General features: G+C 42.2%; 92 protein-coding genes, 1 pseudogene and 1 riboswitch (1 of these 94 running past the window's edge). Of the genes and pseudogenes, 43 read left to right on the top strand and 50 right to left on the bottom strand.

Annotated features, from left to right (window positions below):
• Positions 1–169: 169 nt before the first annotated feature.
• The 5 genes from CWC28_RS12685 to CWC28_RS12665 form a co-directional block, all read right to left on the bottom strand.
• Positions 170–565 carry a DUF4019 domain-containing protein gene (locus tag CWC28_RS12685; RefSeq protein ID WP_063700843.1) on the bottom strand — a complete coding sequence of 132 codons (396 nt, stop codon included), beginning with the start codon at positions 563–565 and terminating at the stop codon, positions 170–172.
• A gap of 174 nt (positions 566–739) precedes the next feature.
• Positions 740–1174, bottom strand: a complete 435-nt coding sequence (locus CWC28_RS12680) for a DUF4019 domain-containing protein (protein ID WP_063700845.1) — start codon at positions 1172–1174, stop codon at positions 740–742.
• A 517-nt stretch (positions 1175–1691) separates the two neighbouring features.
• Positions 1692–2189 carry a type IV pilus assembly protein FimV gene (locus tag CWC28_RS12675; RefSeq protein WP_234003555.1) on the bottom strand — a complete coding sequence of 166 codons (498 nt, stop codon included), beginning with the start codon at positions 2187–2189 and terminating at the stop codon, positions 1692–1694.
• A 52-nt stretch (positions 2190–2241) separates the two neighbouring features.
• Positions 2242–5661: a LamG-like jellyroll fold domain-containing protein gene (locus CWC28_RS12670; protein ID WP_138625238.1), complete on the bottom strand. Its 3420-nt coding sequence runs from the start codon at positions 5659–5661 to the stop codon at positions 2242–2244.
• Positions 5662–6015: 354 nt separating this feature from the next.
• Positions 6016–6978: a glycoside hydrolase family 43 protein gene (locus tag CWC28_RS12665; protein WP_054552276.1), complete on the bottom strand. Its 963-nt coding sequence runs from the start codon at positions 6976–6978 to the stop codon at positions 6016–6018.
• Between the two features lie 599 nt (positions 6979–7577).
• Here CWC28_RS12665 and CWC28_RS12660 point away from each other — a divergent pair.
• From CWC28_RS12660 to CWC28_RS12645, 4 genes are all read left to right on the top strand, one after another.
• Positions 7578–10394, top strand: coding sequence for a TonB-dependent receptor (locus tag CWC28_RS12660; RefSeq protein ID WP_138625237.1), 2817 nt, complete (start codon positions 7578–7580; stop codon positions 10392–10394).
• Between the two features lie 272 nt (positions 10395–10666).
• Positions 10667–12004, top strand: coding sequence for an MFS transporter (locus tag CWC28_RS12655; protein WP_063700855.1), 1338 nt, complete (start codon positions 10667–10669; stop codon positions 12002–12004).
• A 74-nt stretch (positions 12005–12078) separates the two neighbouring features.
• The gene (locus CWC28_RS12650) at positions 12079–14523 is read left to right on the top strand and encodes a glycoside hydrolase family 127 protein (protein ID WP_138625236.1); all 2445 of its coding nucleotides are present in this window, start codon (positions 12079–12081) and stop codon (positions 14521–14523) included.
• 10 nt (positions 14524–14533) lie between these two features.
• Positions 14534–14959: an FKBP-type peptidyl-prolyl cis-trans isomerase gene (locus tag CWC28_RS12645; protein WP_063700859.1), complete on the top strand. Its 426-nt coding sequence runs from the start codon at positions 14534–14536 to the stop codon at positions 14957–14959.
• Between the two features lie 82 nt (positions 14960–15041).
• On the opposite strand, the gene CWC28_RS12640 is transcribed toward CWC28_RS12645, so the two are convergent.
• Positions 15042–16016 carry an arabinan endo-1,5-alpha-L-arabinosidase gene (locus tag CWC28_RS12640; RefSeq protein ID WP_249324970.1) on the bottom strand — a complete coding sequence of 325 codons (975 nt, stop codon included), beginning with the start codon at positions 16014–16016 and terminating at the stop codon, positions 15042–15044.
• Between the two features lie 133 nt (positions 16017–16149).
• Between CWC28_RS12640 and CWC28_RS12635 the strand changes: the two genes are divergently transcribed.
• Entirely contained in the window at positions 16150–17178 is a 1029-nt protein-coding gene (locus CWC28_RS12635; protein ID WP_063700862.1) for a glycoside hydrolase family 43 protein, read from the top strand.
• Between the two features lie 42 nt (positions 17179–17220).
• On the opposite strand, the gene CWC28_RS12630 is transcribed toward CWC28_RS12635, so the two are convergent.
• Positions 17221–18849: a sodium:solute symporter gene (locus CWC28_RS12630; protein ID WP_105173866.1), complete on the bottom strand. Its 1629-nt coding sequence runs from the start codon at positions 18847–18849 to the stop codon at positions 17221–17223.
• Positions 18850–19110: 261 nt separating this feature from the next.
• Between CWC28_RS12630 and CWC28_RS12625 the strand changes: the two genes are divergently transcribed.
• The 4 genes from CWC28_RS12625 to CWC28_RS12610 all read left to right on the top strand — a co-directional run bounded on the left by CWC28_RS12625 (position 19111) and on the right by CWC28_RS12610 (position 22406).
• Complete coding sequence (locus CWC28_RS12625; protein WP_063700866.1) at positions 19111–19833, top strand: FadR/GntR family transcriptional regulator; 723 nt, start codon at positions 19111–19113, stop codon at positions 19831–19833.
• 45 nt (positions 19834–19878) lie between these two features.
• A complete protein-coding gene (locus CWC28_RS12620) occupies positions 19879–20658 on the top strand; it encodes an SDR family NAD(P)-dependent oxidoreductase (protein WP_105173867.1) in 780 nt (259 codons plus the stop codon).
• A 128-nt stretch (positions 20659–20786) separates the two neighbouring features.
• Positions 20787–21494 (top strand): sulfite exporter TauE/SafE family protein, encoded by a 708-nt coding sequence (locus CWC28_RS12615; protein WP_063700871.1) that lies wholly within the window; start codon positions 20787–20789, stop codon positions 21492–21494.
• 27 nt (positions 21495–21521) lie between these two features.
• Positions 21522–22406, top strand: a complete 885-nt coding sequence (locus tag CWC28_RS12610) for an SMP-30/gluconolactonase/LRE family protein (RefSeq protein ID WP_233999109.1) — start codon at positions 21522–21524, stop codon at positions 22404–22406.
• Here CWC28_RS12610 and CWC28_RS12605 read toward each other — a convergent pair.
• From CWC28_RS12605 to CWC28_RS12595, 3 genes are read right to left on the bottom strand one after another with little or no spacing between them, the layout of a single operon-like run.
• Positions 22401–23288: a LysR family transcriptional regulator gene (locus CWC28_RS12605; RefSeq protein WP_063700873.1), complete on the bottom strand. Its 888-nt coding sequence runs from the start codon at positions 23286–23288 to the stop codon at positions 22401–22403. The genes CWC28_RS12610 and CWC28_RS12605 overlap by 6 nt on opposite strands.
• A gap of 54 nt (positions 23289–23342) precedes the next feature.
• Positions 23343–24209: a pirin family protein gene (locus CWC28_RS12600; protein WP_063700876.1), complete on the bottom strand. Its 867-nt coding sequence runs from the start codon at positions 24207–24209 to the stop codon at positions 23343–23345.
• 59 nt (positions 24210–24268) lie between these two features.
• The gene (locus tag CWC28_RS12595) at positions 24269–24694 is read right to left on the bottom strand and encodes a DoxX family protein (protein ID WP_105173868.1); all 426 of its coding nucleotides are present in this window, start codon (positions 24692–24694) and stop codon (positions 24269–24271) included.
• Between the two features lie 128 nt (positions 24695–24822).
• Between CWC28_RS12595 and CWC28_RS12590 the strand changes: the two genes are divergently transcribed.
• Positions 24823–25359, top strand: coding sequence for a hypothetical protein (locus CWC28_RS12590; RefSeq protein ID WP_105173869.1), 537 nt, complete (start codon positions 24823–24825; stop codon positions 25357–25359).
• Between the two features lie 27 nt (positions 25360–25386).
• Here the strand turns inward: CWC28_RS12590 and CWC28_RS12585 are convergent, their stop codons facing one another.
• The 12 genes and pseudogenes from CWC28_RS12585 to CWC28_RS12530 form a co-directional block, all read right to left on the bottom strand.
• The gene (locus tag CWC28_RS12585; protein WP_063700888.1) at positions 25387–26229 is read right to left on the bottom strand and encodes a DUF4198 domain-containing protein; all 843 of its coding nucleotides are present in this window, start codon (positions 26227–26229) and stop codon (positions 25387–25389) included.
• A 9-nt stretch (positions 26230–26238) separates the two neighbouring features.
• A complete protein-coding gene (locus CWC28_RS12580; RefSeq protein WP_105173870.1) occupies positions 26239–26739 on the bottom strand; it encodes a DUF2271 domain-containing protein in 501 nt (166 codons plus the stop codon).
• The gene (locus CWC28_RS12575; protein WP_105180996.1) at positions 26739–27371 is read right to left on the bottom strand and encodes a PepSY-associated TM helix domain-containing protein; all 633 of its coding nucleotides are present in this window, start codon (positions 27369–27371) and stop codon (positions 26739–26741) included. The genes CWC28_RS12580 and CWC28_RS12575 overlap by 1 nt, the downstream gene beginning before the upstream one ends.
• 197 nt (positions 27372–27568) lie before the next feature.
• Positions 27569–27958: pseudogene (locus CWC28_RS12570) on the bottom strand (YbaN family protein); the annotation flags it as partial.
• Positions 27958–28536, bottom strand: a complete 579-nt coding sequence (locus CWC28_RS12565; protein ID WP_138625234.1) for a biliverdin-producing heme oxygenase — start codon at positions 28534–28536, stop codon at positions 27958–27960. The gene CWC28_RS12565 and the pseudogene CWC28_RS12570, both read right to left, overlap by 1 nt.
• A gap of 330 nt (positions 28537–28866) precedes the next feature.
• Positions 28867–29256, bottom strand: a complete 390-nt coding sequence (locus CWC28_RS12560; RefSeq protein ID WP_058586044.1) for a YbaN family protein — start codon at positions 29254–29256, stop codon at positions 28867–28869.
• On the bottom strand, positions 29253–29843 hold the full coding sequence (locus CWC28_RS12555; RefSeq protein ID WP_058586045.1) for a biliverdin-producing heme oxygenase: 591 nt from the start codon (positions 29841–29843) through the stop codon (positions 29253–29255). Before CWC28_RS12555 ends, CWC28_RS12560 begins: the two co-directional genes overlap by 4 nt.
• A 69-nt stretch (positions 29844–29912) precedes the next feature.
• Positions 29913–32546 (bottom strand): TonB-dependent receptor plug domain-containing protein, encoded by a 2634-nt coding sequence (locus CWC28_RS12550; RefSeq protein ID WP_138625233.1) that lies wholly within the window; start codon positions 32544–32546, stop codon positions 29913–29915.
• Between the two features lie 77 nt (positions 32547–32623).
• On the bottom strand, positions 32624–33568 hold the full coding sequence (locus CWC28_RS12545; protein WP_105173875.1) for a FecR family protein: 945 nt from the start codon (positions 33566–33568) through the stop codon (positions 32624–32626).
• A gap of 11 nt (positions 33569–33579) precedes the next feature.
• Complete coding sequence (locus tag CWC28_RS12540) at positions 33580–34050, bottom strand: RNA polymerase sigma factor (RefSeq protein WP_138625232.1); 471 nt, start codon at positions 34048–34050, stop codon at positions 33580–33582.
• A 155-nt stretch (positions 34051–34205) separates the two neighbouring features.
• On the bottom strand, positions 34206–35525 hold the full coding sequence (locus CWC28_RS12535) for a porin (protein WP_138625231.1): 1320 nt from the start codon (positions 35523–35525) through the stop codon (positions 34206–34208).
• Between the two features lie 107 nt (positions 35526–35632).
• Positions 35633–36115, bottom strand: a complete 483-nt coding sequence (locus CWC28_RS12530) for a MarR family winged helix-turn-helix transcriptional regulator (RefSeq protein ID WP_063700897.1) — start codon at positions 36113–36115, stop codon at positions 35633–35635.
• Positions 36116–36444: 329 nt separating this feature from the next.
• Between CWC28_RS12530 and CWC28_RS12525 the strand changes: the two genes are divergently transcribed.
• From CWC28_RS12525 to CWC28_RS12505, 5 genes are all read left to right on the top strand, one after another.
• Entirely contained in the window at positions 36445–37296 is an 852-nt protein-coding gene (locus CWC28_RS12525; RefSeq protein ID WP_105173877.1) for a D-hexose-6-phosphate mutarotase, read from the top strand.
• Between the two features lie 58 nt (positions 37297–37354).
• Positions 37355–37888 (top strand): PH domain-containing protein, encoded by a 534-nt coding sequence (locus CWC28_RS12520; RefSeq protein ID WP_138625230.1) that lies wholly within the window; start codon positions 37355–37357, stop codon positions 37886–37888.
• Positions 37881–39413, top strand: a complete 1533-nt coding sequence (locus tag CWC28_RS12515) for a PH domain-containing protein (protein ID WP_138625229.1) — start codon at positions 37881–37883, stop codon at positions 39411–39413. Before CWC28_RS12520 ends, CWC28_RS12515 begins: the two co-directional genes overlap by 8 nt.
• A 79-nt stretch (positions 39414–39492) precedes the next feature.
• Positions 39493–39735 carry a hypothetical protein gene (locus CWC28_RS12510; RefSeq protein ID WP_054562962.1) on the top strand — a complete coding sequence of 81 codons (243 nt, stop codon included), beginning with the start codon at positions 39493–39495 and terminating at the stop codon, positions 39733–39735.
• Between the two features lie 85 nt (positions 39736–39820).
• Positions 39821–42643 (top strand): TolB family protein, encoded by a 2823-nt coding sequence (locus CWC28_RS12505; protein WP_138625228.1) that lies wholly within the window; start codon positions 39821–39823, stop codon positions 42641–42643.
• A 1-nt stretch (position 42644) separates the two neighbouring features.
• On the opposite strand, the gene CWC28_RS12500 is transcribed toward CWC28_RS12505, so the two are convergent.
• A complete protein-coding gene (locus CWC28_RS12500) occupies positions 42645–43784 on the bottom strand; it encodes a tetratricopeptide repeat protein (protein WP_063700905.1) in 1140 nt (379 codons plus the stop codon).
• A gap of 271 nt (positions 43785–44055) precedes the next feature.
• On the opposite strand from CWC28_RS12500, the gene CWC28_RS12495 reads away from it, so the two are divergent.
• From CWC28_RS12495 to CWC28_RS12485, 3 genes are all read left to right on the top strand, one after another.
• Positions 44056–44670 carry a PQ-loop domain-containing transporter gene (locus CWC28_RS12495; protein ID WP_063700906.1) on the top strand — a complete coding sequence of 205 codons (615 nt, stop codon included), beginning with the start codon at positions 44056–44058 and terminating at the stop codon, positions 44668–44670.
• A 75-nt stretch (positions 44671–44745) separates the two neighbouring features.
• Positions 44746–45567, top strand: coding sequence for a hypothetical protein (locus CWC28_RS12490; protein ID WP_063700907.1), 822 nt, complete (start codon positions 44746–44748; stop codon positions 45565–45567).
• Positions 45564–46046 carry a pilin gene (locus tag CWC28_RS12485; protein ID WP_063700909.1) on the top strand — a complete coding sequence of 161 codons (483 nt, stop codon included), beginning with the start codon at positions 45564–45566 and terminating at the stop codon, positions 46044–46046. Before CWC28_RS12490 ends, CWC28_RS12485 begins: the two co-directional genes overlap by 4 nt.
• A gap of 50 nt (positions 46047–46096) precedes the next feature.
• On the opposite strand, the gene CWC28_RS12480 is transcribed toward CWC28_RS12485, so the two are convergent.
• On the bottom strand, positions 46097–48607 hold the full coding sequence (locus CWC28_RS12480; protein ID WP_138625227.1) for a zinc-dependent metalloprotease: 2511 nt from the start codon (positions 48605–48607) through the stop codon (positions 46097–46099).
• Between the two features lie 265 nt (positions 48608–48872).
• On the opposite strand from CWC28_RS12480, the gene CWC28_RS12475 reads away from it, so the two are divergent.
• The 5 genes from CWC28_RS12475 to CWC28_RS12455 all read left to right on the top strand — a co-directional run bounded on the left by CWC28_RS12475 (position 48873) and on the right by CWC28_RS12455 (position 56910).
• Positions 48873–50045, top strand: a complete 1173-nt coding sequence (locus tag CWC28_RS12475) for an efflux RND transporter periplasmic adaptor subunit (RefSeq protein ID WP_105181005.1) — start codon at positions 48873–48875, stop codon at positions 50043–50045.
• Positions 50046–50054: 9 nt separating this feature from the next.
• Complete coding sequence (locus CWC28_RS12470) at positions 50055–53192, top strand: efflux RND transporter permease subunit (RefSeq protein ID WP_138625226.1); 3138 nt, start codon at positions 50055–50057, stop codon at positions 53190–53192.
• 135 nt (positions 53193–53327) lie between these two features.
• Positions 53328–53411: riboswitch (cyclic di-GMP riboswitch) on the top strand.
• Between the two features lie 107 nt (positions 53412–53518).
• The gene (locus CWC28_RS12465) at positions 53519–54088 is read left to right on the top strand and encodes a chitin-binding protein (RefSeq protein ID WP_105173883.1); all 570 of its coding nucleotides are present in this window, start codon (positions 53519–53521) and stop codon (positions 54086–54088) included.
• 275 nt (positions 54089–54363) lie between these two features.
• Complete coding sequence (locus tag CWC28_RS12460) at positions 54364–56442, top strand: S9 family peptidase (protein ID WP_138625225.1); 2079 nt, start codon at positions 54364–54366, stop codon at positions 56440–56442.
• A gap of 66 nt (positions 56443–56508) precedes the next feature.
• Complete coding sequence (locus tag CWC28_RS12455) at positions 56509–56910, top strand: hypothetical protein (RefSeq protein ID WP_063700922.1); 402 nt, start codon at positions 56509–56511, stop codon at positions 56908–56910.
• A 49-nt stretch (positions 56911–56959) separates the two neighbouring features.
• Here the strand turns inward: CWC28_RS12455 and CWC28_RS12450 are convergent, their stop codons facing one another.
• Entirely contained in the window at positions 56960–57433 is a 474-nt protein-coding gene (locus CWC28_RS12450; RefSeq protein WP_063700924.1) for a Dps family protein, read from the bottom strand.
• A gap of 366 nt (positions 57434–57799) precedes the next feature.
• Here CWC28_RS12450 and CWC28_RS12445 point away from each other — a divergent pair, with 366 nt between their 5' ends.
• Positions 57800–58009 (top strand): hypothetical protein, encoded by a 210-nt coding sequence (locus CWC28_RS12445; RefSeq protein ID WP_063700926.1) that lies wholly within the window; start codon positions 57800–57802, stop codon positions 58007–58009.
• A gap of 4 nt (positions 58010–58013) precedes the next feature.
• Here CWC28_RS12445 and CWC28_RS12440 read toward each other — a convergent pair whose 3' ends face one another.
• A complete protein-coding gene (locus tag CWC28_RS12440) occupies positions 58014–58619 on the bottom strand; it encodes a PGAP1-like alpha/beta domain-containing protein (RefSeq protein ID WP_063700928.1) in 606 nt (201 codons plus the stop codon).
• Positions 58620–58627: 8 nt separating this feature from the next.
• Positions 58628–59164, bottom strand: coding sequence for a YaeQ family protein (locus CWC28_RS12435; protein ID WP_054552313.1), 537 nt, complete (start codon positions 59162–59164; stop codon positions 58628–58630).
• A 91-nt stretch (positions 59165–59255) separates the two neighbouring features.
• Here CWC28_RS12435 and ylqF point away from each other — a divergent pair, with 91 nt between their 5' ends.
• Positions 59256–60200 (top strand): ribosome biogenesis GTPase YlqF, encoded by a 945-nt coding sequence (ylqF, locus tag CWC28_RS12430; protein ID WP_138625224.1) that lies wholly within the window; start codon positions 59256–59258, stop codon positions 60198–60200.
• Between the two features lie 734 nt (positions 60201–60934).
• Positions 60935–64384, top strand: coding sequence for a PAS domain-containing hybrid sensor histidine kinase/response regulator (locus CWC28_RS12425; protein WP_105181008.1), 3450 nt, complete (start codon positions 60935–60937; stop codon positions 64382–64384).
• Here CWC28_RS12425 and CWC28_RS12420 read toward each other — a convergent pair.
• The gene (locus CWC28_RS12420; protein ID WP_138625223.1) at positions 64381–67353 is read right to left on the bottom strand and encodes a DUF3857 domain-containing transglutaminase family protein; all 2973 of its coding nucleotides are present in this window, start codon (positions 67351–67353) and stop codon (positions 64381–64383) included. The two genes, CWC28_RS12425 and CWC28_RS12420, sit on opposite strands and share 4 nt — an antisense overlap.
• A 145-nt stretch (positions 67354–67498) precedes the next feature.
• Positions 67499–68668 carry a DUF547 domain-containing protein gene (locus tag CWC28_RS12415; protein WP_063700935.1) on the bottom strand — a complete coding sequence of 390 codons (1170 nt, stop codon included), beginning with the start codon at positions 68666–68668 and terminating at the stop codon, positions 67499–67501.
• A 130-nt stretch (positions 68669–68798) separates the two neighbouring features.
• Here CWC28_RS12415 and CWC28_RS12410 point away from each other — a divergent pair, with 130 nt between their 5' ends.
• Entirely contained in the window at positions 68799–69323 is a 525-nt protein-coding gene (locus tag CWC28_RS12410; protein WP_105173890.1) for a DUF2569 domain-containing protein, read from the top strand.
• Position 69324: 1 nt separating this feature from the next.
• Here the strand turns inward: CWC28_RS12410 and CWC28_RS12405 are convergent, their stop codons facing one another.
• The 8 genes from CWC28_RS12405 to CWC28_RS12370 all read right to left on the bottom strand — a co-directional run bounded on the left by CWC28_RS12405 (position 69325) and on the right by CWC28_RS12370 (position 81415).
• Positions 69325–70605, bottom strand: a complete 1281-nt coding sequence (locus tag CWC28_RS12405; protein WP_063700939.1) for a sensor histidine kinase — start codon at positions 70603–70605, stop codon at positions 69325–69327.
• Positions 70606–71982 carry a sigma-54-dependent transcriptional regulator gene (locus CWC28_RS12400; protein WP_138625222.1) on the bottom strand — a complete coding sequence of 459 codons (1377 nt, stop codon included), beginning with the start codon at positions 71980–71982 and terminating at the stop codon, positions 70606–70608. It lies immediately after the preceding gene.
• Positions 71983–72045: 63 nt separating this feature from the next.
• Entirely contained in the window at positions 72046–74496 is a 2451-nt protein-coding gene (locus CWC28_RS12395) for an ABC transporter permease (RefSeq protein WP_138625221.1), read from the bottom strand.
• Positions 74496–75248, bottom strand: coding sequence for an ABC transporter ATP-binding protein (locus CWC28_RS12390; protein ID WP_105173892.1), 753 nt, complete (start codon positions 75246–75248; stop codon positions 74496–74498). Before CWC28_RS12390 ends, CWC28_RS12395 begins: the two co-directional genes overlap by 1 nt.
• On the bottom strand, positions 75245–76522 hold the full coding sequence (locus CWC28_RS12385; RefSeq protein ID WP_105173893.1) for an efflux RND transporter periplasmic adaptor subunit: 1278 nt from the start codon (positions 76520–76522) through the stop codon (positions 75245–75247). The genes CWC28_RS12390 and CWC28_RS12385 overlap by 4 nt, the downstream gene beginning before the upstream one ends.
• A 158-nt stretch (positions 76523–76680) precedes the next feature.
• Positions 76681–78183, bottom strand: a complete 1503-nt coding sequence (locus CWC28_RS12380) for a serine hydrolase domain-containing protein (RefSeq protein ID WP_138625220.1) — start codon at positions 78181–78183, stop codon at positions 76681–76683.
• A gap of 164 nt (positions 78184–78347) precedes the next feature.
• Positions 78348–79010, bottom strand: coding sequence for a response regulator transcription factor (locus CWC28_RS12375; protein ID WP_054562939.1), 663 nt, complete (start codon positions 79008–79010; stop codon positions 78348–78350).
• A gap of 113 nt (positions 79011–79123) precedes the next feature.
• The gene (locus CWC28_RS12370; protein ID WP_063700951.1) at positions 79124–81415 is read right to left on the bottom strand and encodes a TonB-dependent receptor; all 2292 of its coding nucleotides are present in this window, start codon (positions 81413–81415) and stop codon (positions 79124–79126) included.
• A gap of 295 nt (positions 81416–81710) precedes the next feature.
• On the opposite strand from CWC28_RS12370, the gene CWC28_RS12365 reads away from it, so the two are divergent.
• From CWC28_RS12365 to CWC28_RS12305, 13 genes are all read left to right on the top strand, one after another.
• Positions 81711–83012, top strand: coding sequence for a GntP family permease (locus tag CWC28_RS12365; protein WP_105173894.1), 1302 nt, complete (start codon positions 81711–81713; stop codon positions 83010–83012).
• Positions 83013–83021: 9 nt separating this feature from the next.
• Positions 83022–84209: an E22 family MetX-like putative esterase gene (locus CWC28_RS12360; protein ID WP_105173895.1), complete on the top strand. Its 1188-nt coding sequence runs from the start codon at positions 83022–83024 to the stop codon at positions 84207–84209.
• A gap of 4 nt (positions 84210–84213) precedes the next feature.
• On the top strand, positions 84214–84975 hold the full coding sequence (locus CWC28_RS12355) for a 3-hydroxybutyrate dehydrogenase (RefSeq protein WP_138625219.1): 762 nt from the start codon (positions 84214–84216) through the stop codon (positions 84973–84975).
• Positions 84976–84984: 9 nt separating this feature from the next.
• The gene (locus CWC28_RS12350; protein ID WP_063527828.1) at positions 84985–85692 is read left to right on the top strand and encodes a CoA transferase subunit A; all 708 of its coding nucleotides are present in this window, start codon (positions 84985–84987) and stop codon (positions 85690–85692) included.
• Positions 85693–85703: 11 nt separating this feature from the next.
• Positions 85704–86363 carry a 3-oxoacid CoA-transferase subunit B gene (locus CWC28_RS12345; protein ID WP_063700958.1) on the top strand — a complete coding sequence of 220 codons (660 nt, stop codon included), beginning with the start codon at positions 85704–85706 and terminating at the stop codon, positions 86361–86363.
• Between the two features lie 227 nt (positions 86364–86590).
• Positions 86591–87832 carry an OprO/OprP family phosphate-selective porin gene (locus tag CWC28_RS12340; protein ID WP_105173896.1) on the top strand — a complete coding sequence of 414 codons (1242 nt, stop codon included), beginning with the start codon at positions 86591–86593 and terminating at the stop codon, positions 87830–87832.
• 12 nt (positions 87833–87844) lie between these two features.
• Positions 87845–88810, top strand: coding sequence for a Bug family tripartite tricarboxylate transporter substrate binding protein (locus CWC28_RS12335; protein ID WP_370625277.1), 966 nt, complete (start codon positions 87845–87847; stop codon positions 88808–88810).
• A 9-nt stretch (positions 88811–88819) separates the two neighbouring features.
• A complete protein-coding gene (locus CWC28_RS12330) occupies positions 88820–89284 on the top strand; it encodes a tripartite tricarboxylate transporter TctB family protein (RefSeq protein ID WP_063700962.1) in 465 nt (154 codons plus the stop codon).
• 3 nt (positions 89285–89287) lie between these two features.
• A complete protein-coding gene (locus CWC28_RS12325) occupies positions 89288–90826 on the top strand; it encodes a tripartite tricarboxylate transporter permease (RefSeq protein WP_063700964.1) in 1539 nt (512 codons plus the stop codon).
• A gap of 14 nt (positions 90827–90840) precedes the next feature.
• Complete coding sequence (locus tag CWC28_RS12320; protein WP_063700966.1) at positions 90841–92463, top strand: ATP-binding protein; 1623 nt, start codon at positions 90841–90843, stop codon at positions 92461–92463.
• A 36-nt stretch (positions 92464–92499) separates the two neighbouring features.
• On the top strand, positions 92500–93228 hold the full coding sequence (locus tag CWC28_RS12315) for a response regulator (protein WP_063700968.1): 729 nt from the start codon (positions 92500–92502) through the stop codon (positions 93226–93228).
• A 209-nt stretch (positions 93229–93437) separates the two neighbouring features.
• On the top strand, positions 93438–95525 hold the full coding sequence (fusA, locus tag CWC28_RS12310; RefSeq protein WP_063700970.1) for an elongation factor G: 2088 nt from the start codon (positions 93438–93440) through the stop codon (positions 95523–95525).
• Positions 95526–95948: 423 nt separating this feature from the next.
• Positions 95949–96365: a hypothetical protein gene (locus CWC28_RS12305; protein WP_138625218.1), complete on the top strand. Its 417-nt coding sequence runs from the start codon at positions 95949–95951 to the stop codon at positions 96363–96365.
• Between the two features lie 84 nt (positions 96366–96449).
• Here the strand turns inward: CWC28_RS12305 and CWC28_RS12300 are convergent, their stop codons facing one another.
• The 12 genes from CWC28_RS12300 to CWC28_RS12245 form a co-directional block, all read right to left on the bottom strand.
• Positions 96450–99227 carry an ExeM/NucH family extracellular endonuclease gene (locus CWC28_RS12300; RefSeq protein ID WP_063700974.1) on the bottom strand — a complete coding sequence of 926 codons (2778 nt, stop codon included), beginning with the start codon at positions 99225–99227 and terminating at the stop codon, positions 96450–96452.
• 132 nt (positions 99228–99359) lie between these two features.
• A complete protein-coding gene (hemB, locus tag CWC28_RS12295; protein WP_105173898.1) occupies positions 99360–100370 on the bottom strand; it encodes a porphobilinogen synthase in 1011 nt (336 codons plus the stop codon).
• 13 nt (positions 100371–100383) lie between these two features.
• Positions 100384–102240, bottom strand: coding sequence for a sensor domain-containing diguanylate cyclase (locus CWC28_RS12290; protein ID WP_063700979.1), 1857 nt, complete (start codon positions 102238–102240; stop codon positions 100384–100386).
• Position 102241: 1 nt separating this feature from the next.
• Positions 102242–103024: a TatD family hydrolase gene (locus tag CWC28_RS12285; protein WP_063700981.1), complete on the bottom strand. Its 783-nt coding sequence runs from the start codon at positions 103022–103024 to the stop codon at positions 102242–102244.
• On the bottom strand, positions 103024–103557 hold the full coding sequence (locus tag CWC28_RS12280; protein ID WP_063700983.1) for a hypothetical protein: 534 nt from the start codon (positions 103555–103557) through the stop codon (positions 103024–103026). The genes CWC28_RS12285 and CWC28_RS12280 overlap by 1 nt, the downstream gene beginning before the upstream one ends.
• On the bottom strand, positions 103558–104298 hold the full coding sequence (tatC, locus tag CWC28_RS12275) for a twin-arginine translocase subunit TatC (protein WP_063700986.1): 741 nt from the start codon (positions 104296–104298) through the stop codon (positions 103558–103560).
• A 50-nt stretch (positions 104299–104348) separates the two neighbouring features.
• Positions 104349–104681 carry a Sec-independent protein translocase protein TatB gene (gene tatB / locus CWC28_RS12270; RefSeq protein ID WP_105173902.1) on the bottom strand — a complete coding sequence of 111 codons (333 nt, stop codon included), beginning with the start codon at positions 104679–104681 and terminating at the stop codon, positions 104349–104351.
• 5 nt (positions 104682–104686) lie between these two features.
• Positions 104687–104926 (bottom strand): twin-arginine translocase TatA/TatE family subunit, encoded by a 240-nt coding sequence (gene tatA / locus CWC28_RS12265; RefSeq protein ID WP_138625217.1) that lies wholly within the window; start codon positions 104924–104926, stop codon positions 104687–104689.
• Positions 104927–105004: 78 nt separating this feature from the next.
• Entirely contained in the window at positions 105005–106606 is a 1602-nt protein-coding gene (gene ubiB, locus CWC28_RS12260) for a ubiquinone biosynthesis regulatory protein kinase UbiB (protein ID WP_063700992.1), read from the bottom strand.
• Between the two features lie 17 nt (positions 106607–106623).
• On the bottom strand, positions 106624–107229 hold the full coding sequence (locus tag CWC28_RS12255) for a ubiquinone biosynthesis accessory factor UbiJ (RefSeq protein WP_063700993.1): 606 nt from the start codon (positions 107227–107229) through the stop codon (positions 106624–106626).
• Positions 107230–107257: 28 nt separating this feature from the next.
• Entirely contained in the window at positions 107258–108013 is a 756-nt protein-coding gene (ubiE, locus tag CWC28_RS12250) for a bifunctional demethylmenaquinone methyltransferase/2-methoxy-6-polyprenyl-1,4-benzoquinol methylase UbiE (RefSeq protein ID WP_138625216.1), read from the bottom strand.
• 121 nt (positions 108014–108134) lie between these two features.
• Positions 108135–109121 carry a GGDEF domain-containing protein gene (locus CWC28_RS12245; RefSeq protein ID WP_063700996.1) on the bottom strand — a complete coding sequence of 329 codons (987 nt, stop codon included), beginning with the start codon at positions 109119–109121 and terminating at the stop codon, positions 108135–108137.
• A 359-nt stretch (positions 109122–109480) separates the two neighbouring features.
• Here CWC28_RS12245 and CWC28_RS12240 point away from each other — a divergent pair, with 359 nt between their 5' ends.
• Positions 109481–111259, top strand: a complete 1779-nt coding sequence (locus CWC28_RS12240; RefSeq protein WP_063700997.1) for a DUF885 domain-containing protein — start codon at positions 109481–109483, stop codon at positions 111257–111259.
• A gap of 103 nt (positions 111260–111362) precedes the next feature.
• Positions 111363–112847, top strand: coding sequence for an FMN-binding glutamate synthase family protein (locus CWC28_RS12235; protein ID WP_063700999.1), 1485 nt, complete (start codon positions 111363–111365; stop codon positions 112845–112847).
• 56 nt (positions 112848–112903) lie between these two features.
• On the opposite strand, the gene mtnK is transcribed toward CWC28_RS12235, so the two are convergent.
• Positions 112904–114121 carry an S-methyl-5-thioribose kinase gene (gene mtnK, locus CWC28_RS12230; RefSeq protein WP_138625215.1) on the bottom strand — a complete coding sequence of 406 codons (1218 nt, stop codon included), beginning with the start codon at positions 114119–114121 and terminating at the stop codon, positions 112904–112906.
• A 145-nt stretch (positions 114122–114266) separates the two neighbouring features.
• On the opposite strand from mtnK, the gene mtnA reads away from it, so the two are divergent.
• Positions 114267–114523 carry the start of an S-methyl-5-thioribose-1-phosphate isomerase gene (gene mtnA / locus CWC28_RS12225; RefSeq protein ID WP_105181026.1) on the top strand. 769 nt of this gene lie beyond the right edge of the window, so 257 of the gene's 1026 nt are visible here — the first part of the coding sequence; it begins with the start codon at positions 114267–114269; the stop codon falls past the right edge of the window.

The raw sequence follows: 114523 nt of genomic DNA, 5'->3' as shown, positions 1-114523 counted from the left end.
CCATCACATAATCTTCACGACTAAAGCCGTTCTACAATGCACTCCTAGAACCTAGAACCTAGAGCCTAGAACCTAGAGCCTAGAACCTAGAGCCTAGAACCTAGAACCTAGAACCTAGAACCTAGAACCTAAAACCTAAAACCTAAAACCTAAAACCTAAATATAACCCCTAATTAATAAAATAACCGATAGGTTGCCATTGGCCACTACGTTTGCTGAGGCTAACTGTTTCAACAGCATGATCTTTATTCATAAATTGGCTTTGAAACTGAATGATTACGTATTCGCCATCAGGTGTTCCGGGCAAAGAGTCGTAATTCATCAGGCTTAAATTCTTACGTAAAACCACCTTGCCAAGCGGTACCCGAACTTGTTTTAACGCTTTACTCCAGTTGCTTTGTGGCATTGTTTGTTTAAATAATGAGTCTGCTTGCTGCCAACTTTGCTGATACTGACCGTTGTCGATTAACGCAAGCCAGCTTTTAGCGCGATGAATAACTTCGAGCTCCTCAGCATGTGCACAAAAGCAGCTTAAAAAAATGATTAGTAAGAGCGTTTTTCTCATAGCAATTCCATTTACTTGTTGTTTATTTAGTACGTCTTGAAGTGTTTTTATGTTACGACGACGAACAATAAATACTATTCATCAATTGTGCGGTTTATTTTCCCGCAGATACGTATTTTGACTGCCGATAACTCTTACAGCACAAAGCCTAAGGGCGCTTTGCGCTGCTCTATACTAATCGATCAGATAGCCTAATGGGTGCCAGCCATCGGCGGCTTTGCTAAGGCTGAGTGTTTCAACAACTGCCTCTTTATTCATAAACTCGGTTTGAAACTTGACTACTAAATACTCACCATTTGGCAGGCCGGGTAATGAGCTATACTCTGCTGTGCCAAAATAGGTGCGAGACATAACTCGGCCTAAAGGAACGCGTATTTGATCTAAGGCTGTTTGCCAGCGAGCTTTGGGCGTGTTGTTTTGAAAAACCTGATCAGCTTGCTGCCAGCTCTCGTGGTATTCTCCAGAATCAACCAAGGTTAACCATGCTCTTGCTGTTGAGATAGGGCTTGTTTCTTCAGCTGAGGTGAAAAAGCACACCAATAACGATGCCAGTAAAAACAGTTTTTGTAGCGTAAATCCATTTACAGAAAGTAATAAAATTTGACGCATAAGACGCCCTCACTTCGTTCATAGGGTGAATTCATAATACGAATGAGTTGGTTAATTTCTATACTAAAAAAGTGCTAGGAAAGGCTTTTTAGTGGGATTTAAGTGTTGTTTTTTATTTGAACGGTCTTTGTCATTGAGTTCGTAAAGTGGCTATGTAGGTTAGGTCGTTAATTTTATGCTGTTGATTTATTGAACAAAACAAGTTGTTTTAACAGCTACTAAATGTAACGACAATGACCCTAAATAACACCTATTTTTACTGCTAAGGAAGTTTCGTATTTGCGTGCTCGATATTTCAGAGCCCGCATACTCACTGGGTTTTGACCCTTTTTTGGGTTTTTTGAGAAAAGTTAGCGAGGGTAAAGTTGCAAGAGTAAAGTGAGCATGAGAGGGAGTTAGCGAGGGTAAAGTTGCAAGAGTAAAGTGAGCATGAAAGGGAGTTAGCGAGATGAAAGCGACAAGAGTAAAGCTTGAGACTTAAAGCTTATAGCTCAAAACTTACAGCTTAAAGCTTCTATCACACCAGCACGCTCATTAGCACTCCAGGGTCGCTAATACCTGCTTCTTTTAGCGCATCGCTAATTGATTGGCTAAGAGACATTATTTGCGTTTGGATTTCCATCACCATCTTGGTCTGTGTTTCAACTTGCACTTTTACAGCTTCATCTTCTTGGTTTTTGAGCGCTTGCAGTTTGGCTAATTGCTCTTTGGCGAGTTCGAGTTGTTCTTTGAGCTTTTCAAGTTGCTCAACCATTTTGCGAATATGCGCGGGGAGTTCGCTAGATACTTCTTCTTTTTGAGCGGGCTCTACTTCACGACCAGAGAGTTTATTCATCTCTTGGCTGCTAAGTTTGTAGCCTACTTTTGAGTGGGTATGACTGCTTGCTGTGCTTGCGTTTGAGATAGTTAGCGCACTTGCTAATGAGTTAATAGCCATAATAAGAGCGATGAAAGTGAATGATATGTATGTATCGGCAAAAGGTACTAAAGCTTTAGAAAAAAGCCGGGTTTTCACCCGGCTTTTCCAGACAACAAATAGTTGAGGTGAGGCAGCTCACCTCACTTTGTTACTCTTGTGCAGCAGCTGCATCAAAGAGTGCTTTTATTTCTTCAGCGCTAATCGCACCGTTGAAAATTTTCAGTTCATCGATAGCACCGTGGTATGGCGTATCCCAGTAGTTAACACCTAGAGCAAACTCATTTGTTTCACCAGGAACCGTGAATACACGTGGGAAGCCATCGGTTTCTAGCTGTAGTTCACCGTTAACGTACATCTTCAGCACATCACCGTTTGTACCATCAACAGTGAAAGCAACATGTGTCCACTCTTTTGCAGGAATACGGCTATCTAGTTCTGCATTATCGAAGAAGGCACCGTTATTTGCCCATAAACGCGTTAGCGCTGAGCCTGCCATCGATGGTACATAACTTAACCATGCGTTTGCACTTGCACCGGCAAAGAACGTTGTTGTGTAATCTGTGAAGCTTTCTGGTTTAAGCCACATAGATACAGAGTAGTCATTAGTCGTGATTAGGTTATCCGGTAAACGAACACCTGAACCTTCTAGGAATACTGCTTGACCAATTACACCGTCAACATAGCTTACGCTACCGCCAGTATTATTGATGAAACCACCCGTTGATTTACCCGCCGCGTATGCGCCGTTTAATGCAGTTAGGTCACCTTCAAAGCTGTATTCAGCAGGTGCAAGTGATTTTAAGGTTACATCGAATGACTTAGTATCAGTAAAGTCTTTGTACTTAATGGTTGCAGTTAATGTTACAACTTGGTCGCCAGCAGACGCACTTGGTTGTGTCACAACAGCCGTGCCGTTAACTGGTTTTAAGTACTCTTCGTTGTTTGACGTCCAGCTAATACCAGATACAAATGGACCTACTCGTGGTAATTCAAAGCTATCACGTACTGCAGAAACATCACCTAAATCAAGCGCATCTGTAATGAAGTCTTCGAATTTAGTCGGATCTGTCAGGTTATTGATAGCCGCACCATTGATATCTAAGCCGTTTAGCGCATAGTCATAGACGATAAATTCATCAATTTGACCTTGGAAAGGTAAGTCCCAACCGTAGTTCACACCCAGCGCAAAGTTACCTGCTTGTGTGCTAAAGAAATCAGGACGTGGCATCGTACCTGAGCGTACACCATCACGATAAAGTGTCGCTGTGCCATTAGCATAAGTGATGGCAATATGATTCCAATCCATTACCGCTGGTGAGTCAGAGATGATTTGGTTCCACATATCTGTGCCATCATCAGCTAAGTAACGACTCCAAAGCATTGGTGTTGTTGTAAAGTGGGTACTACCTGGGATCAAGCTCATCCAACGTGCATCAGAGGTTGCCGCGAAGAATGTAGGCGTGAAGTTAGTCAGTACAGTTGGCTTAAACCAGTATGAAATAGTGTACTCATCGCCAGTAACAAGATCATCAGGTAAACGAACACCCGTTGCACCATCAAAGTTAAATGCTTTACCTGTTTGACCTTCAGCGTAGGCTGCTGTACCAGCACCCACATTTAGCATGCTGTTGTCTGTTACACCCGCATCATCAAGGTTTCCTAAGCCATCACTGAGTGAATCTTCAAATGCATAGTGTGCAATCGCATTTTTAAACTCAGGGCGCGCTTCAATATTTACATTGAATGTTTTGGTTGTGCTTTCACCGTTTAATGAGATATTAGCCGTTAACGTAACTGCTTTATCACCGCGATCTGGCGTTGGAATAAATACCGAACCTTCACTGGTGATGTAGTACTCATCACTACTTTCCCAGTTAATTGCAGCACCGTCTTTACCTTTTGTTGGTAATGAGTAGCCTTCGTCTGCAATTGATAATTCAGTTTTAATATCTAGCGCTTCTTGAACAGTACCTAGTACGTTAGCTGTATCTGTGATTTCATCACGTTTACTTGCCCAAATGGTTGCACCTTCGCTTGATGTTGCAGATACAGTGACAGCCATCGCTTTAGTTGCATCATCCCATTGCCATTTAGCCACACCAAAGTACGTACCAGAATCTAACTCAAGCTTAATATTTGAGTCATCAATCATGTACCAGATACCTGGATCATCACCGGTTACTGAGTGATCTTCGTTTAAAGCAATATGCATTGAACGAATAGCATCTGTATTTACATCGTTACCATGGTTGATAAATTTGTAATAACCATAAAGTTCATCTGCCACAACCATGTTGTCGCCTTCAAGCGGCACATAGCGCTGCGGTGAAGCCATAGGCCAACCTAATGAGTTAATGAACATTTCATGTACGCGAACTTGGTGCGCTTCTGAAATGGTTGGGAACTCAGTCGATGTTTGCGGAAAACGCGTATGCGTTACTAAAATATGGCGACCTGTCGCTTCATCGTAGTAAGCAGAGTTATGACCTGGTGATTGGTAGCCCCATGCTGGTGCTGTTTCGCCAAGCTCTTGTGTATACTCAAAGCCGCCCATTAGTTTTTCACCAACTTCTAAGCCGCCTAATGTTGAAATATCGTTACCTGCGTTATCTAGGTAAGGACCATCTGGTGTTTTAGAACGAGCAACACGAATGTTGTAACCATCATTTAGCGCAAAACCAGCTACTGAGTAGAATAAGTAGTAGTATTCACTTTCTGGGCTGTACATAACAAATGCACCTTCCATTGCACGGAAGTCGCCGCCTACTAGCTTTTTACCATAGCCTTGACCAGCTTCAGGCATACCCGTTTCTTCGTCCATTGCTAGTACGAAAATACCGCCAGAGTATGAACCGTAAACCATCCAAAGTTTGCCGTCAGCATCATAGAATGCCGCTGGATCGATTACGTTAGGATCAACGGCACCATTCCATGTCGTTTGGCCGTTATCAAGTGGGTAAGCTGTAAATTCAGCTTCTGAGCGATAACCACTGCGTAAGAAAATACCTTTGTTTTTATATGGGCCTTCAATATTGTCAGCTTCAGCTAAACCAAGGTAAGAGCGGTTCCAACACACTTCATCAACCACATCTGCGGTATCTGGGTTATCTTGTGCACAGTGGTTATAGTAAAACCAAAATTTGCCATTTGGCGCTTTGATTACATCGGCCGCCCAGTTTCCTGTAAAACCATCTGTCCATTCAATACCTTCGGCAATTTCACCTGTGTAGTTGTAATCGAATAATGGGCTTTCATTAACGGCTGCGTTAGCTGAAAGGCTCGAAATCATTTCCCAGTTCAAGAGATCAGTTGATTTAGCGGCAGCAAGGTGTGAACCAAAAATATAATAAGTGTCGTCAACTTTAACGACAGAAGGATCGTGCACGCTTACATTGGTAACCATTACGCTACCAGATTCAGTGTATTCAACACTGCTGCTTACTGTCGGTTTTGCACTTTGCGGGTCGGCAACCGCTGGTGCTGTGCCAAGCTTAGTACCATCTTCTTTGCCACAACCTGTAACAGCCAAAGAGCAGGCTATGACCATGGCTAATTTATTTAATTTCATTTTATGTGTCCTCTTGAAACTGGGATTCATTTTTTTATTCGATTGTTGTCAATAAAATTGCCGCGTGCCTATATCAAACTAATAAGAACGTAGTATTGTAATTTTATAGTACGATTTAAAATGTGCAAATACTTTTGCAAAGGTAATTGATATGTAAACATGAAGTATCAGTGTTTACAATATGTACAGCGTGATTTTAATTTTTTCAAGTTGCCATTTTTGGCGCTTTTTTCGCTGTTTTTGCGCTATTAGGGAAGTTTTTTGCTTATCGGAAAGTGAGGATTTTCCGTTAAATTTGTTTATTTGTATTACATTTGAGCATTAAAAAGGGCTCTTAAAGAGCCCTTTTTGATATTACTTGTCTTGTTTACTTAGACCTTCAGTGGTCATGATAATACGTTTAAGTGTGCCATCTTCGTTGTAGTAAAGTGGCTCAATCGCCACTGAACGACGAAAACGCCCGCCACTTGGTTTGCCATCAATCGGTGGTACAGCACCAGTATGGTAAATAAAGTAGTCTTTACCTTTGTATTCGATGATTGATTGGTGGTTGGTTTCGCTGTTACCTGCGATCTCATTCAAGATACCTTTATATTCCCACGGTCCGTGAATACTTTTACTCATGGCATAACAGATCTTCTCAGGGAACTCACATGCGTACGAAACATAGTAGTTGTCGTTTTTCTTATGAACCCATAACGCTTCGGTAAAGTTAGGCAAGTCTAGCGTTTTAATTTCACCATCAAGAGACAGTAAGTCGTCGCTTAGCTTTACGTATTTTGGCATTAAGTTACCAAAGAACATGTAAGTATCGCCGTTTTCTTCAGTAAAAATTGCAGGGTCGATGTCGTCCCAATCATTTGGCGTGTGCTTGGTCATATCATCGGTAACCAATGCATGGCCAATCGCGTCTTTAAATGGACCTGTTGGTGATTTAGACGTCGCAACACCAATTGCAAAACCTGGTTTTGTGTCGTTGTGACGAACGGTTGTAAAGAAATAGAAAGTGCCATCACGCTCAATCATGTGTGAAGCCCATGCTTCGCCTTTAGCCCATTTAAAGTCGGTTGCTTTCATGATTGGGCCGTGTTTTTTCCAGTTCACCATGTCTGTTGATGAAAAGACTAACCAGTCGTGCATTTCAAAAAACACATCATTATTAGGTGCTTCATCATGACCTGTATAAAGGTATACGGTGTCATTGTGAACAAGTGCTGCTGGGTCTGCAGTAAATACATCGGTGAATAATGGGTTTTGTGCAACGGCTAAGCTGCTCGAAAAAAGCAATGGCAGCGCTAACGCTTTTAATTTCTTCATGAGTGTCCTCTGTGACTAATAATTGTTGTTCGAACTGCAGCTTTTGTATTTAGAGCTCGCTCTAAATGACCAGATAATACACAGTGTATGCCTGATTATACTGAGTAACTGATTGTTTACATCGAAACAAACCAGTAAAAGTGCAGCAAAAAATAACTCTATATTGTATTATTGTATTTTTATCATAGTAGCATCAAAATACGCCGGGTAAATAACTTGTTAGCCCTTTTTTGTCGCTCTGGATGAACTAAAGACAAATTAAACAAGCAAACAAACAAACGCTAAGTGACTGATAATAATGGGGCTACATAAATTCCCAAAATAAAAACGCAGCCCTTTTTGAGTTTGTAACGTGTTATAATTACAACGTTTTTTGTAAACATAATGGCACTAATTTTAATTTGGCTTTTTGAGTTGACTGTTAAATAATCATACAATATGATTAAAGTTCAGGCAGCAATGTATTAACATAATAAAATGTAGATTCACTCGCGCACCGTTTTGACAACACACGATGCACAATGCAGTGGTCACTCTTCGGTAACTGAATGGGGAAAGTTCAGCGGACCGATAAAACTATAATTTGGAGAACACCGCTTATGTTTAAAAGAACACACATAGCCAGTGCTGTAGTTATGGCATTTACCTGTCAATTTGCTTTTGCACAGGAGGAAGCACCAAAAACTCCTGAGAATAACGTCGATGAGATGGAGGTTATTCAAGTATCAGGTATTCGCGGCAGTTTAAACAAAGCGCTAGATGAAAAACGTGCAAGCGTTCAAATCGTGGATGCAATTGTTGCTGAAGATATTGGTAAATTCCCTGATAACAACGTAGTTGAAGCACTACAACGTGTGACAGGTGTACAAACAACAGGCCGTGGTGCTGGTGAAGTAAGTGCGGTTTCAATCCGTGGTCTTACTGATGTTAATACCACAGTTAATGGCCGAGCTATCTTTACAGGTGCGGGTCGTGATGTGGCGCTGCAAGACATTCCTGCAAGTTTACTTTCAGGCGTAACAGTTTATAAAACCCGTTCGGCGGATCAAATCGAACGTGGTATCGCAGGTGCGATTGATATTAAAACCCACCGTCCTTTCAACTTCGAAGGTGAAAAAGTTGTTTTAGCGGCACGTGCGATTTACTCAGATCAACCAGATGAAGTTGATCCAAATATCAGTGCGTTACTTTCTAACCGTTGGGAAATCGACGGTGCTGGTGAGTTTGGTGCACTTTTCAATATTTCTTATGCTGAAACACATTACCGCGATGACACCATTACAGCGGGTGCAGCGTTCCCATTTTTTACTGATAAACCACAGTACAACTACTCACCGTACTCACGTGTACCAAATGAATTTTGGACTCAAGGTACTGAGTTAGGTCTACCGACTGCGGCAGGTTCTACTTTAGACGTAAATGGTGAGCCAACTGAATACCTACTTGCACGCGATGCTATTTTTGGTACTTCATTCACTGGTCTTCGTAAGCGTCCAGCTGCGTCTGTCTCTTTACAGTGGGCACCTAATGAAACACTCGAAATCACAGCTGAAGGTTTCTACACAGGTTACGAAAACGAATCGCAAAACGCGATGTGGTTCTCAAATACGTTTGAAAACGGTAACGGCTTCATTGAAACACCAACGGTGTTTGATGGCACTAACGTTATTAAGGAAAAGCAAGCGATTGGCGCTGGCGGCTTCCAAAGTGGTGACTACTCATACGGTAAAACAGATAGCTACTTATATGCATTAGGTGCAGAGTGGCAAGCAAGCGATTACCTAACCATTAATACAGAAGTTGTTTACCAAGACAGTGAGTACGAAACAGATTTCTTCGCAATGCGATTTGACCGCACTGCATATGGTTTAGATGTAGACTTTAACGATAAAGACGGCGTACCAGGTATCGCGTTTTGGGATAACCCAAATACAGCGGTAAACGAAGCAGATATGGCTGCTATCGAAAACTGGAATGCAGGTACAATTTATGACAATGGCGGCGGTAACGCAGGTGACGCATTAACTTTCACGTTTGATGCTGAATACCTAATTGGCGGCGCTATCTTCGATAAAGTGAAGTTCGGTGGTCGTTACGAAAAACGTACTGCGCAAGAATACACACGTGGTCAAGATGCAGGTATTGCTAACACCTCTGTAGCAAGCTTAATTGAACAACTAGCAGCGGCGGGTGCATCTGGCGATGGTACTGGCATTGTGTTCCAAGTTGATGACTATTTCGATGGCCGTGCTGATGTATTCAACAGCTTTGTAACTGCAGACGGTGGTTACATGCTAGATAATGGCGATGCTGTTCGCAGCGTATACGGCATTGAAGCTGAAGACGTTTACAAAACATTTGATATCGAAGAAAACTCATACGCGCTATATGCAACAACTAACTTCTTCTTAACGGAAGATATCAGCGGTGAGTTTGGTTTACGTTATGTAAGCTACGAGCAAGAGATGGACTTTGTTGCCGAGTCTGGCGGCATGAACTCAAATGTATTTGAAGAAAGCTCAGCAAGTGCAGATAGCAGCGCATTACTTCCAAGCTTTGTGCTTAACTGGAATATCACTGATGATGTAGTGGGTCGTGTCGCGTACACAGAAACATTACGTATGCCTAATTTTGCTGACTTAAATGCACTGCAATACTGGTATGATCCATTAACAGAAGGTGCTACCTACGGTACAGGTAATGGTGGTAACCCAGATCTTAAACCAACAGAATCAAAGAACTACGACGTATCACTTGAATGGTATTTCGCAGATACAAGCTCACTTTACGCAGCTTACTTTAAGCGTGAAATTGAAGGCTTAGTTGTTGCGGGTCGTAAGCAAGTTGTGCGCGAAGGTGATGATGGCGTAACACGTCCATATGTATTAAGTGCACCTGTGAATGCTTCAAACGGTGAACTATCTGGTTTAGAAGTTGGTTTAGTTTACTTCCCAGAAAACTTACCAGAGTACTTAAACGGTTTTGGTGTGCAAGCAAGCTACACGATGCTTGATTCATCACAAGATACACCTGAATTCGATGAGACGGGTGAGATCTCTGGTTATGTTGATTCACAAATGGCCGGTGTTTCTGATGAATCATACAGTATCGTAGGTATCTACGAGCGTGATTCATTCGACATGCGTTTATCTTATGTATGGCGTTCTGAGTTCTACACAGGTAACGAAGCGGCAATCTTTGCTAACCCGATTCAATTCTGGAGTCGTCCTGAGCAAAGCTTAGATTTCCAATTTAGCTACAATGTGAATGATGATTTAGTGGTTACTTTTGATGCAACGAACATCCTAGATGACGTATATCAAAACTACTATGGTGAAGGTAACGACAACCTGTTTAACTTTGGTAACGGTATCTACTCACGCACATTCGCACTTGGTGCACGTTATTCTTTCTAAATTTCTTGAATAGACCCAAAAACCCCGGCTTTGCTGGGGTTTTTTATTGCTGGCGCGATACTTTGCCATCGGTCGAAAAGAGTTGCGATTTAATAGGTATGATAATACTATTAATTAGATTAGCATTAAATTTACAAAAATAACGAACGCAATGGCCAAGCTGTGTAATATCTAGGGCTGTAAATTTATTTGATACGCAGTGTTGAAGGCTTTTCGACATTGCTTGAAATAGTGAGCGGCGGCTCATTATTGACCAATTAGGGTGTTGTTGTATGGAATCTCAAAAGTTATCCGTTGTAGAAAAGGTCGGCTTTGGTGCCGGTGACATGGCAGTGAATGTCATGGTTGCAGCGTTATTCTATTTTATGTCTTTCTTTTACACCGATATCTACGGACTTGATCCGGTTGATATGGGTGTGTTGTTCTTAGTGGCGCGTTTTGTTGATGCCTTTACCGACCCTTTAATGGGGGTGATCACCGATAAAGTGAAAACCCGTTGGGGTCAGTTCCGTCACTGGTTCTTATTTTTATCTGTACCGTATGGTTTGTCGGTCGTTCTGCTCTTTACCACGCCAGATTTCGACTACAACATGAAGTTAGCTTGGGCTTATGCGACTTACCTATTCGCGACCTTGATGTTTACTGGTGTTGCTATTCCTTATATTTCTTATATCGGCGTATTAACTGCCGATCCTAAAGAGCGTTTGTCAGCTAATGGCTACCGTATGTTCTTCGCTAAAATTGCCAATGTGGTGATTGTATTCTCGGTGCCGTTATTAGCATCTTACTGGGGTGGCGATAGTTTATCTTACGGTTATAAACTGGCGATGGCGCTGGTATCAGCCTGTGCCGTTGCGTTGTTCTTATTTTGCTTCTTAACGACTCGAGAGCGTATTACTCACGAGCCGCAAAAAGAAAGTGTTATTACGCAATTAAAAGTGCTTATTAAAAACGACCAATGGTTACTACTTTGTGCAGCATGTGTACTTGGTACGCTTGGCTATGCGATTCGTGGCAGTGTTGCTATGTATTACGCAACCTATTATTTAGGTGTGCCAGATTTAGCGGGGGCCTTTACCAGTGCGGGTATTGCAGCATCTATTGTCTCTATGGTGGCAAGTACGTGGATCACCCAGCGTTACTGTAAAATGAAGCTATTCCGTCAATCACAAATCGCCGTGCTATTCATCTCATTGCTAATGTACTTTGTGGTGCAACCGGGTGATGTAATGATGGCGTTTGTGCTTTATATCATCTTGTCATTTGTGGTTGATTTACATGCACCAGTATTCTGGTCTGCCATTGCTGAAGCCGTAGATTACGGTGAAATTAAAGACGGCGTTCGTGCCTCGGGTCTATCGTTTGGTGGTATTTCATTCTGCCAAAAAGCCGGGGGCGGTTTAGCTGGCTTAGCAGGTGGTTTATTACTGGCATTTTTTGAGTACAAGCCTAACGTTGAGCAAACCGAATTTACCCTAATGGGCTTAGCACTGATGCTAACTATCATTCCTGGTGTATTCCACGCCTTGCTAGGTCTGATCTTGAAAAAATACAAAATTACCGATGAATACTATACGGATATGGTTATTCATAAACGCCTACCAAAATAATCACTCTTTACGCACACACTAAACAGTGTGTGCGCTTTGCTCTTTAAAATAACAATTCGCTGGGAGACAACAGTATGAACACATTCAAAGTTAGCTATTTGGCAAGCGTTTGCGCTGCAATATTAACTGTGACCGGTTGCAGTGAGCTGCCAACAGACAGTAAACAAGCCGCTTCAGTGGAGCATGCTGAACATACCAGCGAACAACATTTATTTGCCCTAAACCAAGTAAGTTTAAGCGCCAGCCCGTTTTTACATGCACAGCAAACGAATGTGCGTTATTTATTAGCTCTTCATCCTGATCAGCTGCTTGCTCCTTACCTGCGTGAAGCTGGCCTTGAACCAAAAGCGCCTAATTATGGCAACTGGGAAAGCACTGGCCTTGATGGCCATATTGGTGGTCATTATCTTTCTGCCTTGAGTCTTGCGTGGGCAGCCACGGGTGACGAAGAATTAAAGCAGCGTTTAGATTATATGCTGAGTGAGCTGGATCGCGCTCAACAAGCCACAGGTGGTTACTTAGGCGGTATCCCAAATGGCGATGAAATGTGGCAGCAGATTGAAAAGGGTGAAATCAAAGCCGATTTATTCAGCTTAAACGACCGCTGGGTGCCGCTTTATAACATAGATAAAATCTTCCATGGCCTGCGTGATGCGTACGACGTTGCTGGCAGTGATAAAGCTAAACAAATGCTATTTAAGCTAGGCGAATGGTTTTTAGCGACCACTGCCAAGCTAACTGATGAACAAGTTCAACAAATGCTGTATTCAGAGCATGGTGGCTTAAATGATGTGTTTGCTGACATGTACTTTATTAGTGATGATGAGCGCTACTTAAAACTAGCCCGCCAGTTCTCTCATAACATCATCATTGAACCCTTATTACATAAAGAAGATAAGTTAACGGGCCTGCATGCCAATACGCAAATTCCAAAAATTATTGGTATGTTAAAGGTAGCAAATGCCAGCGATGATAAAGCATGGCAGCAAGGTGCTGACTTTTTCTGGAAAACAGTCAGCCAAGAGCGCTCAGTATCAATTGGCGGTAACTCAGTACGTGAGCATTTTCATGATAAAAGTGACTTCACGCCTATGGTTGAAGATGTTGAAGGCCCAGAAACCTGCAACACTTACAATATGATGAAACTGAGTAAGTTATTGTTTTTAAAAACCGGCGATACGCGCTATTTAGACTATTATGAGCGCGCCACATATAACCATATTTTATCGTCACAACACCCAGAGCATGGTGGTCTTGTGTACTTTACCTCAATGCGTCCTGGTCATTACCGTATGTATTCGTCAGTGCAAGATTCAATGTGGTGTTGTGTTGGCTCAGGTATTGAAAATCACAGCAAATATGGTGAGCTGATTTATAGCAATACAGGTCAAGAGCTATGGGTAAACTTGTTTATTCCAAGCACGTTAAACTGGCAACAGCAGGGCTTACAGATCACGCAAGAAAGCCAATTCCCAGATGATAACAAGGTCTCACTGACCGTAAATCGTTTGTCTGAGGGGCAAAGTGCTGAGTCGGTAATTCATATTCGTAAACCGTCTTGGCAACAAGGCGAGCTGAGCTTTACTCTAAATGGACAAGCTGTAAACGCAACCGAAAAAGACGGTTACTACAGCATCAGCCATGCATGGCAAAGCGGAGATAAGCTTGCCTTTGAACTTAGTCCTAAGCTTTATACTGAGCAGCTACCTGATGGCCAGCATTATTACTCTGTGATGTACGGACCTGTTGTAATGGCCACTAAAGTACAAGCATTTGCAAATGAAAAGCTTAACTTTGTTGCTGATAATAGCCGCATGGGCCACATTGCCGCAGGGCCGACCTGTCCGCCAGAAGCTCTGCCAATAATGCTGAGTGAGCCAGAAAAATTTATTGCCGATCTCACTCGTAAACCGGGCCAAGAGCTTGCATTTATCGCCGATAAAAATGTGGCGATTGCCAAGCAAGGTATCGATAACACCAAAAGCACAGAGCTAATTCCGTTCTTCCGCTTACACGATAGTCGCTATCAAGTGTATTGGCCGCAGCAAAGTGAAGCTGAGTTCACGCAATTTGTTGCCGATGCAAAAGCGGCTGAGCAAGCGAAAGAGCAGCTTCGTTTATTAACCGTGGATCAAATTACGCCGGGTGAGCAACAACCAGAAGTTGAGCATGGCTTTAAAGGTGAAGGAACCCGTGCGGGTGTTAATAATGGTCATCATTGGCGCGATGCGACAGGTTGGTTTGAGTATCAGCTTAGCAACCCAGAACAAAAAGCGGTTGCTTTGCGTGTTCGCTATTTTATTGGCGATGTGAACCGTCACTTCTCAATTAATTTAAATGGTGAGCAATTAGCTGCAGTTAGTTTGCCTGTAGGTAAACCAACGGATGAGTTCTACACCATTGATTACCCATTAACAGAAGCAATGAAAAAGTCGACAACGCTGACCTTACGTTTTGCTGCCGACAAAGATTCTGTTGCCGGTGGTATCTATGGTATTCGTTTAATCAACGCACAATAAAGAGTTGGCTATGTTAAGCAACAATGTATTTGCGACGACTAAAGAGCATGTTTTACCGTCGCTTTTAGATAACAGCGCTGAGCAACACAGTTTTTACCAAACGCCGACAGGGCTTGGTTATAGAGTGATTGAGCAAGGTCAGGGGGATAAACCTAGTTGGGATGCCACAGTGACTGTACATCAACGGGTTACCCTTAAAAATGGTCGGGTGTTGTTCGACACTCGCAAGCAAGGCGCTGCTGTAGAGTACGAAATTGCAGAGGCGATAGTGGGCTTGCAAGAAGCATTGCAATTAATGAATAAAGGCAGTCGCTTTGAGGTGCTAATACCTGCGCATTTGGCACGCGATGTGTACAGCGTATTTATTGAAGAAAAGCATCAACAAGGCTGCCAAAGCCCCATGCTCGTTGATATTACCTTGGTTGATTTTCGTTAATAATACCAACTTGCTATCTCAAAATAGATCACTTAAGTAAATAAAAAACCTGCAATTTTGCAGGTTTTTTTGGTTTGGATGATTACTTCTTAAGCTTGGTTTTGAGCTTAGTTAGGTCGGCGGGGTTAACAACCGGCCAATCGTTTTTCCAACTCATAGGTAAAATACGTAGCTTTTGCACGCCGTTATCGGCTGTTTCGTAGGCGTGTAATACTAAATAGTCTTTGCCATCAAAGGTGTATGCAGCATTATGGCCAAGGGCTGCCCAATCTTTGTTACCTTCAATAACTAAACTACCACCGCCATCAAGCATAGAGCGACCTTGCTGATCTAAGTATGGGCCTTCGATGTTTTTACTGCGGCCTACGCGCACGTTGTAAGTACTCTCAACGCCACGGCAGCATTTATCAAACGAAACAAACAAGTAGTAATAGCCGTTCTTTTTAAAGATATAAGGTGCTTCAATCGGGCCATGTTCCGTATTTGGACGACTCGCAATGTGATGCCATTTTTCAGGTTTTGCTAAGCGCACCATGTCATCATCAAGTTGTACTAGTTTAAGACCACCCCAGAACGAACCAAAGCTCATCCACGGTGTACCATTGTCATCTTCGATAATGGCTGGGTCGATAGCGTTCCAATCGTCACGCTCAGGCACAGATTCAACCACAATGCCGTAATCAATCCACTTGTAATCAGGTGATGATGGGTCAAGGGTTTCGTTAACCGTTACACCAATTGCTGAGGTATTTTTGCCAAATGCTGAGACTGAGTAATAAAGGTAAAACTTACCATTTTTCTCGTACACATCGGGTGCCCATAAGTGGCCATCAAAACTTGGTGAAATACGCTTTGCCCAACTTGGCTCATCTTTAAAAACGCGCCCGGTAAGTTTCCAGTTGGTTAAATCTTTCGATTCATAATAGGTAATGCCCGGGCCTGTGCTAAAGACATAGTACGTGTCGCCTTCTTTGGTCATTACCGGATCGTGTACTTCAACTTGTTTTGCAGATACGGCTGCGGCAGAAAAAAGTAGCCCTGTTGAAAGCCACTTCATTGCGTGTGTCACCTTACTTACGGGTCTCATGCTTGAATACCTTTTGTTGTTTTAACTCTTGTGTTCATTCAGCTACTATATAATATGTAATACAATATTAACAATAAAATCGAGACGAATTACAGGACACATTATGCTCAAAAAATTATCTCGGCTAACGCTTCTTAGTGCGTTAAGCGCCTCGTCATTGTCAGCCCTCGCTGATGCTAATAGTAGCAAGACTCTTGCACCTATTGATAATCCCATCGTACTTAAGCGTGCTGATCCTTGGTTAGTTCGTGATGAAAAAAGTGGCTGTTACACGTTCATTGGTAGTTCGCCGAAATTTGATGAAATTGAGCTGCGCCAAGCTTGTCGCTTAAACGATTTAAAATTAGCTGAGCCAAAGGTTATTTGGCAAAAGCGAGATAAAGGCCCAATGAGTGTCAATATTTGGGCTCCAGAGCTGCATCAGATTGATGGCAGTTGGTATATCTACTTTGCCGCAGGTGATATCGAAAAACCGTTCAGTATTCGTATGTATGCGCTTAAAAACGACAGTGCTGATCCGATGCAAGGTGAGTGGCAAGAAATGGGTCAAGTAACTAGCCACCTTGATAGTTTTTCGCTTGATGCCACAAGTTTTACGCATAAGGGTAAGCGTTACATGATTTGGGCGCAGCAGAACCAGCCTGCAACTTATAACTCAGCTTTATGGTTAGCTGAAATGGACTCACCAACATCAATTAAAGAACCCATTATCGCGATTACTGAGCCAACTCTTGATTGGGAAGTGCAAGGTTATAAGGTCAACGAAGGTGCTGCTGTTATCACTCATGGCGATAAAATATTTGTCACTTATTCAGCCAGCGCTACCGATCATCGATATGCAATGGGCTTACTATGGGCAGATGTGAATGCTGATTTACTTAATCCTGCTAGCTGGCATAAAAAGGCAGAGCCGGTGTTTACTACCAATGCTGAGTTGGGTCGTTTTGGACCTGGACACAACAGTTTTGTGAAAGCTGAAGATGGGGTAACCGATTTAATGATTTATCACAGTCGTGATTATAAAGAGCTGAAAGGAACACCACTGACAGATCCAAATCGCCATGCGCGAGCACGCATTATTACGTGGGATAAAAACGGCTTTCCAGTGTTCTCACCTGAACGAGCAGACTAAAAAAGGGCGCCAATTGGCGCCCTACAACTTGGGAACGAACGATTACCAGAAGCGGTAGTAAATAAAGGCAGTAATACCAATAATACCCGCAGTATGAATGTAGTCCCACTTATCTAAGCCGGCAGCCACTTCTTTCATGGTTGCTTTATCTAGACTTGAGAAAGTAAGACCTTTCAATTGTTCTTCGTCTGCTTGTTTGGTGAAAATACTCACCACAATCATAATGGCGACCACGATGACAAATAGCAGAATACAGTAATACAACCAGTTCATCGTGGTGATCCACGCAAATGATGAACCTGTTAAATCATCTTTAAATGGCAGCAAGACTAAGCGGATCATACCCAGTACAAAACCAGATACTAAGCCCACAAAACCCGCTGTTGGAGTGATGCGTTTACTACATAAACCGAGTAAGAATACCGCAGCAATACCCGGTGCAATAAGAGACTGAACACTTTGCAGATATTCATAAAGCACATCGGCAATTAAGCTCATGACGGGTATCCACAAAAGACCTAATACAACAATAACGATAGTGGCAATTCGACCTACTTTCAGAAGGTGCTTCTCAGATGATTCAGGTTTGAATTTCTTATAAAAATCAATGGTGAATAAGGTTGCTGATGAGTTAAATAATGATGCTAAAGAACTCATTAGTGCTGCAACTAAACCACCGATTACAATCCCCTTAACACCTGCTGGCAATAGCTCCGCAACTAACGTTGGGAAGGCTTGGTCAGCACTTTCATAGCTAATAATACCTTTAGCATTTAATGCATAGGCAATCATACCCGGCACTAAGAAGATAAATACAGGAAGTAATTTTAAGTAACCAGCAAACATGGTACCGCGACGGGCTTCTTTAATACCCTTTGCAGATAGAACACGTTGTACGATGTATTGGTCTGTACACCAATACCAAAAACCAATAATGAATGAGCCAAAAATAATGCCTGGCCATGGGAATTCAGCATCTGAAGCACTACGAATAAGGTGCATATTGGCCGCATTAATACGCTCAACTTCTTCCCAGCCACCTACTTTATCTAAACCAACAACTAATATGACTAAGGAGCCAATAATGAGCACCGGAGTTTGCAACACGGAGGTCCACATAATGGCTTTCATACCACCAAGTACCGTATAAATACCGGTGATCACCACAAGGCCAATCGCTGAAATCCAGAAGAAGTCGATACCCCAAATGCTCTCAATACCCAAGATTGTTTTAAATGCGATACCGCCGGCATAAACCGTTACCGCAACCTTGGTTAATACATAACTAATCAATGAGATAACAGACAAGAAGGTACGTGATTTAGAGTTAAAGCGGCGCTCTAGGAACTCTGGCATGGTGTAGACTTTACTACTCCAATAGAAAGGCACGAAAATCCAACCGAGTAGTAGAATGATCCACGATTGCATTTCCCAGTGAGCCAGTGCCATACCCGATTGTGCACCTGAACCTGAAAGGCCCACCAAATGTTCCGAGCCAATGTTTGATGCGAAAATAGAGGCACCAATCACTAACCAACTTGCATTACGACCCGCTAAAAAGTAATCAGCGGTGTCTTCTTCTTTTTGTCGCATAGACATCACGACAACGCCTAGTAACAGGACAAAAAATCCTGCTAGCACTGCCCAGTCTAAGGTACTTAGTTCGACCATCGTGTGTTCCACCTAATTTTGAAAGAGAATTTTGCTTTTTTAGTTGTTGAATAAAAATATTATATTATAAATAAGGTAAGTGAAAGAGATTTGTTAAAATAAGGTGACAGTCTGTAGGTAAAGTGGTGACTGTATTGTTTGAAATATAGACACTTGTATTAGGCTGTTTTTTGCTTGTTGTTGATTTTAATCAATTATTTCCAGGATGACGGAATAGCTTTATAGATGTATCATATTACTCAGATCTTTTGAGGAACACACATGGCGCGTTTAGAAAATTTAAACCTATCACAACAAGTTACCAATGAGCTTGGTAAAGCAATTATTGTTGGTGATTATAACACTGAAACGGGGCTACCAACCGAAGCACAACTTTGTGAAGTGTATGGTATTAGCCGCACAGCTGTTCGTGAAGCAGTGAAAATGCTTGCTGCAAAAGGACTGATTTCTTCTCGTCCACGACAAGGTATTCGTGTTGAGTCGGCGGATAACTGGAATTTATACGATACAAGCGTATTAAAATGGTTGTTAGAAAGCAGCCCATCGCTTTACGTACTTAAAGAATTCTTACAAGTGCGCTTGGCGATTGAGCCGCAAGCAGCAGCACTTGCAGCAAGAAAAGGCGACCAAGCAGCCATTGCAGAAATTAAAATGGCACTCGATAAAATGCAAGCGGCAGCAGAAGAGCCAGAAGGCGTAATGCATGAGCCAGACCTTGCCTTCCACACGGCAATTTTACATGCCAGTGGTAACCGTTTTTTCTATCAATTACGTGATTTTATTCGCACCGCATTACACGTAAGTATTCAACATACTACACCTGCTAAGGGTAATAAAAAGGCGATCGCTGAAGAGCACTTTAAAGTGTATAACGCGATTGCGAGCGGCGATCCTGAACGTGCTAAAAACATGATGACGTACATGATTGATGAAGCAATGGCGTTTATTGAAAAAGAAATCGCTGATAAAGAAGCGGCTCAATAAGTATCGCTTCTTGACGTTGTAATTACTTTAAAACAAAAGGTTATCATGCCAAATTCAAACGAGCTAAAAACAGTTTACCCAAGCCTTGCTGGTAAGAGTGTGTTTATTACTGGCGGTGCATCGGGAATTGGTGAAGTAATGGTAACGCGGTTCTGCGAGCAGGGCGCGAAAGTCACCTTTGTTGATATTGCAACCGAGCAAAGCGATGCGTTATGCGCAAAATTAGCGGGTAAATATGAGTTTGACCCACAATTTATCCATTGTGATATTCGTGATGTTGAAGCCTTAAAAGCGGCCATAGAGCAAACGCGTCAGCAACAGGGTGACATTGGTGTGTTAATTAATAATGCAGCCGATGACACTCGCCATGCCGCTGAAAATATGGATGTGAAATATTGGGAAGACAAGTTTGCAGTTAACTTGCGCCCGTGTTTTTTCTCATCGCAAGCTGTGGTTGAACACATGCAGCGTTTAGGCGGTGGTAGCATTATCAATATGGGGTCGGTAAGCTGGCGTATTAAGCAAACAGGCATGCCAGCCTACACAACAGCGAAAGCGGGGATTGAAGGTTTAACCCGTTCATTAGCTGCTTCATATGGTAAAGACAATATTCGTGTAAATTCACTGGTTCCGGGGTGGGTGATGACAGAGCGCCAAATTACTCATTGGCTAACCCCAGAAATGATTGAAGATGTGCGTTTAAGTCAGTGTATTAACGAAACAATTCAACCTGACCATGTGGTAAACGCGGCATTGTTTTTGGCCGCAGATGATAGCTGCATGATGACTGCACAATCACTGATCGTGGATGCCGGTTGGACATAATTTTGCGAAACGATTGCAAAATGACTAACTTGCGATAAAATTTTTTACATAATTCAAATGATACTATAATAATAAAATATGGGTTATATCATCAACAGATCCCATACTTAGGAAGGTGGTAAGAAAGTTTGACCGACTTTGTACTTGTTTATTTAATTCTGATTATTGGCGCTTGCCTGCAAAGTGTTATTGGCTTTGGTTTAGGTATGTTATGCGTGCCTGTACTTTACTGGCTAATGCCAGAGCTGGTGCCTGGGCCAATGATTTTGAATGCGCTGTTTTTAACGTCGGTGTTAATGATTAAACACCGTGGCGCGATAGACATGAAACAGACTGGCATTTCCATTATTGGTGGGGCCGTAGGGGTTATCCTTGCCGCTATGGTAATGTGGTATGTCAATGCTAAGCAGTATCAACTCTTGCTAGGTGTGAGTATTTTGGTAGTGGTGGCATTATCCATCATAGGTATGAAACCGAAAATCTCCACCATTACTAGCTTACTCGCGTCAATGTCGTCGGGTTTTTTAGGCACCACTACTTCTGCTGGTGGCGCGCCAATGGGGCTACTCTATCAAGCTGAAAATAAAGACAAAATTAAAGCAAACCTGAGTGCCTTTTTTGTATTTATAAACCTGTTTGGCATTATTGTATTGATGCTGACAGGCTCTGCCGATATGGCTGATGTGAAGTTGTTCTTTTTCTGCTTACCCGCAATTTTAATTGGCTGGGGCTTGTCGTTTGTGATCAACAATAACCTCAACGAAAAGGCCATTCGCGGCATCATCTTACTGGTTGCTGGTTTATCTGGCCTAGCACTTATTTTCATACACAGATAGAATGAGGATAGTTCAGCTGTTTGTGTAATGAAGCCTATGCTCGATGACACCATTAAAGTAATCATTTCTAGTCAATGCCAATTAGGTGAAGGTGCCTATTTTGCAAAGGCGCATAACTGTTTATTTTGGGTCGATATTTTAGGGCAGCGTTTGTTTCGTTTGCATTGCCAATCAATGCGCGTTAGCCAGTTTACCATGCCAGAACCAATTTGTTGGGTGATGGAAACCGAGCAAGCAGAGTTAGTCGCAGGTTTTGCCAAAGGCGTTTATAAGCTAAATAGCGAAGACTTTAGTCGCGAACTACTTTATGCAATTGATCACGAACCCTCACAAAACCGCTTAAACGATGGCAAAACGTCTCGCCAAGGCTTTGGCTTTTTCGGCTCAATGGACTCTCAAGAGCAAACCAATAGTGGCAAGTTATACCGTTTTGGTCATGGTCAGGCTCCAACAGCAGTTGATCATGACTACACGATTAGCAATGGCCCCGCGGTAAGTAAAAATGGCCAGTTTCTATATTCTACAGACTCAGATAAACAAACAATCTACCGCTTTACTCTGAATGAACATGGCGAGCTTGCTGATAAGCACGAGTTTATTCGCTTTACTGATAATATGGGTTTTCCTGATGGCATGACCGTTGATAGCGAAGATCATCTTTGGGTTGCTGCATGGAATGGTTATGGCGTGTATCGTTTTGCTCCAAACGGTGAGCAGGTGCAGTTTATTCGCTTACCCGCTCCACGTGTTACGAGTGTCGCATTTGTTGGTGAAGAGCTCACGCATCTGGCAGTGACAACTGCGGCAGTAGGGCTAGAAGACTCAGTACTCGCTGATTACCCGCACAGTGGTGGCGTGTTTATTCTTGAGCCGGGCGTTAAAGGTATTGCTGAAACGCCCTTGAAGCTATAGGTTTTCCATCACTTGATAACGCAACTCGCCAAGAAATGCGCGTGCTGCCGGGCCCAGTTTGTCACCGTCTTTAAAGAGCAAATGTAATTTAGCGCTGCGACTGCTGTTATGGGTTAAATTAAGAGCTTTCATTTGCCCAGTCGCAAGTTGTTTTTCTATCGCGACTTTTGGTAACCAGGCAAAGCCCAGTCCATTACTGATCATATCAATCGACGTGCGCATATGAGTGACGGTCCAGCGCTGATCGGCACCTAACCAGCCACCATCTTGTTTGTGCTTATTCGCTGAATCGCGAACCACAATTTGGCGATGTGATTTTAAATCTTCGAGGGTAATTTCACGCTCTATCGCATGCAAAGGGTGATCTGGGTGTGCTACAGCAATAAACTCGATATCACATAACTCTTCGTGAAAGTTTGCCGCAATTGGAAAGCCGGTAATGGCAATATCAACCTGATCGTTTTCAAGCAGTTCATTGCCCCCCATCAGTACAGACTCATGCAACTCAATACGCAGTTGCGGGTATTGCGATGACGTGTCGTTAAGTACTTTATAAAGCAATTGTTGTGGGAAAATAGCATCAACGGCAATGCGTAACTTACTTTCGATACCTTCACCCAAGGTTTGCCCAATGGCCTCAACCTTAGCGGCTTCATCGAGTAAGTAATTGGCGCGGCGTAGCATCATTTCGCCGGCTTCAGTGAGCACGGTTTTGCGGCCTTGAATGCTGAATAATTTTACATTGAGTGCAGATTCAATTTTACCAACCGCATTATGAATACTCGATTGGCTTTTATGAATGCCTTGTGAGGCCTGGTTAAAGCCTCCAAATTCAACAACAGCACGAAACATGCGCCACTGTTCTAGCGTAATTCTTAGCATGATGTTCCTTTGCTTACTTAACTGCCTAATAGTACCTGTAAATGCTGAAAAAGTTTACTTTTTAGCAGTGGGCAACTCAATATACTCAAGCTCATCACCAGGAATGCTTGCAAAGCGCTGTGCTTGCCAATCTTGTTTTGCTTGCTCGATGCGCTCTTTGCTGTAAGCGACAAAATTCCAGTGTAAATACGGGACTTTATTAAATTTACTGCCACCAAGTAAAATAAAGCGGCTGTGCACCAGTGTCGTTATTTCGTGTTCGCTGTCATCAAGTAGCACAAAGTCGCCTTGGGTATAGCGAGTATCACCCACACTAATTTCACCATAAATAACATACACGGCGGTTTCATGATGAGGATGCGGTTTAGTAATATGGCTACCTTGCTCGGCTACCGTATCTACATAAAACATCGGTGAGTAGTTTTTCACCGGGGAGCTTAAACCATAGGCATCACCGACAATGAGTCGCATCAGCACGCCCTTTTCGATTTTCTCAGGCAGCTGATGTTTTTTGATATGCTCAAAGCGTGGTGCTATTTCGGTCATGCTCTCAGGTAAAGCAACCCAGCATTGCAGGCCATTAATGTCGTGCTCGCTCGCCCGTACTTCAAGGCTTTCTCTTTCTGAGTGCACTATCCCGCGACCTGCGGTCATCCAGTTTACATCACCGGGCTCTATTTGCAGGCTATTACCTAGTGAATCGCGATGGTAAATACTGCCAGTAAATAAATAAGTGAGCGTTGACAGGCCAATATGAGGGTGGGGCCTCACATTTATGCCTTCACCGCGAGGAAAGTGATTCGGCCCCATGTGGTCAAAAAAGATAAATGGGCCAACCATTTTTTTGTCAAAATGCGGCAAGATGCGTTTTACATCGAGCCCACCAATATCGTGGCTGGTTGCTGTTAATAACGTTGCCATATTTGCGCCCCTTAAAAACAAATTCAGCCAACAACCTAGGTTATTGGCTGGGATAAATGTTATGCCTGACTACGTTTTAACACTAGTTGATCTAGGCTGATTTTGCCTGCACCGACACTGGCCAATGCTAAAAAGCCGCCTGCCATTGCAATGTTTTTGTAGAACATTAAAAACTGCATTTGATCATCAAGTTGAAAGTGGAATAACAAAGCACTCACTAGGCTGAAACCAGCAAAGGCGACAGCGGTTAGTTGTGTTAAAAAGCCCAGTAAAATAAATAATCCGCCAACAATTTCAAAGGCAATCACAAACGGCAGTAAGAACTCTGGTAAACCGACACTGCTCATGTATTGAGCAGTTGCATCAAAGAATTCTATTTTGCTAAAGCCGGTTAGTAAAAAGATGGCCGATAAACCAATACGTGCCAATAAAGTGCTAATATTTTGTAAGTGTGGTTGAGCTGAGATTAAAGTAAAAAGTTTCATAGTAGGTATCCTGTTTAGTTAAGCAGTGTGTCTGCGATGGAGTAACTATAAATTCACTTTAAAAGAATTAAAAATTGTAAAATTAGCGTTTATCATTCTTTAAAAAAGAATTTAAAAGGAGGTTGAATATGAAGCTGTTGTTATTAATAGGGTTTTGTTTTTCGGTGGTTACGAGTAGCTTGGTGTTTGCCGAACAAAATTTACCAAATAGTCGTCATTATGCGTTGTTAGCATCAGATATTGCGGTGCAGCAAAGCTGGCAAGTTAAAGACACAATTAAAGGTTATGAGATGCTGGAATATCAAATTAACCTTAATAAAGGCGCTATCTTATCGGTTGATTTTACACCTTCAAACTCTAGCAACTACTTTAATATTTTACCGAAAGGCAACCCAACCGCTTTGTTTGTTGGCCCAGCAAAAGGTGATCATGCTGAGCTTACAATTCCTGATAATGGCGATTATGTGATTCGGGTATTTTTGATGCGCAATGCCGCGCGCCGTGAGGAGCAAAGTGAATTTACTGCCGATATCAGCGTCGTAAAAAGTACATTAAAAGGCATGCACCCAAGCTGGGATGTCGATGGTGATGGGATTAATGATTGCGAGAAAGACGGTAGCTGCGATCATACGGTTGACTACAGCCTTCCTCGAAAGTCGAATTAGGCCTTTATTGAGGCCTAATCAGCTGTATTATTCAGGCGCTACTTCAAGCGTTGTGAATAATGAGTAGCGTACGTTATCGATATCGGCTTCTGTTGGTTTTTGATCAACAGATGCTTCAATTAGATACATATCGGCGTGAGCGAAAGTCACCGTAAAGAAGCCTTTTTTGTCGGTTGTTACTTTCACTTCGTCGCGTTCATTACGGTAGCGAGCACTACCACGAACAATAGCAAGCTCAACGTCAGCGGCTGGTTTGCCATCCATTAATAATTGGAACTTAGCTTCTTCACCAGCAAATAGATCGTTCGGGTGAGTAGGGCCAGAAATTTCTAGGCCTTGACCAAGTAATGTTGGCTTAGAAGTGCCATTACGGCTGACAAAAGTATCAACTGTTGCGATTGATTTTACAGTACGTACCTCAGTTGCACCTGCTGGTAGGTCTGCTTCTTTTTTACCTGCGAACACACGACCGCGATTGCCGTCTTTATCTTTATAGAAAGTCATTAGCATTGGCTTTTGCTGCATAGCAATATGGTAAGTACCGTCTTGCGTTAAACTTACTGCCGCAGAATTTTTGCGTTTTAAGTAGTATGCACGAATTGTTTCTTCAACCGGTTTACCATCTGGAGCAAGAGCAATTAATAGGTTGTCGTCATACTCAGCGCCTTTTTCTTTCGGGCGGTATGCTTTATCTGGGCTAAACAACTCATTTGAAATACTGGCATCGATCATCACATAGTGAGTTTTCTCACCTGATAAAGAAGTGTGAGATGGCATTAACCAACGAGCATGTGCTTGTGCATAGCCAGATGCAAGCGCGGTGAAGGTCACAGCGCCGATCAGCGCTGTTTTTAATAATTTTAATTTCATTGTTTTTCCTTAATGACTGGTAATGGTAACAAAGCTAGTCGCGAACTCTTTTTCGCCTTTAATAGTGACTTTGCCGTCTTTCGTTAAGTCGATTTCAACGCGGGTGTAATCTCGACCACCTTCTTCACGTACAACTTCAACATTAAGTAGGTAGCTGCCAGGTTTAACTGGGTTGCCCTTTAAATCTTTACCTTGCCACTCAATGGTGTAAGTACCAGGGCGTTTTGTTGCACCTGTAACACCATCAAAGTTGTCGTTGCTACGACCGGCTTTTCGCCACCACTGACGTAAGTCTTTAAACCACTCTGCTTTCTCAACCCAAAGTGCAATCGTAGTAACGTGTTTACGCTCAGGTGTTTCTAGCCATAGCGCCACATAAGGGCGATGATATGGGGAAACATCTAGTTCAGGTAAAGTGAACTCAACAGTGAGGTTGGCGTCTTTTGCAAAGCTCAGAGGGCTGAATAAACAGCTAATTAGTAGAGCGACGAGTAAGTGGGCTTGTTTCATTAAGATACTCCTTTAAGTTGAGGCACCCAAACTAGATAAATGACCAAAGGCGTGGCAACTCCGAGGAGGGTTAACCAAAGACCTGCGGCACGTTTTTTACGGTTTTGAAAGAGAATAATTAATCCGGTGATGGCAAACAGAATCATCAAAAAAGCTGAAATATCAATGACCCAGCTCCATGCTTCTCCTGTATGGCGGCCTTTGTGTAAGTCGCCAATCAGACTCATAAAGCCCCCTGTTTGATAATCAATATTCAGTTCACCGGTTTGAAAATCGATTTCTGCATAGGCAAAGCCTGCCGGAAGTGGGTAGTCGAGCATTACCAAGGCATCTTCTTTTTCCCACTCAATACTCTTCACATTACTGAGTGAAAATTGCTGCTGCATGTACTGCTCTATTTCAGGATAAAGGTTTGGTAACGTGTCGAGGTTTGCTTGTGCTTTTTCGAATAGCGCAGCAGAAACAAGCTGTTGGTTTTGACCATTATGTTTATCATTTTCGAGCCAACTAACGTGATTAAGAATGATGCCGCTGACACAAAATAAAATAAGTAAAAAGAACAGGGCCGTTGAAAAATAAATGTGTAATGCACGGCTAACGCTGTAAAAGTTGCGCTTGTTAAATGAGAACATAATGCGGTTTATTCCGTTAAAGATACAAATATGATAATGATTTGTATTAACGATAACAAGCGAGTTTACGTTCTTTACATTTCTTTGTGCTAGAAATGAAAAGCGAGATACGCCATTACTGCGAGTTGTGAACTGACTAAACAAGCAAGCAACATTAAGCGCATCTGCGTGGTTAAATTAACTTGAATAAGGGTTGGTTTATTTGGTGCAGAAGGGCGATTAATTAAATACGCTAACACGCTTAACTCAATCACTGCCACAAGATACATCACCCAAATTGGCGCGGCACTTTGCAGTAAAAAAACATACCCGATTGCCATCCCAAAACCCGCTAAGAACTTGGCTCGGGTAGGTACAACCTTATGCTCTTGCCAGAACCTCAGAGGCTGGCCGTATCTAGGATGGTTGAGCAACCACGCAGACAGCTTGGGCGATGAGCGGGTAAAACAGGCCAATGCCAAGATAAAAAAGATAGTCGTCGGCATCACAGGCAGTGCAATGCCTATGATACCTAAACCCACCATCAATAACCCGAGTAATTGATAGCAGCCATTTTTATAGGCGGTAAACGCCGCTCTCACATTCATCAATAAAATTGAGCCTGATAAAACTTAAATCGTTGTTGTGCTTGCTCAGCACCCTCTATCAAGGTGGCCTGTTGCTCATCACTGAGTTCAAGGTTATCAATAAGATGGCTTAGTTGACAGCCCTTATTACATTCACTGGCTTTAGCTAGATAACGAGCACCACGTTGGTTATTTAACTTTAGCTCAGCTTCAACTTGTTTGCCTAATGTTGTCGCTGAAAATTGCGACCCTTCAATAACATATAGCCAACCAAGTACATAGGCAAAGTCGGCATTTTGAAAGCGGCAGGGGTACTGTTGATGATTTGGTAATGGGTGCTTTAAATCGTCTAAGTCCTGCTTGATTAAAGATAATCGCGTACGATCATGTAAGTTATCTATATATTGATGTAAACCAGCATGCTCGTAGAGGCCTTTTAATTCTAACTGGTAAGCATACTGTAAGGTTAAAAACCTTTTATAGTTATCTAAATCAGCACTAGGCGCTAGCGCTAATGAATGATGATCAATATCATCGGTTATGATGCTTATCGCTTGTTTTAGCTTTTCAGCTCGAGAAAGTAGCTCGAGTATTGGCATGAATAGGGTCCTCAGCAACGTCTATAAAGTAAATGCACGGGGTAGTTGATGTTGTCATAGGGTGAATACCCATACTTCCTAAGTGATAGTTTGATAAAGCTGCTATGCAGTTTTTATCAACAAACTCGGCTCAGAATGGGAGTGTATAATAATGATTTTCATTTCTATATCCAGAAAATGTTTTTGCTAAAGGTACAGATCGGACCTGAATATTCTTTGTTTTGTGTTTGTAACGTTTTATCAATACTCCAAAGCTACATTATTAAAAAGTAAAAAAGCATGGAGGTGTTTGACTGTTAAGTTTAGTTCCAACATGCTTTATAGCATGTACTAAGCGATACTTGATGGTCGTGTAAGGATATATGTCACAATAAGAATCTTTATAAAACCAATCATGAAAACCAGCCATAGAGCGGGTTCTGCTAAGGCTAATAATGAGAAACTAAAACATATACACGTTACTGCCATGAGCTTTGCTTTGACAGGTATTACTTTGTTTTCTTGCCATAAACGCAATGTTAATCCAAAGCGAGGGTGGTTAAGTAACTGCTTTGCATGTGTTGGTGAAGCATGACTAAAGCACACTAGGGCAAGTATAAAAAAAATCGTTGTTGGCATAATAGGCAAAGCCATACCTACAACTCCTAGAGCTACTAAAGTAAACCCACTTAGTTTTAGTGTGGTTTGTTTGTACCTTATTAGTCGAAGGTTAAATTTCATGAATACACTTGGCTTTGAAATTGTTGAAAACGTGTAAAGGCTTGGCGAGCACCTTCAATTAGGGCAGCTTCTTGGGCTTGTGTTAGCTCTAACGTGTCTATTAGTTGTGTGAGTTCTCGCCATGCACTTCCTCGACCTGCTCCAGGTCCTTTCAAATATCGAGCGCCATGGTTAGCATCGAAGTTTAGCTGTGCCTCTACTTGCTTACCAAGCATAGCAGCTCCAACTTTTGAGCCCTCAACAACATAGAGCCAACCTAAAGCGGTAGCAAAATCTGTCTCATGGGTGATAGAAGGTTCTAAAGGGGTTTCTGGTAATGCGTATTTCAGGTCTTGAAAGTCCTGTTCTAATAAAGACAAGCGACGACGTGCGATTAGATCATTTATATGCTTAGCAAGTTCTGGGTGTTCGTATAATGCACTGACATCTTTCAAGAAGTTGTACTGTAAACTTAAAAATAATAGATAGCTGCTTGTATCGGCAAATGGGTTTTGGGCCATGATGCTTTTATCGACATTATTGTGCACATCAGTCGTTGCTGTTTTTAGTGCTTGAGATCGCGAATGTTCAGTAATGGTAAGAGACATGTTTACTCCATAGATAAAGCACATTGCAGTGAAAAATGATCGCTGCAATGTATAAGGTAAAATAAGAACTTAAAGTTTGATTTCTAGGCCAAGAGTAATGGTCTTTCCTGGCTCGGGCATGGCGACAATAGAACCCGTTGAAACTTTATATTGGTCAGTTAGATTAGTAACAGATGTATAGCCACTCAGGCTTTCGTTGAACGTGTAATCAAGGTAAAAATCTAATTGATAACCAGATGGGATATACTCAAGTGCATCAACACCTGTTGATGATAAGAAGCCGCCAGGGTGGCGCTTATCGGTATGCTTTTTATAAATAAAACCTGTATCTAATGAATCATCAAACAAGGTTGCACCGATATTGACGATGTAACTCTTTTCTGGAGGAATTCGCAACGGGGTTAAACTGCCTAAAAAGCCTTCACTATTACAACGTTCAGCACCGCCAATATCTGCCAATTCATTTGAACACATCTCTACGTCTTGGTAATTGATCATTAATGCCGATGCATAGAGGTACTGACTTTTATAATCTAGTTTTAACTCGATACCGGGAAGGGTGAATGAGTCATAGTTTGTAAATGCATAGGTGCGTTGCCAAGAATACGCTTCAGGATCCTTGTTGGGTAGGTTCGCCGTAGCAAGCATATCTTTTATTTCAGTGTGGAATAGGCTGAAATTGAAAGTAAAGTTATCATTGGTTGCGATGATGTCACTAAATGTACTTTCAATATTCAATTCGTATGAATTTGTTCGCTCAGGAGTAATTGGGTAGCCGGGTGAGAAAGAAAACACCTCATTAGAAACGGTTCCCTCGTATAAACTCGGCATTCGATATGCCTTACTATACTTAGCAGATACAAATGTGTTGCCAATCAGAAGATATGAAGCTTGCAAGGTTAAATCTAGTTTAGCATCAAAGTCATGCTCTAATTCAGCTTGGCGGTCTTCAATTTTGGCATCATGAAGGTTCATGTTTAATAGAAGTTCTAAGTCATTAAAATCTAATTGCGCATTAGCAAAAAAACTATTTGAGGTTCGCTTACCATCACGTGATGTAGGGTATTTTGTATAGAAGGTGTCTTCATAACCTTCTTTTGGTTTTAATTCTTCAGACTGCCACGCATAGCCAGTGGTTAAGGTTGTAGGGATCTGGCTGGCAATTTTAAAGCTTGATACATTATAAGCACTAAAGCCTGAACGAGTATTTGCATACTGGTGGGTATATTGTAATGCGTTTGAACCTAGGTTGCTTGCCAATGCATTGTATTGATCTAATTTAGCATGCGTGTTCCAAAGGTTCACTTTCAAATCGATAAGCGAGTTGTTCGTTGGTAAGTAGTGGTAAATAGCACTGATACTATTTACATGCGCTGTACCAAGTTGCCATTGTGGCATTGCCTCTTCACCTGCAGGAATTTCTTCCCATGTGCCGTCAGGTAGGCGGCGGTAATCACCTTCTTTATATTTGTGCCAATAAGAAGCGAGCATTTCCCCAGCGGCTTGTTGATGATGGCGGGTATTGACTTCGAGAGTGTGTTCATCGGTAAACTCATAACTAAATTTAGCTAAGTAAGATTCACTTTCAAAGCTCGTATTAACGACTTCTGCGCCAGGTGATACCGGAGGGTGAATTTCAAAAGTACTCAGCCAACCCTCAACAACTTCAACAAAATCTTCATAACCATTACTACCAGCAAAGTAGTTGCCGACCTTTTTGTCACTAAAAGCAAATACTGCGCTGAAGTCATCATTTTTATAAGCTGTAGCTAGAACCATTGACCCGTTTTCAAAGTCTGTACTGTTATGGCTTGGCGCTACTTGGTAATACTCTTGCTCTACAGGGTCATCACTTACTTTTGGCATGGAGTTGTTGTTGTATGTTTTTAGTTTTACTAATGCGCCTAAATTTTGACCTTCCTTTAAAATATCAGCAGGATTTAAAGTGCTCATACTGACTGTGCCACCGATAGCGCCTGCGCTAAATGGTGAGGCTTTTGCCGTAGGGCCTTTTTCGACATTCACTGTACTGATCAGGTCTGAGTCAATGTAAGTGCGATCAGAGGTGCCCATATAACCGCGGTTAGTGTGAGTAGACTGTAAGCTACCATCAATAAAAATGGGAACTCGGCCTTCACCCTGTACGCCTCGGATGCCCACGTCTAATGCACCTGCTTCGTTACGAATATTATTCGCCTCAATTCCTGAAAAAGTTGAAAAAATATCAGAGTTTGAAAGGCCGCTTGTGCGGTCCATCTCTTCTCGAGTTATTTTTAATTGCGTACCTTTTACTACGATAACTTCTATATCTTTTTGTTTTTCTGTTAAATCATTAGAGACAGCGCTGTCTTTATCGGTAGTAGAAGAGGTTGAGTTTTTTGAATTGGTCGACTTTATAACAATACTGTTATCGATTACTTCTGCTCGAATAGCTGTATTCTTAAGAGCGACTTCTAAAGCATCATATACTGATTTTTGGCCATGTATTGAAGGAGCGACAATACCTTCTAATATTTTTGCATCAGCAATAAGGTTCATGTTCGCTTGCTGTGCTAGCTGGTTAAGTGAGTTACTTAATGATTGCTCAGCAATGTTAAAAGTAAATACCGCTCTATCTTGAGCGGCAAGGGGAGCGCTTAGGGCTAACCCAAGTGCAAATGCCAAAGGTGATAATTTAGTGGTTAAAGAGTAAGGGGTTTTCATTCATTTACATCCAAGTAATTAACTAACTAAAATGAAAACGAATGAGAATGAGAATCCCTCAATAAAAATTTTATAAATTATAGTTTGTTTATAATTATCTGATCTTTTTCTGTTTTTATTTCAACAGGAACTACATGGGGTAATAATTTTAAAAAATTATCCAATTCTGAGGCATTAAATGTTCCAGACAAAGGTAGTTGGCTCAATTCATTGCTGGCAAATTTAAATTCTCTGTCATGGTATCGGTTGAACTCTACAAAAACTTCATTGAGAGGTGTGTTGTCAAAAATTAGTCGCCCATGTTGCCATGCATCAATAAGAGTTGGGTTGATATTTTCAACAGAGATACCTTGCTCATTAACATAAGCTTGCTGACCTTGTATTAGTTCAACGATATGCTGATTACTTTGAACCTTGACTCTACCATGCGAGACGCGAATGCGTGTGTTTAATGGTTTTTTATCGACTGTAAACTTAGTACCTAACACGGTTATTTTAGTGGTATCTGTATTGACGATAAATGGTCGCTTGGGGTTTGTCGTGACATCAAATAAGGCTCGCCCTTTTACTAAGGTATTAGAGCGAATGTGCTCATTAAAATTAATGTTTAGGTTTGTTTGTGCATCTAAATATAGCTTAGAGCCTTCTGGTAGGTTTACTTTAAGCTGCTCACCGATTGCTGAGCTATATTGAGCACTGTAATCGCTGCTTTCAGTATGGGGCAACAATGTGAAACTGATCAGGCTTATCATGAATATCGCTAAGCATGCTGCTGTTGCCATCCATACATTTGCTTGTGAAAAGCGAAAGACTTTTGATGTAGATAGGTTCTCAATTTCTTGTTCTGAAAACTGTGCTAACAAGCCGTCTATTTGTTTACTTTCTTCGAAAATAGTCTTGTGATCAGGGTTTAGTGAAAGCCAGTACTGAAATTGCTCTTCTTGCTCTGTAGTAAAGCCACACTTTTGCTGTTCTAGCCACTTATTTGCTTGCTCTTGCAATAATGTTTGCTGACGGTCCATTGTATACTTTCCTATTTTCTATTCAGTGTTTCACGGCATAACATCATGGCTGTTGCTAGGTGCTTTTCAACCATACTAACAGAAATGTTCATTTGCGATGCAATTTGATGTTGGCTAAGATTTTTAAACTTATAAAGTACAAAGGCTTGTTTTGTTTTTTGCGGCAGCTGTTCAATGCATTGGTAAAGTTGCTTGAGTTGTTGTTGTGCCGCGAGTTTTGATTCTGGCTCAAAGTCAGCGGGAGCAATAAGATCTAGTTCAGCCTCTTCGGTTACTTTTCGCTTTTTACGATACTGATCAATAACAATGTTTTTTGCTGTAGTAAAAAATAGAGCACGCTGCTGGGTTGAATCATGATTTGGATTGTTTTTCTTATGATTCAGTATCCTTAAGTAGGCTTCTTGTACAATGTTTTGCGCCTTTTCTTTACAGCCAACGGAGCGTGAAATGTAATTTAAAACTTCAGCGTAATAGCGTTCCAAAAGTCACCTTTTTAGGTAATTTAAAAAGGAAAAGGATACTAGCTGCCAGTCAACTAAATGGCAATAGTTTTCGTTTGCATTTGCAACTGGTTTGAGGTGTGACAAATAGCCCAGCGCAAGGCTGGGCTAAATAGGTGTATGGAGCAATAGGGTTACTAAAAGTAATAACCTATATTGATATTGAAGCGGGTTTCAGTCTCGTCACTGTCGCCAGCAACTGAACCCCCAACAAATGGTTGGTTTTTCGCTTGTACAAAATCAAAGTAAGTGAATAAACCGCCTGCAGCAACCGATACACCGGTTACATTCATCCAAGTATCAGCACTATCATCTGACTTGTCATAAATAATGCCGTAGTCATTGTAAAATTGCAGGTTAGTTACCGGGCCCCACTCTACAGGGAGGCTGTAAGCAATATTGGCATTAGTCATGGTCGCTTCTGCGGCAATACTGTCGTAAAACGCATAAGCACCTACAGCCATACGATCAACGTTGTCGATATCGTAGTTATACTCGCCGTGCTGTAGTTGGAAATTCCATGCACCTATTGTGCTATTTAAGTGCACAGCCCAGGCGTAGTAATCGCCAGCTTTATCTTCGCCATCATGCAAGCCACCTGATAACGCAGATACACCGAGTTCGGTGGTACCGCCGTCATGTTCAAAGTGATAGCCATAACGACCAGAGAAGGTGTTGTATTCTCCAATGGCATTAGTTGGTTCGGCATAAATGCCCTCATCAGCTGAGCGGAAACCTACAACGTCATAAGAATAGCGGTCGCTTCTGTCATCCACATAACCATCTACGCCACCGAGCTCATCGTTTTTGAAAAAGCCAAGGTCAAGTTGCCAGTTATCGGCAATTTTTCGTTTAAATAGCACACCTAGATCATGATCATCTTCAAGGCCAACATAGTAAGTGGTGCCAAAGAAGTAGTTGTGCGAATTATATGGCCAGTTACCAAAAGGCACTTTGGTAATACCTGCCTGTACTTGCCAGTCTTCGGCAAAATCATAGGCGGCATAAGCATATTTAACTGCAGTCATGTAATCGAAAAAACGAATTTCAGCGTTGAGCTGCACATCACCAACATCGCCCGCAAAATTTAACCTAAAGATGTCAAAATCGAAGTCACCACCGCGATTTTTATTACCATCGTCATAGGATGTATAACTGTAATTAGTACGGACAGCACCTCCGATTTTAATTCCGGACTCTTTCTTAGGTGCTTCAACAGCTGCAGTTTGTTGCTCAAGTTGCTTTTGTTGCTTAGCAACTTGGGCATCAATTTGCGCTTGTTTCTCGGCTTGTTGCTGAGATTTTTTCTCTGCAGCATCAAGTTTGGTTTGCAGTTGCTGCATTTGCTGTTTCAGTAATTGCAGCTGCTTTTGAAGGTCATCAATTTCAGATGCCTGACTAAGACTTGAAGTTGTGCCCAAGGCTATTGCGAGGGCTAACTTTGATAGTTTAAGCATGAATTATCGCTAGTTTGGAATGGGTACTAACTAGCATAGATGATATTCATGGTGAACCCAAGGGTAGTCAAAGAAATTTAATATTAATCAATCAGTTTTAATTTTTTCTATGGTTCAAAGGTCTTGGTGATTGCACCGACTTCAAGTAACGGTGACGCATCAAGTTGATCTGCGTCCATCATGGCAGCAATTCGTTGCATAGAGGACAGCAGTAAACTTTGCTCCCATTCTTCAAGTGCAGAGAACTTTTCAATGAAGTGCTCTTGTAGCGGTTGAGGTGCCTGTTCGAGTAATTGTTTACCCCGCTCAGTGAGGTGCAAACTAACGCGACGCTTATCAAGCTGGCTACGCACTCTAGTCACAAGTTCGCGGCTTTCGATTCGATCTAAGATATTGGTCACCGTCGCAGGACTTAAGTTTACATTTTGTGCAATGCGACTGGCGGTAATGCCATCGGTTTGTGCAACTTCATTCATAATGAGCAGTTGTGGACCTGTTAAGCCCGAGGTTTTGTTGAGCTGTTTTGAATGAAGGTCGATAGCTCTGATCACTTTGCGCAGCGATACTAATAGCTCGTCATACTTTTGCATGTTGATGTCTCTTAAAAAAGGCGGTGTGGAACAACCGCAATCGCAAAATATTACACATCTAATAAATTGAGTTCAAATAAATAACAACTATGTGGCTTATAATTTCCGGCCATAGTGGGTGTTGTTCTGTTCTTTAGTTAGTTAGAGTAGAAATTAAAAGCTAAAATTTAAAAATTAGATGGAGTAATTGTTGTTAACACTTAAAATGCTACTACGAGGTGACACCATCACTTTGTAGTAAAACAATTAATACAAATAACTAAATATTATTTACTAAAAGCCACTGCATTGGGTAAGGTGGATTTTTCTTTCATTAAATGGGACGAATTATGAAGTTATCGCCATCTGTTACGATTGAGCAAAGTGAAACCGGGCTTGAATTTATTAAAGTTGCCAGTGAGTTTTGTAGCGCAACTATTTTTCTGCAAGGTGCGCAGATCACTGAGTTCACGCCAACCGATAAAAAGCCATTATTATGGGTCTCAGAATTAGAAGATTACCAAGAAGGCAAAGGTGTGCGAGGTGGTATTCCTATTTGTTGGCCATGGTTCGGGGTAAGTCAACATGAAGGCTGGCCAGCTCATGGTGTTGCTCGCACAAGTTTATGGCGCGCAGAAGAAGTGAAAGAACAAGACGATTCGATTTATATCAGCTTGTCATTGCCGATGACGCAAGTTGATGAAAAATATTGGCCTTATAAAACTAAGCTGTTAGCAGAGTTTATTTTAACCTCTGGTTTAGAACTACGTTTAACAACTACAAACTTAGATAACCAAACTGTACAGTTCACTCAAGCACTGCACACCTATTTCCCAACGCCAGCCATTGAAGAAACAAAAGTAGATGGTCTGCAAGGCGCGAAATACATTGAATTTGCTGAAGGTCCTTTTGAGCAAAATGAGTTAGTGTCGTTCGCACGTGAAACAGACATGGTTTACACCGAAGCAAAAGATACTCAACGTATCATTACACCTGATGGCATTATTGAAGTAGGCCGTGAAAATTCAACTTCGTGTGTTCTTTGGAATCCATGGATTGATAAGTCAAAACGCCTTTCTAATTTTGCTGATGACGAATACCACGTCATGCTGTGTTTAGAAGCGGCTAATGTCCTTGATGATAGTGTTGAACTTGCACCTGGAGCAAGCCATACACTTGCAACAAAACTACGCTGGGTATAATTTATAACTCAGTGTTAGCACGTAAGGCCGGCGCCGCTGGCCTTTACAAGGAATTACCGTGTTTAGTAATCAACAAATAGAAACCCTTCCAAAGCATCAAACGATTCAATTCCAACCACTTGCAGATAATGCGATATGGCATGTACAACTAAATTGGTTGTTGTTTTATGTACCTCTAATGGCCGTGATTATTGCTGTTCGGCACTTTAATCCTGCCGTTAGCCAAGCTATTGCCACACCTTGGCTGCTGGTTTTGCCGTTGTTGATAATACTGTCGATGATCTACAACCTCTACAGTGTACGTGCCAAAGGCGTTGCAGTGAGAGAGCATGATATTGCGTTTAAGCGGGGTTTAATTTGGCAACAAACCACCTTATTGCCTATTTCTCGCGTGCAACACACCGAAATTCATCGCGGTCCAATTGAGCGAAAGTTAGGACTTGCGACACTCAGACTTTACAGTGCGGGTGGCATGAGTGCTGATTTACATATCAGCGGCTTAACTGACGAGCAATGCAATGATGTCCGCCAGTTCGTGCAAAGTTATGGTGATAATGCACTCATTCCAGAAAATGAGCTTGCCGATGAGTGATCAACAATGGCAACGGGTATCGCCATGGGCGCTACTGTATTTTATTGTGCACTTTGCACTGCGCTTTATAAAAGATGGGCTGCTTAATTTACTGCCAATTTTGGTGTTATTTGTCACGCAAGTTGAGCAAAAGCTGTTTTGGGGGCAAATAGCCGCTGCTGTAGCCTCGTTAGTTTTAGTGCTGTACGCCTTTGCTTATTATCGTAATTTTAAATACTGCATAACAGATGGTCACGAAATACTGCTCAATAAAGGGGTATTCAAAAAAGAGCGGCTAACCCTTAAATTTGCTCGAGTACAGAACGTCAACATAGCCGAACCTTTTTATTTTCAGCCGGTTAACTTGGTTAATTGTATTTTCGATGCCGCCGGTAGTAGTGCTCAAGAAGCGGTGATCCCAGGTGTAAAGCTTAGTTATGCCGAGCAAGTGCGCGAACAAGTTATGGCGTTTAAGGCTCAGTTACAGCAGCAAGAGCAGCCGTCTATTGAGCAAAGCGAAGCAACAGACACGCCGCAAACCTTAACGATCAGCAATGCTGAAATTGCTAAATTTGGCTTGATGTCGAACATGGCAATATTGGCATTGGCCGCGCTTGCCCCATTTATGAATATGATTTTTGAGTACCTCGAAAAAACCATCATAAACCGCCTAGAGGCAATGCTGATTGAGCAAGCCGCGTTCGTTGGTAGTGCCGCTGCAATCGCTGTTTTAATCATGGTTGTTGCTATTGTTTTATGTGCCATTTTACTTTCAGTTGTTATGGCTTTGGTGCGCTTTTTTAACTTTCAACTGTATTTTCAAGACGATAAGTTTAAGCGTGTGGCAGGTTTATTTGAGCGCCAGCAACTCTCGATCAGCGTGTCGAAAATTCAAAGTGTGCAAATCAAACAAAATATTATTGCTAGGCTCCTTAATCGCTATACCTTAATTTGCCCGCAAGTGAGCAGTGGGGGTGTGGCTGCTGGGGTTGCGGCTCATAAAAATAAACAAACGTTAGTGATGCCAGTAATCACTAAAGAGCAAGTACAAGCCGTGTGTGGCTGGTTATTTCCATGGTTTGTTGATTTAACAGAGCTTAACTTTATTAAGCCTGAGCGAGCTTTACTTTATAAAAATACGTTTTTATATGTAATCCTACCTACTGTATTTTCTGCTTTAATTTTCAATGCCTTATTTGATGCAGCTACAATCCTGTGGAGCATTGTCGTGGGCTTAGTTTTGATGATCGGTGTGTTTTTGAGTTATCAAAAAACGGGTGTAGCTTTGTATCAACATGACGGCCGTTTTTTTGCCGTATTTAAAACTGGCATGCTGGGTGTTCAGTATCGTGTTTTTGAAATCTATAAGGCGCAAAGTGTCACCACAATAAGCACTTATTTAATGCGTCGTTCACAGCTTAAAAGCTTGTATATACAACTGGCTTCTGGTTCTGTATCAATGCCTTACTTAAAAGCAGAGCTGGCTGAGCAGTTTGCTGATTTCGCCCTATATGAAATAGAAGGTGTTGAGCGGAACTGGTTTTAAATGAAAATAATTCTCAATATCATTGACTCATTTTAATATCGAGGTATACTAGCGCAACGTCAATAATCACGGGTGCGCAATGATTTATTTACTACCTATTTTAGCTATTTCAGGTGTTGTTGCCTTACTTTGTTATGCACGTTCGCAGCAGGAGTGTAAGGGCTTATGTGTGAGTGTTGCCGTTACAGCAATTGCTTTACTCGTAACCGCAGCTTTAGTCATTGCGGGGCTCGGTGCATTAAGAAGTAGCCTGATGTTTGCTGTGACTATTTTTATTATTTATCAATTACTAGGCTTGGTTCGCCCACTTAAAATCGAGTAATTTCTTACACTTTTTAACTTCAGCCTTTTAAAAAAGCATCGCATACTAGCCCTTAAATTAAGCAACTTGCTAATCAAGGATTGTGATGAAAAAAGCTCTGTTAACTGTGGCACTACTTGCTGCTAGCCACGCTTCAAGCCAAGAGACTTGGCAAACTATTCATACCGAGCACTTTAATGTGAATTTTAGTACTGAGAATCAGCAATGGGCCCGTTCAGCGGCAACAGAGCTTGAAATTGTTCGCGATAAGGTACTAAAACAGCAAAATCGTGCTCTTGATGAAGTGGTCGATGTTCTGGTTTTTGACCCATTTAACGCCTCCAATGGCTTTGCTTTGCCGGTGACTAACAAGCCTTTAATGGCTTTGTTTACTACGCCTCCACAATCCGACACGGTGATTTCTAACACCGATGGTTGGCAGCAGTTATTAATTTTGCACGAATATATTCATTTGGTGCACCTTGCTCAGCCTACTCGAAGTGACGTGCGCCAAGCTATTCGTAATAGTTGGGATATTTACGACTTAGTTGAAGGCGAAATGCCGCGCTGGGCTGCTGAAGGTTATGCAACGCTGCTTGAGTCGAAAATGACAGGGCGGGGTCGTTTATACGATAACCTTTCAGAGGCAATACTGGTTGAATTTGCACAGCAAGGCGCACTGCCACGATATAGCCAATTAAGTAGTACCGAAGGGGGTTATTTAGCTGGCTCAATGGCGTATTTAATGGGTTCTCGTTTTCTTGCTTGGCTTGAAGAGAACTATTCAGCGCAAACTCTTGATGCAGTTTGGACGCGCATGCAAGCGGTTAAAGCGCGTGATTTTAATGAGGCCTTTAGCGGAGTATTTGGCGATTCACCTGAACGCCTCTACCGCCGTTTTATTGCAGAATATACTTATAAAGCAATGGCTAAAGAGGTAAGTGAGCAAGCACTTACAAGTAAGCTTTGGTTGGAGCTTGATCTATACGCTTCGAACCCTGTTTTAAGTTTAGATAACAGTAAGCTTGCCATTGTTGAGCGCAACAAAGATGACGAAACCCGTTTAGTTATTTATAGCACTGATGACAATCAACAGGCTGCCGATGATTTTGCAAAGCAGCAACAAGCATTACTCGATGATGACCCTGCTGATATTGCTGATAAAGCCCCCAGTGTTTTTAAACGAAAGCAAAAACATGTGCTTCACCAAATTAATAGGCAGGGTATAAAAAACCCGCAGTGGTTAGATGAAAATACATTGTTTTTCACCGCCACAACAACTGTTGCTAAAGGCTCCATTCAAGGTATTTCTGATTTATACCGTTATGATATCGACACAGGTAAAGTGAGCGCTTTGACCCATCATGCAGGGCTGCGCCGCTTTAGTATCAGTGATAACGGGCAAACGGTTTATGCTGAGCAAACGAAGCATGGTTTCTCGGAGCTAGTGCGCCTTGACCTCAATACGGGTGTCGCTACGCCTTTATTTGAGAAAAGCCTAGAAACGGTTTATGACTATCCATTACTAAGCCCTAATAAAACACAACTTGCCTATTTAAAAGCGACATTGAATGCTAATTGGCAGTTGTATATACAAGATGTAAACTCTCAGCAATCAATAGCAGTGCCTATGCCTGATGGTTATCAGTATGTGTCACAACCTAATTGGCAAGCCAATGGCAAAGGGCTTTATTTTGTTGCCGGTAAAAATGCCGCTCTCGATTTATATCATTATGATATACAAAGCAATTCACTACGACAATTAACGCAAGGCCAAGAAGCTGTTGCACACCCAATGGCAATGAATAATGGTGAACTTTTGTATTTATCGATCACAGCTGAAGGGCCGAATATCAAGCATTTTATTGAGCAACCACAAGGATTAGAGGTTGTTGAATTTGCTAAAAGTGCGGAGCCACCACGAGGTCAGGTAACGAGCGAAGTATTACCTGAGGCTAAAATCTACCCGCAAAGCCCAACTGAGCCAGCCGATTATGATATTTGGCAGCAAAAACCCACCTTTTCATTGGCATCTCAGTATTACTCGGCATCATCTTCGCTGCTTACCCTTGGGGTCAAAAGTAACGACTTTTTAAAGCAGCTTGATTTACAAGCAGGCTACAGTGTTGATTTACATGACAAAGCATTGGAAGGGGTGTTCACGGCCGCTAAGTACTCAGCGTTTGATTTAAAATTTAAAGCGCTGTTATTTGATTACGACCTTGAATCAGCAAAACAGTACCATTCACAAATACCGGTGAACATAAGTAACACGGGGGCGCATCTAGCCATGAGCTACCCGTTGCAGTTTCAGCAGCTTAGTATTACACCGAGTTTGAGCTATAACTACAGTGATTTTAGTAAGGGGGATGATCAATGGTTAACCCTTGGACTTGAACAAAAATGGCAACATGATAGACAGCGATACGGTTTTGCTCAGTCTGTGAGTGCTCAGTGGCTATCCGGTGATGCCAACTCGAATAATTGGCAGGGCTATAACTTTGCCACCGTATTGAGCGGTTATGCTTTTGATATTCCTGTTTATGTTAATTTTGCACAGCAATATCGCGATGACAGTACCCTTGCGCTTGGCGGTTATGAGTCAAACTTAATTAATAATGACACGCAAAGTGGCTTTGTTGTTGCTCCTGAGCTGCCGTTTATTAGTCAAGCAGGTAACCGCTATAAAGGGTATGGCGGGGGCATTAGTTACAAAGATTCATTACCTTGGCTTTATTACCAGCAACATCAAGTTGATAACCGAGTCTATGCACAAAGTTATGGTCTCAAGTGGCAAGGTGACTTTAGCTTTGGTATGGGGCCCGCTGGTTTGAACGATGTAAATATTGATTTTGGCGTCGCCCGGGTAGAAGGAGACGACTTCGAAAATGATTTACGGGCTTGGCTAAGCTTCTATTACTCGTTATAGCCTAGTGTTGATCAGTTAAGGCGAAAAGCTTGGCGTGATACAGCGCCAGTTTTTCGTCTTTATTTTCTATCTCAATGGCTTTTTCTAGCCACTCCTTAGTGCTTTTTTCATTTCCTTGCTGATAACTAATAATCGCTAATTCGATATAGGGTTCAGATAAATAAGGGGCTAATGCAATGGCATCTTCGAGCTGTTGTTTCGCCTTGTAAAGTTGGCCATTGTTACGGGCGTTAATTGCCGTTGCCAGTAACTCGAACGGATCTTGCTCAAGCATCGCCAATTCTGAATTGAGCTGCTCTGCCAAAACCTGATCATTCAGTTGCTCGGCCAATACTGCGTAATTATGTAGTAAATTAGTATCTTTAAAGCCATGCTGCATTGCTGTTTGATAAATATGTTTTGCCCCTGCTAAATCACCCGCTTGGCGATGTAATACGGCGGCTAAATTATAAAGTGATGCCGCATTTGGGGTGTATTCATTGGCTTTTAAGATATAGCTGTAGCTTAAATCGAATTCTTTCAAGGCCAGCGCTTTTGCGGCCAAGTTACTATAATAACGGCTGATCAAGTCTTTTAGTTCAGCTCGACCAGAGTAAAAACTGCCACGTGCTGGAAAGTAATCGATGACTGTACCTGGTGGAACCAAGTAATTACCGTCCTCATTTAAAGGCGCGTAGACTTTGGTGCGAAAATGGCCTGACACATACACGATGTTACTTTGTTTACTGTAAACCGGTTCACTCGACACAGCTTGAAAGCTGGTTTTAAGTCCTGCTAGTTGGGCATAGGCATGGGTTAAGATTGCTAAGCTGATACAGTTACCCTGATGACCTTGAAGAGTCTGCTGGGCATTGAGCGTAGCGCTAAAGTAATTAAAGTTAGTGAGTTTACTTTCTAAGTAGCTATACAGGATTTGGTCGTCTCTTAAATCACCCCCTTGACGCGCGGTAAAATAATCAAGAAAACGCTGTTGCTCATCTGCAGGGAGTGTAAAGAGTTCAGGGTCGCTAAGTTCAACGTGTTTAAAATGTGTGGTGTTGAGTAAGCTGGCTACACTCGGTGGTGGCGTTGGTTGTTGTTTTGTACTTTTACATCCAACTAAAAAAGCACTCAAAACAAGCGCATATAAAATCGACTTCATAGCATTACCCTCCTGAACACTAATTACTCAATGTACCCAGATCGCAGAGACTATTCAAGCAGCTAATGAGTGTCATGGATTGTAAACACCCTGTATGGTTATCTTGCCAATAGACTGTTGTTTGTTTTTTATTCTTTATTGCATTCTAAAACGCTCTCATTACAATGCCGCGCTCTTTTAAATTGCTTAAAAAACATGGGTTTACTCTAGTTTTATAGGTGGTTTATAAACTGCTAACTTATTAACTAAATTGTAACGAGAGAGGTCTGTTTTGGCGCACTTTTTGCCGATTATTTCATGCTTTATTTTAGCGTTTAGCTTTTATCCGCTTTTAAATAAGATCCGTAAAAATCGCAGTGTGTCGGGCGTGTCGCTGTTAATGATGAGCTTTGGGGTCGCGCAAAGTGTGTATTTCATCACCTATAACTTGTTCTTTCAGCGCTTTTACATGGTTTTGCCGTTCGTTGTTACTGGCATGCTAAGTGGTGTGATCCTTTATTACTTTGTTCGTTACAATGCTGAGCGAAAGCAACGTATGCAACTAGCCGGGTTATTAGCCATGTCATTCGTGCCTTTTAGTTTGTTGCTGAACCCTTATTATGAAACGGCAACAGTGCTTAATTGGTTAACCTATGTGGGGTTAGTCATGAGCTCTATTCGTGTTATGCCGCAGACTTATAAAACCATTAAAAGTGGTGATATTAGTAATTTAAGTGCGCGCTACTTTAGCCTACAGTTTGTTGCTGGAAGCTGCGGCCTCGCTGCCGAGCTTGCTATGACTACACCGAGTGTGTCTCACATACTAACCTTTGTGATGATATTACTGACTAATGCAGCGCAATTAGGATGTATTCAGTATTATAAATCACGCCCAGCAATGGCTTAAATGCCTAAGTAATATTCCGTTTATTAACTCGTTGCTTTATGGCACATTATCTTATCGCTATCGAAAGGATAAGATATGAATTGGAATCAATTAGGCTATTTATGTCGATTATTATCGCCAATAAGTGGCCTAAATAAAGCACAGCAAGAAGCGCTTAGTGCCCCGCAACACTTAGAAATTTATAATGATGGACAAAAAAATAGTCCATTAGCCACTAAGCTTGCAAATGACCTTAAAGAAGCTGAAGGTGAACAGCAGCAAAGGTTAGCGTTAAGTTATGCAGCGTTATCATCAACACTAAAAGAGCACTCTTTCGACTATAAAACCAAGTTGCTTTATCTGGGTGTACTTTTCTCAGTTTTCATCCTCGTTAACTTTATTTATCAGCAATTTGTTATTCCTTCATTCTCAAATGTGTTTAGCCAATTTGATGTGCAAGTTACAGAGCACATGGCTAATTTAGCTAGGTTCTGGCTGGTAGCAAGTATTGCGCTCGGCTTGTTCTTGATGGTTATTATATTTACTGTAAATGCACTTCGACAGTTTGCAAATCTGACTTTACTGAATGCTTCATCAGCCCAATTAGGGCTAATAATCCCCAAACAAATTAGGCACAATTATGACGCTTTAGTCGCTCTAATTGAGTTTCCATTGTATGGAACACTACAGAACGATACTCGTGAGTTATCTCATTTAAAAACATGTCAAAGTAATGGCTTGGATATTGCCGAAGAGCTAGAGCTCCTTGTAGTCAATAAGCTTGAAAGCTTACGCGGCGATATCACCGCGCATACCAACAGACTCATCACTATATTTAGTATTTTATTGGTGATATTAATTGCCCATTTCTTAATGGGAGCATATGAGCCTCTATTCTTAATGGGAGAGATAGTGTGAAAAATAAAGGATTTACGCTGATTGAGTTAATGGTTGTAGTCGCCATCATCGGCATTTTAGCTTCTGTTGCATTACCACAATACAGTCAATATATTCAGCGCAGTGAACTAGCGGATCCCTTAGCTATGGCGTCAACCATTCGAGAAGACGTTACAACCTTTTATTTGGAGCACGGCCGCTTTCCAAAAAACAATGAGCAAGCAGGTGTCCCTGCAAGTAAGTTTTTAATTGGTAATCGGGTTACGGGGATCACTGTTGAAGACGGAGCGATTCATATTAGTTTGGGTAATAAGGTATCGATGCCTTTGCAAAATACAGTATTAACTTTTCGCCCTGCGGTTGTTGTCGGAAGCCCTACAAGCCCTATCGCTTGGCTTTGTGGGTTTGATAAACCTGTAACGGGTATGCAAGCGGTTGGTGAGAATAAAACGACTGTGCCAAAAGACATATTACCTTCGTCGTGTATTGATAGACGTTAACTTTAAAAACAAAAGGCTGCTAAGTGGCAGCCTTTTTTGTGTTGCTAAGCTTAAGCTTCGAGGGCTTTACTAATTAAGCGATCGATATATTGCTTATGCGCTTTAGCTGCGGTGTCTGCACCCCAAGGCACGCTCATATCAGCAATTTGATTTAACTGATAAAGCGCAGCTGCTTTGGCTAGGTTGTCGTGCTTACTCGCTTTGCCTAAACCAGCAATCGCGATTAGCTGATTCACATATTCAATTTGTAGGTTGTGACTTAAGGTATTTGCTTTTTTGCTGTCTACAAAAATGCTTGCTGTTAAGTCATTCATAAATTGGTTAAGTGAATACTCATTACCATACATAGCACTGTCTGAAATACGCAGCATGACAGCCGGGTGTAATAACTGGGCAAGTACCAGCTTTTGCATGCCTAAAATCATGCCATGTGGTTTAGGGTCTTCGTTCTTACCGTAATGATTAAAACCACGACGTTGCTGTAGCAGGTAGTTATAAAGTGGCTGCATACTAGCAAGCACATTTGGCGAGAATACTTTGTCGGCTAACACTTGCATTGCATGTTGTTGGCGCTCAAGTGGCACTGGTGTAAGTGGCGTGCCATTTTTATCATCGCCTACAACATTACGCTCTACATAAACACCACCGATTTGACGTGACACTACGCCGGCTTGTGTTCTGTAGCTACCAAATAGAATGTTTGCTGAGGTAACAAGTTGTTGGTATGACTCGCCATTCACGGTGGCTTTGTCTTTAAGTTCAGTAAATAACTTATTGATAAGTGCCATACGATCATCAGCATATGCGGCAGGATTCGATGACATATCGCCAATCATCACGCGAGGGTCGATATGACGACCAGGGGCGCGCATGTCATCAGCATCATTACCAAACGCTAAACCGTGCTCTGATGAGCGAGCGAGAATTTTCTCAAGGCGTTGTTGCTCAGCCGCTTTATCAGCTAATGCTTGGCTGTAGCCGTATTCAATCGCCCAATCATCGTAAGGGCCAGGTTTGGTTTGGAAAATATCACCTTGCTGCATGCCAATAGGGGCAATGTTTGCTGGTGCATAATCCATCACCGAGCCAGTTACGATACCTTGTGTTTTACTCTTATCGTGAACTTCTTTTTCATCCCACAAAATAGACGACTTCATATTGTGGTTAAGACCAAGGGTATGACCTACTTCGTGTAACACCAGCTGAGTTAAACCTTGGCGTAAAATCTCTTTGTCTTCAATGCTCGCACCTGTGCCTAAGCCTTTAGCAAGTAACATGTTTTCTTGAATACTGTGACCCAGTGAACAATGCAGTTCTGAGGTGCTTGGGCTGCTTTGAAGTGTTGCTGCACCTTGCGTGTATAAGGTGTCGTACATCCAACGGTTTTTCATGAAAACATACTCTAACATGATGTCAGAGCCTAAGATCTCACCAGTCAACGGGTTAGCAAGGGCTGGGCCGTAACCACCAAATGGTGGGCGTGGTGATGCAGTCCAACGTAATACGTTGTAGTTAATATCGCCCGCATCCCAATTTGCGTCATCAGGTTGTACTTTTACTTCGATGGCATTTTTAAAGCCCGCTTTTTCAAATGAGCTATTCCATGCCAGCACGGCATCACGAATGGTGTCTCGCCACTCAACAGGCGTGGTATTTTCAATCCACCAAGTGATCGGTTTAACTGGCTCAGAAAGTGCAGCTGATGGGTCTTTCTTTTGCAAGTCCCAGCGTTTGATGACATCTTCATAAGGTGCCCAGTCTGCTGATGTCATATTGTCGAATTCGTTAGTAAAATAACCAATACGCGCGTCATCTTGGCGAGCTTGATAATCATTTTTTGGTAACGCAACGAATGAATGTTGGACTTTAATTGAAATATTACGAGGGTCGCTTACGGCACCAGAGCCTCGTACAGTTGGGTTGGCATTATTGAATACATAATCAACCACAACATCTAGGTTATTTGGGTAAGGGCGCTGTTTAATGATACGCGACTTTTTGTCGTCTAATTTACCAAGTTTAAAACGTTTGCTGGCATCTTTATCTTTTGGATTCGCCCAAGGTGAGACTTTATGCAGCGCTTCACTTAAAAATAGCTTATCAACATTAAAGGCTATTTTGCCGCCTTCTTCTTTTTCGATTTTGATACTCGCAAGGACAGCTTCGCTAATGTTGGCATCGGCAGAGCGTGCTAAGGCTGAGTTTTCATCAAATTTATAGCGCGGCGTTTTGCTAATAATATCAATGCGGTCAAAATATTTACGGAATTCAATTAGCTTTGTCTCGCGGTACGCCCCTCTGAAGTGACCTGCATCAGTAACACCATCAACGGTGTGAGCAAAATACACAAACGGCGTATCGAGTTGAGATTGGTCGATCACCATTAAGTTGTCGCCCGTTTTCGCATCTTGGTAAATACTGAAAACACCGGCAAACTCGCTTTTATCTTTGATCATTTCAGCCAGTGTTTTTGGCTTCTTTTCTTCTTTTTTCGCTTCGGCGGCGTGGCCATTCATGGCAAACGCTAGGCTTAGTGCCAGCGCAATGTTTGTTATTTTCATTGTTAACTCGTTCCTTTAATTATTTCTCAATCAAGTTTAATGAATTAACCCTTTGATAAAAGAGTGTTTGTTAACAAGTGTGAAAGGGAGAGTGTAAGCTTTTGATATTAGGTGTTTTTTGTTTGTAACAAATTGTTCTTAGGTGGAATTTTTGCTTTGTATTGCCAATTTAACTGTTTTTGTAACAGTTCCTTACAAATGTCACATTAATGTTTCTGTCAGCTTTGGTATGATAGGGCCAGTGAAAATATTATAGGTGTAAGTTATGCGCACAAGTTTATTAAAATGGATCTTACCATTTGTTGCATTAATCGTTGGTATTGCTGGTTTTAAGGCAATCAACGCTATTGCTCAAGAGCCTAAAGACAAGGATGTAGTTGATGTGCGTCCTTTGGTACAGGTTGAGCCGGTAGCAAGCGATGATCATCAAGTGATTATTAACAGTTACGGTGAAGTTAAACCGCTAGAAAGTACTTTGATTGCCTCACAAGTGGCTGGTGAAGTAACTAGCTGGCATCCAAACTTTGTTGCGGGTGGCATCGTAGCCCGTGGCGAAGTGTTATTTACTATCGAAAAAGATAACTACGAAGCGGCTGTACTACAAGCTGAAGCGTCGCTTGCAAGTGCACAAGCGGCACTGATTGAAGAGCAAGCCCAAGCTAAAGTGGCACAGGATGAAGCAAGACGCTACCCAGAGCGTGAACGCACTGACTTATTCCTACGTAAACCTCAAGTTTTAAGCGCGCAAGCGGCTGTTAAATCAGCGCAGGCTGCATTAAAACGTGCCGAGCGTGACCTTGCTCGTTGTGAAGTCAGAGCGCCTTATGATGCACTGGTGATCAGCCGTGAAATTGGTGTCGGTCAATACATCAATGTGGGTAGCCAAGTTGCTGAAATTAACAATATTGAAAGTGCTGAGATCATCGTGCCAATCGCTGGCTTTGACAGTGTATTTTTACCAAAACGCTTAAAAGGCGTTAAAGCAACCATTATCAATAAAGGCTTAAACAGTTTTACTCGTGAAGCTGAAATTGACCGTGACCTAGGCGTTGTTGATAACGCAACGCGTATGAGCAACTTAGTGGTTCGTGTTGATGACCCATACGGCTTAAAGCACGACGTACAACCAATTAAATTTGGTGCTTATGTACAAGTGAACTTTGCAGGTGCGACATTACAAAACATCTATCGTTTACCGCAGTCTTTAGTGAATAACCAAACAGTATGGATTGTGAACGGCGAAAATAAACTTGAGCCACGTAAAGTAACTGTTGTGCGTGAAGAAGGCGAATTCTTCTATGTAAGTGATGGCCTTGAAGTGAATGACCAGCTAGTACTTACTTTACCTGAGTATCCGCAAGAGGGCATGGAAGTAAAGATTGCTGGTATGAAAGAAATGACAAGCGATGCAGAAACTGCAGCGGTTGATAAGCTGTAAGGTAACCTTATGACAGACGCAAATACAGAAAAACAGTCTGGCCTTATTGCCTATTTTGCCAATAACTCGGTCGCTGCTAACTTAATGATGGTGTTTATCATCATCATGGGGATTATTAGTTATTTCACTATTCAACGCCAAATGTTCCCGAATATTGAAATTAATTACATCGAGATACAAGCCAATTACCCGGGTGCCTCGCCACAGGAAATTGAAGAAAGTATTCTGATCAAAATTGAAGAATCGCTCAAAGATGTCACTGAAATTAAACGTGGTGTATATCGTGCGTTTCGAAATAATGGTCGTGCAAGCTTAGAGATCAATACAGACGCAGAGCTCACGGATGTGCTTGATAAAGTGAAGCTACGTGTAGACAGTATTGCGACGTTCCCAGCAGGCATGGAGCCTGTGACGATTAGTCAGGTTGAGTTTCGCCAAGACGTGATTGGCATGAGCTTAGTCGGTGATATTCCACTGACTGAGCTAAAGCCAGTTGCGAACCAAATCGAAAATGAATTACTGCAACTATCTAATGTGTCATTGGTGCAAAACGATGTACCACTTGATGAGATTGCGATTGAAATCGATCCAGATTCACTGCGTCAATACAATCTGACTCTGAGTGATGTGGCCAGTGCGGTACGTCGTTACTCTGCGAATATTTCAGCAGGCCAATTACGTACTGACGCAGGTATTATCTCGGTACGTGTTGAAAACCAGTATTACAACGGTGATGAGTTCCGCCAGATCCCTGTAAAAATTGGCGCGAATGGCGCGAAAGTGCTGCTAAACGATATCGCGGTGATCAAAGACCAATTCATAGAAGGTGAACGCTACTTTAAATTTAATGGTGAAAATGCCGTTTATTTATCTGTAAAAGCAACTAAAGAGCAAAACATGATCCCGGTTGCTGAATCAGTTAAAGCGTTTATTGAACTAAAGAATAAAGAGTTACCTGCCGGTATTCGTCTTGTGCCACTGATGGACATGACTTACTACCTCAATGCCCGTTTAGACATGATGAAAACCAACCTATTTCAAGGGGCTATCTTGGTTGCCATTATGTTGTCTATCTTCTTGCGCTTTAAGCTAGCACTTTGGGTAATGATTGGTTTACCTGTGTGTTTCTTAGGTGCAATGATGATGATGCCATTATTTGGTATCAGTATTAATATTGTGTCGTTATTTGCTTTTATTATGGTACTGGGGATCGTGGTCGACGATGCCATAGTCATAGGGGAGAGCGCCTACACCGAAATTGAGAAAAAAGGCGGTGGTGTTGTGAATGTAGTGAATGGCGCAAAACGCGTTGCTACCCCGGCAACATTTGGTGTTTTAACTACGATTGCTGTATTTGCACCGTTTACGTTATCAAGTGGACCAGAGAGCGCATTCTTCTTTGGTATCGCTGTGGTGGTAATTCTGTGTTTGGTATTCAGTTTGATTGAATCGAAACTTATTTTACCAGCGCACATTGCCCATACTAAGTTCCCGCCAATTAATCCTAATAGCTGGCGAGCGCGCTTTAACAAGCGTTTCTTTAACTTTGTAAATGGTCCGTATAAACGCTTTATTGTGCGTTGTGTTGAATGGCGCTGGTTTGTGTTGTTTGCGTTTGTTGGCTTGTTAATTATGACCTTTGGTCTGATTACATCAAACCAAGTGCGTGTTGTACCAACTCCAAAAGTACCTCATGATTTTCCGCAAATTCGTTTAGAAATGAATGAAAATGCCTCGGATATGCAAACAATTAATGCGATCCGTGAAATCGAAGCCATGGTACACAAAGTCGACCAAGAGACAGAGCGTGAGTTTGGCCAAAAGCTGATTCGCGATATCTTAGTGTTTAACCAAGGTCGTACTGAAGCACAGCTACTGGCTCCGCTGGTCGATGAAGAGTTACGTCCTTATAACGCATTTGAATTATCTCGTCGTTGGCGTGAACAAATGCCAAGTATCCCGGGTGTGAAATCACTGCAAATTTACGATGACGTGAATGGCGGTGGTATGGATGGTGAGTTTGGTTACTTACTTTACGGCCCTGATATCGATACTTTAAATGATGCAGGTCGTCGTTTCATCCAACTATTACAACAGCAAAAAGGCTTGTTTGATATTAGTTCGACCATCGATCCGGCGAGCAAAGAAGTGCAATTAAGCTTAAAACCTGTGGCATATGATTTAGGTTTAGACCTTGCCAATATTGCTAATCAAGTAGGTGCAAGTTTCTACGGTGGTGAAGCTCAGCGTGTTATTCGCCGTGGTGAAGAAGTGCGCGTCATGGTTCGTTATCCGAAATTAACACGTGAAGCGTTTGCCTCATTAAAGCATGCCGTTATTACAACACCTGCTGGTAAAGAGGTCATGCTAGGTGATGTTGTCGAGCTGAATGAAACGCCAGGTATTAGTTATATTCGCCGTGAAGGTGGCTATCGTACTGTGTATATCTACGGCAGTATCGATGAAGAAGCGATTGAACCGGGCGAAGTTGTTAAGCAAGTTAAAGAGACTCTGTTACCGCAACTTAAAGAAGAATACCCATCAGTTAAAACTGAGTTAGGTGGTTCTATTGAAGAGCAACAAGCGCAAGCTAATGAGCAAATCATGTTCTTCATCGGCGGTATGATTTTAGTGTATATCTTGCTTGCAGTACCGCTTAAGAGCTATTCACAGCCTCTTATTGTTATGTCGGTTATTCCATTTAGCTTAACCGGTGCAATTTGGGGTCACTTCTGGTTTGGTTTAGACATTAGCTTGATGTCGGGCTTTGGTTTGATTGCGGCAGCGGGTGTGGTAATTAACGACTCGTTAGTTATGACTGACTTTGTAAACCAAGCGCGCCGTGAAGGTATTTCAACTCGCGAAGCAGTTATCGAAGCAGGTTGTGCACGCTTTAGAGCAATCACCCTGACTTCAATTACAACCTTTGCTGGTGTACTACCGATTATGTTCGAAACCAGCTTACAAGCTAAATTTGTCATTCCAATGGCAGTAGCACTTGGTTTTGCGGTTATGTTTGCAACTCTAATCACGCTAGTACTTGTACCTTGTTTGTACATCATCATGAGTGATGTGGGTAATATCTTCTTGAAAGTATTCCGTGCGGGGCACCGAGTAACGACCAGAAGAAAACTAGCAAGGGATTAATACCCCCTCAGTTTAAAAGCCAACCTAAAGGTTGGCTTTTTTGTATCATTCGTTTTTGCTAGTAACTATTTGCTATATAAGACGTTTGGTTACATTCTTTTGTTTGATTTGTGATTCGGTCACGATTATACTCAGTCTTGTTTTTGGCAAACTAACTGAAAGGTTAGGACGCAAAGTTTCCGGTCTAAGGTTTTAAACTATGATAGCGGGACCGCTGATAAGCACATAATCTAGTGCTTTGGATCTCTTGCCTCAAACTAAAAGTATTTATTTTGTTCGGTTGTTAGATAATGCCTATTAGTTGTTCTTAGGGTGATATTTTGTTTATGCATACGTCAATGGCCTCCGGGAAGTGGTTGCCGATTGGTTGCTTAAATCATCATACCCAACTGTTTGTTGGTGATAGGGTGATTGTGACCTTTTATGACATGCAAGGAGAGCTAGTCGATTTATCATTCGAATACCCGATCAGCAGTTCCGATCAGGGTGAGCCTCATAATTGGCCACGTTCTGTTGCCGAGCATATTAACGTGCATATTCCGCTGGTTAAAGCGGGCAAAATGACCGAACAAGGTTTAGTGGTTGCGTACCGTTCAAACCAAATTTATGCCCTAGAAGGGTCGGGCATTACGCAGGTAAAAGTGGCGTTTAATTGCATCGCAAAATGTAAAGAGCGAGTGCAAGATAGTCTGCAAGATTATGACTATGTCTACCCACAAGCATGCAGCGATTACAGTGCGGGTGTTAAAGTACTACAGCCAAAAACGGGTCATATTTATATGTGTAAACCGTGGCCATTTAGCGAGTTTTGTCGTGTTAAAGATTCACACAACCCGCTGTTTGAGCCAGGTGTAGGAAAAAGCTGGGCTATGGCTTGGCAGCAAGTATCGCATTAACAGTTTCCCCCTAAATGCTATTTTAGCATTGCTTAGCCCACTCAATTTGAGTGGGCTTTTTTAATACCAACCCGCAATAATACTTAATCATTTTGAGGGATTAAACCTGTCGCTAACTGCGTTATAAATTTCTCATTTAGAACAACTAAATAACGAAATTTTTGCCTTGTTATCAACGAGGTTTCATTGCCTCAAAATAGACTACTTAATTAAGCTGATTGGTATAATTCTGTGATAAACTGCTAGCAATTCGTTTTTTATTTTGGTTTTTCCCTGTGTCATCAAAATCGTATTCTTTGTCTTTACTCGCGCATCCTCCTGTTGCCAAAAAACACCCTCATCCATTAACGACTCACCAACAGACTCGCACCGATCACTATTATTGGATGCGTGATGATGAGCGTGAAAATGAGGATGTATTAGCGCACTTAAATGCCGAAAACGATTATTGTGATAAGCAACTAGCCGATATAAAACCACTGCGCGAACAACTATTTAATGAGCTAAAAGACCGTATTGTTAAAGACGACAACACGGTACCAGTAAAAGATGGCCAGTATTGGTATCACTCAGAAGTACGTGGCGACGATGAATATGCACGCCATTATCGCAGCAGCTCAATAGAAGCGCACGACAAGCACCTGTTGTTAGATGTAAACCAATTAGCTGGCGACTACGAATTTTATGAATTAGGCGAAGTTGCAATTAGCCCTGACGAGCAGCTACTTGCTTACTCTGAAGACACCGAAGGGCGCCGTATTTACACTGTGCGTTTTAAAAATATTGCCAGCGGTGAGATGTTTAGCGATGTGCTGGAAAACACCGAAGGCCAAGTAGTGTGGGCTAATGACAGTAAAACCGTTTTTTATGTAAAAAAAGACCTACAAACCTTATTGGGTTTTCAGGTTTACCGCCATGTTTTAGGCACCTCGCAAGCTGATGATATACTGGTTTATGAAGAGCAAGATAAAAGCTTTTTTATGGGGCTTGGCAAAAGCCGCGATGAAAGCCTTATCATTATTGACCTTGCTACCACAGAAACAAACGATACTTGGGTGCTGGATGCCAATAACCCAGAAGGTGAGTTTAGTGCCTTAATGCCACGCGAAGAAGGCCATGAATTCGATGTCGATAAGCTAGGTGATACCTTTTACATTGTGACTAACTGGCAAGCAAAAAACTTTCGCTTAATGACGGCGACGCAAAGCACCATTGCCGATAAAAGTCTTTGGCAGGAGCATACACCGCATCGCGAAAACGTATTGTTAGAAGGAGTCGAGATTTTTGATGACTACCTTATCCTCACAGAGCGAGAACTTGGCCAAACACGTTTTGTTGTAGTTAATCAGCAAGCTGAGCGTCTTACTTTAGAGTTTGATGATCCTTGTTATTATGCTGCAATTGCCATGAACCCCGAGCCGAATGTGAGCACTGCGCGTATTTACTATTCAAGCTTAACGACGCCAGGTTCTTTGTATGATGTTGATTTAAAAACAGGTAACAAAACCTTATTAAAACAACAGCAAGTGCTAGGGGATTTTAACCCAGAACATTATCGCTCAGAGCGTTTAATGGTTACTGCAAGAGATGGCGAGAAAGTACCCGTTTCTTTGGTTTATCGTATTGATAAATTTACTAAAGATGGCACTAACCCAGTACTGCAATACGGCTATGGCGCGTACGGCATTACCATCGATCCTAGCTTTTCAAGCAGTTCATTAAGTTTGCTAGACCGCGGTTTTGTTTATGCGATTGCACATATTCGCGGTGGCGAAATGCTAGGACGTCACTGGTATGAGCAAGGTAAAAAGCAATATAAGCAAAATAGCTTTAGCGATTTTATTGATGTTACGCATGCGCTTACTGAGCAAGGCTATGCACACCCAGAAAAAGTATTTGCGTCTGGTGGCAGTGCTGGTGGTTTATTAATGGGCGCCGTGGTTAACCAAGCCCCTGAGCTTTATTTAGGTATTGGTTGCCATGTGCCATTTTTAGATGTGCTAACCACGATGCTCGATGAGAGTATCCCCCTGACGACCAATGAATATGACGAATGGGGTAACCCAAATGATCCTGCATTTTATGATGTAATTCAGGCTTACTCGCCGTACGATAATATTAAGGCGCAGTCTTACCCTAATATTCTCGTTACTACCGGATTCCATGATTCTCAAGTGCAATACTGGGAACCAATGAAGTGGGTTGCAAAGCTGCGAGAGTTTAAAACCGATGACAACATTTTGGTATTTAAAACCGACATGGATGCAGGCCATGGTGGCGCATCGGGTCGCTTTAAAAGCCTTGAGGAAAAGGCATTAGAAATGGCCTTTTTTATTGCTTTATTACCAAATTAAGGCTTAGATAAATAAGTAAATAAATTTTATAAGCGTAAACTTAAGTTGTATTTCAAAGGGGTAAGCATGTTTAAAGCCCATGGTGATTGGCGCTATTTTGTAGAGCCGCCAGTGATTTATGTGGAAATTAGTGGCAGCTTTAATAAAGAAGCCGTTGCTTCATTTAGTATTGAAATCGCTCAAGAAATTATGAAGTATCCAGAGCATTCCATTCAGTATGCTGTGGTCAATTTAGAGCAATTTGAATTAGCAACTGCCGATAGTATTGAGATTGCAAAGGTTTACTTTCAGGCCGTTAAAGCGCGGGGCTACAAACGCGTTGACTATATTAAAGCGAATATCATTGCTCGCAATTTATTAGAAACAGTTTGGTCGGGCGTCGAAATGGATATTAACTTTCACCCAGATGCTGAAAGCTTTTTTCAAGCAAGACCTGAGTACGATAATCTAAGAAAGTGGTTAAAGTAGAATATAAAAAAGCCCTCATATGAGGGCTTTTTCGTATCTGTTGTAAATATTAACCAAGGTAGGCTTTTAACATCCAAACAAGTTTCTCTTGTTCTTTGATGTAGTCGCCCATAAGTGATGCTGTACCTTCGTCATCTGCATCACCTGCTTGTGCGAGGATTTCACGCTGCATCTGAATAAGCGTGCTGTAACCTGCTAATAGGTTTTCTACTGCCGCTGTGCCTTCAGTGATATTTTTAGCTTCACTAATTTTGCTTGCTTCAATGTACTCAGAGAATGCGTGCACAGGTGTACCACCTAACGTTAAAATACGCTCTGCAATCTCATCTACTTTCTCAAGCAGTAGGTTATAAATTTCTTCAAATTTAAGGTGTAATTCAAAAAAGTTACGACCTTTGATGTTCCAATGAAAGCCGCGTGCGTTCATGTATTGAATTTGGTAGCAGCTTAATAAAGAGTTAAGTGATTTTACGATATCTTCACTTTTTGCGCTGTTTAAACCAATTGCATTTACCTGTGACATAGATTTGCTCCTTAAAAAAACCGTTATTTGTTTACTTGCTAGTGCTTGGTGTTAAGTATTAGCCATCTTGGTTAATCTGTAAAATGGTTTAATTCGAACGCTGTGATAGGTTTTAGCTATCAAAGGTTGGTTTTGTCCATTTGTGCACTATCAACATAACATTAAATTACTTTTATATAGACTTGGGGCAACTGAGCAAAAAATCTACCTTATTTTACGAATATTTTAAAATTAGGCAGAAAGTATGATCTAAAACAAGGTTTGCACTCGCTGCTAACAACGCCGATTTAGAACTTGATTTAGGTCAAAAAAGCAACGAACTAGAAGCGCATAATGACTTTACCGCATTTAACCAGGAGAAGAAAAATGGACGGTAAAACAGTTAAAGAAAATAAAGCAGAATTAGTTGTTGTAGTGATTGCGTTACTTACATTTGTGATTGGTTTAGTTGGGCATTTAGCAGGTGCTAGCTTCGCAAACTTTGACACCTTTGGCTATATTGCTGCACCCGTACCACTTATTCTAGGGATCATTGTTTTAATCTCATATAAAGTGGCTGCAAGTGCTGAAGATTAAAGTATCACTCACTTTGATTTATAAGCTTAATAATGTAATCCATCACTTGGCGTGAGTAGATCATACTGGTGTGACTCAAATGAAACACCTTATGTTCTGCCATGCCATTGAGTTTGGTTTCATCAATCAAAACTGTTCCATCAGAGACACTGCCTTTAGCAATCAGCGGCATTAGCCCAATTGGTAAATCACCGGCAATACTATACAGCTTGGCATTAAATGGCCAATCACCATTCTCAGGCAATAAAAACTCCACGCTGTTTTTTAACAGCATATCAAAGCCTTTTTGCTGCATTTGCTTAGCAATATGACTGCCTTTATGCGGGGTGCCTAAGGTGATCACCTTTTCGACATGGCGACTTTGTAAGGAATTGGCCTCTAAGTAAGCGCGAGCCACTAAGCCGCCCATAGAGTGGCAAACTAAGGCGGTAGGTTTGCCACCGATAAAGCGATCAATCTTATCGAAAATCGCCGCTCTATCGGGAGAGAGCGTGTTATAGGTCAAATTGAGTATTTTTAGACCTGACTTTTCAAGGCGTGAACACAGCGGGCGCATCACAAAGCCCGACATATAAAGTCCGTGTAATACTACAACTTGCCTAATTGCCATCGCATTCCTTACATTAACTGTTGCGGCTTAATTTCGATATTTGCCGTGTCTGAGCTAACCCATACTTCACCATCTTGAATGGTAATCGTGAGTTTGATATTGCGATCAGCTAAGTCGGCTAAAGCCTGAGTCGCGGCATAATCGAGACTAAAAATACTCAAGTTTTTAAAATCATACAACTTAGGTTGATGTTTTTGCCACCAAATCGCTTGATTATTTTCGCCGTAGGTATATAAAACAACTTGCTTCGACTTATTGCAGGCTTTTTTCAGACGTTTTTCGTCTGGTAGCCCAAGCTCAACCCATAATTCAATTTCTTCGCTATAGTTAATGTGCCAAAGCTCAGGCTCATCATCTGCGCATAAACCCTTTGTAAACTCTAAGCCTTCACGAGCATTTAGTGCAAAAGCCAACAAGCGGATCATTAAACGTTGCTCGGTTTCTGATGGGTGTTGTGCCAGTGTTAAATTGAAATCTTGATAAATGTGGCGGTCCATATCGCTTAACGATAATTGCGCTTTAATAATGGTTGATTTAAGAGCCATAACTGCTTACTTGAAAAAATTTGCGTCATTATAGCGCAATTCGTTGCCGAGCCAGTTAAAATACCGTGAAATTATCTTATAGGAGTTAAAAATGGCCATCCAGTGGTTCCCGGGTCACATGAACAAAGCCCGAAACGAAATTAAAGAAATCATGCCACAGATGGATGTGATCATTGAGGTACTTGATGCCCGTATTCCTTACAGTAGTGAAAACCCAATGGTTACTGCGCTGCGTGGCGATAAGCCGGTGATCAAAATCATGAATAAGGCGGACTTGGCAGATCCTAAGTTAACGCAAGCTTGGAAAGACTACTTTGAACAGCAAAGTGGCGTAAAAGCGATTGATTTTGGTAATGATAAAGCAGGTGAAGTGCACCGTATTAATGAGCTTTGTAAAAAATTAGTGCCGCATAAAGTAGGTGCTGATAAGCAAATTAAAGCCATGATCATGGGAATTCCAAACGTTGGTAAATCAACACTTATTAATACTTTAGCCGGCCGTATCGTGGCAAAAACAGGTAATGAACCTGCGGTAACAAAAGCGCAGCAACGTATTAAGCTTGACGATGGCATTATGCTTTACGACACGCCGGGTATGTTATGGCCTAAAGTAGAGAACGAAAACTCTGGTTATCGTTTAGGGGCAACTGGTGCAATTCGTGATACCGCTATCGACTACGAAGAAGTGGCAAGTTACACCGCTGAATATTTACTGCATGCATATCCAGAACTTTTAAAAAGCCGCTATAAAATTGATGAGCTACCAGAGTCTGACTGGGAGTTTGTTGAAATGGCAGGTAAAAAGCGTGGTTGTATCCGCGGTGGTAATCAAATTGATACTTACAAAATGTCTGAAATTCTTATTAACGAATTACGCGATGGCATTATTGGTCGTATTACCATGGAAACACCGGCTATGCGTGAAGAAGAAGAGCAAATAGTTGCTGAGCTTCGCGCTGCTGCAGAGGCGAAAAAAGCCGCTAAAGAAGAAGAGAAAAAACAACGCCGTGCACGTGCACGCAAGAACCGTCGATAAAGTTAATGCATTAATTTTTAGACATAAAAAAAGCCCTGCAAGGGCTTTTTTAGTTTCATATCTACCGTCACCGATATGAGCAATGTAGCAAGTAAAATAAGTAGGGTCGCTTATATGTCGCCAATATCAAGGGGCGTTGCCATTAGTAACATATAAGCTAAAGCTTTAACGTGGCGACACGCGTTTCTGGGGAGAAACAAATTCAATCTGAACAAGTCATCATACTTCGCTTGGCTTGTTGAGATTAATTATCAATTAGGTTTGCGGTACTGTCAATATGTTTTTGAAAATAATTCTCATTTAGTTTGTTTTGCAGGTTTTGTACGAATTTTAGACATAAAAAAAGCCCTGTAAGGGCTTTTTGAGTTTCATATCTACCGTCACCGATATGAGCAATGTAGCAAGTAAAATAGTAGGGCGATCACCTGTTGCCAATATCAAGGGGCGTTGCGATTAGCAACAGGCGATCTTAGCTTTATCGTGGGCCACACGTGTTTCAGGGTCGAGAAACAAATCAGTTTATTCCGAACAAGTCATAACACTTTATTGTCTTGTTGATAGTGATTATCAATTAGATTTACGTATCTGTCAACACTCAATTGAAAATAATTCTCATTTCTTTATGTTTGTTTTTTAAACTTCAGTTATACAATGCATTAGCACTAAAGTTAGGCTGTAAATTACGTGCAATAAAAACTATGCTGGGGCTATAACAATTAAAATAATCACATGCGATGTTCTCAATTTGGTCAATAAGCCTTCTTGCAATTGTATATCTGGCAATTTTATTTGCGGTTGCAGGCTGGGCTGATAAAAGAAAAGTATTGCCTTTTAAAGGCTTAACCTATGGTTTATCACTTGGGGTGTATTGCACCTCTTGGGCGTTTTTTGGTACTACAGCACAAGCTGCTTACAACGGTTGGTGGTTGGCTCCGACCTATGCCGGTACTATTTTGTTATTTATTTTTGGCTGGCAAGTTTATTGCCGCATAGCGCATATTTGTCGGCAGCAAAAAATTACCTCAATGGCAGATTTTATTGCGACTCGGTATGGTCAGTCGTCGAGTTTGTCTGGGCTCATTTCATTGATTTCAGTGATTGCCATTGTGCCCTATATCTCTTTACAGCTAAGTGCAACTGCACAAAGTATCAACTTACTTACCGATCGTGCTGCCACACAAAGCCATGAAGTATGGGCCGATAGCACTTTTTACATCACGATTGTATTGGCACTGTTTGCTATTTTATTCGGCGCAAGGCGGTTAAAGCCCAGCGAACATAATCCAGGTTTGATTGCCAGTATTGCCTTTGAATCTGTGGTTAAGTTGTTGGCGTTTTTAGCGGTGGGTTTGTATGTATGCTTTGCTCTATTCGACAGCCCAGTGGCTCTGTTTGAAAAAGCGCATGACCTAAATATTGATCAGCAAGTGGCGGCCACACAAAGTCCAACCTATGTGTATGTTGCTCATACTTTGCTTGGTATTTTGGCAACCTTATGTTTGCCAAGACAATTCCACATGAGCTTTATCGAAAAAAATAACGATAAAGAGCTGGCCTCGGCACGTTGGCTATTTCCGATTTACCTCTTACTTATTAACCTGTTTATTCTACCGATTGCATATGCCGGATTAATTTACTTTCAAGGTCAAGAAGTCGGCTACGACACCTTTGTATTGGCTTTACCCATGGCGGCTGATGATGCTTTTGTGGCGTTATTAGCCTTTTTAGGCGGCTTTTCAGCGGCAACCAGTATGGTGATTGTGTCATCAATTGTGCTTTCAGTGATGATCACGAATGACTTTATTAACCAATTTATTTTACGCCGCTCGCAACTTACATCGAGTAGTCGCGGGCTTGATAAAAATAACCTATTACATGCGCGTAAAATCGTTATCGTATTGATTTTATTGCTTAGTTACTTCACTCACCGAGTGCTGGGCGAAAGTACAACCCTTGCCAATGTGGGTTTGATGTCGTTTACCTTAGTCGCGCAATTTTCGCCTGCCATGATCATAGGCTTATGGTGGCGACAAGCATCGTGTCGCGGTGCGCAATTGGGGATTTTAAGCGGCTTTATTATTTGGGGATACACTCTTTTACTACCGAATATCGCCGGAGGTTTAGGAAGCGATAGCTTATGGCTTGTGAATGGACCGTGGGGAATAAGCTGGTTAGCGCCAACCGACTTATTCTCATTAGGCATGGAAAGCATTAGCCAAGCTTTATTGCTATCGCTAGGTGCGAACTGTTTAGTGTATTTCTTAGTGCCGTTATTTAGTCGAGCAACCTTAGCTGAACGTTTGCAGAGCAATAAGTTTGTGTCGCAGCTTAGTGATTCTCGAGTGAGTAATCATCTACAGCCTTTGAGTTACCATGATCTAGGTGCGTTAATGCAGCGATTTGCCGAAAAAGAAGCGGCGCAGTCGTTGGTAAATCATTACTTTCCTGATGATAAAAGTAAGTGGAAACGTCCTGCCAATGTTGAGTTAGAACTATTAGTTGAGCGCGAGATGTCTGCGGTGATCGGTGGCGCATCGGCACGGCTTATTTTAGATGTGGCCAAAAATGAGCAGCGCCAGCCTCTAGAGCAGGTTGCCGAGTTTGTTGATGAAGCAAGCCAAGTACTTAAATTTAATCGTGACTTACTGCAATCAACAATCGAAAACATTCAACAAGGGATCAGTGTAGTTGATAGTGAGCTGCGCTTGGTAGCTTGGAACCAAGGCTACAAAAACATGTTCGCCTACCCCGATGATGCGCTTTACATAGGCCGCCCGGTTGCCGACATTATTCGTTTTAATGCCGAGCGCGGCTTATTTAGCGGCGAGAGCATGACCAGCGAAGTTGAAAAACGCTTAGCCTATTTACGCCAAGGCAGCGCTTATAAATACCAGCGCTCGCACAATGATGGCCGGGTGTTTGAAATGCAAGGTAACCCACTGCCAGGTGGCGGCTTTGTAACAACCTATACCGACATTACCGAGTTCGTAAAACAACAAAAAGCGTTAACCGAAGCAAATGTTAGCCTTGAAGAAAAAGTCGCAGCACGCACCTTGGCATTGACTCAAGCAAACCAAGAGTTGTCGATGGCAAAGCAAGTGGCAGAGCAAGCAACGGTCAGTAAAACGCGCTTTTTTGCCGCTGCCAGCCATGATTTACTGCAACCTTTCAATGCTGCGAGCTTGTTTTGTTCTTTAATGAATGAAAAAGCCCAAGACACTGAACTTAAAGAGCTGGCGATGAATATTAAGAATTCATTAGGCAGCGCCGAAGAGTTGTTATCGAGTATTTTAGAGTTAACCAAGCTCGATTCAGGCTCGTTTAAAGTACAAATGAGCGAGTTTGCAGCCAGCTCGTTGGTTGAGCCACTGCGAAATGACTACGAAGCCCTTGCCCGCGAAAAAGGCTTAAAGTTTATTATTGAAACTTGTGATGTGCGCCTGCATACCGACAAAGCGCTGCTGCGAAGAGTGCTGCGTAACCTTTTGAGTAATGCGATTCGTTATACCGAGCAAGGTGAAGTGCGCTTAAAAATGCAGTACGACGATGACCATGTATCCTTTATTGTTGAAGACACAGGGATTGGTATTGCATCGAGCGATCAACAAACTATTTTCCAAGAGTTTAAACAGCTTGGTGCAAAGCCAAGCGCCGAGGGGTTAGGCTTAGGGTTGGCAATCACTAAACGTATATGTGACTTACTTAAAATTCCGCTAGTGATGGGGTCTGAACTTGGTAAAGGCACGCAATTTACCCTAACTCTACCTTGTAGAGTGAGTACTGCGCCAGCGCAAGCGAAAGGCGCTGAGGCATCACAAGAAACCGAGCTGGGGCAATTGCGTATTTGGTTGCTTGATAATGACCGCAATGTGTTAGAGGCACTAAAGCAGCTACTCGAAAATTGGGGCTGTGAAATCTCAACAGCCACAAACTTAGTGGAGCTTGAGGAGTTAAAGGCAAGCCAAGCCCTGCCGCAATTGTTGATTATTGATTATCAGCTTGATGATGGGGTAACGGGACTTGAAGTGATTGAGCAAGCGGCACTAACACGCTTACCAGCCATCGTTAATACTGCGAATCATGATGAAGGCATACGCGAGTTAGTGCTCGATGCGGGCTATCCATTGCTTTATAAGCCTCTGAAAGCGCCCGCCTTAAAACGCATGATTAAGCGACTGACTTAATCTGCGTTTTGCTCAGTTGCTGGGGTATTGGCTTTAATTAAGCGCTCTACCTCAGCGACAAACTTCTTATCTAAGTCATCTTCATGGCTCAGAAATAACATCATTTCATCACCATTGTGGTCAATGACCGTGAGCGTGGTGGTGAGTAGGGCGCTTTTAGCATAATCAACGTTGAGCTCTTTAATGTCACTAAAGCGGCGCTGATCTTTTTCGAGCACACCTTGCTCATTTTTCCAGTAACTAAAAATAGTGTTTTCTGTGATGCCGTTTCCATCAGTTTTAAAATCGATAAATGCGTCACTATAAAAATAATGTACACTCTCGTTGGCAGGAATAATTTCTTTTCTTTTTAAAAAGTTAACTTGATAAGACCAAAGCTTGTCACCGGTTACTATGGCTGAACTTGGCAACAAATATAGCTCATAAATTAAGCCATAAAATAACCAAGGCAGCATGAATATCGAAATGATAACCTGCCTCGCTCGCCACTGAGAGTGGTACTCAAGAGCCTGTTCGGGTTGCTTGAGGTTTTGAATGTAATTAACCAGTGGCAACCATAGAATAGGTGTAACTAAAAACAGCCAAGTACCATATTCCCAGTTATAGCTTACGACTTCAGAAATGATAATCGCCAGCCATAACACGAACCCAACCGCAACGGGCATGATCTTATTTTTACCAAAGGTTTGCTCGCTGTGCTTGCAAAGCTCAAGTAACAACGGAATAAAAAACAGTGGTGCAAATATCCCTCGGGCAATCGGCATAATATGGCTTTGTTGTTGCTCTTTTATCGCTTTCCAGTTGCGATAGCTCCAGTAGTTAATGAATATTCCTAAGCTTAATAAGCTATAAATAACAAACTTACTGTTACTGACAGGGTAGAACTGTTGCTCAGCAAAAACTGGGCGGTTACTTGCTTCTATACGCCAAGCCGCGATGAAAAAGATGATTGCCGCCAAGTAACTTAAAATAAAAACGCTATACCAGTTGGTTTCGTCATCCGCTGGTGTGGTTTTGGCGCTATTTGTGCCGTATTTAATGATGCCGTAATGGGTCGCGTTATTGAGTTTTTTACGCTCGCTTAGATAAAGGTCTATTTGATCGGCTGGAATATGATCCTGCTTAGCACTGTAATCAAAGTATAAGGTCAACACCGAGTCTTTAAATGTCACGCGTTTTTCGAGATGAAAAAATGGGTTGTCGACTGTGACCTGCTCATCATTAAACTGCCAATTAGTATCCGTAAACGTAACCTTTATGGTTGTTTCGATATTATTTGGGTAACGAAACCACATTGGTGCATTGTTACGTTCTCGCTGTTCCGGCTTATAAACTGAGTTTTGAATTTCACTGGCGTAAAAGTCGTTTTGAAAATCATTACCCTTAGGTCGCCAAAAGTTATCAATAGTATAGTGCTCATTGGTAATTAGCTGACCGGTGTCTTCTGGAGATTCAACCAGCATAGGTTTGACTGTCTTTAAGCCCTTGTAGGTATCTTGATAATATTCGCGGTAATCATCTTCTATGCTTTTTAAGCTGTTTTCAGCGATTGAACTGCGGCGGCTAATTGCTTCAAAGTCGCCATATTTATATTGAGTTGAGAAACTAACTGGCTCATCAATACCTTCTGGGATCTGATAACTATCAAAAACCTGTATGCGTTTTAGGGCAGGCTCTGTGAACATATCAGTAAAGCCTGTTTCACCTTGCTTTATGATTAACGCTACATCGTAGTTCGGTTGAGCTAAATGTGCTAAATCGCCGCGCTGGTACGAAATGGTCGGATCAAGCCAATAGCGTTTACCTTGGTGCTCTAAGGTGACAATCACATGGTCAAACAAGCTAGGAGAGACCGGTAAGCTGGCAGTACGTTTTCTGTCTTCGGTGTTAACTAAAGCTGGATGAGCCTCTACGCCGAGCGCTTTAAGTAAAGAAATGAGCAAGACGGTTTTGTCTTTACAGTCGCCATAGCGCAGTGCCAAGGTTTCTGATGCAGGAGTAGGCTGGTGCGAGTTAGTGCCCATTTCTAGGCCTAAATAACGTACTTCGTCTTGGCTAAAGCGCAGGGCTGCAACAATTTGAGACTCTAAATCGGTATGTTGAAACTTAATTTGACGGGCAATTGTTTCAATAGCAGGGCTTACTTCGATGGCAGATTGGTACAAAGGTAACGACCAATTGATCACCTCTTGCCAATTATTTACTTCAGAGAAATACACTTCCTTGTAAGGTGAATACCAATGCGGTACTTCGCTTGCGGAGCGAATGGTCGGCTCATTGTGTTGGCTAATTTGGTAGTCAAAACCTGTATCGAGCTTGGTTTTAGTAACTGGTGACTCGCCATTCATAAAGTTGATATATAAGGGCGTAGGCTTTTGCCACTTTACCCGCATAAATTGCTGCACTATCGGCACCGACCAGTTTAGTGTGCGCATGGTGCTGAAGTGTTGATAAACCGGATTACTCCCCGAAACCGTATAGCTGTAATCTAAAATATCCATGACCCGCATATCATCAATAATGACATTTAGGCTTAAGGTGCCGTTGTATATACGACTTGCTAAGTCAGTCTCGCGTTGTAACACCTGTAGCTCGGCACTATTTAGTTTATCTATATATTGACCGTCACGAATAATGCCTAAGCTATTGAGCGTAAGATATTGATAATTTGGGTCAAAATCAATATTCAGCTGGCTAATATAATCAACCCCAGACTGATTGACCGCCTGCATTACAGTACGATTAAAGCGTTGCTGTGGGGCTTGCTCAGATACCTGAAACTGAGTGTCGAGCATCAGGTAGAAAGTCCCGTCTCGTATTTGGTCTCGAGGAATCTCAGGGATGAGTAACTTATGTTGTTTTACCCAGTTAGCTGCGGGCGCAACCTGATACTCTTCAGCGGCTGCAAAACAGCTCACAAAGAATAAAAAAACAGCCAGTAGCTTAAGTTGTAAGTGCATCCATTTCATTGTTATTTTCTAATTACGTTTAGTTTTATATGACAAATTACTGAATTTCGCGGCTTGAGCCAAATAAAAATTAATTTTTATAGTGTAGGTCTCGTAAGGATGTGGTGAGTCTAAGCGGCTCATGGTGAGCCGCTTTAGGGTTATATTATTTATCTTCAGACTCTTTAGCTGGTAAGTCTTTTATTTCAACGCGAGTATTTACTTCATAGTATTTTTGCGTGATTTTTTGCAAAATTTCGCGACGTAACGGGCTTACATGGCCGACTTCTTTGGTTAAGTTATCTCCATATGTCATGAAGGTGTTATCCCAGCCCCAGGCAATTACGCTTGGATCGGCGACTGTCGCGTTACCTCCACCATATTCCATATCACTGCCTAGGATGTCGGTAATATCATAGTTATCGATACTAAAAGAGAGGTTTTGCACAACTTGGTCTTTATCTGGCTCTTGAATCACTAGCGATTGAAGATGGTCAGCTAAGTCTTCTTCAAAGTTAGGAAAATAGTTTTTCTTTTCAAGGTATAAAGAAGAAACACGAGTGCTATGGTTACCTATCACACTGCCGCGGTTTGAATTAACAAACTGCACTGCATTGGTGGTCAGGGCTGCAAATACATTTTTCGCTGTATATGGGTGGTCTAGTAAATTTGGGCTGCCAATGTAGCCACGATAGTAGCCATACATTAATAGCGGGTCATTGTTAAATAGCGGTGCAACAATGTTGTACTCAATATCGTTTAATGAATACTGGTTACCATTAAAGTTAAAGCGCGGCTTATCAAAAAAGCTTGGTTCTTCGTTTAATAGCCTCGTTAGGTTTTTAACAGGATATTGCTGAACTAGTTCATTGAGTACTGTCACGTTATAGAGGTTGAGCCAGTAAGCGAGTAACTCTGATTTTGGTAAGTTACTTAAATTCACCTTGTTTGGCAGGTCGGCCATATTTTCTTGCACTATTTGCAAGTCTTGCTTCATCTGAGGATTCTTTCTGTACGAATCATAATAAAAGCGGTTTGCTTCTGTTGCGGTAGACGGTTTAGGGTTAGATGATAATCGTGTGCCTATTTTGCTCGTATTATTTGAAATGCGATAGCGGTCTGACATACCTAAATCAATCACCGAGGCATTTAATATTTGCCCGTAGTCAGTGTACTCAAGTGTGATATTTGATTTTTCATCATACTGATGAAATTGGCTAAATTTTTCTTGGTTAATCGCTGTCGTTGCTGTTTTATTAATAGGGGCCGTTGAATTACAGGCTGTGACTAGAATAAGTGACGTTGCTAATACGATGGGTTTTATGGCGTTTTTCATTTTTATGACCTTCCGTAGTTTAAAAAATAAACATAGCGTGGTTTTTCTGAAAGCGCAACAATCTGTTTTTTGTGAATTTTATTAAAAAATAAGCGTATAGTAGAAGAAATAAAAATAATAAGGACAACTCATGGAAGAAGCAAAACAACAAAATAAAATCGAAACACCAGAAGCTAAAAGCCCCGAAAATGATGACTTAGTTGGCATAAAAGGTTGGCTTATTCTTGTGGCGATAGGTGTGGTACTCAGCCCTTTTAGAGTATTTATCGAATCAATAAATACCTTTAAACCCATTTTCACGACCGAGATGTGGCAACGCTTAACATCGCAATTTGGTGATATGTATCATCCACTTTGGGAGCCTTTACTGATCATTGAAATGGTGTTTAATGCAGCACTATTTTTAGCTTCGCTTTATTTAATTGTGTTGTTTTTTAAGCATAAGAAAGCATTTGTAAGTTGGTACTTAGCGATATTATTTGGTGGATTAGCGTTTATTGCTCTCGATGCCTATGCGGTTAGTTTAATTGTGCCTGATGTCGACGTGTTCGATGATGAAATGAAAACGATGATTTTCAGAGGGCTTATTCAAGCTGTGATCTGGGGACCTTATATGCTTTTATCTAAGCGAGTGAAAGCCACATTTGTAAAATAAGTTAGCTGGGCACCGTAATTGTAGCTTCTGTGCCTTGCTGGGGTTTTGAGTTTATTGATAACTCAAAGCCTTGGTTGCGCACAAGTTCTCGGGTGATCACAAGTCCTATACCTGTGCCATTTGCCTTGGTTGAGTAAAATGGCACGAACAAGTTATCGGGGTTTTGAATACCACAACCTTGGTCGCTAATTGCAATATTTAAGTTATCACCTTGTCTTGACCAAGTGAGGCTAGGGGCAGAATTGCTGCCAGCTTCAAAAGCATTTTTTATCAGGTTGATCAACGCTTGTTCTAGCTGACCGAAATCGGCATTAACATGTAACTCTTCGCTGCTATTTATCACTAGTTCAGGAAAGATAGCGCTTAAACGTGTGTTTAATTGCTCGCTACTAATTGCTTGTTTTTGTGCAGGTGGTAGCTTGGCAAACGCACTGTAACTGGCTACAAAATCAAGCAAGTGTTGAGCGCGTTTTTCTATAACTTGCAACATATCTTGGGCGAGATCATCGTGACTGCTAATTTGTCCTTGGCGCTTAAGGGTTTGCAATGATTGACTCATTGAATAAATCGGCGTGAGTGAGTTACGCACTTCATGATTTAACACTCGAATCAAACGTTGCCATACAAGTTGTTCGTTATCGCGAAGCTGTTGCTCAATTGAAAAGAAGGTTAGTAATTCAAAGTTTCTGCCGGTCCGCCAAAAAGTCTGCGATGAGATTTGAAAGCGTTGTTTAAACAGTGAGTCACTGTTTTGTTGCCATTCGCCATCATGCAGAGCAATGCCTAAGTCGCTGGCCGATTTACCTTCAATTTGGCGATGACTAATACTGTTTATAAACGCCTTATTACTAAAGTAAATTAAGCCATGGGGGTCTAGTATAACGATGGGTAAGTCCAGCATGCTGGCAAACTCAAAAACAAACTCTTCTGTTTGCATGTAATGGCGTTTGTTCTTGGCTATTTTATTGCTGAGCTTGGCAAAATCTTGCTTAAGCGCTGCGACTCGTCCACTTTGATAAGACGCTAAATGCCAACTATTACTTTCGTCATTTGCCAGTGCATCTAGTTGCAGACCAAAGCGTTCAACCACATCGGTGATCACACGGTAGCTTTTAATTAAAGCAAAAGTGCTTATCCCGATAAACGGCAATAATAGACTGATACTGGCAAACCAATCTAGTTTTAAGCTGAGCGAAAGGGCAATACCAAGCGTTAATAGCAGCGCTATAACCATATAAAAATAGCGTCGAATACGCTGCTCTAACGACAACTTACTACTCATTTAGCGTTCTACTTCTTTTAAATCGAGCTGATGTTTATCAATGCGACGATAAATAGCCGATTTACTTAATCCTAAAAACTCTCCTGCGGCGATAACATTGCCATTAAATTGCAGCAGCGCTTTTTGAATCATCTGTTTTTCAAGCTCTTCAAGGGGCAATAGTGGCAAAGCTTGTTCCGCATTACTATTCGGTTGCTCGCAACTTGGTTGATCTAAAATGAGGTCATTGGCTTGAATATTGTTGTTATCGCTCATGATCACCGCGCGTTCAATGCAGTGACTTAGCTCACGAATATTACCAGGCCAGCTATAATTTTTTAGCGCCTGTAGAGCATCAACACTGAGCGCCATATTCGCTCGTTGGTATTTTTTACCATGCACTAACAACAAGTGTTCAGCTAAGGGAGCGATGTCGTCTTTTCTGTCGCGAAGCGGTGGAATGTGCAGTTCAATAGTATTGAGTCTAAATAATAAGTCACGGCGGAATTCACCCTGCTCAATGGCCGTAGCTAATTCACTATTGGTAGCAGAAATAATGCGAACATCGGCGGTTTTGGTTTGGCTTGAGCCGAGCACTTCAAATTCTTTGCTTTCTAGCACACGCAGCATTTTACTTTGTAGCTCAAGGCTTAAAGTCGCAATTTCATCTAAAAATAAGGTGCCGCCTTCGGCAATTTCAAATCGTCCTAAGCGGTCTTCTTTGGCATCAGTGAAAGCGCCTTTCTTATGGCCAAATAATTCGCTTTCGAATAGCGTCGGGGCAATGGCGCCAACATTCACGCTTACATAACGTTTATCACTTCTGAGTGAATGCTGATGAATATAATGTGCCAATAAGCTTTTGCCAGTGCCATTTTCGCCGGTAATTAAAATACTGGCATCGGTTTTTGCTGCGCGCTCAGCTTTGGCAAGCAACAGTTGCATGATTTCTGAGTGGGCTATGTAGTGGGCCTGTGTGTCGCTGGTAAGCGCCTTTAAACAGGCATTGTCGTGATTACTTTGCTTGAGCTTGAGTTGTTGTTGTACAACGGCGGTTAAGCGTAAGTTATTCCATGGCTTTTCAACAAAGTCGACAGCCCCTAATTGCATGGCTTTAACGGCAACATCAATACTGGCCCATGCGGTCATGACAATGACAGGTATGGTCGAACCTAATTGATTTAGTTGCTTTAAAAAGCGTAACCCCTCTTCACCTGAGGTGGTGTCGAGCTTGTAGTTCATATCGAGCAAAATCAGGCTAATGTGCTCTGATTTTAATAACTCAAGGGCATGTTCAGGGCCTTCGGCCTCAAGGCAATGTAAGCCCAATTGTTGTAATGCAACAGTAGCAGCCAGACGCACATCAGCTTGATCGTCTATGACTAATATTTTGTCCATGATGTTTTCTTGTTATCCTGTTGAGGCAGCTTAAGCTAAAACTTAAGCCACCATTTTGTGCTGTTAATCGTTACGTAGTGCGGCCATAGGTTTTGCTTTAAGTAGTAAAACCAAAGGTCTAAAGCAAGCGAATAGCGCAATACATAAGGTAATACTCCAAGCAAGTAATTGCAGTCTTACATCAAGTATCAGCCAAGACATTAGCTGGCCTTGTAACATGTAAAAACCCATCATTACCACAGCAAGTGCAACCGCAAAGCCAATGAGCACAGGGATAATAGCTTCAACACTCATCAGCTTGAATAAGCGCGCTTTTTTCGCACCTAATGCCATACGAATACCAAACTCATAACGGCGCAGACCTAGGTTGTAGCTTAGTACCCCAAAGATACCGATTGCTGCTAATAATAGAGTAAATAGCGCTAAGGTACTACATAGAACCACAGTCAGTCGGCTCATATACAGTAAATTGTCGTACTCTTGTTGCAGGTCATTAAACTGCCACATGGTTAGGTCGCTGTTCTTTTCTTTTAGCGTATTAAGTATTTGTTTATTTGTTAGCTTAACACCTTCAGAAGCTTTGATAGTAAACATGTAGCTATACGGTGTTGCTGGCCACCAAATGTGACGACCAAACGACTCATCGTAGTATTTAGGGTGATTAAAATCTTCGGTTACACCCACCACTTCATACATCTTTTCTTCTAAGCCTTGGTAGCTCTTGCCGATGATATTTCGATAATCTTGGCCTGGTAATAAGTTCTCTGCAACGCTGACCGAGACAAGTATCTCGTTGGTTTCACCACGTATGGCTTGTTCGCTAAAGGTGCGGCCAGCGAGAATTTTGGTGTTAACTAACGCAAAGTAATCAGGCCCTACCCACTGACTAGGGAAGAAAATTGAGCTTTTACCGTTTACATCAGTCAGGGTGTTGGCATTTTGTCTTGCTGATACTGGGCTGTGACCCAGGGCAACATCATCAATGCCTTGGCTATCAAGCAAAACCTGCTTGTATTGCAGCATATGTTCGTAGCGCTCCGCCAATGACATTTGATTATTTGGCTGGAACAGGTTGGCAAAATAAAGGTTTTCGGTATCACTGCCGAGTGGGCGGTTAATCGTGCCCATGGCTTTACTGACTACCATCACCGAAAAACTCACAAGCAGCGCGGCAACAAACATTTGTGAGCCAATTAAAATACGCACTGTACGGCCAGATACCTGCGAAACCCCGCCTTTTCCACTGTTCTGCATTTGCGTATTTAGGGTTTTGTAATTCACCAAACGCGCTGTAATTACAGAGAAAATATAAGCAAGAGCAATACACAGTATGATGGCAACAATGACCAACGTGCTATCAACCGCCAAGCTGTTAACCAGTGGTAATCGGCCTTCTGCCAATACTTTAAATAAACGTATGCCCCATACCGATAAAAACAGTGCAATGCTTACCGATAAGGTCATTAAAATTAGTGACTGTAAAAAGATACTTTTAAATAACGTGCTGCGTTTAGCACCTAACACCGCCTGCAAGGCGAGGGTTTTATGTTGAGCAAGAGCGCGCGAGAAGAATAAAGTACTGACGTTAAGTACTGCAATAATCAGTAGCCCTACTGCACCGGCTAACATCATTAAGCTTAAGTCATCGTTATTACCCAGCTCAACGTCACGATAAGGAGTTACTTCAGGTTTTACATCGGTTATCCCCCCGTTATTTAGCCACTCTGATTTAACCGTATCAATTTGCTGTTTTAAATCGACTTTAACTTGATCTATGGTGACCCCGGGCTTTAAAACGGCAATCAGTTTTAGGTTTTTAAAAGTGTTTGTCCACGGGCTTTGCCAATCATCATTGTGAAAGAAACGGCGGTCCGCACTTGATGGAAACCACACTTCAACATCGCTTGCTTTAAACATGTAAGGGGGGCTGAATGAGTCATCAACAACACCGACGATACGGTGAACATAATCGGTTTCACCCGCCATGACTGAGAGTGTTTTACCAATAATGTTCGGGTCGCTGTTGTAATGCTTGCGCCAAAAGTTAGCAGAGATAACAACGCGGTCATCAGGTGTTTCTAGCGTTTCTCCAAGGTCAAAACCCTGTCCCATTAAAAATGGCGTGTTTAATAAGTCAAAGTAGTTGCCGCCAACATACAGCACAGGCTCTTTAGGCTCGCCATCAAGGTTTGCAAAGATTTGCTCACCCGCATTGATCATCATACTTTGTTCAAAGCTTTGATTATGCTTAAGCCAATGCACCATCGATTGATAGCTTTGAAAGCCGGTGGCATCGTAGTCATCATAAGTAAGTGATTGCTCAACCACCACCATGCGGCTTTCATCGTACACATCAAGGGGCTTTAAAAAGTAGCTGTTAACAAGGCTAAGCACCACAAATAAGGTGGCAAGAGTTAAAGCAAGCGTTGCGATAACCGCTGTCACAAAGCCCGGTGCATTCATTAATGATGCCCACGCTAAGCTTAGTTGGGCGCGTGTTTTGGTTAATTTCATTACATCACCTCGGCGCTTTCGAGTACTTGCTCAGCAGTGTCGCTGCTAGGTGCTTGGCGTGCTTCAGAGTAGGAAACAATTTCACCATCTAGCAATTTAAGTTGCGTCTTTGCACGTCCGGCATAACGTAAATCATGGGTTACCATACAAATCGTGGTGCCTTTTTTATTCAGCTCATCAAGCAAGTCCATGACGGCATCACCATTTTTTGAATCTAAGTTACCAGTTGGCTCATCCACCAATAAAATGCTTGGCTTGCCAGCCAGTGCGCGGGCAATAGCAATACGCTGTTGCTGACCACCGGATAATTGGTTTGGTTTATGCTGAGCACGGTGGCCCATCTCAACTTCATCAAGGGCTTGTTTTACCGCAAGCTCAATTTCGTTTGGGCTCATGGCTGGCTCTCGGTAAGTGAGCGGCAGTGCCACGTTGTCAAAAACAGATAATTCATCAATTAGGTTAAACGACTGAAATATAAAACCAATATGAAGGTTTCTTAGTTCAGCTTGCTGATCCATATCGAGGGTTTTTGTATCGACTTCTTTAATGAAATAATCGCCAGCAGTTGGGCTATCGAGTAAGCCTAATAATGACAGAAGCGTCGATTTACCACAGCCAGATGGGCCGCTAATACAGATATAGTCACCTTGGTTAATATTCAGGCTGATGTCTTTTAATGCATAGGTTTCAACATTTTGGCCGCGATAAACTTTGGCGATTTTGTTTAATGAGATAAGCGTGTTGGTTTTCATAAACTGTCCTGTTCGATTTTTATTGTTGCCAAATGCTGCCATTTAGAAAGGTCTGAAATGATCAGCTGTTCGCCCACGGTGGCACCGCTCAAAAGTTGAATTTGATTGTCACTGAGTGTACCAAATTCGATATTGGTTGGCGTTGCTAACTGGGTATTTGGATTAAGTTTAAACAGCGTGGCTTCGCTGTGTGCTTGTGCTTTTTGTGGCACGTTAATGGTTAACGCATCAGGAATAATGTTGCTAACGACATAGCCTTCAATGCTCAAATCTGGGCGGGCATTGGCAGGCAGTGTGCCTTGTAAATCAAGTTCGATGATAACTCGGCCATCGGTAACAATAGGGTCAATTCGGGTGACTTTGGCATCAACTTCACCGTGGTCTGCTTGGCTAAAAGTGTTAACTTTCGCTGCCATATTGAGTGCCACTTTTTCGGCATCAGCTTGCTTAACGCTTAGCTCTGCTTTGAGTGCTTTATTTGAGCCAACCACCGCAAGGCGGGTACCCGGCACGAGGTTTTGACCAAGTTCAACATTCAATTCTTGCAGCATGCCATCGATGCCTGCTGTTATTTGCAGCTGATCAAAAGCCTGTTGTTCAACCTGATAATTAAGCTCAAATTGGCTTAATAGTTCTTGCTGTATTTTGTTGCGTTGTAAGTGCATTTCTTTGAGCTGAGCGAGGCGTTGCTGCTCGATACTTACGCGCTCTGTAAGCTGTGCAACGTTTAGCATGCTTCGTTTGTAATCGAGGCTTGAAACAATTCCTTGCTCGATCAGTTTGCTTTCGGCATCGACTCTAAGCTCTGCGCTTTGCAGCTCACTTTTTAATATGGCGAGATTTGCTTGGCGCTCAAGTAGCTCACTTTGCTGATTAATTTTTTGCTCATTAACACTGGCTTTTTGGCGAGCAAGCTCTAGTCGAGCGACCGATAAACGCTGCGCTTGCTGTGGGTTGACGAGGCTTAAAATCACCGTGTCTTTTTTAACGATAGTGCCGGGGTATACATGGATAGCTTCGACCATTGCGGTGTCGGTATTGGTTAAGTAACGTTGATACTTTGGCTTTAAACGGCCAAAGCCACGTATTTTCACCACAAAATCGGCTTGTTCTACGGTTGCAATTTGCAGTTGGCTTGCAGCAACCACGGTGGGTGTAGCCCATTGATACACCATTAAAGCGCCAAGAGCCGACACGCCAATGGCTGCAGCCATAAGCCATTTTTTAGCTTTTGATTGCTGAGGTTTGCGTTTTAGTGTGCTGTCTAAATCCATGATACTGATAAAATTAAATAATCATGGAATAGCTAAGGCGAGTTTTGTGCCAATTGTTAAGGTGTTGATTTTAATGGTTTTGTATTTGGTGGAGGAAATGGTTTTTCCCACTTCTGGGATTAATACAATCAAAAGTGGGATAACCAATAATGTGTTGTTTACTCCATCAGCTTTGCAAGCTTAGCTAGTTGCTTTTTAGCATGTGCGTTATCAGGTTTAAGCTTTAACACATGGTTATAATTGGCGGTTGCTTGCTTTAGATCACCGAGGTACCAGTATGCCTCTGCTAAGCTATCAAAAGTATTGTAACTATGTGGGTAAAGGTGCGTATTAAGTTTAAAAATCGCTAACGCTTCATTGAGTTTATTTTGGTTAATAAGCGAGTAACCCCATAAGTTAATATCGTTTTCAGTAAATTGAACTTGCTCATCTTTAGTTAATTGAGCGGCAGCTGTAATTGCATTTTCATAGCCTTGCACTTCAAGAACTTGCCATAAGCGTTTAATATTTTTCGCTAAACCAAAGCCATTTTCTTGTTTCATTTCAGGAATATAAAAGCTTGCTATTTCATCTACAAATTGCGATGGCATTGCGCCAATCAAGTTGGTTAAGATCACTATCGACATATTATCTTCTGGGTAAACAAAGATACCGGCTCTGTTACCACCTATTGCAGCTAATGCCGGGTGTTCTTCTCGTCCCATAACTGGCCAGCCAATACTGTAGCCATTTACGCGTTGATTAAAGCCTTGAGTATGACCATTTTTTAGTCGAGTCGGAGTCCACATTTGCTGAATACTTTGTGCACTAATAAGCTGATTAGTTTGTAATGCCACTAGCCAATTTGCTATCTCAGTTGCTGTTGAGGCCATGCCCGCGGCTGTTTGTAGCATTGGCGAGAAAATAGCTTCTCTTGAATTTATAAGCTCATTACCATGCTTTTCGTATCGTCTAGCTGAATGTTTGACAACGTTATTGAGATTAGCAAAGCCCGCTTCAAGTGTTCTGTTCATTTCAGTTTGTTGTAATTGTTTTTTTGCTATGAATTGCTGAAATGGCATCCCAGATAACTTATTAATTAACTGACCGATAATGACGTAGTTTGTTTGGTTATATTTAAAACGGGTGCCGGTTTCGAATTCTAATGGTTTAGTTTGTACTTGTTGCCATGCATCATCAGGCCCTTGATCTGAGATTAGATTAGCAATTTCATCTTTTATGATGTCAGGTAAACCTGATGTATGGCTCATTAATTCTCTTGTTGTTATAGCATGCCACTGAGCTGGCAGTTCTGGTAGGTAAGTGCCAATAGGTGCATTAAGGTCTAACTTCTTTTGCTCAACAAGTTGCATCAGTGCGACACCAACGAAGGCTTTAGTTGCGGAATTAATCACAAATAAAGTGTCGGCATCAACGGCGATATTATCTTCTATATTTGCAACTCCGTAGCTGGCAACTTTCGTTATTTTATTATTTTGCACAACAGCGAGTTGTAGTCCTGGAATATGCCTTTTTTGCATTAACTCAACCAGCCATTGGTCGAGCTCATCTGCATGTGCAGAAAAGGTACTCAAAGTGGATAGAAGAGCAATCGTTGGAAGGATTAATTTTTTGCCAAGTTTTTTGCAAGCTGTGTACACGATGTTGTCCTTAGTGTTCATTTGAATCTATTATTTTTTACTTAGATTGTTTTTAATGATGAGCACTAAAGCGAGGAGTATGCCAAAGTTTAACTTTATGAATTCTAAGTCTTTTGTGATTTTCCGTGATGTAAGAATTCCCATTTATGGGAATTTCAATTTAAACCTGGGAGTGAATGCTTAAATTAGCTTTCTTCGATTTTGCCAACCTGTGAAAGTTGATTAAATAAAATGCCTGCTTGGGTGCGGTTATAGACATTGAGTTTACGTAAAATCGCTGACACATGTTGTTTGATTGTGGTTTCTTGAATCGACATTTCGAAGGCGATTTGTTTATTCAATAAGCCGTCGGCAATCATTGCAAGTACGCGGTATTGCTGCGGAGTTAGTTTTTCGAGGTTACGAGCAAATTCGCTTTGTTCGTCGTTGATCACCACATCAGTTAAATCTACTTCAGGTGGTAACCAAGTGTCGCCATTGAGTACATGACTAATTGCTTCACTGATGACATCTAAAGAAGATGACTTCGGAATATAGCCTGCAGCGCCAAGGCTCATGGCTTGTTTGATTATGGCTGGTGTCTCATTGGCAGAGACCATAATCACTAAGATATCAGGGTAGTGGTTACGCAGTTGCGAAAGGGCTTGTAGGCCATTTGCACCTGGGATGGTGAGGTCTAAAAATATTAGTTCAATCTCAGGGTGAGCGCTTAACAGTGTAAACAAACCATCAATGTCACTGGTTTCTTTAATATGTTCTTCTGGCACTGATGTCGCGGCAGCTTGACGCAGCGCACTTCTAAATAACGGGTGATCATCGGCGATTATGGTGTTCACAGCTAAAGACATTCCCTCGATTCTCCAATGCGTTATGTTATAAGTGATTTTGCCTTTTGAAACAAGGTTTGCCTGAGGGGAAGTTTCAGACAAACCTTTTCTCACACAAGGATTTAGATTCTATTTTAGAAACGGTAACCAACAGTGAAGGCTACAGTGCGAGGGTCGCCGTAGTAACCAATTAGCGTATTATCACCACCTAAACCTGGGGTGTATTTGCTGGTATCTGTTGGGTCTGTTGGATCAGGTGCCACGAACTGGTAACCACCAATCATGTACTCTTCGTCCGTTAAGTTTTTACCGTAAAGACCTGCAGTCCAGTGACCATCTGTGCTGTACCAAGTAATACCCATATTGAAGATACCGTAAGCATCTTGCGTTAGTAGACTATCTTCTTCGAATAGCGCGTAGTCACCACGGTAGTAGTAGTTACCATTGACAACAAAGTCACCCATTTCTGTGTACATGCGGTACGTTGCACCCAGATTAAAGGTTAAATCAGGTGTGTTTGATACACTAAAGCGATCTGATTTATCAAATTGCTCACCAGTCACTGGGTCGTAATCAATCACGTTATCAAAGCTACTATCGATGTAACCCACTGACGCATCAAAGCTGAGTGATTCTGATGCTACATAGTTTAGTTCAAGCTCGATACCATCTGATGTTGACTCACCAATGTTACCTAAGCGTTGGTTTAGATCTGCTGCGCTGTCGCCCGGTAATACTGAAATGTATTGACGGTCTTTATGGTCAAGGGTGAATAAAGTGACGTTTGCACGTAAGTTATTGTTCCACTCACTCTTCATACCGATTTCGAATGAATCAACGATTTCTGGTTTTGCAGCTGGCTCTGCAGTAGTTGCACGTGGGTTGAAAGTACCTGACTTAAAGCCTTGCGCATAACTTGCAAAGAACATGATGTCGTTTGAATACTGATATTCAACACCTGCACGTGGTGTGAAGCGTGACCATTCTTCTTCATCATCGAGTACCGTTGGTACAAGCTGACCTTCTGGGCGAGTGTAACCTGGCACCCAACCTGACTCAGGGTAAACAATGTCAAAGATTAGGCCGTTGTTAACCTGTGCTTCTTTTTTGTCTTTGGTGTAACGCGCGCCGAGTGTCATTGACCATTTATCGGTTAAATCAATTGAGCTTTGGATATACGCTGCTTTACTGTTTGAGTTACTACAGCCGCTTACTTCACGAGTTAGGCCTGGTGCACCTAGGCTTTGACCTAAGATACCTAGAATAGCCTCAAATTGACCGCAAGATTCACCATCATAGTAGTAAAGACCCGAAACCAGTTTGTAGTTATCGCCTTGATGATTTAGCTGTAATTCGTGAGTGGTTTGCTCATCATCGTAAATAGCAGGTACATCGAAAATTTGCAGTGACGTGTTATCAAAGTCGATATTGGTTGGTGAGTAGCTCTCACGGCTTGAACCGACATATTTAATGCTAGTGCTGTCAGTCATATCCCAGCGAGCAGTTAGGCTGTAACCTTCAAGTTCAACTTTGTTCCATGTTGGTAAGCTGGTGTATGAGTCATACACGCTGTCTGGAACAGGTGCATCAGTAAGAATACTTGGTAGTAAACGGTAACCACCTTTTGCGTTTGATTTGTCTTCTGTTTTATCCCACGCTAAGCGGAAGAAAAGGTCATCAGTCGGTGTGTATTCGAGAGTAACGCGTGCTGCGGTTACATCTTTGTTGTAGTTTTCGCGGTCTTGGTTATCAAGAGAAGACGTTAAAAACTCGCCAAAGCCATCACGGTTAAGCGTTGCAAAACCAAACCCAACGTAAAGTTTTTCGTCAACAATCGGTAATTGGCCAGTAATTTTTAAATCTTTTTGGTTATAGCTACCTACAGTGCCTTGTATATTTAACGTGGCATCACCGCTCATTTCTTTGGTGACGTATTTAATGGCACCACCGATGGTATTTTTACCGTAAAGCGTCCCTTGTGGGCCGCGTAATACTTCGATTTGTTGCACATCAAGCAGATCAAGCACGGCACCTTGTGGGCGAGCAAGATAAACATCATCAATATAGATACCGACACCCGGCTCATAGCCCCAAAGTGGATCTTGCTGACCTACACCACGAATAAACGCAGTAATTGTAGAGTTAGTACCACGACTTGCTTGCAAGGTGGTATTTGGCGAGAACTGTTGAACTTCGGTCATGACGACGATGCCATTTTCAGCCAACTCTTCAGCACCAATTGAAGTGACTGCGACTGGCACTTCTTGCAGGTTTTCAACAGTTTTACGTGCTGTTACCTGAATACGTTCAAGTTCACCTTTTTTTGCTGCAGGTTCGGCTTGTTCTGCCGCTTGAGCACTGACACCTGCCAAAGCAAGTGATACAGCCAGAGTAAGTGGCGCGACTTTTGGGTTAAGCTTTATCATGTTGTATTCCTTGTTATTGTTGTCATTAGTCTTATGGCCACTCACATTGATGTTGCCGAAGACTGAATAAGATTTGCCCGTGTCACCTGTCAGTTAATGTAGAAGATAGTTGCAGAAATTGAATTAGTACCATAGTGCTATACCCGCCACAGCCCTTTATTTATCAAGCAATTAAGCTATTTTTAAAGCAGATAGTACCTTAGTGTTATGTATTTTTTGAACGCTTAGGGTAAGACTGAAAGCATTATTCCGATGTCACCTCATCTGTGTAATAACAATAATTATAGGAATGTCTATGCTGAGCATGATAGGACTGTTAGGCGGTTTAATACTGCTGATCATTTTAACGCTGCGTGGGGTAAATTTATTTATCGCTGCGCCAATCTGTGCACTATTAGTTGCACTTAGTAGTGGCATGGCCATTTTCCCTGTATCGGCAGATACAAACTTTATTAACGCCTATATGGATGGCTTTGCAGGCTTCTTAAGTGCGTGGTTCTTTATGTTCTTACTGGGGTCGTTATTCGGTAAGTTTATGGAAGACACCGGTGCTGCTGACAGTGTTGCAAGCTACATTGTGGGTAAACTAGGTATGAAGCACGCCGTTCTTGCGGTTGTGATTGCCTGTGCAGTTTTAACCTACGGTGGCGTGAGCGTCTTTATCGTTGCGTTTTCTGTTTATCCAATGGCATTAAGTCTGTTTAAAGATGCAAACTTACCGCGCCGCTTTATTCCAGCAACGCTGGCATTTGGTTCGGTGACCTTTACCATGACTTCGGCAGGTTCGCCAGAAATTCAAAACTGGATCCCGGTTAAGCACCTTGGCACATCGCCTTATGCAGCATGGGAAGTGAGCTTAGTGGTCGCTATTTTCATGGCGACAGCAGGTTATTTTTGGCTAAACAAGATGATCAAAAAAGCCGTTGCTAACGGCGAAACCTTTGAAGCACGTGATGATGATCCTGTGATTATTGAGCGCCGTCGTCCGCATCCAATCACGGGTGTGATCCCACTGATTGTGGTATTAGTTCTGTCATTTGCATTGCACGATATTTTACAGCAGACGGCTCTGATAGTTGCCTTGCTTGGTGGCGTATTGAGTATTGTGATTATTAACTTCAAGCATTTTCACGATATGGGTAACGCGATTAATGTTGGTACAACCGGCGCTTTAGTGGCAATCGGTAATACCGCTGCTGTGGTTGGTTTTGGCGCTGTGGCGAAAGTATCACCGGCATTTACCGCCGCTGTCGATGTGATGACCCATATGCCGGGTAATGAACTACTTGGTGCAGCCGTGGCAGTGAGTGTAATCGCTGGTTTAACTGGTTCTGCTTCTGGCGGGCAAGCCATTGCATTACCGCTTGTCGCACCGGGTTATTTAGACATGGGTGTAAACCCTGAACAACTGCACCGTGTAGTGGCAATTAGCTCTGGAGCCCTCGATACCTTGCCGCATAATGGTTATGTGGTCACAACAATACGCGCTATCTGTAAAGAAACGCATCAACGAGCGTATTGGTCAATGGCAGCGCTGACTGCGGTCATTCCGCTTATCGGTGTCGCATTGGCACTCGGACTCTTTATTTTCTTTTAAGGAACAGCAATGAAAACCAAATTAATAATTTTGCTATGGCTGGTTGTATTTAGTAGCACCGCGTTTGGCGCTGCAAACAAAGCCGACACCATGCTGGTGGAAAAGCAGCATTTTACGACAAAAGATTTTACCACCGTGTCTGGTGTGACGTTAGAGCAAGTGGATATTGGCTGGGAAAGTTACGGAAAACTAAACGCCAATAAAGATAACGTGATTTTAATCACACATTACTTCTCTGGTACTTCTCATGCCGCAGGTAAATATAAAGCGGATGATGCCCTACCGGGTTATTGGGATGCGATTATCGGCCCAGGTAAAGCTATCGATACCAATAAATATTATGTGATTAGCTCAGATACCTTAGTGAATGCCAACTGGCACGATCCGAATGTCATCACTACAGGCCCTGCGTCAACTAATCCAAAAACAGGTAAACCTTATGGTTTGGATTTCCCTGTGGTTACGATTACTGACTTTGTGAATGTGCAAAAGCGTTTACTCGACAGCCTAGGTATCACTAAGTTACATGCTGTGATGGGCGCATCAATGGGGTCGTTTCAAGCACTTGAGTGGGCAACACGTTACCCAGATAAAGTTGAGCGCTTAATTCATGTGATTGGCGCTGCAACGATGGATGCATGGACAGTCGCTGCACTTGAAAAATGGGCGCTACCAATTCGTCTAGATAAAAACTGGCAGCAAGGTAATTACTACGGCAAAGAGCGCCCATTAGATGGTTTAGCGGCAACCATGCTTAATATTACGCAAGATGCGATGCATCCAATTATTTACAACGCGAGCTTCCCAGACTTTAACGTTTTGGATGAAGGTGCGTTAAAAGACATTCGCACCTTGCCTAAGTTAAACCAAGTACTCGCTCAGCGCGCAATGGCACGAGCGAAAACCCAAGATGCAAACCATGTACTTTATTTGGTCCGGGCATCACAATTATTTACCGCTGGTATGCAGAGCGATTTAACAACGGCACTTAAAAATGTCTCTGCCAAAACATTATTGCTACCTGCAACGAACGACTTACTGCTTCGTCCTGAAAACATGCGTACTGTGTTTGACACCATGAAAGCGGCAGGTAAAGACGTTGAGATTTCAGAAATTGAAGGGGGCTGGGGACACCTTGATGGTCTTTTCTCAATCGCCCCGAAAGCGCAGCTTATCAGTGAGTTTTTAGAGGAGTAACCCGATGAGCAAAACAGTTTTAATTACCGGTGCAGCCAGTGGTATTGGTCTATATGTTGCCCAGCAACTGGCGATGCAAGGTCACACTATTATTGTGACTGATTTAAATCAGCAAGCAGCACAACAAGCGGCAGCAGGCATTGTTGAAGAAGGCGGCAGCGCTGAAGGGTATGCACTTAATGTGGCAGATAGTGATGCAATAGAGCAATTTTTTACTGAGCTTAATCAGCCAATTGATGTACTTATTAATAATGCGGGTATTCAGCACGTTGCGAAGCTTGAAGATTTTCCTGCTGATAAATGGCAATTCTTACAGCAAGTTATGCTCGTTGGCCCGGCGATGATGACCAAGGCGGTACTCCCTCGCATGCGTGAGCAAGATTTTGGTCGTATCATTAATATTGGTTCAATCCATGCCATGGTGGCATCTAAATATAAGTCGGCTTATATCGCTGCAAAACATGGCTTAATCGGCTTTGCTAAAACCATGGCACTTGAAACTGGCGATGCCAATATCACGATTAATACCGTGTGCCCAGCGTATGTAAAAACGCCGCTTGTTGAGCAACAAATTGCCTCGCAAGCCAAAGAACATGGCATTTCTGAGCAACAAGTGATCGACACGATTATGCTAGCACCGATGCCGAAAAAAGCATTTATCGGCTTAGATGAGATCCTGCATACCGTTAGTTTTTTAATGGCCGATGCAGCACGCAATATTACCGCCCAAGCAATCGCCATTGATGGCGGTTGGACTGCACAATAGGAGGAGCCAATGGCAGGTTTTGATAAAGTAGTTACAAGTTATAGCGAAGCGATGGCTGGCCTTGAAGATGGCATGACAGTGATAGCCGGTGGTTTTGGTTTATGCGGTATTCCTGAAGGACTGATTGCGCAAATTAAACGTCAAGGCACCCGAGATTTAACCGTGGTATCGAATAACTGTGGTGTGGATGGTTTTGGTTTAGGTGTGCTACTTGAAGATAAGCAAATCAGCAAGATGGTTGCCTCTTACGTTGGTGAAAACGCGCTATTTGAGCAGCAACTATTAAATGGTGAACTGGAAGTAGAGCTCACACCACAAGGCACCTTAGCTGAAAAAATGCGAGCTGGCGGCGCGGGCATTCCTGCATTTTATACCGCAACTGGCGTGGGTACTCCGGTGGCTGACGGTAAAGAAACCCGCAATATTAATGGTCGTGACTATTTATTGGAGCCAAGCATTACTGGCGACTTTGCGATAGTTAAAGCGTGGAAAGCAGATCGTTATGGTAACTGCATTTATCGTCATACGGCGATGAACTTTAACCCGATGGCAGCAACCGCTGGCAAAATTACGGTTCTTGAAGTTGAAGAAATTGTTGAGCCAGGGGAGCTAGAGCCAAGCCAAATTCACACGCCGGGTATCTATATTGACCGGGTGATTAAAGGTGAATTTGAAAAACGCATCGAGAAAGTTACCACTAAGCAAGAGAATCAATAAGGAGCACGCTGATGGCATTATCACGAGAACAAATCGCTAAACGCGTGGCGATGGAACTACAGGATGGTTACTACGTTAACTTAGGTATAGGTATCCCAACCTTGGTCGCTAATTATGTCCCTGATGGCATCGAAGTGATGCTGCAATCAGAAAATGGTTTACTTGGTATGGGGCCATACCCAAGTGCAGACCAAGTTGATGCTGATATGATCAACGCCGGTAAAGAAACGGTCACCGCAGCAAAAGGGGCGGCTATATTTAGCTCCGCAGAAAGCTTTGCCATGATCCGCGGTGGGCACGTTGACTTAACCGTGCTGGGTGCGTTTGAAGTGGACCAAAACGGCAACATTGCCAGTTGGATGATCCCGAAAAAGTTGGTTAAAGGCATGGGTGGTGCGATGGATTTAGTAGCCGGTGCTAAAAACATTATTTGTACTATGACCCATGCAAATAAGCATGGCGAATCAAAGCTGCTGACCGAATGTAGTTTGCCGTTAACAGGTGTTGGTTGTATCAATAAAGTGATCACCGATTTGGCTCTTTTAGAAATTAAAGACGGTGCATTTCATTTATTAGAGCGTGCTCCGGGTGTCTCGGTTGATGAGATTATTGCTAAGACACAGGGCAAGCTGATTGTCTCTGGTGACATTCCTGAGATGACCTTTAGCTAGTTTTGCGACTTTTAAGCAGCTAATTTGCCTAGATTTTATACTAAACCCCAATAATGTGCTTTTTGTTCATGAGTTTTATGAACAAAAAGCCATTTATCACCATCAATGCAACTTACCCCCTAAACATTTCGTTAATCTATCGTTAACACTATGCTCCAAACCAGATCGCCGATTGCAGTAGGCCGATCAACGACAACAAATAATTATAATCTGGTGTGGAGTAATTCATGAAAGCAAGTAACACACAGCTCGCTTTAGCCGTTGCAGCGGCGTTAGCAAGTACCTCAGCATTCGCACAAAGCGACACTGAACAACTACAGCAACAACTCGATGCACTTCAAAAAGAAGTGGACTCATTAAAAACATCTAGCGGCTTTAACCTAGAATTTGGTGGTCGCGTGCAACTTGATTACAACTATTTCGACGGTGCTTACAATGCCGACAATGATGGCGCAGGAGGCAGCGACTTCTTCCCACGTCGTATCCGTACTTATGTTGAAAGTGAACATGGCAACTGGGATCACAAACTACTACTCGAATTTGCTGAAGGCACGGCTGAAATCGTGTTAGCGCGTGTACGTTATGCATTCGACAACGGCTTAAAAGTAAAAGCCGGTAAAATCCGTGAAGACATGTCGCTCAATGCGCTAACTAGTTCTAAACATATTAATACCATTGAGCGCAGCACCCTTGCTAATACCTTCTCACCTTTCTTCCGCTGGGGTATCTCAGCTTCTCAATACTTTAAAGATTCAGGCTTACGTTACGCGGTGGGTGTTTACAAAAATGATGCGTTTGGTGCTTCAGGCCATGACGAAAATGACAAACTGACATTGGCTGTAACAGGTCGCTTAACCTGGTCAAGTGCAGCGCCGGGTGATGTGATCCATTTAGGTGCTTGGCATTCTTATCGTGATATGGGCGGCAATGATTTAAGTGCTCGTTTTGCCCGTGGTGAAGTGCGTGAAACCAATGTTCGCTTAGTCGATTACGCAGTCGGTGGTGAAACGGCAGCGCTTGATAGCATGTCGCAAAGCGGTCTTGAATTTGCCTACCAAGCGAATGCATTCACTCTAGAGGCTGAATATGCTAGCCGTTACCTAGATACTGTTGATAGTAGCAATGACCTTGATGGTGAGCGATTTGATGGCTTTCATGTTTCGGCAAGTTACTTCTTAGGTGGTGAGCAGCGCCGTTACAAAGCAGGTTCAGCGTTATTTGTGCAACCAAAAGGGATTAAAGATGCATGGGAGCTTGTTGCCCGTGTGTCACAAATGAATGCCAGCAGCAAACAGCAAGGTACCGACGTAACCACTTATACATTAGGCACATCTTACTACCTAAGCAGCGATATCAAATTTATGGGCAACCTGATTTACAGCGATGTTGATGGTGCCGGTGCTTCTACGCTGATTGGTGATGAAGATTCAGGTATGGGCATCAGTGCTCGTATGCAGTACTTATTTTAGGAGTCGTGCATTATGACTATGTTTAAATCATTAAAAAGATCTGTTTTAGCAGCTTCATTATTAGTAGCCAGCCCACTGGCATTGGCAAACTTACACTTTTTGGTACCGGGTGGCCCAGGCGGCGGTTGGGATACCACAGCACGTGGTGTCGGCGAAGCAATGGTGAAAGCGGGTATTGAAGATAATGCATCGTTTCAGAATATGTCGGGCGGCGGCGGTGGCCGTGCAATTGCTTACTTGATTGAGTCGGGCACTAAAAAAGGCGATATGTTGATGGTTAACTCAACGCCTATCGTTCTGCGCGCATTATCAGGCAAAATTCCTTACAGCTATCGCGATTTAACGCCAGTTGCCAGCATGATTGCTGATTATGGTGCGTTTGTGGTCCGTAATGACTCGCCATTTAAAACATGGCAAGACGTTATTGATGCCATGAAAAAAGACCCAGGCTCTGTAAAAGTGGCGGGTGGTTCTGCGCGTGGCAGCATGGATCACTTAGTAGCAGCACAAGCGGTGAAAGCGGCGGGGCTTGATGGTCGTCGTTTACGTTACATTCCTTATGATGCCGGTGGTAAAGCGAAAGCAGGTTTACTGTCGGGTGAGGTCAACTTACTTTCAACAGGCTTAAGTGAAGCACTCGAAGTCGCGAATGGCGGTCAAGCGCGAATTTTAGCGGTGACTTCAGCAGAGACATTGCCAGATTACCCAGCAATTCCAACCTTAAAGTCGCTAGGTTACGACATGGAGTTCGTAAACTGGCGCGGCTTTTTTGCAACTCCAGATTTACCAGCAGACAAACTTGCCGAGTACACAGAAAAGCTACGAAAGCTGCAGCAAACCCCAGAGTGGGAAGCGGTTCGTGCCCGTAATGGTTGGCTAAATCTATTTCAAGAAAAAGAAGCGTTTATTAAATCGCTTGAGCAGCAAGAAGCGCAATTACGCGTTGTAATGAAAGAACTTGGTTTTATCCGAGGCTAAGGTTAGACGATGTTAAACCGTGAACTAATTGGACCAAGTTTATTCTTGGTCCTCTTTACCCTCTACGCCCTTGTGGCTTGGCAAATTCCACTTATGCCATTTGAAGAGTACGAAAGCGTTACTTCAGCAACCTTACCAAAAGTGTATGCGGTATTCGGTATTGTGGTGTGTGTACTCTCGATTGGTGCCAACTTATTAAAGCAAGCACCAGCAGAAAAAGCAGAGCTACTCAGTAAGGGCAACTTACTACGTACCTTTGCACTGTTGGTGTTGATGGTTGCTTATAGCGCCATGCTTGAACCGTTCGGCTTTTTAATTGCCACCAGTGCCTTTTTAATTGCTGGCTTTTTTATTATGGGTGAGCGCCGTAAGAAGGTGTTGTTGTTTGCCTCTGTACCTGTGGCCGTGGTTTTTTGGTTTTTAATGACACAAGTACTGGGCATTTACTTAGTACCTGGCAATCTGTGGAGTTAAGTTATGCTTGATGGAATTATGTTAGGTTTGTCGACCGTACTCGACTGGAACAACTTGTTATATGTGATTGTTGGCTGCTTTGTTGGCACGTTCATCGGTATGCTACCTGGCCTTGGGCCAATTACTGCGATTGCGTTGATGATCCCGATCACTTACAGCATCGGTGCTGATTCGGGCATGATTTTAATGGCGGGTGTTTACTACGGGGCTATATTCGGTGGCTCTACTTCTTCTATTTTGATTAATGCGCCGGGTGTGGCGGGGACAGTAGCGTCATCGTTTGATGGTTACCCGCTAGCAAAACAAGGTAAGGCAGGTAAAGCTCTGGCTATTGCCGCTTATTCATCCTTTATAGGCGGGACGATTGGCGCCATTTTACTGATGGTGGCGGCGCCATTATTAGCGAAAGTGTCATTAAGTTTCCAATCGCCTGATTATGTTGTACTGATGTTTTTAGGCTTAACGGCCATTGCTGCATTCTCTAATAAAGGGCAATTTTTAAAAGCCATGATGATGACGGTATTTGGTTTAATGCTGGCAACGGTTGGTATTGATCCCTCTTCAGGTACCGAGCGCTTTACCTTTGGCCAAGCCGATTTATTAGATGGGATTAGCTTTTTATTAGTGGCAATGGCAACGTTTGCGTTGGCTGAGGCACTGATTAATGTGGCGCGCCCAGAAGCTGAGCCAGATAAAAAACTGGACGATCCTGATACGCCAAAAATTGGTTCAACAAAACTGACTAAAGAAGAAGTCAAAGACATGGCTCCAGTGGTTGGCCGCTCATCTTTGCTTGGTTTTATTGTCGGTGTTTTACCGGGTGCAGGGGCAACGATTGCCAGCTTTATGGCCTATGCTACTGAGCGTAATCTTGCTCCAAAAGCACTGAAAGATAAATTTGGTAAGGGTTCAATGCGTGGCTTAGCTGCACCTGAGTCGGCTAATAATGCAGCCTGTACTGGCTCATTTGTACCATTGCTGACTTTAGGTATTCCGGGCTCTGGTACGACAGCGATTATGTTAGGTGCATTAATTGCCTACGGTATTCAGCCGGGTCCTATGTTAATGCAAGAAAACCCAAGCGTGTTTTGGGCAGTTATTGTCAGTATGTACTTTGGCAATATTGTACTGCTTATTTTGAATCTGCCACTGATCCCGTATTTCGCTAAAGTGCTGGCAATGCCTAAATCTGTGCTGACAGTGATGATTTTATTCTTCAGCTTAATTGGCGTGTATTTAGTGTCATTTAACACCTTTGATTTATTTATGATGGTGGGCTTTGCGCTGGTGGCCTTGGTACTTCGATTGTTAGCGTTCCCGATGGCGCCTTTATTACTTGGCTTTATCCTCGGTGATATGATTGAGCGAAATTTCCGCCGTGCCATGATGATTTCAGATGGCTCGCTGAGCTTTTTATGGGACCGCCCATTAACACTGAGTATTTTTGTGATTTCGATCTTAGTGTTGTTGTTCCCACTGAAAGACTATATTGTCCAACGTCGTAAAGACAAAGCAGCTACGCAAGCAGAGCAACATGCGTAGAACAAGGCACTGATATGAGATACACCAATAAGCTAAACCCATTTCAGCATATGGTTAAAAAACCAAAGCGCTTAGAAACGCGACTCATTATTTGGGTTACCGGTCTATGTGTTTTGCAAGCTGTGTTGTTTGGCGCTTTGGTGTATCAGATCACCGCAGAAAGCTTACATAACCACATGGGTGATAAAGCCCTTGCGCTCGCAACCAGCATTGCCTCACGGGATGACGTACAATATGCATTGCAAACCAAGCAAGGACTTGATGAGTTAAATACGCAAATAGAGCATATTCGTGAACTCACTGCAGCTAGCTTTATCGTTATTGGCGATAGAAATACTCGCCGCATTGTTCACCCCGACTCTGACAAGCTCGGTAAGCCGATGGTGGGTGGTGATAGTAAAGCGGCGCTACGTGGTGAGCGGTATGTATCGATTGCAAAAGGGAGTTTGGGCGAATCTATCCGTGGCAAAGTCCCCGTGCTTTCAGAGCAGGGCGAAGTTATCGGCTTGGTTTCTGTTGGCTTTTTAGTGCAATCAATTGAGCCGCTCATTCGTGCTCGCAGTGCTGAAATTATGCTTTGGGGCTTGTTGTTAGTTGGTTTAAGTATTTTGGCTGCGGTGTATATCGGTCAACGGGTACGTAATGCTATTTTTGGTTTACAGCCTGACGAAATAGCACGGTTGTTCTCTGAGCAAGATGCTATTTTGAATACCGTTCGTAGCGGCATTATCGCCCTCGATCCTGAGGGTAACGTGCGTAACTTAAACCAGCGTGCTTGCGAAATCCTTGGTAAACCGATCAGCTGTATCCATCAACCACTTAAACTTGAAGATTTACTTCCTGAACATGCTGAATTTTTAATGCATAACCAACAGCGTCCGATTGTTGGTTTTGAATTATTTGCCGCCGATAAACGCATTGTATTGTCGCGGTATGCATTGCAGGTGCAAGGTCAGGCTGATGGTATTTTGCTGAGCATGCGCCCTGCGGATGAGCTTGAATATTTATCGCAACAATTAACTAAAGTACAAGCTTTTGCTGAGCTATTGCGGGTGCAAACCCATGATTACTCAAACAAGCTAAACTTAATTGGTGCGTTAATTCAGATGGGGCAAACGGATCAGGCGATTGAGTTAATTGGCCAAGAAAGCAAAGGCTCGCAAGCGCAGATCCATCATTTACTCGAAAGGATCCAAGATCCGGTACTAGCAGGTTTATTGGTTGGTAAATATCACAAAGCCCGTGAACTTAATGTAATCCTTGAGCTTAATCCAGACAGCTTACTAGGATCGATCACCCGTAAAGATATGCTAGAACGGGTTGTTTCGATACTTGGCAACTTGATTGATAACGCAATTGAAGCTGCCATTCGAGCTAGCGATACACGTACCCCTAAGGTTCGTGTTACGGTTGATGAAACCAGTAAAACATTATTGTTTGATGTTGAAGACAGCGGTTTTGGTTTAGGCGATGACAAGGATGTGGTATTTACACCACAATACAGCTCTAAGTCAGGGGCTGAGCATGGTATCGGCCTTTATTTGGTTAAAACCAATTTAGATTCGTGTCGTGGTAGTTTAGAAATAGGTGAGTCTGATCTGATGGGGGCACGTTTAAGTGTCTACATTCCAAAATAATAAAAACGATCAGCCTATAAATAAAAGGTAAAGAACATGACTTACTCGGTTGTCATTGTTGAAGACGAAGTAGAAGTAGCCCAGTTGTTGGCGCAATACTTATTACTTCCACATGGCGTTGCTGGCCAACAAGGGGCACGGCAAACACTGCGTCAGGGGCAATATCAGGTTGTAGGTATTGCTGGCAATCTTGCCACCGCGAAAGCGCTGTTATCGGCGATTAATGCTGATTTAATTTTGCTGGATATTCATTTACCCGATGGTAATGGCCTTGATTTACTCAATGAATTACGCCGCGAAGAAATGAAAAGCGAAGTAATGCTGTTAACCGCAGCAAAAGAAGTCGAAACACTGGAAAAAGCGATGCAGCTTGGTGCCTGTGATTTCTTAGTGAAACCGTTAATGCTCAATCGGTTGGATCAAGCGCTAGCGCGATTCGAAGCAAGGCAGCAATGCTTGTCAGATGCCGATGAAGTGACCCAATCAATGGTTGATACCTTATTTGGATCGCAAGAGCAGTTAAAAGCGCCGGTCAGGTTGCCAAAAGGGGTGGATCAACTGACTTTGCAAAAGATCTTAAAAGCGTTTAAAGCAAATTTAGGTGCAAATTTTACAGCTCAGCAAATGGGTGATTTGGTGGGGGTAAGTCGTTCAACAGCCCGTCGTTACCTTGAATATCTGCTTGAAGCAGAGCAAGTCAGTGCGGATCAAAGCTACGGAAGTATCGGCCGACCTGAACGCTGTTACAAAATGACAAGCAGCTAATCGCATCATTTATCGGGTAAATTACCGTTAAATTAACGATTTTAGTCACATAAATTCATTAATCGGCACCATAAAAAGTGCCGCTTATCCTTAGCATAGAAAAATTTTATAAAATTGATTGCATTTTAAGCGACTTCGATGGTGATGTTCGCTTTAAGTAATGCTATACTCCCGCCGAATAATTTTTCGACTTTATTAAGAGTAAAATAATGGCAGATTTATCGAAGTACAGAAATATTGGTATTTTCGCCCACGTTGACGCGGGTAAAACTACCACCACTGAGCGTATCCTTAAGCTTACGGGTAAAATTCATAAGACTGGTGAGGTACACGACGGTGAGTCTACTACTGACTTCATGGAACAAGAAGCTGAGCGCGGTATTACAATCCAATCAGCAGCTGTAACTTGTGAGTGGAAAGGCCACCGCTTAAACGTTATCGATACTCCGGGACACGTTGACTTCACAGTAGAAGTATACCGTTCACTTAAAGTACTAGACGGTGGTATCGGTGTATTCTGTGGTTCTGGTGGTGTTGAGCCACAATCAGAAACTAACTGGCGTTACGCTAACGAATCAGAAGTTGCACGTGTAATCTTCGTAAACAAACTAGACCGTATGGGTGCTGACTTCTACCGCGTAGTTGGTCAAGTTGAAAAAGTACTTGGTGCTAACCCACTAGTTATGACTCTACCAATCGGTATCGAAGATCAATTCTGTGGTGTTGTAGACGTACTTGAGAAAAAAGCATACGTTTGGGATGAGACTGGTCTTCCTGAAAACTACACAGTACAAGACGTTCCAGCTGACATGGTTGACAAAGTTGAAGAATACCATGAGATGCTAGTTGAGTCTGCTGTTGAGCAAGACGACGACCTAATGGAAGCGTACATGGAAGGTGAAGTTCCTTCACTAGAGCAAATCAAAGCGTGTATCCGTAAAGGTACTCGTGACCTTGCTTTCTTCCCAACTTTCTGTGGTTCTGCATTCAAAAACAAAGGTATGCAATTAGTACTAGACGCGGTTGTAGATTACCTACCTGCGCCTACAGAAGTTGATCCACAACCTCTAACTGATCCTGAAACAGGTGAAGCGACTGGTGAAGTTGCAACTGTTGATGCAGATGCGCCACTTAAAGCGTTAGCGTTCAAAATCATGGACGACCGTTTCGGTGCACTTACGTTCATCCGTATCTACTCAGGTCGTATGAAGAAAGGTGACACAGTACTTAACTCTGCAACTGGTAAAACAGAGCGTATCGGCCGTATGGTTGAGATGCAAGCTAACGACCGTAACGAGATCTCTGAAGCGCAAGCGGGTGACATCATCGCTGTTGTTGGTATGAAGAACGTTCAAACTGGTCACACTCTATGTGATCCTAAGCACGAATGTACACTTGAAGCGATGATCTTCCCTGATCCAGTTATCTCAATCGCTGTTGCTCCTAAAGACAAAGGCGGTAACGAGAAGATGGGTATCGCGATCGGTAAGATGGTTGCAGAAGATCCTTCATTCCAAGTTGAAACTGACGAAGATTCAGGCGAAACCATCCTTAAAGGTATGGGTGAGCTACACTTAGATATCAAAGTAGATATCCTTAAGCGTACTTACGGCGTAGACCTAATCGTTGGTCAACCTCAGGTTGCTTACCGTGAAACTATCACGAAAGAAATCGAAGATAGCTACACGCACAAGAAACAATCTGGTGGTTCTGGTCAATTCGGTAAGATCGATTACCGCATCAAGCCAGGTGAGCCTAACTCAGGTTTCACATTCACGTCTTCAGTTGTTGGTGGTAACGTTCCTAAGGAATTCTGGCCTGCAGTTGAGAAAGGCTTCGCATCAATGATGCAAGAAGGTGTTCTAGCTGGCTTCCCAGTGTTAGACGTTGAAGTTGAATTAGTTGACGGTGCATTCCACGCAGTTGACTCATCAGCAATCGCGTTCGAAATCGCTGCTAAAGGCGCTTTCCGTCAGTCTATCCCTAAAGCGGGCGCACAACTTCTTGAGCCAATCATGAAAGTTGACGTGTTCACTCCAGAAGACAACGTGGGTGACGTAATCGGTGACCTTAACCGTCGTCGTGGTATGATCAAAGACCAAGAAGCAGGCGCAATGGGCGTTCGCATCAAGGGTGAAGTACCACTTTCAGAAATGTTCGGTTACATCGGTCACTTACGTACTATCACGTCTGGTCGTGGTCAGTTCTCTATGGAGTTCTCACACTACGCACCATGTCCACAGAACGTAGCTGAAACTGTAATCGCTGCAGAAAAAGAGAAAAAAGCTGCTAAGTAATTAGCCTTTTAACTTCTTTAAAAAAACCCGCACTTGTTGCGGGTTTTTTATTATCTAAATTTCATGCTAAGTATTTTCGGTTACAAATTAATCATTTCATATCTTTCTAAATTAACCTGCCATTCAGCCTTTTATTATTAATGTACCTAAAGAAATCTCACACTTTTGTTGTTGTTGAAGAGTGGTGTGTAATGCATTGGTATTGCTGAGTGAAAATTGTACGATTTTAATACAAAATTCATTTTAAGAAAAAGTACATTACTATTAATTAGTTGTGTATTAATTCTTTTGTTCTAGTAAAAAAGTGCTTTTTTGTACCTTGTGTACCTTTTTTACCCTGTGTAGAATCGCAGATTAAATGATTTTTAATCATTTTGTATTAAACGTCTGCTTATTAAATATTACAACTAAAGAAACATTTTCATGAAAACGATTAAGTTAAGTCCCAATTGGACTCTACAGGGAAGCAAGATAGCATTGGCTATTCTTGTTGCATTAAGCGTTACTTTGCTGGGCGCTCCGCTCTTGATGTTGATGCTGCCAGCCCTTTTATTTATTACCGTATTAAACTTCTTACAAGTACGCTTTTTACACTGCTATAAAGCGGGTATTTGTTATTCGCGCGGATTTGGTAAGCGTTATATCAATGCTGAAGACATCCTGGCTGTTGAGTTTAACCAAGTGGCATTCATCACCGTATTTAAAATCAGCTTGCAGAATGGCAAGTCATATCAGTTTATGAACTGGCAGGTAGATGAGCAGCAACAGAGTGACATTGCTAAGCTCTATAAGTCAAAAGCAGGTTGTGCCATAAAGCCTAATCTGCAATGTAAAGCCTAATACTAGCAAGCCTCAATAATGCTAAATTATGTGAACAAAAATAAAAAAGGCCGCGAAAGCGGCCTTATTTATATATAGCGTCGTTTATTTTTTCATACGACGACGTAGTGCAAATGGTAAAGCAAGTAAGCTTAACCAAGCAAATGAACCAGAATCATCATCTTTTGACTCTTCTTCTGTTTCATCTTCTTCAACTTCTTCAGTTACATCATCAGCTTCATCGTTAGTGATGTTGATGTATAGCAGTTGTGCTTCTGATAAGTTGCCTGCGCTATCTTCTGCACGGATCATCAGCGTAAGCTTGTCTTCTTCTTCAAAGTCGAGTGCTTTAGCTACTGTGATTTCACCTGCTGCACTGATTGCAATAACATCAGCATGCTCACCTTCAATGCTAAAGCTTACTACTGGCGTGTAATCAGCGTCGCCATCAGAGAATACAAGTTGACCAATCACTGCGCCAATTTCACTGTTTTCTACGATTTCGAATGATTGACTTGCTTCAATTACTGGCGCTTGCTCTGCAGGAATAGGCTCTGCAGATTGAATATCAACAATCACAGGGTCGTGATCAGATGCGCGGTATGCGTTGTCTGCATACAGGCTAGCTTGCTGTGTATCAGACTTAAACTCTAGGTTGTAATCTAAGCTGATTGGTTCGTCAGCATTGATGTGCCAATCTGTTGCAGCAACAACTTTTCCTAGCATAGATTCTGATACTAGTGCGTGGTCAAGGCTACCAATGCGACCAGAGAAGCTATAAGAGTAACCTTGTGTGTCGCCGTCCAGTTCAGCTACTGCACTTTTAAGACCTTTATCTGCGAATGCACGGATAGGATCTTCCATTGCATAAGAGTTCATATCACCCACTAGGATGATATCTTCATCTTCAACTTCAGTTGGGTAAGTTGCTAACCAATCTGCGTATGCATTTGCACCCGCAACACGGATTTCATTCCAACATGCTTGGCCATCGCCTAAGTCAGCATTGTTGCCTTCAGCGCTGCCACAGCCGCCTTTTGATTTTAAGTGTGCAACTGCAACTGTGAAGATTTCTTCGCTCTCAAGAGATTGGAAGCTTTGCGCAATAGGTGGACGATTGCTGTAATCAAAAGGTTCTACAGTTGTATGAGCTGCTTTACCCACTTCAGATACTTTATTTGAGCGATAAATAAGTGCTGTTGTAATTTCATCAGTACCAATCTTATCAACACCAAAATCAACAAATGCGTAGGTGTTTTCTGCATCTTCGTCATTCAGTGCTTTTACTAGGCTTGCAATGGCGCTATTTTCACCGAAACCATCGTTTTCGATTTCCATTAAGCCAATAACATCTGCATTGATAGCTGTAATTGCGCTGACAATTTTAGCTTGCTGACGGATAAACTCTTCTTCGCTGTCTGCACCACGGCTAGTTGGGAAGCCTGCACCTTGGCCGTCGCCATTAAAGTAGTTTAATACGTTAAAGCTCGCTACACGTAGATCAGCTTCTTCGTTAAGCTCTGGAGCATCTGTACGCGGGTTAGTTGCTGTGAATTCAGGCTTCACTGTTGGGTGAATGCGGTAACGGTCAAAGCTGTAACCCATTACACCAGTAATCGTATTTACAGTGTCGCCTAAACGTAATGTGTTATAGGCATCAAGACCCGTACCTGGGTAGGCAATTGGATCAAGGTTTTGCTTTGTTGAACCATCGTCGATTAAGATTTGTTTTTTAAGGTTTTCAGTTTCAATCGCATTCGCTGCATCACCTGGTAGCGCCACTTGAGTACCTTGGTATAAACGCTCAGTACCTAAGTCAACTTCACCATAGCGGCCAAGACCGTAGTTATTATTAACTACTAAAGGTTGCGCGATGGTGACTAACATACCTTCATAGGCTTCAAGGTCTGCAACGTCAGCAACTGGTAAAGTGATAGCGGTTGCATCTGTCGATAAGCCGGTTGCACAGATCTCAACTTGGCTAACATCGCCTAGTTGTGTTGCGCTGTAGTATTCTGCCACGCTACCTTTAATACGTACGTGGTCACCTACAGCAACATCAGTATCTGCGAAATAAACGAATACACCTTCAGAAGTAAGTGGGTTTGTATCAACATCAGCAGCAAGTGAGCTAATGAAGAAGCCTTTTAGTTGATCATCACCTTGGAAGTCAGCTGTAACAACACCTTCAACTTCAACTTCAGTGTTAATGAGCGGGCTGTCACCGCCTTCACCTTGAATTGCGCTAATTAACGTTTTTGTTGCGCCACACTCAAGCGGTGTCACTGGATCTGGTTCAGGTGTTGGCTCTGTGCTATCACCGTATAAACCAATATTGCTGAAATCGTCTTGGTCGAATTGTTCCCACTCATCGCTTGGGTTGAATGCTGATGTTGCATCTGTACGACCTGCAGTCACAGTTGCTTTACGGCGAAGCGTTTTATTTTGTGTAGAAACACCGCCTTCATCCCATGCTGAACCCGGATCAACACCAAGTTGACCAAAGCTATCAACGATTGCACCGTCTTTAGTTAGTACTAATGCGTCATCACCGTTGAAATAAGTGATAGTTGATTCGGTGTTGCCTTTTGCTTTTAGTTCATCTGCAGATCCTGCGTTAACAATAACGTAAGTTGCATTTGCAGCAAGTGTACCGGTTAGCGCTAAGGTGTTGTTTGGCGCAGCAAGGTCGCCATTACCATTTGAGTATAAAGAGATGGTGTAACCGTCAAGCGATAGATCAGCACCAGACGTGTTATAAAGCTCTACCGCTTTATTGTTAGAGCTTCCTTCAACGTATTCAGAGATGATTAGGTTGGCAGAAGCAGGCGCGCTCAAGCTTGCAATCACAAGCGCGAGCGGCGTTAATTTTGTATTTATCATTATTTTTCCCGTGTATGTATTATAAAAGTCCCAATATGGGACACAGTACTTTAAGAAAAATCTATGACAAATTAAATACAAAATGTTAATAAAATCGGAATAATTACCAATTTTTAGAACATTTGCTTTAGATTAGTTATTTTTTAACCAAATTGCTGCTTGTTTTGCAAAATATGTCAGGATGCCATCGGCGCCAGCACGCTTAAATGCCAATAATGACTCCATGATTATTGCTTCTTCTGCAAGCCAACCGTTATCAATGGCCGCTTTATGCATGGCATATTCACCGCTCACTTGGTATGCAAATGTTGGTACACCAAACTCATCTTTTACGCGACGTACAACATCTAAATATGGCATACCAGGCTTTACCATAACCATGTCTGCGCCTTCTTGCAGATCAAGGGCAACTTCACGAATAGCTTCATCTGAGTTGGCTGGATCCATTTGATAGGTCTTTTTATCGGCACCTTTTAAGTTACCTGCAGAGCCTACCGCATCACGGAATGGGCCATAGTAGCTTGAAGCATATTTTGCAGAGTAAGCCATAATACGAGTGTGGATATGACCTTCGGCTTCAAGTGCTTCACGAATAGCACCAATGCGTCCATCCATCATGTCTGAAGGTGCAACCACATCAGCACCCGCTTCGGCATGCGACAGTGCTTGTTTTACTAAGATTTCAGTTGTGACATCATTAATCACATAGCCATCTTCATCAATGATACCGTCTTGACCATGCACGGTGAACGGGTCAAGTGCCACATCAGTGATCACACCAAGGGTTGGAAAAGCTTCTTTAAGTGCACGAACAGTGCGTTGTGCTAATGCATCTGGGTTATAGGCTTCTTCAGCCAGCAACGATTTTTTATCGCTCGGTGTTACTGGGAAAATCGCCACTGCTGGCACACCTAATTCAACGAGTTCTTTTGCTTCTTCAAGTAGTAAATCAATAGAAAGACGGTCAATGCCTGGCATAGACTCAATGGCTTCGCGGCGGTTTTTACCTTCTAACACAAATACAGGAAAAATAAGGTCATTAACGGTTAGTTGGTTTTCAGCCATTAGGCGACGAGAGAAGTTATCACGACGCATGCGGCGCATACGTGTATAAGGGAAAAGGTCGAGTCCTGATTGGGCCATGCTTTGTATACTCCTAGTCTGGTAGAGGATAACTCACTACGCGATTTCGACCCGTTTGCTTGGCATGATATAAGGCTTTGTCGGCATAGTCAGTGAATAAACTTGGGTTATTAATGTCTTCAGCAATTGCGCTGTAAACACCTGCACTCAAAGTAAATTTAATCGTTGTTCCGGCAACTATTATATCAGTATTTTCTGCGGCTTTGCGTATTTGTTCGGCAATTTCTAATGCACCTGCCAGTGGTGTATTTGGCAACAGCACCACAAACTCTTCGCCGCCATAGCGCGCCACTTCATCGAGTGGGCGTTTAAGGTGTTGTTTAATGACATCGGCGGCAGATTGAATGGTTTGATCACCGGTTAAATGACCATAGGTGTCATTAATTGCTTTGAAATGGTCAATATCTAACATGATGATTGCTAAAGGTGTTTGTTCACGTCGCGAGCGACGAATATCCATCAGGAGTTTTTTATCGAAGTAACGGCGGTTCTTGGTTTTTGTCAGCGCGTCTTCCATATTGAGTTGTTCAAGCTCACGGTTTTTCTCTTCAAGCTCGCGTAATGTCACTTGTAACTCAAAGGTACGCTCCTCGATATTCGCTTCAAGGTCTTGGCGCGCCTGTTCTTGCAGTTCAAGCCGCTCGCGCATTAAGGTATCTTTTGCTTTGCTTTCCGCTAATGCATTTTGTTGCGCTGCAACTTCGGCATCGCGCTGCATCAAAAATAGTTTTATAACGGCATAGCTTAAACTTAAGCTACAAACCAAAAAGCAAATGAAGGTGAGTGAAAGCACGCCGATATTTAAATTAAACGGGTTAAACACCCCAAGTGCACTGTAAATAATGGCGCAGAAAAATGCGAATAGGGCGATTAGAAAAGCGCTACAAGGCTGTTTATATTCACGATTAAACTGTTTGATAGCAATGCCTGCAAAGATGATGAGCACCACAGGTAAACTTAACAAGCACAGTGTAATTGCAATATGAATTGGTAAGAACCACATTATTACGGCGACAAGCACCACGACCCAGGCTAACCAATACTGAAAACGATTTAAGCGAGATTTGGCAAAGCCGAATATATACCCTTGCAATGGCACAAATAACGCACCACAGATAAAGAATAGAGTCGGAATAGTCAACTGTTGAAAGGAGAAGCCGCTCGGTTGCAGGTAGCGATAACCAAAGCCATAAAGATACGCTAACGACAGCCAAAGCAAGGTAAGTAATAACCCTGTGTAGGCGAAATAGCGGCGTCTAGAAAAACCATAAAGCACTAAGTTAGTGAGTGCCAGCGATAAAATAAAGCCGACTAATAAACCGTACAATAAGTTAAATTTGCTTTTATGCTTTAGGTATTCTGAGGGTTTCCAAAGACTGAGAGGCACTCTTAAGCCGCCGTTGTTTTTAACTTTGAGATAAACCTCTGAATGGCTAGCTTTTGGAATGCTTAATGAAACTAACAGCGATTCATTTTTAATTTGTCGATTGGCTAATGGGACTGCATCACCTATTTTTGTGTTAAATAACACATGCCCACCTTGTAGATGAAAGACACTCACTTCATCGAGCAAAGGGTTATCTATCGATAATATCAGCGGTACATCATCTAAAGAGGTGTTTTTTATCGATAGCTTGAGCCACAGAGGCTTTAAAGTCATTCCTAGATTTAAGGTTTCACCTTTGCTTGCCTGCCAAACTACATTTGTATTGCTAAAGGCTTGTTGTTGAGTAATAGGATCAAGCGTGTACTCAACATGTAACGTATGTTGAGACTTAAATTGTGAGCTAACAACAACAGGGTTAGCCAGTAAGTAAGGAGTAAATAAAACAACGAAGAGTACGCCACATAGTGACCATAGGCGCTTCATCTTAACCCTTTATGGAAAATAATTGCTGAAAGTTTAGTGTAGTTTGTTTTGCCACTTCAGTAAATTCACAGCCTTTTAAATCAGCAATTTGCTGACATACATAAGGAAGGTTCTGAGGTTCGTTGCGACGAGACTTCGGTCTTGGTCGAATATTTCTTGGCATTAAAAAGGGCGCATCGGTCTCAATTAACAAGCGATTCAAAGGGATTGCTGGCACCAAGGCTTGCAGTTGCTCACCGCGGCGTTCATCGCATACCCAGCCAGTAACACCGATATAAAGCCCCATTGCTAGGTAGCTTTGCAGCGCTTTTTCATCCCCCGTAAAACAGTGCAATACACCTCGTACTTTGAAGTCACTCAAGATGGCCAACATGTCTTCACTAGCATCTCGTTCATGCAAGTACACTGGCATATTAAGCTGCTCAGCAAGCTGCAGTTGGCGTCTGAAAACACTGCGCTGTACATCACGAGGAGAAAAATCACGGTTGTAATCGAGGCCACATTCACCAATAGCAACTACTTCATGATTTTGGCTTAGTGCTGTTAAGTGTTCTTCAAGGTGGTCATCTGCGGTTTTTGCATCATGAGGGTGAACCCCCGCAGTGCAAAATTGCTTAAACTGTTTGGCGAGCTTAAGAGAGGCTTGGCTAGTTTGCAGATCGCAGCCAATAAGAAGCATCTGTGTTACATTTGCCTCAGCGGCACGTCGTAACACAGCTTCATGAATATCATCAAATTGATGATTGCTTAAGTTGACGCCAGCATCAACCAGCGAAATGCTCATTAGTTAGTGCGCTTAACGCGAATCGAACGGTTTTGGCCTTCAACTTTTAATAGGAAAGAATTGAAAACGCCACGTTCAATAACGACAACATCTTGTTCTTTTAGACGTAGGCTATCAGAACCAACTTGACGCCACTGTTGACCATTATCAAGTTCGATGATGAGCTCACCGTAAGGGGCTTTTTTCACGCTTTTAACGATAGCGCTAATCTGGTCATCATTTACTTTCGCAACTTCTTTGTGCTCTAAACCAAAGTCTTCATTTTTTGTTTTTACAATTTGTGTGCTTGCTGCTGCCGTAACAGGTGCTGCCGCAACAGGCGCTGCAGAGCTTGCTGCAGGTTGTTCAATTTGTTGTTTTGTAGCCGGTTTAGAAAGTGATTTACCCGCCATGACGTTGTCGTAACAAAGTAAACGGTTAAAATCATTTTCAACAAAAGTACAGGCTTGTAATGCTTGTAAGTTAACTTCGTTTGCTTGCGCAGTGCCAGTAATCGTTAACAGTGCAACGAATGGAATGAGTTGTTTTTTCATTTATTCCTCTGATTCCTGTTGAGGTTTGGCGGTATAAAATGCAGCCAAAATTAAGCCTAATTCAAATAATAACAGCATGGGTAATGCTAGTAATGTTTGTGACAGTACATCAGGAGGTGTTAAGAACATGGCAACCACGAATACACCTACCACGATATAAGGTCGTTTTTCTTTTAAACTTTTCGTTGTTGTTGCGCCACTCCAGCATAACAGCATGATGGCAACAGGTATTTCAAACGCAATACCAAAAGCAAAAAACAGTTTTAAAGCAAAACTTAAGTAGCTACTAATATCTGGTGCTAATGTCATCATATCAGGGCCAGTGTTGGTGAAAAACCCTAAAATAATAGGTAACACCACAAAGTAGCAAAATGCGATACCACTATAAAATAGCAAGATACTAGAGGCCAAAATAGGCATCAGCATACGCTTTTCATGTTGATACAAGCCAGGTGCAATAAAGCTCCAAACTTGATGCAGTATCATAGGAATAGCAGCAAATAACGCCACAAATAAGGTGAGTTTAAACGGCGCAAAAAAGGGTGCTGTGACATCCGTTGCGATCATGGTGGCTGTGCTAGGCAAGTTTGCAATAAGTGGAGCTGCAACAAAGCTATAAATATCGTTGGCAAAATACACCAAGCTGATAAATATTAGCAAAATGCTTAACAAAGCTTTCATGAGTCTGTTTCGTAACTCAATTAAGTGGCCAACAAAGCCTGTGTGAGCTTGCTCGGTCATAATTTACTATTCATCATCGTTGTTATTGACCACAAAAGCAGAGTTTAAATTCACTTTTTTTCGTCATTATTATTAATTTCTGCTTTTTCAGGCGTGTCTTTTTTGTAACTGTGGGTGACTGACTGAGCAGCCTTTTGAAGTTCGTTTACAGAGTCTTGCAACTCAGGCGAGAGTTCTTGCAAGTTTTGTTGCTCTGCTTTTTTTAAATTTTCATGAAGCTCATGGATACGGAGTTCTTCGTTCACTTCAGCTTTCACTGAGTTGGCGACTGACTTTAATGTTTTTACCCAGCGGCTCACTGTGCGAATTGCCACAGGCAAGCGCTCTGGGCCTAATACAATCAGACCCACGATCAGTACGACAACAAGTTCCCACATCCCCATGTTGATTAAGCCTTATGGTCGTCTTTGCTTTTCTCTACGGTTTCTTTGCTTTGCGTGTTAGAAGCTTGTTCTATTTTCTCGCTTTTAGCGCTAGTTTGGTCATCGTCAGACACGGCTTTTTTAAAGCCTTTTACCGCGCTACCTAAATCACCGCCGATGCCACGAAGTTTTTTTGTGCCAAATAACAAAACGATGATTGCCAAAATAATGATTAATTGCCAAATACTGATACCACCAAAACCCATGGGTTACTCCGTTTTTTATCAAATTTATTGAATAGACTTGTCTCGATTATACTCACCAAAACATAAATAGCACTTAGTTTATGCGCTACGCCATGCTGCGATAAAGCCCACGACAGCAAAGCCTGCCGTAATTGCACTGGCGATTAAGTCATGCTGTAAATAACATAAGCCTGAAACAATCAAACAGCTACCCGCAAAGATGCTAAGTAACAAAGGTTTAGCTGATTGCGGCGCTGGCAATTGTACAGGTTGTTGCTGACGTTTTAAGTTTTGATAAATTAAATCAGGTAATTCAGGCATTTTTTCTGCCCAAAATGGCAAGTTCGCATACATTTTTTTCATTACTGCAAGCGGACCAACTTGTTCTTTGACCCAATCTTCTAGAAAAGGTTTAGCGGTTTTCCATAAATCAAGCTGCGGATACAGTTGTCTGCCAAGGCCTTCAACATACAACAGCGTCTTTTGCAGTAACACTAATTGCGGTTGAACTTGCATATTAAAGCGACGAGCCGTATTAAACAGGTTTACTAACACATGGCCAAACGAGATTTCGGCAAGCGGTTTATTGAAAATGGGTTCGCACACAGTACGAATCGCAAACTCAAACTCTTCAATACTGGTATCGGCTGGCACCCAGCCAGAATCTACGTGTAGTTGTGCGACTTGGCGGTAATCACGGTTGAAGAAGGCAATAAAGTTCTCTGCTAAATAGCGTTTGTCTTCACGATTAAGGGTGCCGACAATGCCGCAATCGATGCCGATGTATTTTGGATTATGCGGGTTTTCGCGAGACACGAAGATATTACCCGGGTGCATATCTGCATGGAAAAAACTATCACGGAAAACTTGTGTGAAAAACACTTCAACCCCGCGTTCAGCCAGCAGCTGCATATTGGTATTTTGTGCCAGCAATGCGTCGGTATCAGATACTGGAATACCGTAAATACGCTCCATTACTAATACATTACTGCGGCTATAATCACTGTAAACAAAAGGAATGTAGAGAGAATCTGAATCTTCAAAGTTACGGCGTAGCTGAATCGCATTCGCCCCTTCACGCATTAAGTCGAGCTCATCCAGCAAGGTTTTTTTGTACTCGTTTACTACCTCAATTGGGCGTAAACGTTTCGCTTCTTTTAATAACTTAGCCACTAAGCGTGCGACTTTTTGCATTAGCATTAAGTCGGCATCAATTTGCTCTTTAATGTTAGGGCGAATGACCTTAATCACCACATCTTGAGGTGTACCATGTTCATCAATTAAGGTTGCCGTGTGAACTTGTGCAATCGATGCTGATGCCAAAGGTGTTTGCGAAAAATCACTAAACAACTCACTGATATCATTAATGCCAAGCGCTTTTTCAATAAGCTGCTGAGCAAGTTCACCTTCAAAAGGCTCAACCTGATCTTGCAATAAGGCAAGTTCTAATGCGACATCATGCGGCAGTAAATCACGGCGTGTCGATAGCATTTGGCCAAACTTGATCCACACCGGGCCAAGCTCTTGCAAAGCAAGTCGCAAGCGCATACCTGCAGGTTTATCTTTATGTTGATTACGTAACCAAAATAAGCTGCCACGGGCAAGCTTTGCAAACCAAGGCACTCGCTTACGTGGAATTAATTCGTCTAAGCCATAGCTCAGGAGTGTTTTAGTGATGTAATAAAGGCGAGCAGACGACACACAAGTTCCTTAGCGCATTAGCGAGACTGTAACAGCGCGTTAATTCGCATCTCTAACTGAGATACTTGGCTTTTTAATTGGCGATTTTGCTGTTTAAATTCAGCAAGTTCTAGTGGGTGAATAGTCACTGATAGCTCATCTTGGCAAAGTGTTGTTAGGGTATTTTCTAACTTACTTTTTGTTTGTGAACCACGACGTTTTAGAGCTTGGAAAGAAAGCCATAACTGCTGGGCTGGCGCATCACCAATATAACGCGAAAAATGTTCAGGCCAATCAATATCAAGCTCTGCAAACGCATTGCTAAAACCTTGCGCAAGATTTAAATCGCCTTGTAGGTCAAGCTTATCTTGGCGAATGAGTTGCGTCAGCATTGATGGATCTTTAAGGGCCAACAAGGTGTTGATATCAGCGCTGATCATGCAGTCAAAACTGCGCTCTTGCGTGCTGTATAAGTGAATTTGCTCGTCGCTGTAAACGCACAAAATGGATTGTTGCCAATCACGAACTTCAATCAGCAGCTGTTTATCAGCAATTGCTGCAAGCTTGCCCTGTAACTGGGGGTCTAGCGGCAGCAATTGATTAATGATTCGTTCGACGAGTGATAACAGAGCGTTTGCTAACATCGCGTTACCTACTTACTTTACAGAATTTCTAGTATTTAAAACCACGGTGAAGGGCAACAATACCGCCAGTTAGATTTTGATAGCTCGTTTGTTCAAAACCGGCATCTTCCATCATCCCTTTCAATGTTTCTTGGTCTGGATGCATACGGATTGATTCAGCAAGGTATTGGTAAGACTCGCTGTCATTTGCCACTAACTGACCCATCTTAGGTAAGATATTGAATGAATAGAAGTCGTAGGCTTTACTTAGCGCTTCTTGTTCTGGTTTCGAGAACTCAAGCACCAGTAAGCGGCCGCCCGGCTTAAGAATACGATACATTGAGCGAAGTGCTTTATCTTTATCGGTCACGTTACGAAGACCAAAGGCAATCGTAATTAAATCAAAGCTGTTGTCAGGAAATGGCAATGCTTCGGCATTCATTTGTACATATTCAATATTGCCAACACGACCAAGATTACGCAGTTTCTCGCGGCCAACTTTCAGCATTGAAGAGTTGATATCGCCTAAGATAACTTGACCTGTTTCACCAACTAACTGACTAAATTTAGCGGTCAAATCACCTGTACCGCCAGCAAGGTCTAATACATAGTGACCTTTACGAACACCAGAACTTGCAATAGTTTGGCGTTTCCATAAACGATGAATACCGAACGACATTAGATCATTCATTACGTCATACTTTGCAGCGACTGAGTGGAATACATCTGCAACCATTGATGCTTTGTCGTTTTCAGCAACGGTTTTATAGCCAAAATGCGTGGTCTTTTCTTGATTCTCGTTCATGATTAATCTCTATCGTGGCAATAAAGACTAGTGTACTTGATTGTAGCTGTGGGGTGCAATTTGATTATAACTAAATCATCAGATTAGCGTGGCTTTTCATGACTTAGCGCAGTTTTAAACTTTATTGGCCGGCAATAAAACTACTTTGCCCTAGTGACTTTGCTTTTGCTGCTGCTAAAGATGCTTTTCGGGCTAAACTGTTAAAGTCGCCATCACCTTCATGTTTCGCGATCCCTAGAGCTAGGGTAATCGCGGGGAGTTTAGTGCCATTTTTGGAGCTGACAAAACGTAGCTTTTCGACACCATTTCGTACTTTTTCGGCAATTAAGTTCGCCGTTTCAGGCTCTATATCAGCAAGTAAAATGGTAAACTCATCTTTACTTGTACGCCCAGGTAAACCGCTTTCACGCACGTACTTTTGCACTTGCTTCGCGACTTTATTTAAAATCACCTCACCAATCACATCGCCATAGTTTTCAATAAAATGGTTTAAGTTCTCAATATGAATAGAAATCGCACAAACCGCTTTATTTTGACCAACCCAGAGTTGGGTTTGTTGATTTAAGTAATGGCGTTTGTATAAGCCAGTTTGCTGGTCGGTGATATGTTGCTTACGTAATTGGGTGAGTTGTTTTTGGGTTTTTTCTTGAAGTGCTTTTGCCTTTGCTATTTCTTGCTTAAATTGACGATGTTGATTGAGCAGCACTTCAGACTGTTTACTGAGCATTTTTAATGCGTGGCGCGTTTGCTCAATGTTGTTTTCATCAATTGAATGCACACAATCGGTAATTTGTTCGGCAAAGCGCACAATGTTTTGTTCGTTATTGCTGGCATTACGCGAAAGGGTATTTATAACCGAGTCAACATTGCGAACAATCGCCGTTTTCATTTTATGGCCTTGTTCCATAAAATCGAAATACAACTGTTCTACATAAACACAATCGATGGTTTTTCTTTGTGCGACTGCACGGTCAATAGCGGCGTTAAGTTTTGGATTAGATTGGCTGACGTAGGTATAAACAACCTGATAGTTTAGTGGTGACGGCGGTAATGCGTGATGTTCTAAAAAGATACATACCTTTGTCATTTTTTCTTGAGCAATAGCCATGGAATCATGGAACATCATTTTTCAATACCACTAAATACGCATATCAACCAATTAATAATCTCTTCCGTAAGGTGTATTTGCTTCCAAGCATAAATACTGAGTCTACAGTAATCTGTAATCAACCTATTTAAAAGCAAAATCGCTAACTTTGGAACTTAAATTTGTTTCGTTTGTGTCTATTAGCTGATTTTCTCAACAACTTTAACAAGTGTAATTAAAAATTGTTTAAAGCTTGCTCACTGTTGTTTAAACAGCGCTGCTAATTTAAGCGCATTTAACCTGAGCTTGGTCGCATTTGCTTGGGTTTTAGCCAGTGCTGCGCTACTTTAGCGATACTGATTAAAACTAAAAAGAATGCTATGAAACAAACACTGTCGCGAACTTTAAACCGCTCTGTTATTGCGGTTGCTTTAGCGTGTACTTTAAGCGCTTGTCAGGTAACAAATATTGATGCTGATCAGCAATTTACTCAAGTAGCCGAAAATATTGTTAATTATCGCCAAAGCATCAGCCCATATGGCAAAGAAAATGGCGTAGATGGGTATTTATTAGAAAATCTATCGGCTGAATTTTTAGAGCAAAAATACAAGAAGAATACTGAATTACTTGCTGAGCTAGATGCTATAGACCGTGATAAGTTATCTGAAGAAAACCGCATTAACCTGACTATTTTGCGTGGCCAAGTGCAAAATAGTGTCGATGAATATGTCTTCAATACGCACTATATGCCACTGACATCTGAGTATGGGTTTCATTCTAGCTTGTCGTTTATGGTTTCTAGCTCTGATTACACAAAACCGCAAGACTACCAGTTATACCTTGCTAAATTGCAGCAAATTCCCCGCTATTTCTCGCAAAATATCGGCTGGATGCGCAAAGGTCTTGAAGTGGGTTTAACCCAACCAAAGGCTGTGTTAGAAGGCTATCAAGACTCTATTACGGCTTATATTGTTGATGATGCTACCCAGTCTGAATTTTACAAACCATTCTTAAATAACACGGCAGGTTTGAGTGATAGCGAATTTGCTGCATTACAAAAGCAAGCACAAACCATTATTAAAGAACAGGTTATTCCGGCTTATCAAGGTTACTTAACTTTCTTTAATAACGAATATCAACCGGGTGCACGTACTGACATTGGCATTTCAAGTACACCAAATGGTAAGGCGTTTTATGAAAATCGCGCCAAGTATTACACCACTACTGATATGACGCCGAAAGAAATCCATGAGCTGGGTTTACAAGAAGTCGCGCGTATTCGTGCAGAAATGGAAAAAATTATTGAGAAAGTAGGTTTTGAAGGCTCGTTTGCTGATTTTGTCCACTTTTTACGTACTGATCCGCAATTTTACGCAAAAACACCGAAAGATTTGCTAAAAGAAGCGTCTTACATCGCCAAAAAAATGGATGCGCAGTTACCTAAATTATTCCATACCTTACCGAGAATGCCGTACGGTGTTGCGCCAGTGCCTGAGAGTATTGCCCCTAAATATACAACCGGTCGTTACTCAGGGTCTCGTCGTGATGATCAAGCGGGTTATTACTGGGTTAATACCTATGCGCTCGATAAGCGTCCGTTATATGTTCTTGAAGCATTAACGCTACACGAAGCTGTACCTGGTCATCATTTACAAATTTCACTTAATGCTGAACTTGAGTCATTACCAAGCTATCGCCGCAATGCATATTTGTCGGCATTTGGCGAAGGTTGGGGCTTATATTCGGAATTTTTAGGTATCGAAGCGGGCTTTTACCAAGACCCATACAGTGATTTTGGACGATTAACTTATGAAATGTGGCGTGCCGCGCGTTTAGTGGTTGATACAGGTATGCATATGTATGGCTGGAGTCGCGAACGCGCAATGAAATTTATGAGCGAAAACACCGCGCTTTCATTACATAACGTGAAGACTGAAACCGACCGTTATATTTCATGGCCTGCACAAGCGTTGTCATACAAAATTGGTGAGCTAACGATTAAACGTTTACGCCATGAAGCAGAGCAAGCGCTTGGCCAAGACTTTGATATTCGCGAATTCCACCACCAAATATTACGTCATGGCTCAGTGCCAATGTCGGTGCTTGAAGAGCAAATTCAACTTTATATTAAAGCTGAGCTAGCAAAACGAGCAGCATAGCAGATGAGAAAGGCGTGATTTACATCACGCCTTTTTTGTTTATTGCACGTAATATAAACACCTTATATGCTTTGAAGGATGTCATTTCACAAAGGGGCCTTGGATGAGTGATTTTATAATTTTTAGTATCGATGTTTTTGCCAGCTTATTTATTTTTGCACTCGGCATAGGTTTGCTGGTGATTGTGTGCTTTTACATTAGTGATGTGACGCAGTCTAAACAGGCGATTCGCCGTAATTACCCGGTGATCGGCCGATTTCGTTATTTCTTTGAGCGCCAAGGTGAATTCTTCCGTCAATACTTCTTTGCAATGGATAGAGAAGAGTTGCCATTTAACCGTGCTGATCGAAGCTGGGTTTATCGTGCTGCGAAAAATGTTGACCGTACTACGGCCTTTGGCTCAACACAAAGTCTTGAGGCAACGGGCACTGTGATGTTTATGAACTGTGCGTTTCCAACCTTAGATGAAGATGCACTTGACCCTAGTGAAGTCACGTTAGGGCCTTATTGCCAAACTCCTTATACAACAAACTCGTTATTTAATATTTCTGGTATGAGCTTTGGTGCCTTATCTAAGCCTGCTGTTCGTGCGTTATCGCGAGGTGCAAAGTTAGCAGGCTGTTGGATGAATACAGGCGAAGGTGGGCTCAGTCCTTATCACCTTGAAGGTGGTGCAGATATTGTGTTTCAGATTGGCACGGCAAAATATGGTGTACGAGATGAGCACGGCAAATTAAGCATCGAAAAACTCAAAGCAATTGCTGAGCATGAACAAGTTAAAATGTTCGAAATTAAAATGAGTCAAGGTGCCAAACCCGGTAAAGGGGGGATGTTACCAGGGCGTAAAGTGACTGCTGAAATTGCAAAGATCCGGGGCATTCCTGAAGGGCATGACTCGATTAGTCCAAATGGTCACCCAGAGATTAAATGCCCAGCAGATTTACTCGATATGATTGAAACGGTACGCAGTACCACAGGTAAACCAACCGGTTTTAAAGCGGTGATTGGTGAATACACTTGGCTCGAAACCTTGTTCAGTGAAATTAATAACCGAGGCATTGAATCAGCGCCTGATTTCATCACTATTGATAGTGCCGACGGCGGTACGGGCGCAGCTCCTCAACCCTTGATGGATTCAGTTGGTTTACCGCTTCGAGAGAGCTTGCCTTTGGTTGTCGATCTGCTAAAAAAACATGGTCTCAGAGAGCGAGTGAAAGTGATTGCATCGGGTAAGCTAATCGTACCGTCAAAAGTGGCTTGGGCATTGGCACTTGGGGCTGATTTTATTGTTTCGGCGCGCGGTCATATGTTTTCGCTAGGTTGTATTCAGGCTCTGCAGTGTAATAAAGATACCTGTCCGACCGGTATTACGACTCACAATGAACGCTTACAACGAGGCTTAGATGTGACCGATAAGGCACAGCGTGTCGCTAATTATAATAAGTTTATTCACTATGGTGCAGGGCTGATTGCTCACTCGTGTGGTGTATCAAGTGCCCGTGAGTTAGCTCGCCAGCATGTGCGTGTAGTACAGGAGAATGGTTTATCAGAGCCGCTCGATAAAATGTATGAACACTACAATAAATAATCTAGTTGAGTTGAATAATTAAAAGGCGCATTGAGCGCCTTTTTACTTTTTGCTAGTTAATTTAATAAACTGATTAATAAAGAAAAGAACTCGTCTTTATTGTTACAGCTTGTGGCATTGAGCATCAGTTGCTCGCCAAGTACGAGTGTTTGTTGTTGTATTGCTAAACGCGCTTGTTCATCTTCAATTCCAACGATATCAGCAACATGGGCTAAACCAATAGTACGGCGAATAAGTTCAGCGCCACAGTAACCAATTGCATCACGCAATACGTGTTGTAAGTAATCTTCGATAAAGGCGCGGTTTGCAAAGCTAATATCAGTTGCTTCGCTGCTTGCTAGGTTTAACCAATGTTGTTCAAATTGGCTGTAACAGTCTTGTAAGCAGGTTAATAAATGAGTTTGATACTGACGGCGCTTTGCTTGTTCGGCAATACGTCCATTTTGGGCACAGTAATTTAGTAACAAATTACCCATAAATGAGCCGATGTCGAAGCCAACAGGGCCAAAAAAGCCGAACTCTGGGTCGATCATTTTAGTGGTTTTGCTATCAACAAAAATGCTGCCACTATGCATATCGCCATGCAATAAAGTTTGCGGGCATGATAAGAATTTCGCTTTTAATTTCGCTGCGGCTAGTTTTAAAGCATCATTATTACGAATACTTTCGACGTGCTCAGTAAGCTCTGCAGGGAAATTATTGCGCTCATGTTCAATGTACGGATCAGTGAAAAATAAGTCTTCCGTGATCTTACATAAATCAGGGTTAATAAATTGACTGACTTTGGCTTTTTTATCTTCAGCAGATAAATAAAAGTCTGAGTTATAAAAGCCTGTACGGCTTAAATACAGTGCAACATGATTGGCCAGTAATGGGAATTGCTCGGCCTTGATTTGTGCGCCACGTAAAATTTGTAGGTCGCCTAAATCTTCTAGTACGGTTAACGCCAACTCGACATTGTGATGCAGTATTGCCACAGTATGTTCAGGGCATAACTGACCATGATTAATCAATACTTCGGCTTCAATGCGTGCGCGGTCTAACGATAACGGCCATGACTCACCTACACAACGGGCGTAAGGAAGTGCCTGCTTTAAAATTACACTGTTGTTGTGCTGATCAGCAACACGAAAAACTAAGTTTAAGTTTCCATCACCAAATTCGTATGCAGTCAGTGTAGCATCAGCAGCGAATACTGAGCTTAACTCATTTTCGATAAGTTTTTTAATGTAATCAACAGCATGCTCTGCAGTGAAGGCAGTATAGTTAGCCATAGCTTTATCTCGTAATACAATTAACTTTAAGCATTCTATACCTGTAACCGTTTAGATGTCCATACATCTAGCTTGTTAGTTGTCAAAACTGATGTAAAATAACTATTCACTTAAATTAGTTTTTCATTAGTAATTCGGATTCAGTATGCAAGATCTCATCGCCAGCAGTATTAAATATCAGCAAGGTACGTTAACCGTGCTTGACCAGTATTTGTTGCCACATCAACAGCATTGGCATGTGTGCAATGATGTTGAAACGATGAAAGACCTGATCTTGACCTTAAAAATTAGAGGCGCACCTTTAATTGGCTTAGGAGCGAGTTTATTGGTTGCACATTTAGCAGAGCAGGGCATGAGTCAGTCAGCACTTGCGGTTGCTATAGATGAACTAGAAGCAACCCG

Origin of the sequence: Pseudoalteromonas sp. S4492, assembly GCF_005886115.1 — a bacterium.
Lineage (GTDB): Bacteria > Pseudomonadota > Gammaproteobacteria > Enterobacterales > Alteromonadaceae > Pseudoalteromonas > Pseudoalteromonas gelatinilytica.
This window is presented reverse-complemented; position numbering and strand designations above follow the sequence as displayed.

What these genes read in the sequence shown, in the direction of transcription:
- ubiE (WP_138625216.1), bottom strand. Translation starts at nt 108,013, where the DNA reads ATGAACGAGAATCAAGAAAAGACCACGCATTTTGGCTATAAAACCGTT.
- CWC28_RS12610 (WP_233999109.1), top strand. Translation starts at nt 21,522, where the DNA reads ATGAAGCCTATGCTCGATGACACCATTAAAGTAATCATTTCTAGTCAA.
- CWC28_RS12355 (WP_138625219.1), top strand. Translation starts at nt 84,214, where the DNA reads ATGAGCAAAACAGTTTTAATTACCGGTGCAGCCAGTGGTATTGGTCTA.
- CWC28_RS12410 (WP_105173890.1), top strand. Translation starts at nt 68,799, where the DNA reads ATGGAAGAAGCAAAACAACAAAATAAAATCGAAACACCAGAAGCTAAA.
- CWC28_RS12385 (WP_105173893.1), bottom strand. Translation starts at nt 76,522, where the DNA reads ATGGATTTAGACAGCACACTAAAACGCAAACCTCAGCAATCAAAAGCT.
- CWC28_RS12500 (WP_063700905.1), bottom strand. Translation starts at nt 43,784, where the DNA reads ATGAAGTCGATTTTATATGCGCTTGTTTTGAGTGCTTTTTTAGTTGGA.
- tatB (WP_105173902.1), bottom strand. Translation starts at nt 104,681, where the DNA reads ATGGGGATGTGGGAACTTGTTGTCGTACTGATCGTGGGTCTGATTGTA.
- CWC28_RS12595 (WP_105173868.1), bottom strand. Translation starts at nt 24,694, where the DNA reads ATGAAACTTTTTACTTTAATCTCAGCTCAACCACACTTACAAAATATT.
- CWC28_RS12650 (WP_138625236.1), top strand. Translation starts at nt 12,079, where the DNA reads ATGAACACATTCAAAGTTAGCTATTTGGCAAGCGTTTGCGCTGCAATA.
- CWC28_RS12510 (WP_054562962.1), top strand. Translation starts at nt 39,493, where the DNA reads ATGATTTATTTACTACCTATTTTAGCTATTTCAGGTGTTGTTGCCTTA.
- CWC28_RS12380 (WP_138625220.1), bottom strand. Translation starts at nt 78,183, where the DNA reads ATGAACACTAAGGACAACATCGTGTACACAGCTTGCAAAAAACTTGGC.
- CWC28_RS12490 (WP_063700907.1), top strand. Translation starts at nt 44,746, where the DNA reads ATGAATTGGAATCAATTAGGCTATTTATGTCGATTATTATCGCCAATA.
- CWC28_RS12545 (WP_105173875.1), bottom strand. Translation starts at nt 33,568, where the DNA reads ATGGACCGTCAGCAAACATTATTGCAAGAGCAAGCAAATAAGTGGCTA.
- CWC28_RS12530 (WP_063700897.1), bottom strand. Translation starts at nt 36,115, where the DNA reads ATGCAAAAGTATGACGAGCTATTAGTATCGCTGCGCAAAGTGATCAGA.
- CWC28_RS12375 (WP_054562939.1), bottom strand. Translation starts at nt 79,010, where the DNA reads ATGTCTTTAGCTGTGAACACCATAATCGCCGATGATCACCCGTTATTT.
- tatC (WP_063700986.1), bottom strand. Translation starts at nt 104,298, where the DNA reads ATGACCGAGCAAGCTCACACAGGCTTTGTTGGCCACTTAATTGAGTTA.
- CWC28_RS12630 (WP_105173866.1), bottom strand. Translation starts at nt 18,849, where the DNA reads ATGGTCGAACTAAGTACCTTAGACTGGGCAGTGCTAGCAGGATTTTTT.
- tatA (WP_138625217.1), bottom strand. Translation starts at nt 104,926, where the DNA reads ATGGGTTTTGGTGGTATCAGTATTTGGCAATTAATCATTATTTTGGCA.
- CWC28_RS12325 (WP_063700964.1), top strand. Translation starts at nt 89,288, where the DNA reads ATGCTTGATGGAATTATGTTAGGTTTGTCGACCGTACTCGACTGGAAC.
- CWC28_RS12425 (WP_105181008.1), top strand. Translation starts at nt 60,935, where the DNA reads ATGTTCTCAATTTGGTCAATAAGCCTTCTTGCAATTGTATATCTGGCA.
- fusA (WP_063700970.1), top strand. Translation starts at nt 93,438, where the DNA reads ATGGCAGATTTATCGAAGTACAGAAATATTGGTATTTTCGCCCACGTT.
- CWC28_RS12680 (WP_063700845.1), bottom strand. Translation starts at nt 1,174, where the DNA reads ATGCGTCAAATTTTATTACTTTCTGTAAATGGATTTACGCTACAAAAA.
- CWC28_RS12340 (WP_105173896.1), top strand. Translation starts at nt 86,591, where the DNA reads ATGAAAGCAAGTAACACACAGCTCGCTTTAGCCGTTGCAGCGGCGTTA.
- CWC28_RS12655 (WP_063700855.1), top strand. Translation starts at nt 10,667, where the DNA reads ATGGAATCTCAAAAGTTATCCGTTGTAGAAAAGGTCGGCTTTGGTGCC.
- CWC28_RS12560 (WP_058586044.1), bottom strand. Translation starts at nt 29,256, where the DNA reads ATGAAATTTAACCTTCGACTAATAAGGTACAAACAAACCACACTAAAA.
- CWC28_RS12445 (WP_063700926.1), top strand. Translation starts at nt 57,800, where the DNA reads ATGGACGGTAAAACAGTTAAAGAAAATAAAGCAGAATTAGTTGTTGTA.
- CWC28_RS12665 (WP_054552276.1), bottom strand. Translation starts at nt 6,978, where the DNA reads ATGAAGAAATTAAAAGCGTTAGCGCTGCCATTGCTTTTTTCGAGCAGC.
- CWC28_RS12600 (WP_063700876.1), bottom strand. Translation starts at nt 24,209, where the DNA reads ATGGCAACGTTATTAACAGCAACCAGCCACGATATTGGTGGGCTCGAT.
- CWC28_RS12320 (WP_063700966.1), top strand. Translation starts at nt 90,841, where the DNA reads ATGAGATACACCAATAAGCTAAACCCATTTCAGCATATGGTTAAAAAA.
- CWC28_RS12345 (WP_063700958.1), top strand. Translation starts at nt 85,704, where the DNA reads ATGGCATTATCACGAGAACAAATCGCTAAACGCGTGGCGATGGAACTA.
- CWC28_RS12535 (WP_138625231.1), bottom strand. Translation starts at nt 35,525, where the DNA reads ATGCTTAAACTATCAAAGTTAGCCCTCGCAATAGCCTTGGGCACAACT.
- CWC28_RS12370 (WP_063700951.1), bottom strand. Translation starts at nt 81,415, where the DNA reads ATGATAAAGCTTAACCCAAAAGTCGCGCCACTTACTCTGGCTGTATCA.
- CWC28_RS12465 (WP_105173883.1), top strand. Translation starts at nt 53,519, where the DNA reads ATGCATACGTCAATGGCCTCCGGGAAGTGGTTGCCGATTGGTTGCTTA.
- CWC28_RS12280 (WP_063700983.1), bottom strand. Translation starts at nt 103,557, where the DNA reads ATGAAAAAACAACTCATTCCATTCGTTGCACTGTTAACGATTACTGGC.
- CWC28_RS12670 (WP_138625238.1), bottom strand. Translation starts at nt 5,661, where the DNA reads ATGAAATTAAATAAATTAGCCATGGTCATAGCCTGCTCTTTGGCTGTT.
- CWC28_RS12480 (WP_138625227.1), bottom strand. Translation starts at nt 48,607, where the DNA reads ATGAAAATAACAAACATTGCGCTGGCACTAAGCCTAGCGTTTGCCATG.
- CWC28_RS12475 (WP_105181005.1), top strand. Translation starts at nt 48,873, where the DNA reads ATGCGCACAAGTTTATTAAAATGGATCTTACCATTTGTTGCATTAATC.
- CWC28_RS12255 (WP_063700993.1), bottom strand. Translation starts at nt 107,229, where the DNA reads ATGTTAGCAAACGCTCTGTTATCACTCGTCGAACGAATCATTAATCAA.
- CWC28_RS12590 (WP_105173869.1), top strand. Translation starts at nt 24,823, where the DNA reads ATGAAGCTGTTGTTATTAATAGGGTTTTGTTTTTCGGTGGTTACGAGT.
- CWC28_RS12575 (WP_105180996.1), bottom strand. Translation starts at nt 27,371, where the DNA reads ATGTTCTCATTTAACAAGCGCAACTTTTACAGCGTTAGCCGTGCATTA.
- hemB (WP_105173898.1), bottom strand. Translation starts at nt 100,370, where the DNA reads ATGGCCCAATCAGGACTCGACCTTTTCCCTTATACACGTATGCGCCGC.
- CWC28_RS12620 (WP_105173867.1), top strand. Translation starts at nt 19,879, where the DNA reads ATGCCAAATTCAAACGAGCTAAAAACAGTTTACCCAAGCCTTGCTGGT.
- CWC28_RS12300 (WP_063700974.1), bottom strand. Translation starts at nt 99,227, where the DNA reads ATGATAAATACAAAATTAACGCCGCTCGCGCTTGTGATTGCAAGCTTG.
- CWC28_RS12395 (WP_138625221.1), bottom strand. Translation starts at nt 74,496, where the DNA reads ATGAAATTAACCAAAACACGCGCCCAACTAAGCTTAGCGTGGGCATCA.
- CWC28_RS12335 (WP_370625277.1), top strand. Translation starts at nt 87,845, where the DNA reads ATGACTATGTTTAAATCATTAAAAAGATCTGTTTTAGCAGCTTCATTA.
- CWC28_RS12360 (WP_105173895.1), top strand. Translation starts at nt 83,022, where the DNA reads ATGAAAACCAAATTAATAATTTTGCTATGGCTGGTTGTATTTAGTAGC.
- CWC28_RS12645 (WP_063700859.1), top strand. Translation starts at nt 14,534, where the DNA reads ATGTTAAGCAACAATGTATTTGCGACGACTAAAGAGCATGTTTTACCG.
- CWC28_RS12420 (WP_138625223.1), bottom strand. Translation starts at nt 67,353, where the DNA reads ATGAAATGGATGCACTTACAACTTAAGCTACTGGCTGTTTTTTTATTC.
- CWC28_RS12405 (WP_063700939.1), bottom strand. Translation starts at nt 70,605, where the DNA reads ATGAGTAGTAAGTTGTCGTTAGAGCAGCGTATTCGACGCTATTTTTAT.
- CWC28_RS12440 (WP_063700928.1), bottom strand. Translation starts at nt 58,619, where the DNA reads ATGGCAATTAGGCAAGTTGTAGTATTACACGGACTTTATATGTCGGGC.
- CWC28_RS12365 (WP_105173894.1), top strand. Translation starts at nt 81,711, where the DNA reads ATGCTGAGCATGATAGGACTGTTAGGCGGTTTAATACTGCTGATCATT.
- CWC28_RS12640 (WP_249324970.1), bottom strand. Translation starts at nt 16,016, where the DNA reads ATGAAGTGGCTTTCAACAGGGCTACTTTTTTCTGCCGCAGCCGTATCT.
- CWC28_RS12565 (WP_138625234.1), bottom strand. Translation starts at nt 28,536, where the DNA reads ATGCCAATACTCGAGCTACTTTCTCGAGCTGAAAAGCTAAAACAAGCG.
- CWC28_RS12245 (WP_063700996.1), bottom strand. Translation starts at nt 109,121, where the DNA reads ATGGCTATTGCTCAAGAAAAAATGACAAAGGTATGTATCTTTTTAGAA.
- CWC28_RS12455 (WP_063700922.1), top strand. Translation starts at nt 56,509, where the DNA reads ATGTTTAAAGCCCATGGTGATTGGCGCTATTTTGTAGAGCCGCCAGTG.
- ylqF (WP_138625224.1), top strand. Translation starts at nt 59,256, where the DNA reads ATGGCCATCCAGTGGTTCCCGGGTCACATGAACAAAGCCCGAAACGAA.
- CWC28_RS12635 (WP_063700862.1), top strand. Translation starts at nt 16,150, where the DNA reads ATGCTCAAAAAATTATCTCGGCTAACGCTTCTTAGTGCGTTAAGCGCC.
- CWC28_RS12585 (WP_063700888.1), bottom strand. Translation starts at nt 26,229, where the DNA reads ATGAAATTAAAATTATTAAAAACAGCGCTGATCGGCGCTGTGACCTTC.
- CWC28_RS12285 (WP_063700981.1), bottom strand. Translation starts at nt 103,024, where the DNA reads ATGAGCATTTCGCTGGTTGATGCTGGCGTCAACTTAAGCAATCATCAA.
- CWC28_RS12305 (WP_138625218.1), top strand. Translation starts at nt 95,949, where the DNA reads ATGAAAACGATTAAGTTAAGTCCCAATTGGACTCTACAGGGAAGCAAG.
- CWC28_RS12470 (WP_138625226.1), top strand. Translation starts at nt 50,055, where the DNA reads ATGACAGACGCAAATACAGAAAAACAGTCTGGCCTTATTGCCTATTTT.
- CWC28_RS12625 (WP_063700866.1), top strand. Translation starts at nt 19,111, where the DNA reads ATGGCGCGTTTAGAAAATTTAAACCTATCACAACAAGTTACCAATGAG.
- CWC28_RS12315 (WP_063700968.1), top strand. Translation starts at nt 92,500, where the DNA reads ATGACTTACTCGGTTGTCATTGTTGAAGACGAAGTAGAAGTAGCCCAG.
- CWC28_RS12350 (WP_063527828.1), top strand. Translation starts at nt 84,985, where the DNA reads ATGGCAGGTTTTGATAAAGTAGTTACAAGTTATAGCGAAGCGATGGCT.
- CWC28_RS12605 (WP_063700873.1), bottom strand. Translation starts at nt 23,288, where the DNA reads ATGCTAAGAATTACGCTAGAACAGTGGCGCATGTTTCGTGCTGTTGTT.
- CWC28_RS12290 (WP_063700979.1), bottom strand. Translation starts at nt 102,240, where the DNA reads ATGAAGCGCCTATGGTCACTATGTGGCGTACTCTTCGTTGTTTTATTT.
- CWC28_RS12555 (WP_058586045.1), bottom strand. Translation starts at nt 29,843, where the DNA reads ATGTCTCTTACCATTACTGAACATTCGCGATCTCAAGCACTAAAAACA.
- CWC28_RS12515 (WP_138625229.1), top strand. Translation starts at nt 37,881, where the DNA reads ATGAGTGATCAACAATGGCAACGGGTATCGCCATGGGCGCTACTGTAT.
- CWC28_RS12660 (WP_138625237.1), top strand. Translation starts at nt 7,578, where the DNA reads ATGTTTAAAAGAACACACATAGCCAGTGCTGTAGTTATGGCATTTACC.
- CWC28_RS12415 (WP_063700935.1), bottom strand. Translation starts at nt 68,668, where the DNA reads ATGAAAAACGCCATAAAACCCATCGTATTAGCAACGTCACTTATTCTA.
- mtnK (WP_138625215.1), bottom strand. Translation starts at nt 114,121, where the DNA reads ATGGCTAACTATACTGCCTTCACTGCAGAGCATGCTGTTGATTACATT.
- CWC28_RS12450 (WP_063700924.1), bottom strand. Translation starts at nt 57,433, where the DNA reads ATGTCACAGGTAAATGCAATTGGTTTAAACAGCGCAAAAAGTGAAGAT.
- CWC28_RS12580 (WP_105173870.1), bottom strand. Translation starts at nt 26,739, where the DNA reads ATGAAACAAGCCCACTTACTCGTCGCTCTACTAATTAGCTGTTTATTC.
- CWC28_RS12235 (WP_063700999.1), top strand. Translation starts at nt 111,363, where the DNA reads ATGAGTGATTTTATAATTTTTAGTATCGATGTTTTTGCCAGCTTATTT.
- CWC28_RS12400 (WP_138625222.1), bottom strand. Translation starts at nt 71,982, where the DNA reads ATGGACAAAATATTAGTCATAGACGATCAAGCTGATGTGCGTCTGGCT.
- CWC28_RS12685 (WP_063700843.1), bottom strand. Translation starts at nt 565, where the DNA reads ATGAGAAAAACGCTCTTACTAATCATTTTTTTAAGCTGCTTTTGTGCA.
- CWC28_RS12240 (WP_063700997.1), top strand. Translation starts at nt 109,481, where the DNA reads ATGAAACAAACACTGTCGCGAACTTTAAACCGCTCTGTTATTGCGGTT.
- CWC28_RS12550 (WP_138625233.1), bottom strand. Translation starts at nt 32,546, where the DNA reads ATGAAAACCCCTTACTCTTTAACCACTAAATTATCACCTTTGGCATTT.
- CWC28_RS12330 (WP_063700962.1), top strand. Translation starts at nt 88,820, where the DNA reads ATGTTAAACCGTGAACTAATTGGACCAAGTTTATTCTTGGTCCTCTTT.
- CWC28_RS12390 (WP_105173892.1), bottom strand. Translation starts at nt 75,248, where the DNA reads ATGAAAACCAACACGCTTATCTCATTAAACAAAATCGCCAAAGTTTAT.
- CWC28_RS12435 (WP_054552313.1), bottom strand. Translation starts at nt 59,164, where the DNA reads ATGGCTCTTAAATCAACCATTATTAAAGCGCAATTATCGTTAAGCGAT.
- CWC28_RS12505 (WP_138625228.1), top strand. Translation starts at nt 39,821, where the DNA reads ATGAAAAAAGCTCTGTTAACTGTGGCACTACTTGCTGCTAGCCACGCT.
- CWC28_RS12525 (WP_105173877.1), top strand. Translation starts at nt 36,445, where the DNA reads ATGAAGTTATCGCCATCTGTTACGATTGAGCAAAGTGAAACCGGGCTT.